Here is a 115343-nt window from a genome sequence, read left to right as displayed (position 1 = left end):
TAATTTGCCATGTAGGTAAGACGAATTACGCCTTCATCACTATCATCGCTTGCAAAATTATTTGGGAAGCAGATAACGGCACTTTTATTGTCTATAAAGTCACTTGGTCCTCGGTACTGATAATCTTCTCTTTCGTTGTAAAAAAGAATTGTATCGTTCATATCAAAGTCTTTAGGACGCTCATTAAGGCAGAGGATTGTTTCACAAAAAGTCATTGGCCCGACAGCGATTTTTTTCGATGTTTGACCTTCTGTTATGGCCATTGTTTCAGGATGTCCCATGCTTGAGATGACCTTGTCACACTCAAGAACTTCTCCATTTTCAAGTGTAACACTTGTCACTTTGTCTGAGCTTGTATTGATTGAAGAAACGCCTGCGCGAAAGCGAAGCTCTCCACCAAGCTTTTCATATTTCTCAAGTAAGAGGTTAATGATCTTTCTAACTCCACCATCTGGTCTAGCAAAGCCTTCCAGATAGATACTCTTAAACATGATAACAAATTGAGAAAAGTCCATGTCGTCTTCCCAAGCCGATCCGTAAATTAGAAGGGGAGCAAAGATCATGGAGATAAGTTTTTCATTCTTTATATATTTTCTGGCAACATCTTTTGCCATATAAGTTTCATTATTTAAGGCGACTTCATTGAAGTCTCTAATATATGCAACAAATTGATTAAACTCATCAATTGATGCAGGAAATTTATCAGCAATTTCTTGTGTTAAAACTGCAAAGTCATTCGTAAAAGTCAGACTTGTTTCTGGAAAAATGATCTTTGATTGTTTTTGTTCAATTAGGTCTAGCTCGGCCCATGGTATTCTTAATTGCTTAAGAAGTTTCGTTAGAGGCTTTCCGCGTTCTCCTCTTTGGGCAAAGTTCGTTAGGGCGTGAAGGCCAACGTCGAAATTCCTCTTTCCACGTCTGTAATAAGAATTAAGGCCTCCAGAAATTGAGTGCTTCTCAAGGCAGACAACTTTTTTGCCAAACATTGCAAGTCGAATACTTGCAGCAAGTCCACTCATTCCTGCGCCTATTACAATTACGTCATATTTTTGTGTCATATTATTTCTTTTGAAATAAGGCCACCTAAGTGGCCTTTATTAAACTTACTGGAATTTTGGTGTTAGGTAAGCAACACAAGAATTCATCGAAGCTAGCTCAGGGTAATCTTCTTGAGGTACTTCAATTGAGTGTTGTTTCTTAAGCTCCATAACGATATCAAGAAAGTCCATTGAATCTAGGTCAAGTTGATCTCTTAGAGGAGTTGCATCATCAATAGATGTAACATCATCATCAACTGCGATGTCTGCAATAATATCAACTACGATTTGTCTTACTTGTTCTGGTGTCATTTTCTTCTCCTGTAATACTTTTAATTTTAATTAAGCCTTAGCTTCGTATTTCTTTATGATTAATGTTGAATTAATACCTAACATCCCAAATGAGTTGTTAAGGATATATTTAACGTCTTTCTTTAATGGTGCTTCAAGAACTAGCTGATCCATTGCGCACTCTGGATCGATTTCATCAATTTTATGACATGGATGAACTAGCCCATCTTCAAAACTTGGAAGGTTTCCTGCAAGCTCAAGTGCTCCGGCAGCTCCCATGGCATGACCGATTAAACCTTTCGTACAATTAACAGCGACTTCTGGTGAATCTTTGAAGGCTTCTTTAATACCCGCAACTTCTTGGATATCTCCCATTTTTGTACCTGTAGCGTGTAGGTTTACAATATCGATATCGCTAATTGTAATACCTGCTTTGGCGATGGCCTTGTGGACACACTCCATTTGGCGCTCAGGGTTTGGAAGAACGAAATCTGTTGCATCACTATTTGTATGATAACCAGCGATTTCCCCGTAGATCTTTGCACCACGAGCAAGAGCGTCTTCAAGTCTTTCTAATGTATATACACATCCACCTTCTGAGATAACAATTCCATTTCTGTTATTATCTAATGGACGAGAAGCACGAGTTTGATCTTCTGGATAGTCTGCTAGTGCACCTTGTGCTTTAAAAGAAACGTGATTTCCAAATGAGTTTGATGACTCTGAAACACCTCCAGCAAGGGCAAGGTCGACTTCACCAAGTTGAAGCATTTGAACAGCTTGAATAACTCCCATATTACCAGCGGCACATGCTGCACCAATTGTATAATGTGGTCCAGTAATTCCTAGGTTTAAAGAAACTTCTCCGGCAGGTGCGTTGGCAACTGTTCTTGGGTTATGGTGGTGAGTCCATAGCTCCGGCTTCTCATCATTATTCTTATAAAATTGGAATAATTCTTCTTCTGTTTCAACTGGGCCATGTTCTGTAATTCCTAGATAAATTCCAATACGAGACTTATCCATTGTATTAATATCTAGTCCAGCATCTTCTAATGCCTCTTTTGAGCAGTAAACAGAGATTCCACCAACACGTGTTCCGCGTTTTCTCATTTTACCTTTCTGATGCTTTCTTTCGTCAAAGTCACATTTACCAACAGGGATTTGTCCCATAAAGCGTACATCTTCATAAGTGATTCCTGACTTCTGCTCTAAAAGAGCTGAGCGGAATTCTTTTAAGCTATTTCCATTTGGTGCAGTTAGGCCCACACCCGTTATAACGACTCGTGATAGGTTCATTCATTGACTCCATTATTATGTTTTTCATTTTCTATTTTTGATACGATATTTAAGAATGAGTTCTTTAACCCTGATGTAATCCCTGATTTGATTTGATTGATATCTGTAAGAGAGTTCTTTAAGACTTTCGTCACCATCGGGAATTTCTCAATGGCCATATAAGGGTTATCGAGTTCTTTGCTGATTGAGATAATAAATTCGCTAAGAGACCTAGCAAAGCGAGTTGTTGTTAGGATATTTGTTAAGCGCTTCTTTCTTTTTTCATCATGGACAAGTTTTAGAGATTCAGCGGTGATATTTTCAAACTCTTCAATTATCTCAAGTTCGCGCTTCTTTACAATATTTGAGACGATATTGATGGCATCATCATTGGCCTCATGAATTTTCATGCGTTTAATCTCTGGATGATCATGTGAGATCACCATCTTATATGTAGCTAGAGTTTTTAAAGCGCTAGAAACTGCGGGTTGAGATAGTCCAAGAATTTTTTCGATTTCATCTGAAGCAAGTGGCCTTGAAGAGTAGACAAGAACGCCAAAAATGGCCCCCTCGATGCGCTTAAAACCAACTTTAGAAAAGAAGGCCTCATAATGAGGAAGATACTCAAGTAGTCTCTTTTCAACAATTTCAATGTCCATATCCATAGCTTCTTTCATCGTGAAACAACCTTTATATTTTAAAAATAAAATATAAGTAATATTGTCTAAGTGGTCAATCTTAAAAGGATCCTAATGCATATTTAGAGAGCATCGCATTAAATGTCACGGTGCAAGGTGCATGTTGAAACCAATTTTTCTAACAGTTTCTTAAAGCACCAGTAAAAAATCCACTTTAGGGCCAATATGGTACTAAATGTATCAAGTTTGTGAGAAAAAAGTTGGCATGAATCTTGAACTAGTTTCATTATTCTAATTTTAAAATCACGAAGATTTTATAAATGACTGGCCTTGCTGAATAGCAGAGGTTTCAATTTTTTTGAGGGAGAGTATAAATGAAAAAATTATTAGCGGTTGCAGCACTTGGTACGTTACTTGTTTCTTGCGGTGGAAGCGGAGGCTCTGGTTCATCGTCTACTTACGGAAGATACACATCTCCATACGTGACAGCACAAGGATTTGTATCGGCATTAAATAGTGTTGATCCTTACTATTATGACCTAAACACTCTTGAGAAGGATCAGTATGATTCTCTTAGAGAAGACTTCTTTGTTTACTTCGATGCTAAATATAATGAATTCGTTGCAGTTGATATTACTTACCTTAGAACTCTAGCTTATTGGGACTATTACTCAAATAATCAAGGTCTTGCTGACGAATTTCGTGATGTTCAATCAAATGATGCATGGGACTTAGGAATTATCGGTGACGGTTGGGGCGACGATTATGAAATCGTTGACTACGTTGGCTCAGATGTTTTTGGTGATCCTGTATTCCAAGGCTTTGACACTGGTTACTACTATGAGGATGAAGAAGAGACAATGGATACTGGCTTAATGGCAGCAAATGATGAAGAGCTTCAAATGTTCAACAAAGCATCTCTATATTCTCAGGCCTTCAAACTTCCTGCTGACAAGGCTCTTTCACTTGTAACAATGGAAAAAGAAATTAAGAAAATGCTTGAAAATGCCAAAGATGGTGAGCTTCTTGAGCAAGATCAACAGGCGATTGCAAATAATATCAAGCACTTTACTGGTAAATCGATTGAAGAATTTATGGCAGCTAAGAACGATCTAGGTGCTCGTGAGCAAGTTATTGATGACGTCGCTGGACACCTTGGAACAACGACTCAAAATATCGAGGACGTTATTCTTCCAGAACTACTTTCAATTGAATTATAAGCTATTGAAATTATATCCAAATACCACACATTTAAGAGGGCCTGAATAGGCCCTTTTATTTTGAACTTGTACAGCGATTAAACAGCACTTGTAGATCTTTCAAAAGATCAAACTCTAGCGCCAAATATTGTTACTTTAGAGCGTGATGAAAATTTTAAATTTAAGTATATTGATTTTAGTGATCTCGCTCTTAACGGCCAAGGCCTATGGGGCCGATGGGCTTGTCGCCATAAATGGTGAGTCTCTGCCGGCCGCTGATCTATATAGTATAGAATATGGCCCAATTGATTCAGAACAGGCCTATGAGCTACAAGCGGAGGGAGCTGATCTCTCAATGCTTTCTCCAGTTCTATCGAATTTATGGAATGGGGCCAATAATTTTTCACGTTATAAAGACGATGCGCTTTTACCAATCGGAGACTCAGATTCACTTAGCTTCTCTGGAGTAATTAGCTCTCCTGCTGGAGTCCTAAGATTTAACGCTCAAAATAGTGAAGGTAATTTTCAAGTACACCTTTCAAAAACACTCCATACAATTCTTCTTCGAAAGAATATGCTTAGAAGCTTAGGCTATATTATTCCGACTTCCAAATACCTTAAGAATATTAGAATCAACTTTAAAGACGAAAAACAAAAAGACTATTTTAAAGATGTAGAGCTCGTTATTAAGCTGGGAGCTTCTTACAAAAATTGGCTTGTTGAAGAGGGTAGTGATTACCTCATTTTAAAAGACATCTTTGTAAGACACCCTAAAGAAGATGACTTTTATGATGTTGCTCTAACATCAATCAATGATACTAAGGATCTTCGTACTCTTAGAAGTTTAATTGTTGTTTATTCACTTCTAAATTTAGAAGAGTCGATTAATAAGTTCTCATTCAACTTTTTAAAGATTAAAAATGATCATCTACTTTTTGAATATCCAAGCTCTACGGATTTCAGTGCTACCTATGATGATGTTAAGTGGATCGCAAGATTGATTGGAAATCTTAACCGCCATGATATCACACAAATTGTTAGAGAATCTCACTATCCAAAAGTTGTTGAAAAGCTTTTAATCGAAAAGATTATCGGTCGAAGAAATAATCTAATTTCGACATTAAAGATTAATGCACCTCTTATTGAGTATAAGAAAGATATCGAAGATCCTCTAGTCGAAGATGGTTTTCTTATTCCACACAATTTTGAAGGTTATGCTGGCCAGTTCAGCTTTGGGGCAAGCAAGTCACCAATGGACGATATTCCTGCTTTTCTTTTTTCAGAGGCGCAAAGTAGTACCTTTAAATGGATAACGGGAAAAATTAGTGAAGGTTTAAGTGCTTTTGACTTATCAAAGGCCAAGGTTAAGTGGTTACAAGAAGACTTTCTGGCCAATAAGGACTTTGCTCTCGATTACTTCGCTGAGCATGGAGAGTTTCCACCTCTTCCATTTTCTTCTTGGAAGTCACCTGTTGTTAGAGGAAATATTATCTTTGGCCGTGATGTTGTCGTAGGGCAAAGCCTTGGAACAGATAATTTTGTGCAACTTGCGGACACTATCGGTTTTACAACAAATTTAGGACTTTTTATTGGGCTTGAAAGGTTTATTTCACAAACAACTGGTGGATCATTATTTCCAAATATTGGAATCAATACAAGCTATACTCATGTGAGGCCTCTGCAAGATCTTAGAGAGGCGATTAAAACTCCTTATAAGAATATGTTAGTAGGAAAGACACTACGTAATATCGAAGAGAAATTAAAAGAATCAATCAATATTTCAGATCTTGATAGTGAAACAAGAAGAGACGATCTTCACTCAATCTATAATGAAATTTCTCAAAACTTTGGAATTGGAGAATCGATAATTATTTCAACATCTGTTGTTCCAGATGTAACTCTTTCCTTAAATGCACCTTTATTTGGTGTGGCCAATGGTTATGGTTCAATAAGTACTAAGTATAAAGAACTTTCAAGAATTCATATTACCCGAAAATCAAAGTATAAATTTCAAGTTTACTATGATGAGGCCTATGTAAATGAAGTTAGAGCTCGTGGAGGAATTTCATATTTAATTCCAATAATTATGAGTGAAGCAGCATCGATAAAATCGAAACTTGATTTGAAGTTCTATGAAATCAATATGGATCCAGAACAAGATGATTTAGTATTTTCACAAAATGCGGCAAAATTTCTATCTATCTTAAGAGATCGCTCTAATGAGGCCATGGGGCCGGAAGATATTCAAGTTTATAATAATTCAAAAGATAAGACTTTTAATCTAAACTTATTATTTTTCGTTTCACGCACCTTTAAATCTATCACAGAACTCTTTGTGAAAATAAAGAATCAAGTCAATATCAAATTGATCTCATCAACATTTGGAGAGATGGACGGAATTGCTGTCGGTAAATTTTTAAAGAATGTGGCATCTTATAATTTAAAGAAGTTTATTAACAACTTAGATTTGAGCTTTGATAAGAGCTACATTCCTATGATTGAAGAAGCAAAGCACTACTACAAAAACCCTGGGAAGGAGCTTTTTGGTGCTGCAACGACATATGAGACAAAGTTTGAATCGAAGCTAAGCGATATTAACGCAAAGGCTACTCTCGATAATATGAATGAATTGTATATGCATTATCGAAAGACTCATGAGAAGGCCATCATGAAGGAAAAGACAATTAAGAAGTATCTTAAGAAAGAGAGTGAGGCCTTCAATCTCGATTTTTATACGCCTTCAGATGCAAATGATGCTGGAGATATGCACTTCGTACGATTGGAAAGTAAGATTCATTTCTTTGATAAATCAGTAAAGAAGATACTTTCAATTACTTCAAAAGAACTTGATAAAATCTCAAGTAAAATGAAGATTAGAAGATGTTTCAGACGTGGTGGCCGCGATAACGATAATACTGGACGTACGATATCAGAAAAACTTCGTTGCGGAGACCTTGATCCAATAAGAAGTAAGCTTTATTGGTGTAATAAATATTTAAATAAGAATAAAACGCAAAAGGGGCTAAAGTGCTTGGCCCACGTAGGACACTACTTTGCAAAGTATGTTGATGCAAAGACTCTGCTAGACTTTTTTGGTGAAGATAATATTTATATTGAATCACAATTATCAGGTTACCGTGTCGGAAGTGAGTTAATGATGAAGCCAATTGTAGGTAATTCTTACGGGAAAATAAACTCGAGAAGTTTTGGCGGACCAATTAATAAGCTTGTTAAAGTTCTTGGAATGATTAAGGCCGAAGTGCTAGGCCTTTGGTATAGGGAGACTCTAAAATGATTTTTAATAAAGTCACAGCTCTTTCTATTCTTATGTGCTCTATTATTACTCAAAGTAGCTTTGGTATCGATTTATCGCACAGGCAGTGGAATATCAAAAATACTGGTCAATCATATATCAGAAAGTCATCAGAGCTAGGTTTTAAAAGTATTGATGGTGTTAAGGGTGTGGATATTAATTATTTCACTAAGAATCAACTTGATCAATTTGGCACTAGCAAGGTTATTGTTGCTGTTATTGATACTGGTGTGGATGTGAATCACCCTGAAATTAAAGATAATATTTGGTACTACCCAGGTTGTATTGGTAAAACAGAAGAACAGAAAAAGGCCCTACCATGTCGTGGCTATAATGTTCTTGATGGAAATGGGAATGTTTCAGATGAGATTGGTCATGGTACATTTGTTGCAGGAATTTTGGCGGCCAAAAAAAATGGTGTTGGTATTGATGGATTACTTCCTGAAAATATCGAAATCATGCCAGTTAAGGCCATCACAAATTTTAGAGGTTTTACTCATGAAGGAAAAGTTGTTTCAAGCTACTTGGCAAAGGCCATCGCTTTTGCCGTAAATAACGGCGCCCAAGTTTTAAATCTATCTTTAGGGATCCCAAAGGTTATTGAGACACCTCAGGTTGTTAGTGCAATTGATTATGCTCTAAAGAAAAATGTCATTGTTGTTGCTTCGGCCGGAAATAATAACAAACGAAGAAATATCTTTCCTTGTAATTATAATGGTGTTGTCTGTGTTGGTGGAATTGATATTCAAGGTCAAAAAGTATCTTCATCTAATTACGGTCAAACGGTTGATATCTATGCTCCAGGAGAAAAACTTGTAGGAACAATTCCTTCAAGTATGGAATCAACGGTTCTACGAGTGGGCAATTATGATATTAAAACAGGAACATCTTTTTCTATTGCACATATAACTGCGCTTGCTGCTGCTGCCAAGGTTAAAGACCTCAGTCTTAATAGCTATAATTTTTTAGCAAGATTAAAGTCTTATTCAAGGACCCTTGCTGATTCAGGTCTCCTTATTGCTGATTATCAAAAGTTTACTGATTCATTTAGCGGTAGTTCTAATAAATCTCTAGCTCCGGTCATTTTAACAAAAGACGTGGATAGTATCACAATTGATAAATTAGAAGATGATAGCTTTGGTGCCAGTCTCGATTTTGATATCTACTCTGAATATACAGTCGAAGATGCAAGTATTTGTCTGAGCTCTAAAGTGATTTACGGTGAAAAGAGATGCCAGCAAATATCGTTAAAAGAAGGTTTAAACCGAGTTCAAATAAATGCAAAATTATTAAGTCTTGATATTGATACATGGCAGAGGCTTAAATTGACGCTTCTGAAAGAAGAAGCTCTAATATCTGATAAGTCATTTGATGCTCAGTTCTTCGTGCCTCTACCGATTTCATTAAAGAAGCAGGTCTCAAAAATCGCTGCAGGTGCTCTTTTAAGAATTGCACCAAATATTAAAAGTTCTCAGTTACAAAAGGTTATTGAATTTGATGCTAATAAAAGTACGCAAGACTACTTTGTTTTAAATAATAGATCTTTAAAAAGTATTTTCTACTTATCTGAAGAGAGACAAAGCTTTGAACCATTTCAAATAAAATTCTCACAAGACATTAAAGTTATAAGTGTCATGAAAGTGGATATGAATATTGATGGAAAGCTTGATATTCTTGTCTACGGTACTTCTTCTAATAATCGAGAGTATATTCTTGAATCTTTTGATTCACGTGGAAGGCCTCTTTTTGGAGAGTACTCTCGATGGAGCTTGAATGCAACTCAGTTTGGCGGACTTGACTTTAATCGAGGGCGTCCATACTTCAACTTTATAAAAGCGCAAACTAGTAAACTCGGTAAAGTCTTAGTACCACTTGTGAGTAAGGTATTTGAGTTGCCACAAGTTGATAATAATACAGATCCAATCGACTTTTTAAATAATATACAAAAAAAGAGGCCTTATTATCTATTGCCATCCCTTGAAGATGATAAGGTGAAACTACAAATTAGAACGTTAGAATCATATCTATTTGATACAAAAATAAGAGATATGCTTGATCTTCCTTTCTTTAAAAAATTACAATTTGTTTCATTTCTTGAACAAGATAAAGAATCTCAAAATAATGGGCAAGTTAGAATTGTCTATGCTCTTGGTGAAGTAAGCTTCAATGAATATTACGAGATTATATTTGATGATATTAATAATTTTAAAATTGTTAAAAAGGGGAGATCTCTTCAAATTCATCAGTCAAATATTTCGACAGTTCGCTCGACTGTAGATGGTGACTTTATAAATGAGTATTTGATTACACGTCAGCAAGAGCTAAATAGACTATCATTTAAGCTTTCTAGTGGTGGGCGAACATTAAGGTTTGAAAGCGATTGGAACGATCCTCTTGCATCTATTTTGGCCGTCTACAAGGAAGAGCAGAATTATTCGATTTATATCGAAGGACGTTATCATATTCATCTTGTGGTAACTGATGGGAAAAAAATCATCAGTACTTCTAAGACTGCTATTAATCGAGAATCGAGTTTTCCTGGTGGAAACTTCTCTCAAATTTTTCAGATGGGACAACTGAATGCTTCTAAAGGAGCAATCTATACAGATATGCAGAGACTTTTTGGTGATAATATTCGCTTAATTACAAGTGACGAGGATAAGCTTAGCACAAAGCTTAAATATAACTATGCCATTCCTTCTCAGTGTGCACTAATCGGTCACACACAGATTGAAAAGCAGATGCAAGTAAGGCTGCACTGTATGGGCCCTGGAAAATTTTCTAGCATAATGATTTCTAATACAATGATTAAGCAGTAAATGGAAAGAAGAGTGTCGATAAGGTAAAGATCTGATGCTCTTCACTACTTCCGCTTTCACAGTCAAATTCTTCCGTGAACTCATCAATGAACTTCATTATCTTCTTCTTTGCTTCAGGAAGATCGGATCTTTTTACATTAATAAGAAAGTGCTCTAAAACCCTTTGCTCTTTTGGTAGATAGTAGCTATCGGCAGATAGATCACAAATCTCTTTATGAAGAGGTAGAAATTGTGACATATCAAGCTTGTACTGTGGAGTGTATTCTTTATTTAAATATATTTTTGAATTTTCAATATTAATGATCTTTGCACTCTTCATTTGTTTTAAAATGTGTGAGTAGTCTTCTTGTCCCTTATAGATCATTTTCTTCGCATTTAGGTCTTTAGCAGTCTTGAAGTCGCTCCATTTTAACATCTCTCTTAATAGTGCCATCTCCCATTTGAATTCAACTTGGCGATTGGCCCTTGTCACATCTGAAGTGCGCTTTTCAACAATGGCCTTAAAGGTTTCCTCGTCACCCTTTGAGTTTTTCTTAGCATCGACTAGAGTCTGGAAAAATTCTGCTTCTTTCTTATTTAGCTCAAGGTTCTTAATTAACATGGCCGTGATCTGAGGCCCAGGATGTCTTTGTCCTTTGATAATCATAGTGAGCCCTGAGACACTTGAGATCCCAAGTTCTTTGGCCCAGCGGCCAAATGTATACTTTTTATCGACAGATTTACGACTCAGATAGATATCTTCTAAGTACTGACGATAATCAATATAGCTAAATAGGTCTATACCCCTAATTTCCATAGTTTACATATCGACAGATAGAGAAAATTATTTAGTAAGTACCTAAATATATTACACACTTACTTGATGAAAATGCCGTGGTATAGGATAAATACCCCATCATACATGAGGGAAAGAAATGCTTAAATCAATTTTACTATCAATTATTATCTCATTTAATACTTTCGCACTAATTTCTAGTGAGAGGCCATATTCGTATAAAGAAAATCATATTGAAATTGATTTTAAGACTGGCTGGGGTGCAAAAACTGGCTGGGGAGCAGCGCAGATTGAAGAGATCGTGATGGATACCATCAAGCGAGACTACAGAAAAGTTTGTTTAGACGGGCAAAAGGCCGCTCTTTCTGTTGAGGCCGATGAGTTAAAATTTAATATCTATTCTCTTAATCAAGCTGAGCTAGAGAGTCCTAATGAGAATGTAATTTACTTATCTGTATTTGTTTCGATGAAAAGTCGCTTCATGTTTTCTGGAGTATTTGATAATTATCTCGTTAAAGTAGAATACGATGAGAATCTTGATCAGATTTTTGTTAGCTACAAAAACGATGATGGTGATAATAACTCTATTAAATGCTTCTAGCTCTTTGAGCTAGAGGCGAAAGCTTATCCCGGCGCCAATTGTCACACCACCAATTGAAGAAACAGTTTCTGTAACTAATTTATCCATAGAACTTGTGTAAAGGCCGCTTAACCCAGCTTGGCCATAAAAGCCAATCTTTGAATATGGCGCAAATCGAATACGCCCACCAATATTGTATCCGTAGGCCATTCCAGTTGCCTTTTCTCCAAAGTTTTCTTGCTCAAAGTCACCAGTTAGAATTATGCCTGCAAATCCTTCTGCAACAAAGCTATTGCGATTAATAAAACGAAACTGATATTGAAGCTCCCCAAGAACACTATTGATGCTACTGTAGGTCGCCGATGCAGTTAGGTAGCCTAGTGTTATCTTAAAGCCATGACGATGTTTAGGATCTCGATACTCAATTGCTAGATTAAATCGATTAAATGCAGGAGAGGTTTCATTAGCATATTTCGCCTGAAAGTCGTCCCATTCTGTACCGGCCTCAAGTCTTGCGTAATCAAGAGAGATAAAACTATTTTCTTTTAGCCTTTGGGCATCGTTTGTGAATATTGTTCTTACATCGTGATCTGTGATTTCAGGAACATGCTCGAGTTTTGTTCCCGAAACTGAGTAACTTATATCATTAGTCCTAACATAAGCAATCTTTCCTGAGACAACTAGTGGTACAATCGTCCCTTGTTTTAGGTCATTGTCTCCAACTTTGATTTTTCTCCCGCTGCGAATGTAGCCAATTGGGGCCGAAAGATTAACGTCAGCGTAGACAATTGTTTGACGTGATTTTGTCACGGCATAACGATAGGCGAGAGTACTTAATTGAGTAAGAGAAAAAATTAACACTAAAAGTTTTTTCATATATCTATTATAATCAAAATAGAATTTTTGACTACATTAGTTTAGGATTATTTATGAGATTTCCAGGTAAGAGAAGATCAAAGCATTACTTCCCAGTAAGTGCCAAGGGTCGACTTTCTTTTGAGACAGATTTTAACCGCAAAGAAAATGTTTATATCGTTGGTATCGATCAGCTTCTTGTTGATATTGAAATTGATGCTTCTTTTGAACTATTAGAAGAATTCAACCTTAAGGCCGGTGAGTCTTATGTACTATCTGATAAGGATGTTGAAGACCTTTATCAACGCTCATATGAAGAAGGGCGAATTCTTGGTCAATATGCTGGTGGCGCGGTTGGAAATACTTTACATAATTACTCGGTGTTGTCAGATGATCAGTCTTTTGCACTTGGAACAATTTGCGAAACGATAAAGGTTGGAGACTATGCCTTTAAATATATCTGCAGCACTTCTTCTAAAGTAGATTTTAGCTATCTTCAGCCATGTGCAGGTCAGATGGCCAGAGCAATGTGTTTGATTACTCCTGACAAGGAGAGAACCTTTGCTATTGGAAAGGGGATCATGAATCAGCTTACAGAAGAGTTTATTCCTGATGATCTTATTAAAAACTCAAGCGCCTTACTCGTGACGGCCTTTCTTTTAAGGGATCGTAATGCTCCTCTATATAAAGCAACTCTTAAGGCCGTAAGTATTGCCAAAGAAAATGATATACCTGTTGTTTTTGCTCTTGGGACAAGCTCTCTCATCGAAAGTGATAAAGATTTTTTCAAAAACTTTATTAGAGAAAATGTAAATGTCTTAGCAATGAATCGTGATGAGGCACAAGCATTACTTGGTATTGATGACCCGTTATTAATCGGAGAGTCGATTTTAGACCATACTGATTTAGCTCTTATTACTGATGGGGAAAGAGGTCTCTATATTGCTTCTTGGGCGTGTGAAACAAAGGCCCGTGAAACAAAAGATAAACTTCACTCTAAGTCGATTGAAAATTATAATAAACTTGAATACTCACGCTCTCAGTTAAAAGCCGATTGTAGTAGACCGGTTAAGATATATTCTCATATTAATCCATTTATGGGTGGACCTGAGAATATTGAAAATACAAATGGTGCAGGGGATGCAGCGCTTTCTGCAATCTTGCATGATATAGCGGCAAATGTTTATCATCAAAAACTGCTACCTCATTCGATTAAGCACGATGGTAAGTATTTAACGTATTCTTCAATTCACCAACTATGTAAGTATGCAAATCGCACCAGTTATGAAGTTCTAAAACAGAAATCTCCTAGACTCTCTCATAACCTTCCGGTTAAGGAGCAAAGTCTAGAAGAAAGTTATTGGGAAATGTAAGTATATTTTTTCTAAGGAAAGAGGTTTTCTCGTAAAACCTCTGGGTTCTTAGTAATAGGTCTTCCTACAACTAGATAATTTGCACCCGCTTTCATGGCCGCATCAGGTGTCATAACCCTTACTTGATCATCGTGATTATTATCAAGTCTAATCCCAGGTGTTACTTTGGTAAAACTTAGAGTATTACCTTCAAAATCTTTAACAATCTCTAAATCAAGTCCTGAACAGACTATTCCTCTTACACTTGAGGCAGCAACTTCGCTCAATAAGTTTTTTAATGCCTCCTTATGAGAGCGTCCCCAGATATTTGGTATTTCATCTTCTGAGTGTGAGGTAAGAATCGTTACTGCTAGTATTTCACAATTGGGGATGATTTTGGAAATACTCTCTTGTGCAAAATCTAACATCTTTCTTCCGCCGGTTGCATGAACTGTAAGAAAGCGAATATTTAGACCTTCAAGTGCCGCACAGGCCTTTGCTACAGTTGTTGGAATATCATGTAGTTTAAGGTCTAAAAATATTTGAACTTCAAATTTTTGTGTTAGTTCTTTTACAAAATCTTGTCCATAACGCAGATATAATTCTAGGCCTACTTTTACATTTTTAATTTGTGGATAAGCTGACAAGAGGTCGAAAACCTCCTGTCTATTCATACCGTCAAGGGCAACAAATGTTTTATCCATTTGTCATCTCCTGTAGACTTACTGGTGTTGACTTTGTTGAGTTGGCCGCGATGATCGCTTTACAGACGGCATTGATATTCTCAATTCTTGTGAAACAAGGAACCGCGTATTGGATTGCCGTATTACGGATGAATTCACCATCGGATTGAGATCGTCCTTGATTTAGTGGTGTATTTAGAACCATGGCCAGATCGTCATTTTTAATGGCCTCAAGCATGCCAATATTAGAAGCATCATCGGCCAGCTTGTCCACAAGAGTGGCCTTTATCGCACATTCTTTATTTAGAAAATTGTAGGTACCTTTTGTGGCAAAGAACTTAAAGCCTAAAGAGTCTAGCTGTTTAATATTTTGAATGAGTTGCTCATCATCTTTTCTCGCTAATGAAATGAGAACAGATTTCTTAGTAAGAAGGTCTGGGTAGTTTCCAAGATATGACTTAATCATAGCAAGGTCAGGGTTCTTGTCGATACCAAGTGTTTCACCAGTTGACCTCATTTTAGGGCCAAGAATAATTGAGTCTTGAACAAAGCGATCAAATGGGAAAGTCGATTGTTTAATGATTTTATAATCACTTTCAAAATTGTGATGGTTTTCTATTTCTTTACCAAGTAAGGCCTTCGTTGCAATGGCCGCAAGGTTGACGTCATAGGCCTTTGATAGGAATGGAATTGTTCTTGAACCTCTTGGGTTGGCCTCTATGCAGTAGATTTCGTCATTTTTAAGCGCAAATTGAAAATTAATCGGTCCCGTTATTTTCATTGTGTTGGCCATATCTGTTGCAAGTTTTCTCATTTTTTCAACGATCTCTGGACGTGCCTTTACCGGAGGTGAAATCATCCCTGAATCCCCTGAGTGAACGCCTGCATATTCAATATGCTCACAAATCGTGAAAACTGTATTTCCATCTTTATCACGAATAAGATCCACATCATATTCAAGTGCATTAGAGATATAATTTTCAACTTGAAATGCGATTGTATTTTCATGAAGTGATTTAAGAGTTTCTTCGGGAAGGTTTTCTAGATCTGCAGGCCCTTCAAAGATAAACATACTCTCTCCACCAATAACGTAACTTGGCCTGATTATCACTGGATAGCCAATTTCTGTAATAGTATTGATAAGATTCTTATAGCCTCTAACTTCCTTTGATGTTGTATGAGCAAGATCAATTTCTTTGGTCAAATGATCAAATCTCTTACGATCTTCAACACTGTCTAATAGTTCTAGGCTTGGACCTAGGAAGTTAAACTCTTGGTGTTTTGTTCTAAAAGGTGCTTCTAAGTGGGCACGGATATTTATTCCAGTTTGGCCACTAAAAGACGTGATGACATGATTTGGATTCTCAAAAGCAAGAATCTCGTAAAGGTCTTCAGAAAAAAGTGGTGTTAAATAAAGTCTGTCTGAACTGTCATAGTCGGTTGAGACTGTTTCTGGATTTGAGTTAAGAAGAATCGATTTAATTCCTTGCTCTTTTAATTCCATTGCGCTTTTAACACATGAATAGTCAAATTCAATTCCTTGACCTATGCGGTTTGGTCCTGAGCCAAAGATGGCACAACTCTCTTCTTCGATTCTTTGGACATCATTAAACTGTGTATAAGTTGAGTAGAAGTATGGAGTAAGGGCGTTGAACTCACCTGAGCATGTGTCTACAGCTTTAAAAACAGGCCTAATTCCTGATGTGATTCTCTTGTCTAGAATTTGTTCTTGGCTTTGCCCTGATAGAAGGGCAAGGTACTTATCTGAGAAACCTTGCTTTTTTAACTCATAAAGTTCTTCGTTATTATCTAAGATTTGGGTACTTTGTTTAAGCTTTAATTCCTTATCTAGAAAGCAAACCATTTGGTCAATGAACCATGGTGTAATGGCACTAACTTCGTGAATCTTTTGTGGAGTAATACCAAATCTTAATGCCTCTAGAACAGTTAGAAGAGATAGCTCTCTTTGATTCTTAAGTCTCTCAAGTAAGTAATCTTCAGTAATAGGATAAGGAGTTGTCTTGAGTTGTTCTAAACTTGGTATCTCTAGTCCTTGTTCAGTTGCTCTTAGTGCTTTCATAAAGGCTTCGTTGAAGCTTCCTCCTAGGGCGAGGACTTCACCGACAGAGCGCATTTGTGGGCCTAAAATTTGAGAGCTAGAAGGAAATTTATTAAATGGGAAAATTGGTATTTTGATTGCCACATAATCGAGTGTCGGTTCAAATGCCACCGGTGAGATACGTGTGATATCATTTAGAATTTCAAAGAGTGTTAGGCCAACCGCAAGGCCTGCAGATATTTTTGCAATAGGGTAGCCTGTGGCCTTGGAAGCTAGGGCCGAAGAGCGAGATACACGAGGGTTCATCTCAATGACAACAATATCATTCTCATCTTTTGGGTTTACGGCAAATTGCACATTGGCCCCTCCGGCCACGACATTCATGTGTTTTGCAATATTAAGAGACATTGTTCTTAGTTGTTGGTAGCAATGGTCTGAGATCGTTTGCGCAGGTGCAACCGTGATTGAGTCTCCGGTATGAATTCCACATGGGTCGACATTCTCGATTGAACAGATCACAACACCGCAACGATTTTTATCAACCATAACTTCGAGTTCTAACTCTTTCCAGCCTAGGAGTGACTTTTCCATTGTTATTGGGAATTTAATATCACTTGAAGACAGGGTTTTGGCGAGCTCTTCAAGGTTGTGAACAAGGGCCGCGCCTTTTCCTCCCAGTGCAAAGTCTCGTCTAATAATAAGCGGAAATTTTACTTGATTATCAGCTAGCTCTAATGCGTGTTCAAAGCTTTTGGCACTAAACCTCTTTCCTGATTTATAGCCCAATTTATCGAGTTCCTTTGCAAAGAGTTCGCGATCTTCTGTTTTCTCGATTGTGTCAATATTTGCACCTAAGAGTGCAACACCGTTATCTTTTAGGAAGTTTTCTTTTTCTAGATCAATACACATATTTAGTGCTGTTTGCCCTCCCATCGTGGAAAGAACGGCATCTACTTTTTCTTTTGCGATGATTTTTTTAATCGTCTCTTTTGTAATTGGTTCAATATAAGTACGGTGACTCATATCTTTATCAGTCATGATAGTGGCAGGATTTGAGTTTAGAAGAACAACTTCAAAGCCTAGCTCTCTTAGTGACTTAAGGGCCTGTGTTCCACTGTAGTCAAACTCTGATGCTTGGCCAATTTTTATAGGGCCGGATCCAATTAGTAGGATTTTCTTATATGGAGAGCTTAGTTTTCCTTCGTGATATTTTGGAAGCTCCTTAATTTCTTCAACTGAAATTTCTTTCGCACCATTTTTTAGAAAGTCTTTGATTTCGCTAAAAAAGACTGCAGCATCTTTTGGGCCAGGATTTGACTCTGGGTGAAATTGGACACTTCTAATTCGGGAGTCATAACTTCTTAGTCCCTCGAGTGAACGGTCAAATAGGGAAGTATATTCACAAAATAATTTTAATCCAAATTCATTCTCTAGTCTTTTCTTCTCAAATGATTCTTTTTCAATAGCGTAGCCATGGTTTTGACTTGTGATAAGTAGGTCTTGGTTATAGTGTGAATAAACTGGGTGGTTGGCCCCTCGTTGTCCAAAAGGAAGCTTGATCGTTTCCATTTCACAGGCCAGGCCAATTAGTTGGTGGCCAAGACAAATTCCGCGAATTGGAATTTCTGTTCTTAGCAACTCTTTTACAGTTTTGATCTCTTGCGTATAGAGCTTTGGATCTCCTGGCCCATTTGATAAAAAGACCATCCTTGGTCTATAATCCTCAACTTCATGTGCTGGCGTATTATGTGGTACAACCACAAGTGGGTGTCCTAAATTTTTTAAGTAATCAACAATGGCCTTTTTGATTCCGTAGTCGATGACAACGATTGGATTCTCTCCACTAGTGATAATTTTCTTTTCCTTAGATGACACTTTTGAGAGATCATTACATTGAAGTTCATGCATGGAAAAGTCTGGTGCCTGTTCTGATGTTGTAATGAGGCAACGATGATCCTTGGATTTACAAGATAGGTACTTCGTAAGTGCTCTTGTGTCCACATCACTAATTAGGGGGAGCTCGCAATTTTCTAGGAATCTATTATATGAGAAATTTCTTGCGATTAAACTTGCTGCGTATGGTTTGTTTGAGTTTAGGCCTTGAGAAACTTCTTCGTTAAAATCATAATTCCCAACATGGGCAGTTGTGTAGATAATATGTTGGCCGAGAAATGATGGATCTGTGGCCGTTTCTTGATAACCTGTCATTCCTGTCGTAAAGGCCGCTTCTCCAAATATACCATTTTGTAGACGAGGGTCGTTTTTGTGGAGATTTATATAGGCTTTGAAAATTGTTTGATCTGGAAAATGAAGGAAAATAGGAGTCGTTTTAAGAGATTTTTGAAAGAGTAATTCTTGAGATTGAGATAGGAATGCATGCCTATCTAAATTTGCTTTCGTCATTTTCCGTCAGTCCTTTTAGTGCAGAGATTTTATTATAGCGAGCACCGATTTTAGTGTCGCCATTAGTTATCATGGCCTCGATTATTGCCATGCGAATATAAATTGAATTTTCTACTTGTTTATGGGCCATCCAAAGATCTGAATTAACTATTTCGCTGTCTACTTCAATTCCAATATTGGCAGGTCCTGGATGGAAGATTGGAGCGACTTTTCCAACACTTAAAAGGCGCTCAACATTTATTCCCCATTGTTGATTATATGTCGACATATCAAAGCTTTCTTCATGTCGTTCATTTTGAATTCTTAGTAGATAAATTGCATCTGAGTTTTTTAATGTTTCTTCGAGATCATCACTCAATTTGATGAGATGATTTGAAGGTAAGTGAGAAGGCATAAACTCTTTTGGCCCACACAGAGTTATTTCCATTCCAAATAGTGGTAAGAGATCCATCAGTGAATGAGTAACTCTTGAATGTGTGCAGTCACCAACGATACAGATTTTTTTCCCGGCCAGCTCACCTTTGAAATATTCTTTGAGAGTAAATAAGTCCAAGAGAGCCTGTGTCGGGTGTTGATTAGTCCCATCACCACCATTAATAATTTTAATCGGTGGGTAGTCCTTAAATTGTTCCAGTAGTCTCGTCTCTGTCGTGCGTACAATACAAATATCTATTCCTTGATAGAAGAGAGTTAGTAGTGTCTGCTCCAGTGATTCACCTTTCTTTAGCGATGATTTCTCGGCGTCAAAATTGATATGGATCCCTTCAAGCTTTTTGATGGCCATTTCAAATGATAATTTTGTTCTAGTAGAGTTCTCAAGAAAAGATGTTGCGACTGAAATTTTTCTTTTAAGGGGAAGTCTGGCCGGGGAACCTAATTTAAGTTCCTGGGCGCGGTGGAGGAGTTGCTCAACTTGCTCGCGGTTTAAATCTTCTATTCCTTCCAGAATAGATGGAAATCCAATCATGACATTCCAGTAGTGTTGAGATACATTTATTGAAGAAAGAATAATAAAGAGAAACTCACTTGGCCACAAAAAAAATGATATTTTTTTATGTGGTATCGAGTTAAGGAAATTAAGTGTCTAAAAGCTCAGGCAAGAACCAATTCATTAATAATTTCAAAGAAATTCATAATCGCACCCAACTTGAAGCTTTGAAAAATGAGATCAAAGGGAATCTCTTCGAATTTCTCGTTGCTAAAGAGATTTCTGTTTTAAACAAGATTGAAGCTAATTTTCTAAAGAATATTGATCATGAACTTTTGAAAATGATGCGTGAATATGAAAGTTGGTTAAGGCTTCATGCTCGTACTCTTTTGGGTGAGTTGCCGAAGCTTGCTAGGGAAATGGCCTGCTCGATTAATGACAATATTAAGGGAAGTATCACGAATATTACAGTTGTAGGGAAATTGAGTGACCACCTTATTAAGTCTCAATTACATGAAGCGGATATTGTCGCACAGGTTCTCTATAATGGTGAAGCACGTATCATTCCTATCAGTTTAAAACTGGTTAAGAGCGGGGCCAATATTACAACAAAGTCGGCCGGGGCCAAGAGTATTTTCCAAAAGTACTTTAAATCCTATTCTGATATTGATTTCACTCAGCACACTTTAAATGAGTATATTGATCAAGAGTTTTCTCATTTTAATAAGAAACTCTACGAGCGCTATGATTTAGAATACTGTGGCCGCTTTGATTCACAGTGGGAAATGACTCAATTACCAGGCGAATTAGAAGGTGCGGACCGTGAGGATTTATTTGAGCTTTATCGAAGTCTTATTAAGCACTATCACAATATATTTACGGGACTACTTGAAAAAGATAAGGATAAATTTATTTCTTCCTTATTGCCACTAATGGGCCTTGGAAATAAAGATGTTGTTCAGGGTATATGTTTTTATAAACACAACACATATAAGTTAGATTTTTGTCATGTTGTCAATTATGCTCAGGCCGCTAATATTTCAATTTGTGAGCTCAATCCAGAGATTTCATCTTTTAATATTGAAATTGAAAAAGATAAGTTACAGATTCGTGTAAAGCCTATGAATAAATTCACGGCCCCATCGTATAAGATTAATTGTTCGATGAAATTTGATTACAAAAAGGATTAATATGTTTGATATCGTTCTATGCCAAAGAGATCTTGAAGAAATAAAAAAATGCTTTGGCGGCACTAGTAACTTTGAAATTCATGAGTTTGAAGGGGACTCTCAATTGAGAGGATTCTTAAATGATGGGAAAACAGTTCTTTTAATTACAACTAAAAGTAGTGTGAAGCCAGACTTATTTAATCTCTATCAGATGCCAAAAAATGGTAATTGTGAATACTATTATTTGTCTAAGTTAAACCTCAATGGAGATGAGCTCGAAGCATGTGAGAAGTACTTTCCAGAAGTAAGAGATATTTCTGTATGTGCAGATTACTATAGTGCAGGTGGAGTCTTTTATATTGATCAAATCGATCCGGTAGGTATGCCTAATTTTACGAAAGAAGTTATGCCTGTTCTAAATCGCTACTTTAGCGTAGATGATTATAAAGAAGCCTTGTTTTTAGATCGCGATGGTGTTTTAAATATTGATCACTCGTATGTTCATAAGACTTCTGAGTTAGAGCTCGTCGCTGGTGCTTATGAGTTTCTCTTAGATGACTATAATAAGAAAAGACTTAAAGTCGTTCTCACTAATCAGTCAGGTGTCTCAAAGGGAATGTTTGAATACACTGATGTCGAAAAATTTAATGCAGCTTTAAATGAATCACTTCATCATTTAATCGATGCTTTCTATATCGCTCCGTTTGAGTTCACTAAAGGTGTTGGCCAGTATAAGTATCACTCTCTTTTAAGAAAGCCCCATCCTGGTATGCTTCTAGAGGCATGTTTTGATTTCGCTATCGATCTAAAAAAATCATATATGGTAGGGGATAAAATTAGTGATCAACTTAATTTTCCTCTTCTTGAAACGATTCATCTTAAGAATCGCTATCCACTCGATGGCGTGAAGTATTTGGCGTCTAATTTTGAAGAAGTATTAAAATTTGCTAAGTCGTTGCCAAATAAGACAAATTGAGTCAAAATAGCAACTATGTAAAAGGAATTACATATGAAAGCAATAGACTCGATGGGCCTAGTGAAATTAACTTTAATTTTTGCCCTTTTTATAACATTTTTTACTTCTAATACTTTTGCTCGTCCTCTTTTGAGTTCTGAACTAGAGCTATCTCGTCAGTTAGATTCTCTTAGAGAGCAAAGTAGAGAATATATCTCTAATATAAGTTCTCGAACTAATGTGAAGGAACTTCCTATATCAAAATACCTTTCTTTTGTTATCTTAAAAAATGGTTGTGCACCATTAGAGCAAACGATTGAAGAAATAGAACTTCAAGATGAGTCCTTTCCTGATCAAAGTAAAGGGCTACACGAGAAGCTTAAGCTCTGTCGAAAATCAACGCGTGCTCTTAAGGAATTTGATGTAAGTGAGATTGACTCTAGTGTTACTCAGCGATTAAGTGAGGAATGATAAATTCAACTCATGAACTCTCATTCAATTAAATTCTACTATATTCACTCAATAAACCCTTATGTTAATTTGGCGTTTGAAGATTATCTCTTTCGTAAGCATCAATTAGAAAATAGTCAGGAGCAAATTCTCATTCTCTGGAAGAGCGCTCCAAGTATTGTTATGGGAAAGTTTCAAAACCCATGGCTAGAGTGTCAGGTAAAGAAGATCAGAGAGCTAGGGATTAATCTGGTTAGAAGGCAAAGTGGTGGCGGATGTGTTTATCACGATCTTGGGAATATGAATTACTCATTCATTAGTCCAAAGTCTTCTTATGATAAATCCAAGAATGCATCCATTATAGTTGATGGACTTAAGTCATTAGGGATTAATGCTTTTGAGAATCAGCGCCATGACCTTAGACTTCTTTATCATGATGTTGATTATAAGATCTCTGGTTGTGCTTTTAAAGAAACGAAGCACAGTGCCCTTCATCATGGCACGCTCCTTATTGATGCTAATCTAAACCAATTAAATGAGCTGCTTCGTTCAAAACTCACTGCTGAAGCTGCAATGGGTGTAAAGTCCGTTCCTTCAAAAGTGATAAACTTAAAAGAAGTTAGTGCTGATATTACTGAATCCCTAATTGTTGACTCTATTAAGCACTCCTTTGAAGTAAGCTATAATGCTAAGAGTGATTCCTTTGAGTTAACGGAACAGGAGATTTGCTCTACTGAATCTTTAATGGAGAAGATTCAAGCTAATATGAGTTGGGAGTGGATCTATGGGGCAACACCTAAATTCTCTTTCAAATGCGGGCAATACTTGGTTACTGCCAAGTATGCTAAAATCATCGCCTGTGGGCCAGAAAATCCTTCTTTGATTGATCTAATTGTCGACAAGGATTATTATTTAACTAGACACGATCTTAAGTTGACTGAACAGCAGAGTGAATTTGTCGAGCAATGTCATCGTATTCTCTTTGTTTAAACACTCGGAGCTCAAATGAGAGAAACAATTCATATTATTCCCGGAGAGGCCATTATCAACGAAGGCGAAGACAGCAATTGTATGTATCTCTTGAAAGAGGGAACCTTAGCTGTTTTTAAGAATGTAGATGGTAAAGATAAGCAAATTGGAACGATTTATAGTGGTGAGTTTGTAGGTGAAGTAAGCTTTCTTGATAAGAGAGAGCGTTGTGCTACAGTGAAGGCCATTACGGATTGTGAACTTGAAATTTTTGATGCTCAGAAGTTTAATGAGTTCATTGAATCAAGGCCTAAGTGGTTACAGAGTATGATGAAGACTCTGGCCGATAGGCTTCGATCGACTAATGAAAAAATAAAAGTATAATGAAGAGGTTTTAAAGATGAGCAGTCCAACAAATTTATTCATTAATGCTGACCAGTATCTTATTCGCGAAGGGGATGAGAGTACTGAAGTTTATATCCTAGAAGAGGGAACTCTTGGTGTCTTTAAAGTTAGAAACGATCAGGAAGTTAAGATAGGAACGATCTTTCCTGGAGAATTAGTTGGTGAGATGAGCTTCTTTGATGGTGGCCCTCGCTGTGCTACGATTAAGGCCCTGACAAATTCTAAACTAATCGTTATCCCTTCGGTGAAATTCGAAACGTATCTAAGTAAGCAGCCTAAATGGTTTCGAAATCTTCTAGAAACTTTAATCGATCGCATTCGTAAGGCCTCTAGTCGAATTAGGCCAGAAGTTTAGCTATTTTTTAATTTTCTAAAATTGTAGAGATTCTCATCTGAAATCATATTATGATCACACGATAGATGGTGAAGACTCTCTAGATTTGCTAAGACTCGAGGAACTTCTTGGAATTGATTATTATCGATATTTAGTCGCTTGAGGCATGTAAGCCACTCAAACTCATTTGGGAGAGTTTCTAATTGGTTATTTTGTAACTCAAGAGACTCGAGACCGCTTTGTTCACAACACCAATTTGGAATTGTATTAAGGTTACAATTTGCTAGTTGGAGGATCTTTAATTTTTGAAGATCACTTGCTGCCATTTCGTGAAGATCACTTAGGCCTTTAAGCTTTAAAACGACAAGATCTTGAGCATTTTTAAGAGTTAGGATGCACTGTCCATGTATCCCATCAGCATAAATATAGAGCTTCTTTAAAGCAGTGAGTTCGCTGCAGTCGACTTTTATATGACATGTGTGCTTAGCAGAGATTTCAAGTGTTTCTAGTTTAGAATATTCAGCAATATCCTTGCTGGCATCGAAAATATCCTGCTTTTTACTTAGCTTGATCAACATGCCACTATTGTAGCATAAGCTTTAAAAATTTAGAGATATTGAATAAACTTATTATTCTTATCGACTAAGATTTGTTTTGGCCTGATATCTTTTTGATCAGTCATTTGAAAGCCGATAATGATAACTTCATGACCTACGTTGATAAGGTGGGCCGCTGCTCCATTTAGGCAGATCTCTCCTGAACCACGCTCACCTTTGATAACATAAGTTTCAAGTCGTGCTCCATTTGTATTAGAGACGATGAGAACCTTTTGTCCTGGCCATAAGTCTACTAGTTCTAATAGCTCTTCATCAATCGTGATCGAGCCGATATAGTTTAGGTCGGCCTGTGTAACCACGGCCTTGTGAATTTTTGATTGTAACATTTCACGCATAAGAGCTTTTTATCAAATTAGTCTTGGCCCGCCAATGAAAAATTAAGCTTTTGTTAACTCGTTCACTACTTTTGACAATACTTATTGTTTTGATTCAGGTCCTGGTATGCCTAAAAAGTACAAGATTGATGTCATTGGCCCATGACTCATGTGATTTTGGGCATTTTTGCGCACGATGTCTTTAGCGTGGAAAGCGATACCTAGTCCGGCCTGTGCTAGCATTGGCAGATCATTTGCACCGTCTCCAATGGCAACAACTTGTTCAAGTGAGATATTTTCTTGCTGTGCAATTAAGTTAACGAGAACCGCCTTCTGGTCTGCGTTGATAATGGTACCCTTTACGCGACCAGTAAGTTCTCCACCTTCAATCTCTAATTCGTTAGCAAAGGCGTAGTCTAGATCTAATTTTTCTTTTAGATGATTAGCAAAGTAAGTGAAACCTCCAGAGATGACGGCAACCTTATAACCATATTTTTTTACTGTACGTATAAAGTCTTCAACTCCATCTGTAAGTGGAAGCTTCAAGGAAATATCTTGGAGAGTTTTCTCACTTAAACCTTTAAGGTGAGAGACTCTTTCAATTAGAGATTGATTAAAGTCGATTTCTCCATTCATGGCCCTTTCGGTGATCTCTGAAACCTTGGCCCCTATGCCGTGAACCTTGGCAAGCTCGTCAATAACTTCGGCCTGAATAAGAGTTGAGTCCATATCAAAGACAATCAGCCTCTTTGATCTTCTAAAGACGTCATCACGAATAAAGGCAATATCTGTATGATGATCATTACTTATATTTAGTAGATCAGATTTTACTTTATTTAAAGCGACCTTCTCTGGAACATCTGTTAGAACTTCAAGAGAGTTAAAGCCTTCTTTGGATACATTATCAATACGATAAATATTTATTCCGTTGATGGCCAAGCATTGGGCAACATCTGAGATGAAGTCTGCTGAGATCTTCTTAGGTGCGACGCAATTTAGAATAAAGCTATTATATGGTGTTTTGTAGGTTGTCTCTTTACCGATAATTGAATACTCAAGCTTGAGCCCCATCTCGTGTGCAGTAAAGAGTAGTTCTTTTAAAACATTTTGATTTTCATTTTTCTCTTTTCCCACTTTGATGACAAAAGAAAGTGAAAGTAAATTATGTGTGATGGCCTGGTTAATATCTGTTATGTCTGTTTTATTGTCACTGATAACCTTCATCAGACTTGCAGTAATACCAGGGCGGTCTTGTCCTGAAACAGTAATAATGATTTCTTTTAAGCTATCTTCCATGATGATTAATCCTTTACTTTTGTTTTCGCTCTTTTCGGACCTCTGAAATTTTCTTAAAAAGGCCAAAGGTATAAACTAGGGCCGAGAAGACAGAAAAGACGAATGAAAGGTAAATGAGTATTGTTCCCACTAGAGGAAAAGAAAAGCCAAATGGTTTATCCCAGGCCATTAGCATTGGAATGGCCATCATTTGAAATGTTGTCTTCCATTTACCAAGTTGGTTAACACTTACTTTTAGGCCTTTTTCCATCGCTAATAAACGTAGTGCCGTCATATACATTTCACGTAAAACAAGAACAATGACAACAATCACGTTGACGCGATCAAGGGCCTGTAAAAGAATAAGAGATGAAACAACGAGGAATTTATCTGCGATTGGGTCAAGAAATGAACCAAAGACAGTAACAATATTTCTTTTTCGGGCAATATAACCATCAAAGAAATCTGTTACAGAGGCCAGCACAAAAGTCCAAGCTGCAATATAGCCAAGTGTTTTCACTGTGGCCTTAAAAATATTTTCTTCGAATAAACAGAGGTAAAGAGTCAGACATATAACTGGAATAAGTGCGACACGAAAAATAGTGAGGCGGTTTGGTAGATTATCGATTTCCCATTCGCTGAGGATTTCTTTTTGTGAGACTGTATTTTGCGTGTTTTTTTCTGACATATTTACTCAATGAAGATTTTTCCTATTTATTAAACTTTAAACCTTCGGCCCATAAACGTCTATAATAATTAACATAAATTACTTAAATCGAATAAAAGGATAACTCGAGTTATGAAAAAGCATCTCAATCTTATTAAGACAGGTCACCAATCTATTGAAAAGCGTGTATTTCCACGTTTTCCGTTCAGTTACTTAGTTTTTAAAAGAGAAGATAATTCAAAAAATTATCAAGTTCGAGATATTTCATATGGTGGAATGAGCCTGACACTAACTGATGGTGATATGGGAGCACAGATGGATGAAAATTTCTCTGGTGAGATCCACTGGTATGACCAAAAAGTAAAAGTGAAATGCCAAGTAAAAAGAGTTGAAAAAGACAACCTTGGTATTGAGTTCATTAAAGATGATATCTTCGATAAAACCTTATTAAATTTTCTTTCTATAGCAAATGTGTCGAAAAATCTTAGGCCAATTCACGAATACGATGAGCAACTTGAGCTACCAGGTGGCCTAAAGACATGGCTTCGTTGTGATGGGCCATTTGAAATCTTTATTTGGCATCATAGAGATGGCGAAATTTCTAAAATCCAAATTCTTATGATGGATTCTATTCTTGAATGGACTGACGGTGAAGGGATTCAAACTGGGAAAGTTCTCAATGTAAGAAGCTCTGATAAGCCATTAACTCATGAAGAAGAATTCGAGTTCTTAATTGATACTCCAGTTGATCAAGACCGTTTAGACTTTGCTCGTGAATTAGTAGCGAACGTTCCAAAGAATCTCATTTCTGAAGGTGATCTTGAGTTTCTAACGCGAAAAGTTATTGGTTAATTTCTACTAAATAACATATTAGCTAGATTAAATTATTTATTTCAAAACGAAGCTTTTCAATTGAAGTTTAACTCCTTAAAATAAAGCGAAATGTTTTGAATTAAAAGGATTGATAATGAATAGAAACCTCGCTTTGGAATTTGTAAGAGTAACTGAAATGGCCGCTATTAGCTCAGCTAGGCTAATGGGACGTGGTGACGAAAAAGCCGCAGATCAGGCCGCAGTCGATGCGATGAGAACGATGCTTGATTCTGTTGATTGCGACGCTACTGTTGTTATCGGTGAAGGTGAGCGCGATGAAGCTCCAATGCTCTACATTGGTGAAAAAGTTGGTTCTGGTAATGGGCCTGAGCTTGATATTGCCCTTGATCCACTTGAGGGAACGACAGTTTGTGCAAACGGTGGTTGGAACTCAATTGCTGTTATGGCCATTGCTGAAAAAGGAAACTTTCTAAACGCTCCTGATACTTATATGGAAAAAATTGCGGTTGGTCCTGAAGGAAAAGGTCTAATCAATATTGACGATACTCCAGCAGAGAATTTAAAGAGACTTGCTGAAGCTAAGAAGTGTCGTATCCAAGATCTAACGGCCGTCATTTTAGATAGGCCACGCCACGAAGAATTAATTAGACAGGTAAGAGATGCGGGTGCACGTATCCAGCTTATCGGTGATGGTGATGTTTCAGCTGCAATTGCTTGTTCTGAACCAGATAGTGGAATTGATATTCTTTTTGGTACAGGTGGTGCTCCTGAAGGTGTTATCGCTGCAGCTGCTCTTCGTTGTATTGGTGGAGACTTTCAAGGAAGACTTAAGCCAAGAAATGACGAGGAAATCGCACGTGCTAAAACAATGGGAATTGATGATATTAATAAGATCTATACAATCGACGAGCTAGCTTCTGGTAATGTTATGTTCTGTGCAACTGGTGTTACTGATGGAAGTTTTCTTAATGGTGTAAAATTCAAGTCATGGGGAGCTGTGACGGAATCAATCGTTATGAGAAGTCAGTCGGGAACAATTAGAAGAATTACTGCTGAACATCGTTTTGATACAAAACCGCGCTACTAATTATTTGATTAAATACAAGGAAGTTGATTATGGCCAAGGCAAGCCGCACTGAAGTTTTTGATATTGATATTAATAAACTATATGACGTTATTGTTGACTTTGAATCATACCCAGAATTCGTTTTAGGTGTTAATGATATCAAGGTTCATGATATGACTGATGAAAGTGGTGTTGTTGAATATTCAATTGATATGATTAAAAAATTAAATTACCACCTTGATATGAAAATGAGCAGACCTAGTAAGGTTGCTTGGACATTTAAAAAAGGTGATCTTTTCAAAATAAATGATGGTGGCTGGGATCTAAAGGATCTTGGTGATGGTAAAACTGAGGTAACTTATAGTTTAGAAATTGAAGTGAAGGGATTTATTCCTGGATCGAAAATGATTGTTAATAAGTTAACTGAAACTTCTCTACCATCAATGATGAAGAGTTTCTACGAGCGTGCAAAAGGTCTGTGAGTCAATCATGAGCGAGTCTAAGAAAACAGATAAATCAGATGGAATTTTAGGTGATACGATAAAGAAAGTTGTCTCAATTGGTATTGGGGCAGCTTTTATGACTGAGGAATCAGTTAAGAAAGTTTTAGATGATCTACCACTACCTAAAGATATTGTTTCTGGGCTCGTGACTAATGCTAAGAAAACTAAGGAAGACTTTGTTGTTTCAGTCCGTGAAGAACTTCGTAATTACTTAAAGAATGTTGATCCAAAGACTATCGTTGAATCAATCCTTGAAGATTATGAGGTAACTGTAAGCTTCAAAAAGAAAGAAGATAAATCTGAAAAATGATCTCTGAAAATTATCAAAAAATAGTGTCTCAAGTAGGCGACAAGAATAAGCTCTTGGCCGTGACAAAATATAGTGAATTCGAAGATATAAAAACAGTCTATGACTTGGGCCATCGCGACTTTGGTGAGAATCGAGTTGAGTCTCTTATGCCCAAGGCGCAAAAGGCACTAGAACTAGGTCTCGATGATATTAGATGGCACTTTATTGGGCATATTCAATCAAATAAGATTGCAAAGATTTGCAAAGTTCCAAATCTTAAAAGTGTACAGTCTCTTGATAATTTAAAGCATATGCGTCTTTTTAATGAAAAACTTAGTTGCGCCTGTGACTTCTATATTCAAGTCAATACAAGTGGTGAAGAGCAAAAGGGAGGGCTTTGGGAGCTTGAGTCTGTTAGAGACTTCATTAGCGAGGCCAAAGAGCTAAGTCATATTCGAGTCGTGGGCCTTATGACCATGGCCGCGGCACAAGGGCCTGCCCCTCGTGAAAGTTTTCAAAAATTAGTTGATATACGTGATGCTATTGATAAGAACTTAAAATTATCTATGGGCATGAGCGGCGATATGGACGATGCCCTTGAGCTTGGTAGTGATTGCATTCGCGTTGGAAGTGCAATTTTTAAGGGATAATTATTGTATCCTTACTATCTAATTTCTAAAATCTATACTCTATCTATTTGTAATTACATCCTATATTAGCTTAGGCTTATAACTAGCATTATTGACTTTAATTTATGCGAGCTGTAATTATTTTTTATCAACTTATTTAAACCGACTTGAACAATGGAGAGTCATTATGAGTACAGCAAATAATAATGAAAGAAAGGTTCCAGAACTAAGCCTAACTTCTTACACACAAGGCTCAACTGCTGAGCAGATTAAATTTGTGGACGAATTAATGTATGGCCTTAAAGAGTACGGTTTTATTATTCTTGATAACCACACGGTTGATCAGAATAAAGTTGATGAAGCCTATGAGATGGTTAAAAAGTTCTTTTCTCTACCTGTAGAAACAAAGCTTAATTACCAAGGTCAAAATGGTGGTCAACGTGGTTACACTCCGTTTGGAATGGAACACGCAAAAGATAGTAAGCACCCAGACTTAAAAGAATTCTGGCACGTAGGGCGTGAACTTGCTGCAACTTCACAATACAAGGGTGTTTATCCTGAAAATATTTGGCCGGCAGAAGTTCCAGGTTTCAAAGAGAAATTCCTTTCTCTATATGAATCAATGGATGCTACAGCTAATATTCTTCTTGAGGCAATCGGTAAAGGTCTAGATGTTCCAGAAGGTTTCTTTTCTGAGATGGTAAATGATGGTAATTCAATCCTAAGAACAATTCATTATCCACCAACAACTGGTCACGATACAACAAATTCAATCAGAGCTGGTGCTCATGAAGATATTAACCTTATTACAATGCTAGTCGGTGCGACTTCATCTGGCCTTCAACTTCTTGATCGCGATGGAACTTGGCTAGATGTTGACTCAAAGCCTGGACAACTTGTTGTTGACTCAGGGGATATGATGGCAAGACTTACAAATAATGTACTTCCTGCTACTACTCACAGAGTAATCAACCCAGACAATTCTGGTGAAGAAAGATACTCAATGCCATACTTTGTACACCCACACTCAAAAGCGTCTCTTGCATGCCTAGAAAGCTGTGTTGGTGAAGGTAAGAAGTGGGAAGATATTACGGCAGGTGACTTCCTAAACCAACGTCTTAGGGAAATTGGTCTAATTAAGTAAAGAAATGGTTGGGGAACCAGAACAACAATATTACGAGTAATACGATTTTCTAAAGGCCTCGCTTTGCGAGGTCTTTTTTTTGATGTTCACTTATTATCTGTCTGTCTAAATAGTGAACACTTTCTAGTCTCTAAATGCTTATAATTTAATCAAGGATAGTGGCACTAGCTTTGCATGTTAATTGCCATGCTATACCTAAAGAAAACGACTTTATTAAAGTTTGTCTCAATTCTTTTATTTAATCTCGTGATTGTGGCCTCTCCTACAACAGAGTTTCACCGCGAAATTCTTTCGATGAAAAGGGCCTCATCAAAAGTACTTTCACGTTTAAGAAGTATGTCCAGAGTTAATCACTCTGAGTTTCGTCGAGATGAGTACACTTCAGCGTATTATCAATTTGAAAATATTCATACGGCAATTAAGAAATTTCATAAGAGGGTTTTAAAGAAGGGGCAATTAGGTCGCGATAAAAATGGTGAGTACTCTGATGAGCTTGCTTATAAAGAAACTCAAGACTTTATTAAGTACCTTGATAGCTTGATACCTATTTTTGTAAAAACCAAAGGCCATGATAAATTGCCTTCATCTCGTAAGATCCTTGTTTCACAAATTTCTGCTAGTGCCCTTGCTCTTGTTGAATACTTAAAAGAAGAAGATATTTATGTCCAAGTTTCACGCTCATTACATAATATTGCAAAGACCTACCAGAAGCAGCAGGAATTTATAGCGCAAAAAGAAGAGCTCTTAGCTGACTTCTATGATGCTCAGGATGAGTTAGAAATTTCAATGACAAAAATGATTGATCATCTGTCCCAATTTATTAGACGCAACCATATGTCTAATCATGATCGTCGTCATGAGCGCTACACAAGGTCATCTTATGATTACCTAAAGCATAGAAAGATTTTTAATGAAGTCGAAGATATGCTTGAAGATTTTGATATTAACGATGAGGCCAAGTTTATAAGGCTTACACAGCTTGTGTCAGAAACTAGACAGTTAGTAAATCTTACAAAGACCAATACAAAAAATGCTCGCATCCTCCTCTCTCGTGTATACAAGGCGTTCAACTTATTTTCTTTAGAGGCAAAAAACCTAAATAGTAAATTAGTTGTTACAAGGCTTGATCCAACACTTGGGCTTAAGGAAACAGAGTATAAATTTTATCGCGCTACACAGGCGTGTTCTTTACTTGGAGGCCCAGGCAATATTCTTTTAAGAAGATCAATCGAGAGCGATATCGACTTATTTGAAGATTTTAGCCCTCGTACTTCAGGCGCGATCAAGCTTATTGAGTTTTTAAAATTTAACGATCGAAGCCTAGAGTTTAGACATGCTGAGATTATTACAGAAATAGAAAGAGATACTCGAATCAACACAATGGGATTTTACCCTCTAAGTTTTAACTGGGGTAAAGATGAAGAAGATAAGATGCCTCCATTTGTTGAAATTAAAAAAGGGTATCGTAAGTGTCACTCAGATGGCTGTGATACATATGATGACTACCGCACAAATTTTGCTTGGCTAAGAGTGAATGAGAAGAGTGCAAAGAAGATGACTCGTCGAAAAGAGAAGGCCTTAAAAAAGGTCGAAAATAAAGAAGACTATGGAAAGCTAGGCGTATGTTCGGATTTTGTTAACTGGGCATTTGGGAATGTGATTACTTCTAATTGGAATCAAATCCCAATCGTAAGAAATCTGATTCAAATTATCTATCCGCCAGAAGGACTACAAACGCCGGACAATCTCTATGACTCATATAAGACAGATGTCATTTGTGAGGTGGAACGAAGAAAACTTAAGTACCCACACTATGTGAATGCTCATCACTTAAAAGAGCAGGTATTAAGAGACTTGAATTCGCAAAATATCGCTATTAGTAATCATGCGAAGAAGACATTAAATGAATTAATTAAGAAAAATATAATGGATAACGAATTAAATTTAAACTATGACGTTATTAATTTTGAAACAAAATAAGAACAAAGACGAAAAGGAGAGAAGAGAATGAACAACAAAAAACAAAAACTTCTAGTTGCCGCGTTTTTAATGACGCAAGCACCTGCTGTTATCGCAGGTTATTACAATTCTTCAATCGAAGGTATTTCTCTAGATGGTATCTACACACCAGAGAACCTAAGTAATATTTCTAAAACTGTTTGTAAAAAAGTTTATGATGATCCAAATATGGATAAAGAACACACTCAAATGTGTGAGCGTGGTGTTCAGTCAGCTCAGCGTATGGCCGCTGTATATGCTGCTGGTGAAGGGACGCACCTTGGTTGTGTTGATGGTTATCAACAAGGTCTTTACCGTGGTTTCAATATGACTTCAAATCCTTCTGTTGATATCCTAAGAGAGGAACAACGTGCACTTAAGGGTGTTACGATTGAGAACGCTGTTGCTCTTGGAAAAGATAAAGCAGCAAAAGATTCACGTTACTCAACTGAATCAGAAATCATTTCTCGCTTCAGAGATAATGTTAGAAATGATGCTTCTCAGGCCGTTACTGCTCCTTCAAAAGACTATTCAGATGTACTTGAAGTTCCTCGTTTCGAAGGTTTCAATGATGGATATGCAAGAGATGGTAAGGGTGGATCATTCAGTGATGTAATTAACGCTGGTTGGGTTTCGTCTTCATCTGCAATTGGAAAGAGAATTCATGCTCGTGCAGTCGCTAGACAATTTGGTCTTAGATCAAGCCTAGCAGATAAGTGTTCTTCAACACCTATTTTATTCGATAAAGGTCTTCACACAGTTTCAATGTGGGATTTATTCTCTGCATATGGAGAGTACAACTTTAAAGACTATGGTTGGAAGTCGACATCACGTGCATGGAATAAGTTCAAGGCATCTGATGAGCAAGAGGCCATTGCTTACCGTAATATTCAAGATGTTAAAGAATCATACCAGCACAAAATTGGTTACCACCAAAAAAGAGTTATCGTTGAAGTTGATGTTCTTGATGCTAATGGACAACCAACTGGGGAAAAAGTACCTAAGAAAGACGCCAACGGACAATATGTTTATGAGGAAGTTGATGATTTAAACCGTCCAATTTTCGAAACACGCTACCGTACAGTTTCAGGGAAATCTGCACAAGACCTAAAAAATGTTTATGCAGACGCATTCTCTGAGTCATATAGAAACCTTGCAAAAGAACACTTTGGTAAGGCCTTCGTATCAACGCATACAATGGCACGTAACCTTGGTGAGGACTCAGGTAAGGCCGTAGGTCTAATCGTTGCTCGTGATCTTGCAAAACAACAAGCGTATGATGAAGTTTACAAGGCCCAATCTGCAACTTCATTTGCAAAAGAATATGAAAATTTATTTGTTTCTTCTTGGAATAAGAACTTTGATTATTTTGTAAATAACCCAATGGTTGAGATAACTGGTTTCGATCTATCAGGTGATGGAAACGGGATCTTTACAAGAGGGGAGTCACTTAAGTCAGTTCTTGGACTAAGAAACTTAGGACTTAAGTCTGGAAATATCAAAGTTTCTCTTGATTCTTCATCTTTTGAAGCAGGTTCAGCACGTTCAGAATACGTAACAGCTCCAGCTTCACTTAACTTTACTCATAAGTCTGCAAGTGCTCAAGGTAAGCTTTCAAATAACCTAAGTGTTTTTGATTCAGCATACCTAGTTGTTAGTATCGACGGAAGCGATATTAAGAAAGTTTATGAACTAAAGAGTACAGATTCTAAGAGAATCGAGATTCTTGATGTCGCTCCAGTTTATCAAGCAGATACTCGTATCAACTCTGTTGTAGCTGGTGATGCGACAGTATTTGTAACAGTGAAGAACCCATCAAACTCAGAAACTTCATCATCTGTTGATATCTCTGTGGCAATGAATGATGGTAAGACTTATACAGCAACAGCTTCTGCTCTGAAAGCAGGTGAGTCTAAGAGAGTTCCAGTTCGTGTAACAGGACTTGATCCACTATTCATTATCAATCAGGGGCTTTCTGGTAAAGCAACATCTAAAGTTGCTGGAAGAGTGATGAACTCACGTGCAACATCTCGTGATACTGTTGACTTTGATAGAGCAGTTGCAGATTACTTTAACTCAATCCTAACGAATTCAACAACTAACTTTGGTGATGATGGTTATAAAGAAGATCGTGTTGAAACACTAATTTCAATCATCTTAACTGCTACTGAAAGACAAATCGATACTGATTGGGATAGTAATTCAAGAGTTGCTAATACGATGATCGGTGCTCTTCAAAAAGAATACAAGGCATCAGCAGCAGCTGGAAAGCTTAATGAAGAAGCAAAAGAGACTTATAAGACTTTAGCTCAAGAGCTTGAAGGATTATATGATGATACTTTTGGATACAAGGATTATGTAAATCAACTTAAGGTATTCAACGGTGATCTAGAAACTCGTTCAAAGAAAGATCGTAAGAAAGATTAATCTAAAAAAACAAAGGCCCGCATCTTGCGGGCCTTTTTATTTTCAATAATTTTATATTTAATTATTGTGCTTCAACTACAGCTTGACCTGGCTTGAACCAACATAGTGGTCTTAGTCCAGATGTGAAGTTTTCAGTTCTGTTACAAGTACCGATGTTAGCATCATTTTGATCTACATCTGTGTAAGCGTCAACAGTACATAGTGCACCTTGGAAGTAAGTATCTAGACGACACTGTGGTGCTGGGTGATTGTCATTAGTTTTAGAAACTACAGCTGGATCTGGAGTATCAAACTTAAGCTCAGTAGTCATATTTCTTAATGCTCTGAAAAGGTTTGCTAGTGACATACCTGCCATTGAACCTCTTAAACACATTGCATATTCATTTTCGTTAACAAAGTTAGTCTGACAGTTTTTAACTGCAAAAGCTGGAACTTCAACTTCGCTCATGATTGAAGCGTTGTCGTCATTTTCCATGAACTTTCTTAGACACTTAGAAGTTGCGAAGTAATCAGCTTGACCTTCGTTTGACGCCCAAGAAGATCCCCACCAGCTTGCTTTCTTTGGTGCTCCACCTAGGTGGTGACCAAGCTCGTGACATACAACAGATGCAAACCCGTCTCTAGTGATTGTTTCGTGTCTTGCTAGACCACCAAACATTGAAACGCGCCAAGTGTTACCAATTTGCTGTGCATAAGCGTTAACTGTTCCATCTTCCCATTTTCTTTCGATTTCTAAAGTCTTACCTTTAGCAGCGATAATTGGTGCATAGATCGCTTCAATCTTATCGATGATTCCATTGAATTCACCTTCAGAAATTGTGTTGATACTTTTTACATTTGAAGGAATCCATAGGTTGTTGTCTTCTACGATTCCTGTTGTTCCGTGCTCATCACATGCGAAAGAAAAAGTCGATACACATGCAAGTAGTAGAGCTAAAATTCCTTTTTTCAAATCAGTCCTCCCTGAAAAGTATATTATTGATTTGCCAATTCTTTTTCTGGTTTAGCGTAGATATGATTTTTCTGAATTTTTTACACTATGTAAAAGTCTTTTTTTGATTTGGGCCTTAATGTAAGATTTTGTTGGTTTCTGGATGCTGTGATGCATTGTGAATATGATTGGTTTTTCACTGTGTATCTGTCTAACTTACTAAAATTATGATAAGATTTCATAAGTATGAAGAAGCTAATTTTTATCACTTTTTTTACTCTCTCAGCTGTAAGTTATGGCCAAGGTAATGATCCGCTTGTTGATCAGATCATGCAGATGCGTGATGAAATGATGAAACAGATGCAGGCCGGTGATAGCTTTGATGCTGAAATACAAAAAATGTTTGAGAGAATGCAAAAGATGGGACAGATCCAAGGGCTGCCCGATCGCTTCAATCGTCACGTGAATATGGTTGAATACTTTTGGCAGGATGCTGACACACTCGTTGTCAAAGCTTCCAAGGACGATGAAGTCAATATTGAAGTTAAAGAGGGGCTTGTCATTATTAAAGGCCAAAAAGTTATTAAGTCTCCAAATGGTATTTCAAAGTCTTCTTTTACTCAGTCTGTTCCAATACGAGCTGGCCTTGATTCGACATCTGTGAAGATGAGTGTAAAGGATGGAAATATTATTCTTGATTTTAAGATAATAGATAAATCTAAGCAGCAATAATTTCACCATTTAAATTTTCAAGAATTGAATAGAGCTTATGATTAAAGTCTTGAACGTTAAATGGCTTTGTTAAGACCTCTTCTACATTTAGTTTAGAAGCATCATGAATTTTCTCAACGTCAATGTCGCCAGAGATTAACATAATATGAGGGTAGTTATCTTTTCTCTTTCCTTCCATGCTATGTACACCATAGAGTTGCTCTATATATTGTAGGACTTCTTGACCACCCATCTCCGGTAGATTTAAGTCAATGACGATAAGGTCATAATTATCATCTCTTATCATTTTACAGGCATCGAGACCATTTGAGGCCATTGACACATTTGCGAAGTAGCCACTACTTGCAATAAGTGACTTTAATGATTCTGATATTGTTCTTTTATCGTCAATGATGAGTGCCTTCATTTTGATTTCCTTGTCTTGATTTCCGTATCAATTAAAATCGCAAAGTTGCTCTTAAATCTATAAACAATATGTCCTTATTTTAGTGCCACCTACAATTTTTTATAACTAAATTAATTCATAAGATTTATTAACGTTCTTAAACTGTTGAAATAACGAGTAAATCCCACAACTAAGTTTGAGTAGAGGACTAAAGTATCACTCATAAGTTACCGATAAATAAATTATGAAAAGCTTCGCTGTGACGTTAATTACATTGATTGTGACAACTTATGCCTTTGGAATTAAGGAGACTTATTTTCATAAGCGAGAGTTTGATATTCCAAAAAGAGACTTGTCGATTATCGCAACTGACAAAGGTTTCTTTCCTTCGAAAGTAACAGCATTTGTAGGGGAGAAGCTTAACCTCTATGTGACATCAGCTACAAACTTACCAAGTTGCCTTATTTTAAAAGAACACGAAGTATACGTTGAGGCCAAAAAAGGTGAAGTTAGGGAAGCTTCTGTTTTTCTTGATTCCCCTGGCCGCTTCAAATTCTATTGCCCTTCAGGACAGATAAGTGGGACTTTAACTGTCATTGAACATCCACGTGAAAAGGCAAAGAAAGACGAGCAAAAAAGAGAGATTGCATCTCGTGAAAGTGAACGAGTGCGTGTCTGGCGTCCAAAAGACGACTAGAGTATTTTATAAGAAGTTGATTGTGAGGGATTATGTCTTCGGTATTTAGCGATGCGATTAAGAATTTACTTTATCCAATTGGTGACCTTCTAGAAGATGAGGGTGTATCAGAAGTTATGATCAATGGCCCTCATGAAATCTTTGTTGAAAAGAAGGGGCTTGTTTTCAAAGTTCCAAATCAATTTGAAGATGAATCATCTTTAATCTCTGCAATGCGTGCCATAGCCCAATCAGTAAATCGTACAATTGATGAAGACAACCCTCGTTTGGATGCTCGTCTTCCAGATGGCTCTCGTATTCACGTTGTTCTGCCTCCAATGGCAAAGAATGGAACAACTGTGGCCATTCGTAAATTCTCAAAAGATAGTCTTACTTTAAAAGACCTTATTTCATTCGGATCAATGTCAGATGTCGCCGCAAGATTCTTAGATATTTGTGTCTATCTTGGAAAGAATATTCTTGTTTCAGGTGGGACTGGTTCTGGAAAGACAACGATGCTTAATGTTTTAGGTGGTCGAATTCCTAAAACTCAACGTCTTATCATTATTGAAGATGCGGCAGAGTTACAAGTCGATGCCGAACACGTAGTAAATTTTGAAACAAGAAAGGCCGATGAACTAAAAGGTATTGAAGAAGTTTCGATTCGTGATCTTGTCATTTCTGCCATGAGACTTCGTCCTGATAGAATTATTGTCGGGGAGGTTCGTGGTGATGAGGCCCTTGATCTTGTTCAAGTTATGAATACTGGTCACGATGGTTCAATGGGAACTGTTCACGCCAATAATCCAATTGATGCTTGTACGCGTCTTGAGACCCTATGTCTTATGGGTGACACAAAAATTCCACCTGATGCTGTTAGAAAGATGGTAGGAAGTGCTCTACAGATTGTCGTTCAATGTAGCCGTTATCATGATGGTGGACGTCGTACTTCACATATCTCAGAAGTCCTTGGTGTCGATAATAATGGTAATTATATTGTTCGTGATATTTTCCGCTGGGTGCAGACTGGAAAGGATCCACAAACCGGAAAATATTTAGGAGAGATGGTGCCGTGTAATTACGTGCCAACTTTCTTTGAAGATATCGTTGTTCACAAGCTGCCATTTCCAAAGTCAAACTTTTTGGCACCTGACTGGGTTAAGGATATGGTTAAGAAGAAAGCAGCTTAGAATTAAAGAGAGCTTCTAGATATCGACTTCAATTCCATCTTCATAGATTTCAACGATAAATCGATCCTGATCTAACTCCTTGGTCTTTTCCACGATCTCTTTGATATCATCTATTTCTAGCTCTGGTTCAAGCTCCATGTCGGCGCTAAATACCTTAATGATAGCAATACTCATCTTAAAGTCACTTAAGTCATTGAATTCAGATAGGGGGAATGTTACTTTGTAACCCCCTGAAAACTTATCAATATCCACGTCTATTTTCATATAATTAATTGTAATTACATTAGAATAAAATGCAATAAAATTTAAACTACGTAGATTCCTGGAATCTTGTCTAAATTTTAGTGCATAGAAAATGAACATGGCATTACTATTTTTCAACTGACACCAAAAATATCCTTTGCGCTGATATTATTAAAAGCGTCAATTAGCTTAATTTTATTTTTGAGGGAAAAATTAAATGAGAAATAGAACAAAATCATTCATCAAATCAACTCTAGTGATGACAGCAATTGCTCTTTCGGCAAATACTTTTGCACTGGAAACAATTCAGGATGATATTGATTCAATTCGTTTTCAGCTTAAGTCTGAACAGATCTATACTTTCAAAAATTATGGACAAGGACAGTATAAGGAATTGGCCTTTACAAGAATTGAGCGACCGAGACTAGAAGTTGCCCTTAACAAGAAATCTTCAACTGAGACTTTGGAAGTTGCTATTGATGAGTCTATTTTGGTGGAAAAGAACTCTCTCGTTAATATTAAATTAGAAAAGAATAATCTCGTTAATATTGAAAGTGCAGTAAATGCCAAATCTTCAGTGTTAACAAAATTAAAGAATCATCGATTAGGACTTGATAAAAATCAGGCCGCAAAAATTCTAAAAAAAGATATTGTTGCAAACCTAAATCGTGTGATTGCAAAAATTGGTTTTCGCGATAACACAAAGGTTCGTTATGAGATTAAGAATCTAGCTTTTAATTGTCCTTCTCTAAAGGGCCGTATCACAAATTGTCGTGGTAAGTATGATGTTGTTGCAACATTAAAGAATGAGAAAAAGAAAACATCAAACCTTTCAGAGATTCTTATTAACTCGACAAAGAATTTGAACAATTTTGGAACAGAGATTGAAATTAACACTTATATTGGTGAGCTTCGTTCTATCAATAAGCAACTTAATAAACTATCTGAAGGAAAGCCTAAGGGTGTTGATCTTAAGAAGCTTTATGCTCTTAAAAAAGATGTACAGTCAGAAATTCTAGATTCTTATCAGTACACGGCCATTGCTACGACAAGTGCACAAGAGTTTTTAACAAAGCTTAATTCTAAATTTAATTAGGAATTAGTTTATACTTTGTTTTAAGCTTACAAATAAATTAATAACTTCATTTAATACATCATTGTGAAGCTGACTGAAGTTAGCTTCATATTTTTTTGCTTGAGAATCAAATTCTGCACGGTTCTCTTTATTCTTAACTTCCAGTTTTAATTGATCCGCTAGAAAAGTTAATTTGATATCGAGATTATAAATCATCACTCTTAGAATAGGTGATTCTTCCCATTGTCCAAAGAAAACTTTGTAACTTAAAATTGTACTTCTATGATCAATGCGAGCGAGGGATTTTTTAAGAGTAAGCAATGTTACTTTGAGCCACTCAAGAGACTTGTCTTCATTTAGTCCAGTCTTGGGCGAAATGGTCTTTAGATAGTCAATAGAGCCATTGATCATGGCCTTAATTGCAAGGTGTTCATATTTTTTTGCATCAAAGTCTAAGGCTTCATTTTGGTATTCGATAAATTCTTTGTCCACTAAGTTCAAAGTACTCATTTGATCGAAGTGCATTAATAAGTTGCTATCTTGGGCCTCTGTATGAAGGTAGATATCGTGAAGGTTTTTACGGTCCTCTCGTAGAGGAGACTTTTCAAAATTATTATGGGCCAAGCAAACTCGCACCGGATTATTTTGTAGTGAGTCTTGCATAGACTTTAAGATCTTGTCTCTGTTATCATCATTAGATAGACGGTTTTTATTAATTCTAGTGAAAAAGTTTACGAATTTATTTTTAATACTCATAAGGGATAAAATAACGACTTTTTTAGGGATGTCTAGCATTTAAGGTGAAATATTGAAGATAGGGATTTTTGATTCAGGCATTGGTGGTCTTAGCGTGTTGCGTGAAGTCGCAAAACTTATGGATCGTTGCGAAATTTATTACCTTGCAGACCGTCTAAATGCACCTTATGGTAATAAAACAAAAGAAGAAGTATTTAACTTTTGTCGACATATTGTTGATGATTTCATCTCGCATGGAATCGACACAATCTTAATTGCCTGTAACTCTGCAACGGCCATGGCCATTAATGAGCTGCGCGCAAACTATCCTACGATTCGCTTTTTTGGAATTGAACCATTTATTAATGTGATTAATCTTAGACCTGAGCTTAAGCAGCAAAAGGGCGTTGTTTTAACGACTAAAATTACGGCCGACTCGATGCGATTTCAGAATTTGAAAGACCGTTATGACCCTCAAGGACATTTGGTTTACCGCGTATCAAAGAATCTTGCAAAGATTATAGAAGACAGCTTTGACAGCGGTCGTTTAAATGAAGAAGAAATTTCTAAAGAGATTGTCGAGTCTATTTTTCCTTCAGGTGAGAAGGAGAGTTATGACTATATTATTTTGGGATGTACTCATTACCCATTCGTAAAAGATCTTTTTAAGGCCAGTGTTGGGGCCCACAGTATTTCTCCTTGCTATCATGTGGCCAAACATGTGGCCGATCAATGTGTTATTAGTGATGATGGCGACATTGTTGAATTTTTCTATTACCGCGATAGTAGAAGTCCCGATTTATGGCGCAAAGTTAAAAAACAAAATTTAGAAGGTTTTCCCTTTTTCTAAGTGACGATCCTTGAAATCGTAAGTTAAAATATAGCACATTTTAAACTAACGAAGGATTGGATATGTCTAAAATTAAATCTATAACTCCACGTCAAATCTTAGACTCACGAGGAAACCCTACTGTTGAAGTTGACTTAGTAACTGAAAATGGTTTTATGGCCCGTGCAGCGGTTCCTTCTGGGGCATCGACTGGTTCTAAAGAAGCTTTAGAGTTAAGAGATGGTGATAAATCTTACTACCTTGGAAAGTCTGTTAGAAAGGCAATTTCAAATATTAATGAATATATCGCACCAAAAATTATCGGAATGGATGTTTTTGATCTAAGAGCTGTTGACCAAGCAATGCTTGATGTTGATGGAACTGAAAATAAAGAAAAGCTAGGAGCAAATGCGATTCTTGCTGTTTCAATGTGTGTTGCTCGCGCTGGTGCACTTGAAAAAGGTAAGCCACTATATGCTTACCTAAGAGAAGACCTAGGTGTTCCAGTAGCATGTGATAAGTACCGTCTTCCTACACCAATGATGAATATTATTAACGGCGGTGAGCACGCTTCAAATAATCTTGATATTCAAGAGTTTATGATTATTCCACATATGGATAAGTCATTTAGTGAAAACTTAAGAGCTGGAGTGGAAACTTTCCACGCTCTGAAAAGTGTTTTAACTGAAAAAGGATATTCAACAAATGTTGGTGATGAAGGTGGTTTTGCACCATCTCTTAAATCACACGAAGAGGCCCTTGATCTAATCCTAAGCGCAATTGAAAAAGCGGGATATAAACCTGGTCAAGATATCTCGATTTCACTAGATGCAGCAGCATCAGAGTTTTTCAAAGACGGTAGTTACCAAATGCAAGGTAAGAGCTACTCGAGTGAAGATATGGTTGAATATTACTCAAATTTAGTATCAAAATATCCGATATATTCAATTGAAGACGGGCTGGATGAAGCTGACTATTCTGGTTGGGTAAAGCTGACTGCCAAGTTAGGGGATAAGTGTCTACTGGTTGGTGACGACTTATTTGTAACGAATAAGAAGATCCTAGCTGAAGGTATTGAAAAGAAGCAAGCAAACTCGATCTTAGTTAAGATCAATCAAATTGGTTCTCTAAGTGAAACTTTTGATACGTTAAAACTTGCTTTTGAAAATGACTTTAGAGCAATTATCTCTCACCGCTCAGGAGAAACAAGTGATGCCTTTATTGCAGATCTTGCTGTTGCGACTTCAAGTGGACTAATTAAGACAGGTTCAGCTTCAAGAAGTGACCGTCTTGCAAAATACAATCAACTGCTAAGAATTGAAGAGGCCCTTGGTAGTGAAGCAAAATACGACGGATTAATCTAAGTAAGAAATAACAAGGCCTCTAAAATAGAGGCCTTTTTTATGTCTGATTCAAAATTGAAAGAAAATAATGAAGCTCTTCATTTCCTTCATGATCTACTTAACCATACACATGGATTAAAGTTGTATCTAGAGTCACGTAATGGTCAAATGGATCAGTCTGGCCTAGAAGTCATCTATAATGAAATTGCGGCCCTTGAAAATCAGATCTCATCACAATTTTATCGTTTAAAAGATAATGGCCCCTATCGATTGGCCGACTTAGTTGAAACATGTCAGATGCAATTTGAGATCTATCAACTTAATGTCGATTTAGTTGTTGAGGTTTCTCAATGTGAGCTGGCCCCTATCGAATTTTCTTGTGATGAACAAATTTTTGAACGACTCATAAAAAATATTTCAAAGAATATCTATCTATGGTCTAGGCGTGAAGGCAAGATTGATTGTCATATCAGTGAAGCTGGAGAAAAAATCCAAATCATTCTAACAAATGAAATTGATCAGCATGCTGATTTGGATAAGACCTCTAATGGTATAGGACTTCTATCTATGAAGCGAATCGCAAGTGAGAATGGAATTGTTTTTCAAAGCTATTTAGTCGATGAGAAGTGGTTTACGAAAATCCTGATCGATAAGCTCAGGATAAGGCAAGAAAATATCGCCTGCTAGGTAAAAGAATTCTATCTATATTAAAAAGTAATAAAGAAGGTTATTCTATATAACATATGGAATTTATAAAGATCTTTATTACGTTAACGACTTTACTTGCCGCTGGTCCCCTGGCACTGGCGAATCCTCGTATCTATCAATCAGATGCCACAGCATTAAATAAGGGTGCATCTAAAGTTAAGATAGAGGGAAGTTTTTCTTCAACTCTTTCACAAGTTGATAGCGATGGAAATGAAGTCGTTTATAATGATGACGTTAGCTATAATCTTCTTGATGGAAATATTGATTACCAATATGCCATCATGTCAAAATTTCAACTTCTAGCAGGTCTTAAAGGCCGCTATATCAGTAGTGGCGATACAAATGAGACTCAAACTACTGCAGGACTTGAGTCTTTTTATATTGGGGCCTTCTATGGCCTAGATAAAAAACACGGAAGAGATTTTGCTCTTAGTGCAATCTATCGTTTTAGGCCTTATACGGTCGATACATACTCTGGTTCAGCACCAAGTGATGAGCTGATCCTAGGTGATGGTGGAAATGATATCGAAGTAAACTTCTTAGCAAAGTTTGAATCAACAAAGTGGACATCATACGATTTTAAGATTGGTTATCGTATCCCTGGGGCCCCTATTTCATCTGAAGTTACTTTTGATGCTCGTCTTGTTAAGCACTATGTTGACTGGGCATTTTGGTTTTCTGCTAATGGTGTTTATTCACTAGGCGGAGATGAATACACTGACACTCCTAATGCAAAACCTGTTGTGGCAAGCGGTTACACTTCAAGATGGAATTCAATTAATCGTCAATTTGTAAATATTGATGCTAGTGTGCAAACGATATTTGGAAATAAGTATCTGGCCTACGCTACTGTTGGGACAAAGGTTTTAGGAACGTCTACAGACAAAGATTTCTATACAGCGCTTGGGCTTAGTTGGACAACTGGTGGTGTGACAGCACAACAAAAATTTGAAGAAAGCTTCAAAGAGTACTCAGTTGAGGCCAACGTTATTAAGGTTTCACCAAGAGGTGTTTTTATCAAGATTGATCATGGATCACTTGATGACATCCAGGCCGGAAATATTGTTGATATTTACAAAACAGACTACTTTGGTGGCAATATCTTGGTTGCTCAAGGAAAGGTTTATGAAGTCTCGAGTGCATCAGCTATTGTTAAGGTGGTAGCTCGTTATCGTAAAGTGCCAATAGAAAAAGGCTTCGCTGCTAGAATTAAGTAGTTGAAATGAGGAAATATTTAGTAATTGATATAATTGTAAGTTAAGCTAAAATATTGAATATAAACATAAAAAGGATATTATCGATGATGAAGCAAATCTTAATTGCTTTCTACCTACTGGCAACATCAGCTGTAATTGCAAAACCTTATACTTCTAACTTTCTTGAGTTTGAACTACCAAATGGTTGGGAATGTTCAATTGAGGGAAGTGAGTATGTTTGTCAGTCGACAAATGACAGAAGAAAGAAAGAGGCCATCATTATTTTCGCGGCAAAGCACCGTGGTAAGCAAGATGATCTTATTCAATACAAGGCCTATCTTGAGCAGGCCAAAACATTCAAGCTTCCTGGTGGTAAAACGCAAATCTCTGAGCCTTCGTATACAAGAATGAAGAAGATTCAAGGTCAAGGTCACACTTGGGTTGATTCTCTTCACTTATCAAGTGAAGTTCCAGGCTTCTTTACTCGCTATCTTGCGACAGTAAAAGGAGAGTTAGGAGTTGCGGTAACATTCTCTGTTGCTAAAGAGCACTACCAAACTTATAAACCAATCTTTGATAAGATCATCGAAACAATGCAGGTATTCTCTCGTATTAAGAATAATGCTGATGGACTTAAGCTTGCAGGTAATAAGGGAGAAGCTGTTCCAGGTGCCTCAGGTGACTTCTTAGATAATGAAGCTGGCCTTAATGATATTGGTGTCGGTGGCCAGAGACAAAAAGGAAAAGGCGCTGGTGGTGATGACATGACTCTTTATCTCATCATTGCACTTGTTGTTGGAGCAGGTGTCTTTATCGCAAAGAATCGCAAAAAGAAAGGTTCTAAAAAGAAGAAAGGTAAAAAGAAGAAAAAGAAATCATAGAAAATAAAAGGCCTCTCACATGAGAGGCTTTTTTTATTCTGATTTAAGACAAGCTTGAATGGCCTTTTTAAAATTTAAATTCGTGGCAACACTCGTACCGAGATTTGTTGCATAACCATAATGACTATTTGAGCACCCCCCATGAGAGTGAACGCCAATAATCTTTCCTGACTTTAAGTTAATGATACTTGAACCAGAATTTCCTCCTGTGGTATCAACTTTATGGCGGATAACTCCAGTCCTTCCAACACTTTCAAGGTATCCAATTCCATTTTGTTGAGCAAATGATCTCTCTACTTCAACATCATAACCGTGGCCAGTAATCGATATAAGGGCCTTGCTTTCAGGAACTGTATAGTCTAGCTCATAAAAGCCTTGGGCATCTCCTGCGCTTTCTTTTGTGTGAGTATTAGGTAGAAGCTTCATGACTGCCCAATCATTTCCTGGGCCGGCGTTACTATAAACTACCGAGCTCTCATTTACTTTATATACATCTTCCTTAGCTGAGTAGTTGAGGCCTTCTTCATCCGAAGCGGGTGTGTTAAACTCAATTAGTTTAAAGTATTTATGACAATGTCCTACTGAGATAGCACAGTTTTTAGAAATCATGGTCACGGTACAACCATCAGTTGCAGTTTCACTATAGAGTGCGCGACCTACTTTTGGATCTTGTGAAGGGATTCGATCATCAATTCCACAGATTGATTTCTCTAGGGCGAATATTGAAGGTGATAATAGTATTAAAAGGATAGGAGTTAATCTATTCATGGAAATCCTTGTTATGTTGCGATGGGTTAATTTAGGGGATTTCTGAATTCTTATCAACGCTTTGTGTAGACTTTATAGATAAAAAAAGGCCCAATAAGGGCCCTTTCTCATATACTAAATATTAAATATTTGATTTATTCGCTAGCAAGGCAGTTTTCAACTGCTGCTTTAAATTCTGGGTGTAATTGAAGTACCGTTCCTGCATTCGCATTTGATTCATTACTTCCATAACAACCACCATGAGAATGTACACCAATAATTTCACCAGTATTTAAGTCAAGGATACTTGAACCTGAGTTTCCACCCATTGTATCAACTCTGTGGTTTAAAATTGCAGCTCTGTAGCTACCATAATAATCACCACCAATTTCAGTTAATGGCCCAATATTATTTTGTTGAGCAAATTTTCTTTCAAATTCATTATCATTTCCGTAACCAGTGATTGAAAGTAGGGTACCTTCAGCTGGAGCTTCTTTTGCAATAGGGTAGAAGCCTTGTGCTTGCCCTGGAAGAAGGCCAGTCGTCTTATGTGGTTTGATTTTAAATACGGCCCAGTCATCACCTTGGCCATTGCTCTTATATTTAATTGATGCCTTGTCTGCTTGGTAGATATCTTTTGGATCAGGGTGTGCAATACCTCTTCTTGTTGAAGGAGGGGTATTAAATTCAATTACATTGAATGTAGCGGCACAGTGACCTACTGAAATTGCACATGAGTTTGATACTAATGTAACCGTACAACCGGCCTTATCTCTAGCTCTTTCTAGTGAGCGTCCTACTTTTGGATCACTTGATGGTACGCGCTCATCCATTCCACAAATTGTCTTATCCATGGCAAAGATTGAGAATGGCAATAATGCGCTTATGATTAATTTTTTCACTATTCTCTCCTTAGTTCGTGAAGAAATATAGTAGGGCCTTGGAGAGTAAACGACAAATATGTAATTGAGTTAGTAAGAAGTTGTTAGAAAGTTAAGATTTGAATATTTTTTTAAGAAGATTTAAATAATTTTCTTTCTTCATAAAGTGAATATTATGAGAAGCATCTTTGATTACATAACTTTGAAAATTGACGTGATTAGATTCAATATAGGTATCGCAAAACGATTGATACTTCTTATCTAATTCACCGCATATGTAATGATAGGAGATACCTTGTGGTAATTCACCTAGGTCTCTTAAGTCTCTTTGATTGGCAACTGAGAGCATTTCTGAGACTTGTGACCAGCTTTCGACATATTTAACAAATTCAATTTCTTTTTGTTTTAGCATTTTAGTTGCACTAGGTGAGAGCTTGATATCCTTAAAGACACCTTGGTCATACCATTTGTGGAAGAATGTTTCGGCCTGTGCATCATTAAATAATTTTGAATCGTGATGTAGACGCTTTTTTCTATCTTCTTTGTTGCCTATAAAACCAGGTGCTCCCGATTCATTAACGAAATTCTTTATCGCTTTGGTATTTACCAATCTCTTGTCGCGTAGGATTTCATTGAAAAGGCGGCCAGACATTGAATAAGTAATGAAGTGAATTTTTTTGTCGGTCTTTGCATCGATTTCTACGATTGAAGAAATTAATTTCTCTTTAAAGGTATCAAGAGATTTTAGCTTTCTATTTTTTCCATGCCCTGGAAGATCGATATAGATGAGTAAGTAGTCCTTGGCCAGATGCTTTGTCACTTCTTCAAGCTCAAGTGCGTTACCCATAAAGCCGTGACTTATAAAGATAATATCTCCGTGAGGATCTCCTTGGGCACTGATATAGAGATCTTCATTAAAGTTCATAAAAAGCAAATTCATGAGAGACTTAATTTTTTCTCGGCCGATTTTTACACCGACTTGCAGCTCTTTTAGGTCATTGGCCTTGTATAGTAAGTGAGGCCTCTCAAATGAGATGAGTTCATCTTCAATAATTTTTTGAGCATCACCAAGTGAATGGTTATCGCAGAAGGTGAGAGCAATAAGGTTCTCATACTTCTCATTCTTTATAGGGGCCACATAAGCATTATTAAAATATTTTGATAATTTCTCTTCAATGATTTCGGGATTAATATTTTCAGCGGCCTTTTGAAAAACAAAGTCGCTTCGCCCTAAGATAGTGTAATTGCCATTTTCATCTAGTTTAATGAGATCATTGGTAATGTATTTTTGATTAAAGTCATCACCATATAAGTATCCAATGGCGATACTCTTTCCTTCTAAGACGCATTTTGAATCGATGATGCTCACCTTGCCATCCATCGGTTTCCCACAGGTGCTTAAGAGTTTATTATCTTTTGTAAAAGGTGTCGCTAAAAATTGCGCACAACTTTCACTTGCTCCAAATGAGTTTGAAAGATAAATGCCAGAACTTGTGGCCTTTTGAATAAGGGCAGTTGAAACTTTTGAGCCTCCAAGAACAATTCCTTTTAATTGATTCATCCTTTTGATCATTTGGTCTGATTCCATAAGCCTTGCAAGTTGCAGTTGGACAAGTGAGCAAATTGATATTTGTGGATTTTTTAAGAGGTCATTTTCGAGTTGCCCTGCATCGACAATTGTTAATGAACTTCCTGCCACAAGACTTCGCCATGCAATCATGATCCCACCAATATGAAAGAGAGGCAGGGATAAGGCCCAATTGTCTTGTTGGTTAATTTTATAGTGATTAACAGTTGCTCTTGCACTATTTAATAATGATTCTAGGCTAAGCCTTACGCCTTTAGGTTTACCTGTTGATCCCGTTGTATAGATAACACTAGCACATGATTGATGGGACTTTATCTTTTTAGGCCCTGCTTGAGGTAGGTTATCAAGAGCATAGTCTGAAGCCGAAGATTCAAGTCTTCTGTGATCAACTAATATTGGTGTCACCCCATTCTCAATTAAACTAAAGTAATTAAGGAGAAAAGAGATATTGTTTTCTGGTAGCCAAGAGAGAACTTTAAAATTTGAGTCTTCAATAGCTACCTTGGCTATTCTTTGGCGTAATTCTTCATATGTAAGGACACATTTACCATTTTCATAGATAAAAGGCCCATTGGTATCTTTAATAAGCTTGGAAATATAACCAGTGTTATTCATAACTGCGCATTAGCCCAACAACCACACCTGCAATACGAAAGTCATTAGCTTCTGTAATTATAAAAGGTGAGAGGCGATCATTTGCTGGATGTAGCTCTACTGAGTTCTTCTTCTTAAAGAAGTTTTTAACAGTCGCTTCATTATCAACAAGTGCAATTACCGTTTGTCCTTGGTTGGCATTTTCTTGGGCACGGCAAACGAGGATATCACCTTCATGAATACCGTCGTTAATCATTGAGTCACCTTGTACGTTAAGGGCAAAGTACTTACCAGGACGAGACACCATATGATTTGGCACGAGAGTGTGCTCACTTGGGTTTTCAATGGCCTCAATAGGGTTTCCGGCCGCTACATCTCCTAGAAGTGGGACTTCACTAAAGTTCGCATTTGAATTCGTCAAGGCCGACATTTGCTGATCAAGCTCTTTTGATGAAAGTTGTTCTTCGTCTAAAATTTTAATTCCACGTCGAGCATTCCAGTCGACTTCGATTTTTCCGGCCTCTTGAAGATAGTGCATATACTTATTTACGGAACCGAAAGACTTTAATCCAAAATGTTCCTTAATTTCTTTCTGAGTAGGTGCATAGCCTTCAGCCTGAAAGTAATTCTTTATATAGAGATAAACTTGGTTTTGTTTCTTTGTTAATGCCATATCAATATGTTATGCGTAAGATTTGCGTAAGTCAATATAAGTTTTATTCACATTATTTGTGAATATATTTCACGGTTTTTGTGAAAAAAACTTACAATCAAATTTCATCCCTTTCTTGAATTGACGTAGGGCCTTGAAATAGCTACTTATAGGTCATCAAATTTAAGGGAGGGTTCATGAAATCGTTTACAAGTTTAAGTCGTTTGGCAGTTATCGCTACATTACTATTTAGTACGAATGCATTCTCTCTAGATGCTGGAGCGCTAAATAAAGCGAAGTTCGAAAAACTCGATGCAAGAGATCAAGAACAGTATCTTGAAATCGTTGATCGTGAAGTAACTGAAGTTTATCCTCGTTATGATCTAGTTTATAGCAAGCTAACAAACGAGAAGAGTAGCGCAGGACTTGGTGAAGTCTTTATGACAGTTGATAAAATCTTGGCCCTAGGGCAAAAGATTTGGAAAATTGTTGATGCAGGAAAGCCTGTTAGCAGCACTAAATTTACAAAGCCAATTAGTATCATTCCAAATATGGAAGATGTAAATGGAACATTCTCTTCAATGTCTCATTGGAGAGCACCAATTGTTCGCTCATTTAAAGTTGCTTATCGCAATGGATTTGGATCAGAAGTTATTTCATTTGTTTACACAGTTGTTTTTCAATACGGTGGAAAGTTTGAAGGGAAGGGTTCTTATATTACAGGGCTCTTTGTAAGCGCTAGTAATGTGAGTGTTTCTTGGGGATTCAACTTTTCAGCTTCAAGTGAGATTATGTCGATTGCAAACCAAGGAAGCATGGATTCACCAGTAGCTTCTGCAGTAGTTAATATCAATTACAAAGCTTCATCAGTTCTAAAATCGATTGATGAAACGGATATCTTCTACGTAAATGGTGATGGCCTACTACAAAGAATGAATTAATAATTAAAATAGAAAAGGCTTCCATTGGAAGCCTTTTTTTATAACTTATTTGCCTCTTTTAATGCATCCGTTAACATTGATTTAAATCGATCAAGCCTTTCTTCTTGCTGATTCTTATGCTTCTTAGACGATGCAGCTTCTGCGCTTAAGTTTCGTCCTTCAATTGCTGGTGCAATAATCTCTCTAATCATATACTCGCGAGCACGAACACCTGTTCTTGTTTTTGTGATTTTAGACCACTTGAAATCCTTCTTATCAATGATATTAAAAAGATCTCCAGCATTGATCGTAAACTCTCTAAAGAAACCTCGTAGGCCTCGAGAGCGCTTCTTCATACGGTTAAGTTCTGTTTGAACAAGAGCGTAGGAGAGTTGGTCTCCAAATGATCCGTCACTAGTGTCTTTCGTTAATGCATTTGCTAATAGCTTTCTAAGGTTTGGATCCTCGGCAATATTATCGATCGCTCCTTCTTCAACTTTCTTGAGAATGTATTCTTTTAGTTCACGTCCATCACGTGTTCTCATAATATCTGTTAATAGGCGGTTATTAGTAATGTCGTCTATTTTATCTAAAACAAGATTATCCGGTCCATTATAAGTGGCCAGCTCTTTTTTGAATACTTGGTTTAGGTTCATACCTAATTGCGATGTGATAAGATTCTCTAACATCTCACTTTCCATGAGGGCCTTGGTATTCTGAGCAGTCGTTGAGCTTGGGTTATCAAGACTATGTCTTTGCATTGCAATTGTCGTGTTGTGAATTGCTTGATCACAGATTGCTGTATTATTATCACATGAATACTTAAGAGTAGAGCCAACTAATTCAAGTGTTGAGATAAGCTGGGCATTAGGCATTCCATCACTAGAACCTTCCTCTTTAAAACCTGCTTCTTGAGACTTTGCAGGGATCGTTAAAAGAATATCCATGACCTTGCCAAGCTGATCAGGGTTCTGATCACCATAGACTTGAACAAAGCGTTCCTTCACTTCTTCTTTGGCCTGCTCTTCAAGTTTAGTAACACAAGTATTCATATTCGCTGTGGCCTCTTCAAGACTAGGCTTATTTGGCCGATCAATACATCTTTCAAATTCACGGTAAGCTTGAGATCTTGTGAAGTCTTCTAAAGTACCATTTGGATTTGCAAATTTATTAAGATCAGTAAGTAGTGTTTTTGCAATACTCTTCGCAATATTCCCTATCTCACCACTTAGGCAATCCTTAGCGTTTTCTTGTGCCTTTTCATCATCTTCTACAGAATTAAGGCACTTCATTAAATCACTTGAAGAAGATTCAGTAAGCGCTTTCACTTTATTAGGTTCACCGCTAAAAAGAGGCGCAATCGTTTCTTTAATTATTTTTGGCGCTAGTGAGCGGTACGCATCTTTTACTGTCACTGACATACAGACGCTTGCTGCCTGTGTCGCATTAATTTCATCATTAATTTCTTTTTCTCTAAGAGTATGATCAAGACAAGTGTTAAGTTGTGTACTAATTTTATTCTTAGCAACTTCAAATTGTTCTTTCGTGAACTTAGATTTAAAGTCCTCTAATGTTTTATCAATAGCACTAGGAGCAACACGTTTAATTAGAAGTGGTGTTAGGGTATCAACATTGCTATCAAGGTTTCCTGGCCCACTATTATTAATATGGTTTTCAATAAAACGCTCAAGTGAGCTCAATTCTGTGGCCGGTAAGTTAAAATCTTTTACTTGTCCATGGGCCATCTCTTTTGCAATTAGACCAATAACACTTCTTTGTGTTTTGAATGTACAAGATGAGATCGTATCATTCATATTTTCTTGATAAGAACTTAATCTCGTATGTTTACCCAAATCATTTTCAAGACACGACTTCATACCATTTTGAACACGTGTAAGCTCTTGTGGAGAGATTGCGGATTCAACAACGCTATCAGCGATTCCTTTATCACTTGTGGCCTTGTAAATACTATCTTTTAAGATAGCGCCTGAGAGTGAAGTAATCGCTCCCGTTAAGCACTGGTTAATGAGATTCTCATTTACATCTTTTGTGAGGTCCCGATAAATCTTTCGCTTAGCATGTTCAACACAAATCTCGTAATCTTTTATTATTCTCTGTGAAAGTTGTACTCTTTTTTCTTCAGTTATACCGAGAGAGTCAAATTGTTTATCAAATTCGATTGCCAGTATTGACTTGGCCGCTTGTGCTGTTGCCATGGCCGTTATAAATGCAGAACACTCATTTCCATCTGTTGTCTTCTTAGCACTCATACATGCCGGCAGATGTTTGGTCTTAATATCTTCAATTAAAAGATTTTTCTCATCTTGTGATAAGCTCTCTGATATTTTTGGGTTTGTTAAGATAGCAATCTCAACAACATCGTAAGTCGCACTTACTTTTAAGCTATCAATACATTCACCAATGGTCTTCGTGAATTGTTCGGTACTCATTTTAGCAAGGACTAAATACTCTTGAGGCGTTTGTCCTTTTCCATTTACAATTGGAGCATAGCTACAGTTATTTGACTTTCTTAAGATATCTCCAACGATTGCATTGTTCTCAGTTTTTCCTGTATATGCCTTTATTGCATCATTAACACGTCCTGCACGTGTGCGATGATAACTTTCAAGAATACCTGTATAAACACATCCTTTGACAACTGAAGTGGTATCGATGATTTTTTCAAATTTATTGAAGTTTTCATTTACACACTTCATATATGCATTAGTTGATTTTGCCTTTAGAGTAGGTAGGCCATCCTCTGGTGTGAAGTTAAGTCCTATTTGTTTTTCTAATTCCTTTTCACCAATTGAAAGAGCGATATTATTGGTGAATACATTGGAACACTCAATAACTTGATCCTTACGTACAGCTTTTTCTAAACATTTATCAAGATCTTTAAGGTATGGTTCAACAAAGGCCTGTTTTTCTTGGGCATTGTTGAATGTTTTCATATCATCTAGTAAGAGATTAACGACTTCTTTTGAATATGCACTTGCTAGATCTCTAATCTTGTCGAAATTTCCAATATCCTTTTTATTGATTTCATCAAAGATTTCTTTAATTCTAGCATCACTTAAGTTTTGAGAAATTGCACCAATATTTTTGAAAGTCGTATAGAGAAATTCTTCTTTATCAAATGGGTTTATCGTACCAAAGAAATTAAAGACGCCAATGGCCCCTCTTTCGATAACACCCATTGTTTTGTCGCCAAAGTCTGCTTCTTCAATATTTGAATAACTTAATTTTGCTTCAAGAGACTTGCGGTGACATTCTTTTTCTAGTTCGCGAAATTCGTTAGTAAGCTGCTCTCTTTCTTTTGCAATTGAAGTTCTTTCGTATCCATTTAGTTTTGAGATAATTTCATTTAATTGCTCATTAAGTTCAATAGCGGGTGTAATAAGGTTTGCAATACACTCTGATGCATTATTGCAAACTACAACAGCAGAGTCTTCACTGTAAGTAGTATCTTCAAGTGTTGACACAAAATCTGACTCAAGTTGGTATTGCTCTTGTAATTTATTTATTGGTATAAATTTTCCATCACTAGAAATTATCCCAGCGAGAAGCTCTTGCTGCTTTGATTCACTTTTACAAATTATAGGTGCAGCACTGGCCGTTTTAGAAAGCTTAAGTTTTTCTATATCAATAGCTAGGTGAGTAGGCCTTACTTGTGTTGTTTTAGTTGCTGACTTTACGATACAGCCAGATAGCTTTTCATTTGTATGATGCTTTGTTGGAAAGTAGGCAATAGGCACATCAAGCTTTAAGGTCTTATGCTTTGAATCTCTTTGGTTATATCTTGCTGGCGGGATTTTGTAGCTAATACTATCGTTATGACAAGAAACGAAATAACTTGTTAATTGAAGAGCACGAGGGTTAGGGACTCGAGTACAGCTTTGTTCATAGACAATAGTATTGCGATCTAAAATGGTGGCACTACATATCGGTTGGGCCGTTGCTTGAATATTTCCACGCTTTAACACGCAGGCCGACAGCTCGTCTGAAGCGTAGACTTGAATAGAAGCTGTGATGAATATGAATAAAGTAGCAATAAAACGATACATTTCATTGATCTTTTCGGAATAATTTCTTTAATACTTGAGGGAAATATTGAGGTATTTAAAATAAATTTGGGCCAGAGATCGAATCTAAATAGCTAATAATTCCTTTGGCCGAATACTTTGCATAGAGATGGTGGAACCAATCATCAAGTACTAGAGATGCTTCACTGGAATTTGTTAAAAAACCGGCCTCTAATAAGATAGAAGGTCTTTTAGAAAGGGCCAAGACATAGAATAGGCCTGGCTTTAGGCCTCGGTCTTTCATTTTGTAATTCTTTGTTAAAAGCTTACCGAGTTGATCATGGACTTGTGTTCCAAGCTTCTTTGACTCAGGTGCAACCCTTTCAACCACAAGGTCTGTTAGGATATTATTGATAATGACCTGTTTGCCTTCAAGGTCACGGTTTTCAACAGCTTCAATCTTTGCAATGGCCGCGTCCTGGTGATTATTTAAGTAATAGGTTTCAAAGCCACTTGAGCTACTGTCTTCGGCCGCATTTAGATGAATCGAGATAAAGATGTCGGCCTTAATAATATCGGCCATATCAGCTCTTTTTTGCAATGAAACTGTTTTATCAATTGTTCTCGTTAGGTAGGCACGGTGCCTCTTTGTTTGATTGATATACTTCTTTAACTTTAGGGCAATCTTAAGAGCGACATCTTTTTCACATATAATATTTAATTTCTTTTTTCTCCATACTTTTGCCTTGGCACCACAGTCCTCTCCACCGTGACCTGGATCAATGAGAACAGTCGCTGAAAACGTCTGCGTTGTAAGTATTATGGAACAAAGAAGAAGTAAGTTTTTAATCATGTATACTTATTATATGGATAACGTTCTAGCTGTGCAAATGGATTTTATAAAGCTTGTGAATCTTTTGGTCATGAAAGTCTTCAGGGATGCTCCATTTGGTCATATCCTTGACGACAAAGCTCTGTTGAACACTCTCATTTAGTTTGAAACTACGTAGATTGTTGGAGAAGTACAAAACACCATTTTCAGCTAGAAGCTTTGTACAATATTCAACTAATATTTCATGGTCTTTTTGCACGTCAAAGACTACATCCATCTTCTTAGACTTAGACATAGAAGGAGGGTCGAGGATGATGACATCATATTTCTTTTCTTGTTTTTGTGCTTCTTCTTTCAAATATTTCAAAACATCTTCTCTGATAAAAGAATGTTTATTGATATCTAATTCGTTTAATTTAAAATTTACTTTTGCCCAGTCGAGGTAGGTATTAGACATATCAACACTTGTTACCGTGGCCCCTGCATAAGCGCTTGCAACAGATAAGCTACCTGTGTAACAGAAGAGGTTTAAAACGTTCTTTCCTATAAAATCCTCTTTTGCAAGAAGTTGCCTTAGTGGCCTGTGATCGAGGAAAAGTCCAGTATCGATATATTTATTTAAAAGAAGTTTGAATTTTAGATCACCTTCTTTAGAAACAAGTGGAGTTTCTCCTTTCGATTTTTCATATTGAAAGTCTTGGCCTTGAACCTTCCTTTCCTTAATAAAAATATGCTCTTCATTTAATTGGGTATGTTCTTTGATTGCCTCAATTAAGAGAGGAAGGTGATTCTTGTCAGCGTCAATCTTATCAATACTACGCTTGTAGATAACACAGTATTGCCCGTGAATATCAACAATAAAAGGGAAGTCTGGGATATCTCGATCATAGAGTCGAAATGAATCGATATTATTTCTCTTGGCCCATTTCTTCTTGTGTCGATAAAGCTTTTTGATACGGCCGTTAATTGCGCTCATGAGAGATCCTTTATGATTTTTAAGCAATTGATATCACAACGATTATGCTTGATTTTTAATATTTTACAAGTACCCGATTAAAGTATGCGGTTAAGTTTACCGTTAAGCATGACGATATTACGAAAGCTTATCAATTTTAACATATATATAATTGATTCACATTTTTTTCGTGAGGAGAGTTTAATGAAATTTATGGGAAGAAGTATGCTTGCGCTTTATGCGTTTGTAGCAATTTCTGGAAGTACTTATGCAAGTATCTTTACTTTTGGCGAGCTATTATTAAAGCCTGTCTCTATCAAATCTAAAATTGTAAAAGAAGGCGTTTCTGGTGGCTCTATCACTAGTTTAAAAGACTCTATTCACAATAGTGTTGCTTCACTTTCACATGGCCATGCAAGCCTAAGTGATGGCCTCGCCGCTGTCAAAGTAGATGCAACAAGAGAAGATGCAGCTAAGATTGGCCGTATCCAGGCGGCATTAAAAATGAATCACGACACAGTAACGGGTCAAGAATTCAAAGATATCGTAAATGATCTTGCTTATATCGCTTCTGTCTACGGAGAAGATTCAAGTAAGCTTCTTAATTGTTCTTATTGTAAGTCTGACCAATTAGCTAGTCTTGGTTTTAAGTCAAATATTACAGTTATTGCTGATCCTAGTTTAAAAAGATTAGTTTCTCGACTTCCTAAAAGCTCAACAGCGATTAGTCGCTATATTAGCAAAATGAGTCGAAAGGGGAATGCGAAAGATATTTCTCGCTACCTCGATTCTGGTGATCGTAAAACACTTGCTCTATTTATGAGTTTCAATGATCGTGGTGCTAAGAAAGAATATAAGCAATTCTATGAAGCCGTGGCCAAGTACAATTCTGATAAGGGTGGCAATGTGACTTTTGCGGGCCCTACAGCGAAAGGTACTTTTTGGAAAATTATCGATGGTAAATTTTCTCCTCAAAGAGCTGCAAAACTTGCTAAGGCAATTAATGAAGCGGCCAAGAAGCCTGTCTCTAAAAGAGAAGATGAGTTTTATAAGCAGCTTTATAAAATCAGCGACAAAACTCCCGAGACGGCAAATAGTATTGAAGAGTTAAAAGCTAAAAAATGTTTTTTCAAATAATTAATTTAAATAATAAAAGATAAAGGTATAGCGTATGAGTGATACTAATAAAAAATTTAAAGATCTTTATTTGCCAGTTCTCGGAACTGTTGCAATTGGGGCTGCTGCTTTCTTTGGGGTATCTCAATTAAAGCATGGTGATTATCGAAACCCATCTTCAGATGGAAATTTTAAAACGGCCTATGAAGCCTGGGCCGATCTTCAGTATTCAGGAGCATCTTACAGTGCGAAGGCACTTCTTGTTGATGACCAAACACTTCCAGGGATGCTTGGAGGGGTTACATACGGTGCAGAAAAAGAAGCCTCATCATCTCTCTTAACTAGAGTCATGTCGCCTTCTACGGCCCTTATTGAAAGGAACCTTAGAAAACTTCCTAATGAAAATAGGGAATTATTCTATCGAGACTTTTTAACAAATTATGCTAAGGACTCAAACGGCTATCGTACTTATAAAGACGTAACAACTGGCAAAAAAATTGATCTTGCTAGGGATGTTGTGGATGCACAGGGCAACCCTAAGGTCCTTGATCTAACACAGCTTAAGTCAATTGATCTACAGACGGCCAACGTATTAGAATTAGAAGCGGTCTTCTTTAACTTATTTAAGCAAATGGAAGACCGTTCGATGTCTTTCATTAAGCCTTCAATAAGACGTAAATTCTTTACAGGAAATCTTCCAGGACTTCCAAAGATTGTTGTGCCAGAAGAAGCTGGCTGGAATAATAAGCCACATAAATTTCTTGGTAATAAAAGAGATTACACTGAATGGAAGCCTAATTTTGGTAAGGCCGAAAAATTCCTAACAGATGCCCATGGTCACGGTGGTGGTAATGGAGGTTGGGAAATCAACTTTAAAGCACAGAATACTTATGGTGAGTTTGAAGAGATGGTTGCATGGTTTAGAGAGTCACTTTCTCAAGTCGTGCGTGATCCTTTAACTGGACAGAATAAGGTTCAATTATTCCAGGCCCCTGGTCACCAAAGAATTGTTTTTAGAAAGCACCCTGATCTTGATGAAGGAAAGCTTTCTGAGTTTTACCGTGCAATTCAATCATATATTGTTTTAAATGGTATTAAAGGAAACTCTGGAATTGAGTTTGCTAATTATAAGAGTGTTCAAACAGAATCAAACCTTTCTAATCTCTACCATGGTGGACGTGGGGTTATTAGACCAGATGACCAATGGAAACCATGGGTGCAAAGTACTGGTGGTTTAGGGATTGAGTTTAGAGCGGGGACGAAAAACCTTGCTCCTGCAAGATTCTATCAAACGACATTAGCCGCTCGTATTGGGGCAAATGACTTTAGTGGTATTGCAAGTATTTCTGATTATAACTTAAATAGCCCTGAATTTAGAAATTCTGAAAGTATCGCATCTCGATTTGGCATTGAAATCGATGTTGTTAAGCAAGCAATCGCTAATATGCAAAAGGCCGGAATTAAGGCCGACTACCGTGTGATGTTCTGGGGCTGGACAGAGCCTGAGGTCGCATTCATTGGTGATACAAAGCGTGAGATCATTAAAAATCTTGTTAAAGATTATACGCAAAAAGTTGCTCTTCTTGATCCTAATATGCCTGAAGCGCAATTAAAGAAAGAAATTCGTGAAATGAATCGCACTTGGGTTTCAGCATCAAAACTAATTGATGATCTTGAAGCTTATATGCGTCCAAAGAAAATGGATTATAACGAGCTTACAATGGACTTTAAGGCCAATGTAGATGCTCCTAATCGAGTTGCAAACCCGGTTGATGTTAACAAAATCGATCTTGGTATTGAATACTCTGGTAAATTTCCACTTAGACTTAAGTCGATCACTTCTAAAGAGCGTCTTGAAGATGGGAAGCGAGCTTGGGTACAAACCGTTATTGACTTATCATCTGAAGAGCGTGAAGCAATCATTAAAAGAGTTGCTCAAGATCTTTATAACGAAATTGGCGGTGAAGAAGGTGAGGCACCGGTTAAGCTAGAAGTTGACGGTCACGGGCATGGACTTGATGTTGCCTATGCGATCCGCGACAATAAAGGGCGTAAGTGGCAAGTAGAGTGGGACGGTATTGGACGCTCTTATACTCCTTCTGGTGAAATTATTGCTGATTCTCCTCGTGGGGGAACAATTGAGCTAATTACACCTAAGTTTACTCCGACAATCGAAGAAGTATCATCAGTTTATAAAGCTTTTGAAAAGAATAATGTTCTACCTTCTCTAATGGCCGGTGGGGGGCACGTAAATATTGACCTTGCTGCATTTGATGGAAACCCTAAAGCACTTGCAAGATTCTTAACAATCTTCCATGAGCATAGAGGAATCATTTCACTAATGTTTCAGCATATTAATCGTACCCACACATCTGAGCCTGTTGAGGTAAGTGAAACACTAAGAAAGGCACTAAAAGACTTCAATGGTACAGAAGAAGAGCTTAAGAAACTTCTATACAATGAAAGGTACTTTAACACTCGCTTTGGGCGTAAGACTCGTTATATCCAGCTTGATGTTTCAGCTTACTTCCAGGATGTTATTCCAGAAGAATTTGTAACAGATGACTTTGATATCTCAAATCCAACTGTTGACTGGAGAAGAACATTTAGAGTTGATCCTAAAATTAGAAAGGCCGAGTTTAGAATGTTTAATGCTCCACGTGATGCAGCTGAATCAGCAATGCAGATTCAGTTAGTAAGAGCAATGCTTGATAAGGCATTAAATAGTACTGAAGAGCTATCTGCTGAAGTTGATCAGACGACACATGTTGACTACGTTAAGAAGCCTCAAATGGCAGAAGATGATCTAAAGAAGCTATGTGATGATCTTGGGCTTGATGTAAATCAATTCCGTACAGCTGCAATGGAAGGTCTATCAATCTCTCAACTTGAGTCACAAAAAGTGTTCTTTAGAAGTATTGATGAAAAAATGGCCATTCACCCACACCAACCAGGTTGGGGGAAAGCTGTTGAAGCAAGAAGTTCAGAGAATGCTCTTAACTCAACAGGGCGCCAGTGGACACCAGGGCCTGCTGATGAGCTAAATACAATGAATAACGACCATCGTATTCGTGCAGCTCTTGCTGCTCAGGAGATGAGACAAGAGATTGTTCCAGCTCGTGAACTACCAGGTGAGTTTGTTAGAACGAATAGTTGTGAAGAGTTATTAAACGAAATTTTATAGAAAAGAAAAGGGCCTCAATCGAGGCCCTTTTTTTATGCTTGTAGATCTTGAATATAATCCATAAAGACTTGATGACGAATTGGCTTGTAGAGAATGTCATGAGCGCCTAATTCTTTAACTTCATCAAGAGAGACTTCTTGGTGGGCCGTGACAAAAATAAATTTTTTAAAGTCTAGGCCTTCGATAATTAAATTCTTTAAGAAGTCGATACCATTCATCTTAGGCATACGAATATCTGAAAAAATATAATCAAATTTTCCATTTTTAACTTTTTCTAGAGCTTCTTCACCATTATAAGCGACTTCATAATCGAGTCCGATACGATCAAACATATACTGATAGAGCTCTACTAATTCAACTTCATCTTCGACAAATAAAAACTTCAATCTAAAAATCCTGTTGTGTTGTGCTACGCTGCCTTAAAGACTCTTAATCATAGTTAATTTTTATTTGTTTATCAAGCAATTTAGTTTGGTTAAGTTAACTATTTGAAATCATTCGTTTTGAAGAATTCAACATCTGCATACTTTTCCGTCGCAAGTTTAAGATCCCATTCTGTACGATAAATAAAGCATGGTCGATCTTTAATATCAAAGGCGATATTTGCACTATAACGAGAGATAAATTCATCCTTAATTTTTTCACTAGGGAATTTTATCCATCTAATACCGTTGTAAGGGAAGCCTTCGTATTCACCTTTAACATTATATTCATCTTCAAGTCGGCGTTGGACAACTTCAAATTGAAGGGCCCCTACGGCACCTAGAATCTTCTCAGTTGAATTATGACGTCGAAATAGCTGAACTGAACCTTCTTCTGAAAGTTGTTGTAGTCCCTTGTCGAGCTGTTTTCCTTTCATTGGGTCTTTTAAGAGAACTCTCTTAAATAATTCCGGAGCAAAGCTTGGAATCCCCGTAAACTGCATGATTTCACCTTCTGTGAAAGTGTCTCCAATTTGCAGCTTTCCAGAGTCATGAATACCAATAATATCTCCTGGAATAGCATATTCTGTAATCTCACGATCCTGTGCTTGAAAGATAAGTGGTGTTGCAATTTTTATCTCTTTACCAGTTCTTGCTAGAGTAACTTTTTGTCCTCTCTCAAAGCGACCTGAACAAACGCGAATGAAGGCAACGCGGTCACGGTGCTTCTTGTCCATATTGGCCTGAATCTTAAAAACAAAACCACTAAATTTTTTCTCACTAGGATCAACTGTACGAGTTTCGCCGTTTTCAATTGGTGCAGTGATAACTTCTCGTTTACCAGGGCCTGGAGCATATCTTGAGAAAGTATCAAGAACTTCTTTGACACCAAAGTTATTAAGGGCCGACCCAAAGTACATTGGTGTCATAATTCCAGCAAGGAACTCTTCTTCATTAAACTCTGGCATAAGCTCACTAATCATCATGAGGTCTTCCTCGAGTTTATCTAACAGAACATCTCCGACAAACTCTTTGATATGATCTGCACTTAAGTCACTAGCATCAATGATATTAGGGCTAAATGGGTCTTCAGCGTCTTTAAAGCTCATGATCGTTTTATTTCTAAGGTCGTATACACCCTTGAAGTCGACACCTGAGCCAATTGGCCATGTCATTGGGACACATTGGATTGAACATGTCTTTTCAACGTCATCAATTAGTTCAAATGGATCAAGTGCATCGCGATCAAATTTATTACAGAAGGAAACGATAGGAGTGTCACGCATACGACAAACTTCCATTAACTTCTTTGTCTGTGTCTCAACACCTTTGGCCGAGTCAATCATCATCAGAACACTTTCAACTGCCGTAAGTGTACGGTATGTATCTTCAGAGAAGTCCTTGTGACCTGGAGTATCGAGAAGGTGCATGGCACGTTCGTTATATGGAAATGACATAACAGATGATGTAATTGAGATACCACGCTCTTTTTCCATCTCCATCCAGTCTGATTTTGCGTAATTACCTTGCTTACTCTTTACCATTCCAACACTACGTACAACCTGACCAAACCATAAAAGCTTTTCTGTCATTGTTGTTTTACCCGCATCTGGGTGAGAAATAATCGCAAAGGTCGCTCTTTTTAAATCTTCCATTTAACCTATATCCTAATCTTATAAATTTATGATGCGACACTGTAACACTCTTATGATCATTTGAATAGCTTGTATCAGCAGATTGATAAAGAGTATTTATAGAAGAAAAATGAGAATTTTAGTTAAATTGTAAGTTTTATTAATGGGATTTATTAGGTCAACAAACTACTTTTGTAATATTTACACGTGCAAAAATGATAGGTTGTAACATCTGAAATCGCGTCGTATAAACCACTCATTAATGTAGCAGGGATTGATGAATAAACATATCGATAAAGTTGTGTTGTTGTTCTTTGTTCCCCAAATTCGTGTTAAATTTCGTGTTGTTGTTATTCTCGAATTATTCGTATGTTTTTCAATCTCTGCTACACCTAATATATATAAAGGCCTGCATTGCAGGCCTTTTTTTCTTATTGCTTTAATTCTTTGTGCTTATCTTGAATCATTTTTACAACTTCTAGCGTGTCTTTGTGACGTAATTTCTTAGGTGAAATTTCATCACTTGGTAGATCCCAAAGCTTGTCTAGGTCGCGGTAGAACTTAAGGTTCTTATTTGCCCAAACTTCGTCAACTTTACTTACTGCCGTAAAGTGAGGAGCCGTTTGAAGAACTTCTGGAGAGTCTGAAAGTACGTTCTTGATTGCTACTAGTACATCTGTGAAGTCATCTAATTCTTTCTTTGTAAAAGATTCAGTTGGCTCAATCATTAGTCCAAAGACTTCTGGGAAAGCAACAGTCGGAGCATGAAGACCAAAGTCAAGGAAGAGCTTTCCAACTTTTGCAATGATTTGGTTCTTTAGTGTTCCAGACTTTTCAATATGAGAAAACATATCATCACTTAATGTAATGATAAACTCATGCATACGAGGTGTTTCATCTGCTCCATGTGGAAGCATTGGATAAACATCTTTCAGTTTTTGGAATAGGTAGCGTGCACTTAGGACTGCAATTTGTGACATGGCCACTACACCATCTTGGCCTAGGGCCTTAAGATATGTGTATGCACGTACTTTGTGAGCAACGTTACCATCGTGACGGTGGAAATCTCCAATACACTTTGGTGCGCGAACTTTCTTATATGATCCGTCTGCTAATTTTTCAACTTGTGTTCCAGGAATGTAGTCTACAAGCTTGCTACTTACAGCAACGATAGCATCACCTGGTCCTCCTCCACCGTGTGGAATAGTCCAAGTCTTATGTAGGTTGTTGTGACAAGCATCAACACCTAATTTCTCTAGTGAAACGATTCCTGCAATAGCATTCATATTAGCACCATCCATGTAAACAAGCCCGTCTACAGAGTGGATAAGATCTGCTACTTCTTTAAAGTTTTCTTCAAAGATACCTGCGGTATTTGGGTTTGTTACCATAATACCAGCGATACGCTCACCATCAATTTTAATGATCTCTTTTAATTGCTCAAGGTCGATCTGGCCTCTTTCGTCTGCATCTAAAGTAATGATTCCTACTTGTTTACCATCAACCTTACCAGGGACGAATCCTGCTACTGCAGCTGTTGCTGGGTTTGTACCGTGTGCTGAACGTGGGATAAGAATGACATTTTTCGTGTCGGCATTTCCTCTATCTGCATGGTAGGCCTGGAACATCTTGATTCCAACTAGTTCTCCTTGCGCACCAGCTACAGCTTGAGTTACAAGACCTGGAAGTCCTGTAATGGCCTTAAAGTCTTCTTGAATGTTATAAAGTAGCTCAAGCGTTCCTTGAGTATACTTATCGTCTAAGTCTGGGTGGGCCATGGTAAAGCCTGGAAGACCAGCTGCCCAGTCATTCACATATGGGTTATATTTCATTGTACATGAACCAAGAGGGTAGATCGCATCATCTGGAGAAACGTTAAGACTTCCACACTTGTCATAGAATGCTTTCACTTCATCAGTCGAGAAAGTTGCAATACCTGGAGCGTCCTCTCTTACATAATTATGAGGAATCTCTGGCATAAAGAATTCAGATTCACTATTTGCTGCAAAGCTTTCGTTGAAGAGTGCAATTAACTTGTCCAGCTCAACTTGTGTGTGTTGATCACCAAAAGAAACTTTTAATAGATTTCCTTCTAGGTTGTGACGTCCACTGATATCTTTACCCGCAACTAGCTCTTCACTTGAAGCAAGAATCTCACTTGCTTTCTTATCAAGTTTTAAGACAACCTCGTTGAAGTACGGAGCATCAAAAGCAAGCTCTACACCGTCAAGGTGTAAAATATTTGAAAGGAAGTATTGTGTATTTTGGCGTGCAGTCGCTAACTTGTCAGCTAATCCTTCATCTCCAAGTGCTAACAGTGCAGCACCTGCAATTGAAGCAACAAATGACTGGTTAGAACAGATATTACTAGTTGCCTTCTCACGGCGAATATGTTGCTCGCGAGTTGATAGAACCATGGCAAGACATTCTTGATTGTTCATATCAACAGCGTTACCGACGTAGCGTCCAGCTGTTTGGCGAATTTGATTCTTATTGGCATCGTTAAAACGAATTCCAAAAATCCCAAGCCCAGGGCCACCATAGTTTGCATCAAGACAGAGGTGTTGTCCCTCTCCAACGATCATTGTTGCACCGGCCTTGTCACTTCCGTATTCACTTGGCTTTTTTAAACCACCTTTTGCTAGTAGCATAGGGTCAATGATTGCAATTGAGAATACTTCGTTATCACGACATAAGTCAGTTAATGCATCAACATCTTCGAGTAGTCCAAGTGAGTTTACTTGTCCAAAAGCAAACGTTGCAATTTCTTTATTTGTCTCAAGTAGCTCTTTAACTTTATCAAAGTCAGTTAAACCACTTTCTTTGTTAATTGGTGCCCAGAGGATTTCTAGGCCAGTGTGTGCAGCATTTGTTTCAATAACACTTCTGTCTTGTGGGTAGATCGCTTCACTGACGAGAACCTTTGTTTTCTTACGTGCTAAGCGAACCCCTGTTTTAAGCGCTTCAAATAGACATGTTGATCTATCATATAATGAAGAATTGATGGCCTCAAAACCAGTCAGTGCTGTAATTGCACTTGAATAGATCCAAAGTGTGTTCAATGTCCCCTGAGATCTTTCAGGTTGATAAGGAGTATAGGCAGTCGTTAGTCCTCTAATATTACAAACGTAAGGAACGATCTCATGAATTTTAAATTGAGGAAGTCCATCACCTAGAAAGTTAGTTGGGATTTTATTCTTCTTCGATAACTCATCAAGGTTAGTAACAAGTTCGTCATAGCTTAATCCTTCTTTTAAAGGAATTTTAGATGAGAATTTTACGTCGTCTTTAATATGAGAGAATAATTCTTCTAGTGTTGTTAGACCTAGTTCGTTTAACATCTGCTTAATTTCTTCATCACTTGCACTGATATAATTCTTTGCTAATTCGCGATTAAGATCACCAGAGTTTACTTTTAAATTTCTTGGGTCAAAACCAAGTTTCTCAATAGTTGAGTTTGATACGTCTTGTGTGTGTGACATCTGTTCTCCGTATGTGTTATATCTAGATAAATTAATTCTAAAGTATGTATTTACGAAAAGTATATATAGCATAGAAAGAACAGGCCATCTACTTGATTTTAATATGAATGAGACTTCGCTAAAGACTAAAATTGATATTGTAATTGAACAGGGGTTTGATAATGATATTCAATTAGAATCTCTGAATCAAGCGCTGCACAATTATTTGCAAGCGCTCACTTGTCATGGGTTATCATTTCAATTACATAAGTCGAGCGCTTCTTTAACTGGCGTCTATTTAATTTGGAAAGATAGTGAACTTTGTCTTTTTGACCCGATAAGAGAATCCTCTCTTAAACTTGATTGGGCCGGTGACTTACAAACACATTTAAAGAGAAATTATGCTGTCACAAAAGAGCCACTTTTTCGTGCCCTAAAGCTTAAGGGCGGCGATATTGAACATAACAAAGTAGTTGATGCAACTTTAGGAACTGGTAAGGATGCTTGCTTACTCTTGAGCTTTGGCTGTCAGCTCGAATGCTTTGAAAGAAACCCTTATGTTTTTGCACTTGCTTTTTGGGCGTATCAAAAGGCCATTTGTTGTGAAAATGAAAAGATTAGGCTTATTTTTAAAAACCACATGAATATTCATTTTGGACAAGCGGCCATTGAAGAGGTCCCTGTTGCTTTTGAGCGATGCTTCTACGATCCAATGTATGAAATAACGAAGTCAAAGGCCAAGAGTGCGCTAAGTCGAAAAGAGATGGAAGTCTTTAAAGACTTAGTAGGCAAGGACGTGGATCAGGATCATTATTTATGGTCCTTATGTGCCAAATTTTCTTTAGTTTGCTTAAAAAGACCAATCAAGGCAAGTGAGGCCAAGATACCAGCTAATTGTAAGCACCAAAAAGTTGTCTACACTGGTAAATCAACCCGCTACGAACGCTACTTTCTTCCTTAATTATCTTAAGAAATCATAGTCTTTTAATAAAGTTGTTGTTATTATTTCAAGCGCTTAGTAACACAAACTCAAATTAAAGGAATTTCATGGATATTGTTATTTCTCCAGCGAAGAAACTTAATTTTGATCATTCAGAAATTAGTGTTGCTCAAGGTCTGAATCTTGAGAAACCTGCTTTTATGAAAGAGGCCACTTTGCTTGCAACAAAGATGGCAAATTTTGAAAGTGCTGATCTTTCAAAAATGATGAAATTATCTAAGGCCCTTGCAGACCTAAATGTTGATCGCTTTAATAATTTTAAGAAAACTGCTGACCTCGGTGCTGCAATTTTTAGTTTTGCAGGTGATACTTATCAAGGTCTAAATGCAAGTGAACTTAAAAAGAGTGAGCTAAACTATGCTCAAAAACACCTCAAGATCTTATCAGGACTCTATGGGATTCTTTCACCATTTGATGAATTACGTGCTTACCGTTTAGAGATGGGAACTCGTATTAATGGAGAAGGCCTAACTAATCTTTATAATTTCTGGGGCGAAAAGATTGTTGAAAAGATCAATGCTGATGCTAAGGCAAATAAGTCAAAATATCTTGTGAACCTTGCTTCTGAGGAATATTTCAAGAGTGTTAAAAAAGATAAGCTCGTTCCTGAACTTGTCAATGTACGCTTCTTAGATTTTAAGAATGGCCAATATAAGGTTATCTCTTTCAACGCTAAGAGGGCCCGAGGGATGATGGCCCGTTTTATCATTGAAAATAAGATTAAGGATATTGAAGGCCTAAAGACATTCGATAGTGCAGGCTACAAGTATGCTGAGTTTGACGAAGCAAATAATGAATTAATTTTTAAAAGAAAAGAGTCATAAATATAAAGGATTAAGTATGAAGAGTTTTGATGTATATGGAATGGGAAATGCCCTTGTCGATATGGAATTTAAAGTTAAAGACGAGTTCTTAGCAGATCACCTTATTGAAAAAGGATTAATGACTCTTGTTGAAAAAGAGAGGCAAGACCACCTTCTTGCGGCCCTTAAGGGAAGTAATGTTGGTCACTCTCGTGCTTGTGGTGGTTCTGCTGCAAATACTATTATTGGTGCGACTCAACTTGGCGCAAAGACTTTCTATTCATGTAAAGTTGCTCAAGATGAAACAGGAGAGTTTTATAAAAATGACCTGCTGGCAAATGGTGTAAAATCAAATATTGAAAACGGACTATATGACGGAGAAACTGGTAAGTGTCTCGTAATGATCTCTGAGGATGCAGAGAGAACAATGAATACGTTCCTAGGAACAACAGCAACTTACTCTGATGAGCAGCTTGACCTTTCTGTGCTTGCTGATAGTAAGTGGTTATATATGGAAGGTTATCTTGTTACTGGTGCAGCTGGAATTGCAGCTTGTCAAACAGCAAGAGATTTTGCTCGCAAAAATGATGTTAAAGTTGCTCTAACTTTTTCAGACCCAGGAATCGTTGGATTTTTCAAAGATGGTTTCAAGGAGATGATTGGTGAGCAGAAGCTTGATCTACTTTTTTGTAACGAAGAAGAAGCTAAATCATTTACTGAGAAAGATTCGATTGAAGATGCCTTTGAGGCCCTAAAGGATATTTCGCATGCATTTGCTATTACAGCTGGTGCAAAAGGTGCTTTCCTTTATAATGGAAGTGAAAGAGTCAATGTATCTGCTCCAAGTGTTTCGGCAATCGATACTAATGGTGCTGGTGACTTATTTGCTGGTGCATTCCTTTATGGAATTACGAATGGCCTAGACTTCTCTCAAGCAGGAACACTCGCTTGTGCTTGTTCTGCAAAACTAGTAACTCAATATGGGCCAAGACTAGAAAAAGAAGAAACAAAATCAATCTTAAAAGAAATTTTATAAGAAGGTATTTAAATGACACAATTAAAGCGTATTGAATTAAAAAAACTATTTGATCGTGCAAGTGATTACATCGGGACAGAGGTTGTTGTTAAAGGATGGGTTCGCTCTGTTCGTAAGTCTAAGAAGTTTTCATTTATTGTTTTAAATGATGGATCTTCGCAAGATCTATTACAGATTGTTGCTGATGCTGGTATCGAGAATTATGAAGCCCTTTCAACTATGTTAACTGGTACTTGTGTTTCTATCACAGGAAAAGTTGTTGAATCACAAGGGAAGGGACAGACAATTGAGATGCAGGCCGTAACTGGTGATATTATCGGTGCTGTTGATGAATCATACCCTCTACAGAAAAAGGGAACATCCCTAGAGCACCTAAGAGATATTGCTCACCTTAGAGTAAGAACAAATCTATTTGGAGCAGTATTTCGTGTACGCCACGCTCTTGCAATGGCAACGCATAACTTCTTCAATGAAAAAGGTTTCTTCTACCTAAATTCACCAATTATTACTGCTGTTGATGGTGAAGGTGCTGGTGAAATGTTTAACGTTTCAACTCTAGATAAACAAAACCCTGCGAAGACAGATAAAGGAGAAGTTGATTTTTCTAAAGATTACTTTGGTAAAGATGTTTCTCTTTGTGTTACTGGCCAACTTGAAGGTGAGTGTCACGCACTAGGGCTTGGTAAGGTATATACTTTTGGTCCAACTTTTAGATCTGAAAACTCTAATACAAAACGTCACCTTGCAGAATTCTGGATGATTGAGCCAGAGGTTGCTTTTGCTGACCTTGAAGATGTTGCAGAGCTTGCAGCTGACTATATCAAGTATATGATTGATTACGCGTTTACTCATTGCAAGAAAGAGCTTGAGTTCTTGTATAAGATGCCATTTACAGATGTTGATGCATCACACTTTGATACACTAGCTGCCGTACGTGATAGCGAGTTTAAGAAAATTACTTATACCGAAGCAATTGATATTCTATCAGCTTGTGGACAAAAATTTGAATTCCCAACTAATTGGGGAGAAGAGTTACAAACTGAGCACGAAAAATACTTAACAGATGTACACTTCAAGTCACCTGTTATCGTAACTGATTACCCAAAAAATTGTAAGGCCTTCTATATGAAGCAAAATGATGATGGGAAAACTGTACGTGCCATGGATGTTCTTGTTCCTGGTATTGGCGAGTTAATAGGTGGGTCTCAACGTGAAGAAGACCTTGATAAGCTTATTAAGCGCATGGATGAAATGGGAATGGAGAAAGAAGGATACTGGTGGTATCTAGAGCTACGTAAATTTGGTTCAGCTCCTCACTCTGGTTTTGGCCTAGGTTTTGAAAGAGCAATTATGTATATCACTGGTATGAGCAATATTCGTGATGTTATTGCTTTCCCTAGAACTCCAGGAAATTGTGACTTCTAATAATCGCGATCCGATTATCTTTATACCGGGGCTTAATCAGGCCCCGGCATCTTTCATCTTCTCAAACCCAAATGTTAAATTTCTTTCTCTTTCTTTTAATAAGAAAATGCAACCAAACCTTACCCAAGACCTAGAGAAGATAAGAAAAATTTTTAAAAATAATTCGAAAAGCCTCATTGTAGCACACTCTTTAGCAGCGCTCTTGATTGAGTGGGCCATTCAAAATGAGGGCCTAGAGACAAGAGGTAATAAGCTTATCTATATGGCCCCTGCTTTCTATCCGCCTAATAAACTGGCCAAGTTTGTTAAGGCATCAGCTAGAGGTATTTTAAATCACTTGCCGATTCCTTCTCTTGCTCCTCTAAAGTCACGCGCGCGCTCATATGTTGAACTAGGTGTTTACCGTGAAATACTTAGTTTAAATGAAAATATTAAGATATCAAAGTGTAAGGCCCGTGTGATTGTGGACGCGAGAGATGAGATGCTGAATATTGAATATTTGAAGGGAGTTTCTCAGTTAGAAATAGTGAGGGAAAATCAATTCCCTCACCATCGTTGTTATACTTCTTTAAAAAGAATTATTGATTAGATTTATTTCCAGAAGATTCAGGTTTCCCTTTATTATCTCCTGAAGGCTTTCGATAGTTTCCGCTCTTTGGTTTGTTGCGGTTTTTATTTCTATTACGATTTTTGCTTTGAGGCCTGTCTTGTTTAGCTTCTTGCTTGCCTTCCTGCTTTGCGTCTGTTTTTCCATCCTGCTGGCCAGGCTTTTTGTCACCTCGTCGATTAGTTGGACGTTTTTTAGGTCGATTATTATGATGACGCTTTTTTTCTACCTTCTGCTTAGGGATATTGTCTGACTCATCTTCTGTCGAATCTAGAGGGATCTTTTCAATTTCCTCGTCGTCATCGTTACCGTTATCCTCATCATCAAGTAGCTCGTGAGCATCCTCATCTTCGTCTTGATCGCTGTCATCGTTTAGGCTTTGAAGGAAGGCCTGCTTTCTTAGGCGTAATTCTTCTTCTAACTCCTCAATTCCAATGATTGTTGAAGTTTCCTTTGTGATCGACTTAAACTCAGTAGGGAAGCTCCAGTCCTTTGGTGGGCGACAACGTCTCTTATCAAATTGGTTCTTATAGTAGCGGCGAATATAGCCTCTATCTGTAAGCATTTCAAATTGTTCTAGTAGGATATGTAGTTTTAAAACCTTACCAATATCACCATTTTTCGTTCTAATATATGAGCCTTCACCTGGAAGGAACTCTCTTTTATTTGTGTAAACATCATCTTCATACTTGATACAACATTTTACTTGTCCACAGACACCGTTGATCTTTGAAGGAATAAGGGCAAGGTTTTGATTCTTTGCCATTTTTATCGAAACATTACCGTAATTTGTCAGGAAGTATGAGCAACAAGTTTGAAGTCCACATGCACCAGTGGCACCTAGTGCTGCCGCACGATCGCGAACTGAGATTTGGCGTAGCTCAATTCTCATTTTGATTTCTGCAACGAGGTCCTTAACAAGATTTCTAAAGTCTACACGCTCTGGTGCTGTAAAATAGAAAACGGCCTTTTTCCCAAACTGAATAAACTCAACGTGAGTTAAATTCATATTAAGATTATATTTTTCGATGAGACGAAGACAGACAATCTCTGCTTCATTCTCTTTTTTCATATAGCTTTTTTGTTCGTCGATATCTTCTTGTGTTGCCACTTTAGAAATTGAACGGATTGGAAGCATCGATTTATCAAATGTGACTTCATATGGGAAAGAGTTGATATAACCAACTGTCATACCACGGTCACTCATTGCGATAACTTTTTGACCATATGTGAATTTTCTCTTACCTAGTAAGAAAGGCTGACTTTTAGCATTTCCTGGAAAGCGAACTCTTACCATTGTTAGAGTTTGACCTTCTTCGAATTTACCTTCTTGCTCTTTTGCAAGTTTGTCATCGTGCTTGTTGAATTTATTAACTTTCTTCTTATCACCTGACTTATCATTGTCACGTGATTCAGATATATCTTGCTGATCTTGGTTCGTCATTTTGTCCCATCAATTTTTTTTGAGTAGTTTCAATTGTCGTATTATTGGTAGCTTATGTCTAGCCAAATTGCATTAAATCACAAGTTGAAGCAGGCGAGCTAGGCGTGATTTAGATGATCCATTGAATGGTATCTCGAAAGTCGAGTCTTTCGTGGCCTGAAGGCAAATTTGAGCGTCTTTAATACTATATTTACTGCTTTGGTTGATATGTGATGCAATAAGATGGTGAATATTGGCCTCACGAGTAGGTCCTTCTTTTATTAACTCTCTTAATTCATCTAGTTGTAAATTATTACGCTCGACTTTAGTTAGGATTTCGACTAATTGCTCATCTTCACAATTTTTTACGACATAGTCTTTAAAACTCAGCTCTTGAATTGTTTCGTTTTGTGAGTCAGTCTTGCCAAGAAGATTGATCTTGATTGTTCGAGAATCTATTGTTGGAAGAGTTTTCTCATCATTAGACTTTATGAAGATAAAAATATGGCCCTCTGGTGGCTCTTCGAGTGTCTTTAGAAGCTTATTTGCCAAGATTTGGGTGATTTTTTGTGATTGCTTAAAAATTGTGAATGAGTACTTGAGTTTAGATGGCCTAAAGCGAATGAAGTTAAAGAATTCTTCGATACAATCATCTGATACTTTATAAGTTTTTTGGTCTGTGGAAACAAAGAGAATATCTTCATGGCCACGCTCTAGGACCTCTTTTGCATGATCAATATCCCACCCATTTTCATAAGCTAGAATATTGATGATAAAGTCATTGGCCCACTTCTCAAGTAGAGTATCTTTCTTAGAGACTTCACCGTGACCTCCTGTTTGGAGAGTGTAGAAGTGGGCAAGCTTGCTTTCTTTGTAGCGCGCAAATAGTGCATTAAATGCAATATCTTTATTATCCATTTATAATCGTTTCAATTTCTTCGATTAGTTTTTGAGTCACGACTTCCAGTTGTGCACTTCCGTCAATCGTTGCAATACGATTTGGGAAGATCTTAGCGCAATAGTCATAACCTTCGATAAGGTCTTGATGGAAGCTATTGTCACGTGATTCAAAATAGTCTTTCGGCATATTTCTTAAGCGTTGTCTCTCAAGGGATTTTTCTAAGTCGATTCTTAAGTAGAACGTCTTATGAGGAACAATATTTAAAGGGAAGCTTGAGTGGATATTTAAGATATATTCCGGCCCTAGTTTTCTAGCCACACCTTGGTAGGCGATAGAGCTATCAAGAAAACGATCACAAATAACAACAGTATTAGGTGTTTCTAATTCTTTTAGAATAAGTGCGTGTAGGTTCTGAGCACGGGCACTAGCAAAGAGATGAGCTTCGGCGGCCGGGTGTAACTCAGTATTTGAAGTTAAGATAGCTTGTCTTAATTTTTCTCCAAATGCTGTCCCACCTGGTTCACGGATAACGATAACGTTAAAGCCTTTATCCTCTAGGTAGTCTTTAATTTTTACTATTTGAGTTGATTTTCCTGAGCCTTCAATACCTTCAAAGCTGAAAAAGAATGATCCAGGGAAGGCCGCTTGGCGAAAAACATTAGTTAGTTGTGAGATATCTTTAGTGTGTTCCATAGGTTAAAAGTAACATAAATAATCAATTATTGACTACATATTCTTTTAATTTTTATGGAGGCAACCTATTAGAATTGTTCACCTTCTACTGCATCTTCTGGTGTGAAGTCGTCGTATTGGCCCTCACCATCTTCTGGCATAGATCCAGCAGCAGGAGAGCGATCAAGGTATTCATCAACGATTTCTCGTGCCGCATCAAGTTCGTCATAATTATTTAATTCCTGCTCTTGAGGGTCAAAAGTTTCTTTTGATATTCTCTCGCGAACTGGGTCTAGTTCCAATGCTTCATTGGCATCATCAAAGATAACCTCTGGTGGAAGATCGGCCGGATCCATCACTGCATCTTGCATCTTTCTGTCTGCCAGGAAGTCGGCTTTTCCAATTGGATCATTACCTTTTGAAATCTGACGCTTTGGTCTTGATTTCTTTTTGAATGCATTAGGTACTTCTCTTTTCTTAGTTACGGTTCTTGTTGTTTTCGATGGTGCCTTTTTCTGCGCCTGTGCAGCAGGTGTACGCTTTGTTTGAATTCTTGCTGTTTTCTTGGCCTTGGCAACAGGTGTGTCTGGAGTTCCTGATAATTTACTAAAGACAAAGAAGACTGCAACCACAAGCACAAAGCTGGCCGCAAATGTTCCTAGACGAATCATTGTTGCAGGATCTGATTTTTCTTTTTGTTCGAAGTCATCAATGGATGCTTTATTTGGGTTTAGCTTTTGATTTCCAATATACGCCAAGTCGTAAATAAATTCACGATCATCGGAGTCTTTCTTTGCTAGGGCCATGGCCTTATCTGCATCAAGAATCGAGTTTTTGAAAATATGTCCCTGAGGAGAGTCAGGTAAGCTTTCATTTGAACGACTTCTTCTATCAAAGACTTCAAATTCGTGAATTGTTCCCCAGCTTTGCCCTTGATCAACAGAAATAAAGTCTGTGTACAGCAATTCCAGTGAGTCGAGCATTGCCATGATTTCACTGCTCTTATATGGCCCATCTTTCTTATTATTCTTTAAGATGAAAAACTGATCATCTTCATCAATTTGGAATTCCTTAATAATTTCAGGTTTTCTTCTTTGGAAGAGAGGGTGAGCTGTAATCATGCTCCACTGTTCTTCAAGCATACTCTTAACAAAAACAGATTGATTAAAGAGAGAGTAATCTTCGATAAACTCTTTAAGATCCTCTTGCCAAAATGGACCAAGTTCTTTGTCACCATCTTTGATAAAATAGACTTCATTAGGTTCGTAGAGACCCCCTGAAATCTGTTCTTTCGTCAGTAGGTATTCAGTAATCTTTTTCTTTGTACTTGTGGCCATATTTCCTCAAACCCTGATTAGATTAGTCACTTTCTATCTGGTTTATCGGAATTTTTTGCCTGTAGTTTAATAAAGTCTTAAAAAAAACAAAGCCGACTTTAGAGGTCGGCTTTGTAAGTATTTAAAATGGAGTTTTAAATTAAAAAACTGGGAAGAATGCTGAGACAATTAAAGAAGCATTCTTTAGAGTTCCATCAACGAAGTCTGGATCTTCACCTCTGAAATCAACTGGCTCTAGAGATAGCGCTGTAGAAAGTGAACAGATTGGGAACGAATACCCAATTTCAGGTGAAATAGAAAGTGTTTCACTTTCTGTGTTTCCTGATTTTCTTTTCGTTCTGTAGTACTCAATTGACATCGCTGTGTACCACTTATCATTGATATAGTAAGTAGGAGCAACTGCTGCGTAGTAATTTTCTACATAACCAGAAGTTCCAGTATTTCTAATGTAGCTTTCATAGAATGCATAAGTTCCGATCTTAAAGTTATCAGTAACTTTCTTACCACCAATTAGGTAAAGACGAGCTTTCGCATCATACCCATATTGTTCTTGAGTCGCTTTTGGGTACCAGTAGAATCTTGTTTGAGCGTAAAGGTCATATCCGTGCTTTTCGTCACTTAGGATATTCTTAACATAAAGACGCGCTTGAGTTGCACCATATTGTTGGTGAATTGTACGGCTTCCATCTTTGTTTTCTTGTGCTTTTGTGAAGTCAGTCTTCCAGTAAGGAACTAGTTTTACAGCAAAAGTTTTATCAATATTATAACCAAGATACAGATAGTTATAGAAACTATAACCGTTGAGTGTTTTTTTAAAGTTGTTTGAACCTTCTACTAGGTATTGCATATTAAAAGGTGAGTCCTTTAATTTTTGGTACCAAGAAGTTCCAGTTGATGCTTCTGAAGTTGTTGCTGCGTCAGTTGACGATGCAGTTGTTGAAGCGCTCGAGCTTGAAGATGGCACTGATACTGAAGTCGATGATGTTGCGGCCATCGTACTCACTGCCACGAATGCAATAAATGCTCCCTTTAAAATTCCCATTTTATCTCCCTCTTTCTTTTATAGACTAACGATAATCGAATTTTTTTTATTGAATTGCAACAAATGATTGTAATTTAGGCATTTAATATTTCAGTTTGTAAGAACATGTCAGAAAATTATGTTGATTTACCTAATTTGGTGTCAAATGGACCTTCTTTTGGCTTCTATATTAGGAAAAACCTCACTATAATATACCTATGTTATTGATTTTTCTTATTCAAGCAATTGTCAGAGTTGCACTTTATCCTATCTTTATTGTGCTTTATCTTTTTAAAGTAGGGCCTTTCTACGGCAGAATTTCTTTTGAAAGACGAAATTATCGTGATGAAGGTTGTAGGCCATTTATGAGATTTGGCAAAAAGGCCCATTGTGTCTTTCATTTTTCTAGTGAAGGAGAGTTTGAGCAGATTAGGCCATTGAGTGATGAGTTAATTTCATTAGGGAAAAATGTTGAGTTAATCTTTACTTCACCAAGTGTTGAACACAAGGTATTAGACTACTATCAAGCTAATCGTGAAAACGTTCGTTATCTTCGCTTGCCACTTATGATCTACTTTCCACTCCTTTCACGCCAAAATATTATTGCCTGGTCTAGTGCTAATAAAATGATGATGGTTCGCTATGACTTCTTTCCCGAGCTACTTTACTTAGGCTCCAAAATGAAAGAGTTTATTCTATTTTCCGCGACAGTTAAAAGCTCACGTATAAAAGAAAGCTCTTTAGAAGAGCTACGTTTGCCGAAAGTGAAAGGCTATATATACTCGATGTTTTCCAAAATTATTTGTGCAACAGCAGAGGATTATGAGGTCATTAAAAAGGATATTGATGAGGATAGGCTAGTGAGACCTATTGAACTTAGGATGTTACAAATTAATACTCGCCAACACTTTTTTAGGAAACATCCTTTATATGATGAATTAAATAAGGTTTTATCTTTATATGAATATGACACAAGAATATGCCTAGCACAGACTTGGTCTAATGAGATGGCCATCTTTGAAGACGTAAATTTTTGTCAGCAAATGATGGCCGGTGAACTCTTTGTCTTTATGGCCCCACATGTTTTAAAAGAAGAAAATGTTGAAGCTCTTATGAAACTTGTTAAAACTAATTGCTCTGAGCTTCCGATTCATATGCTTTCTAATGATACTATTGAAAGCGGTAAGCTTGATGAATTCATAGATAATTTTCAGGCCAAACCTGGATTAATTATATGTACCCTAAGAGGCATATTATGTGAGATTTATCCATATTTCTCAAAAGTCTTCGTAGGAGGCGGACATGGTAAAGGAATTCATTCAGTTCTTGAGCCCTTTGTCGCTGGGGCACAGATATTTTGTGGGCCAAATGTTAAGCGCTCCACTGAATATGACACGATTGTTAAATCCGGTGTCGATGTCGGGCCCATCAATGAGATGAGAAATGGATATGAGATCATGAAGACTTCAAGGGCCAATAAGATGGCCAATGAGTTGATTTCTGATATGATTGAAGAAAGCGAAATGGCAAAGCGCAAGCTAATTGCATTATTAACAAATTAAGATATCAACATATGAATAAAAAAATAAATACCCTTGTTATTGGAAATAATATTGCTAGTTTCTTAACGGCCACTCAAATTTTAAAAAGTGGTTTTGGTGCCATTTATTTGAAAGATAAGAGAATTAAGGCAAGTGACCCTTACTTTAAGTTCTTTGGCCCATTAGACCTTGCTTTCATAAAAGCATGGGCAGAAGACCTAGAGTTAGAAACGAATATATTTGATGAGGATTCATTTGTTCATTCACCGTTTTACTTAAAATATAATGGCAAGCAAACGTTATGTGCAGGCTTAAGCCCGTATTTAAATTTCTCTCAGATTTGTCGCCATTTCCCTGAACTTTATAATGAGTTTATCAATCGCCTAAGAATTGAAGACGTTGACCAAGAGAAGTTTGATCAAGACTTTACATCTTCAATTAAAAGACTTGGAGAGTCTCTATGTCGTTATAAGACATTTCATCAGGTGACTGTAAGTACTTTGCGTTCAGATCTTCCAAATTATATCTATGATATTTATGCTCTATTTAAAAAACATTTAAGAGACAATAAAGAGCTTGAAAAATTTACGAGCTGCTTTCGTTGTGTTTATACAAAGACACTGGAACAGACATTTTCAGACCTTGAAAGTATCTATTTTTTTATTCTTATGCTGTCTCCTCGCTATCGCTTTCAATGGCAAGAAGATAAAGAAGAACAGGCCACAAAAACAATTGAAAGCCTTGGTGGAAGTAGCTTTGAAGATATTGCTGAAGAGTTTAGCTTTGCAAGCAAGAGGCCTTGGGCCGTACAGCTTTCATCATTTACTGGAGTCGTGGCCCCGCAGAAAATTGCAATCTTTAGTTCAAATTTAGACAAGTTAAATATTTCTCACAATATCACAGACCTTTATCGCTGTGTAAAATTAGACTACAAACTAAGTGATAATCTAATTAGTGCCGACTATTATCACTTTAGTGAAAATTCATTTGGTGGAGATATCGCTCTTATCAGAAAAGAGATTTTAAAAGACGAAACATGCCAAATTAAAATCTTTAAACAATTTGACGACTGCCTTAAATATGATTTCTGTGAAGGGGAGTTGCATGAATTTCTACTTTCTAATGATATCATTGATGAGAATGACACTCTCATAAAAGGTCGACTAACAAATGAAACTTGCATGCTCCGTAATCATAGTGTGATTAACTCGAGCGCAAGAATTAACCTTAAGTTTAGAATGGCCGATAGTGGAAAATATGACTCTGTAAAAGGAGTCTACTACCAAGGGCCACTGAAGAAGAATAACTTAGGGATCACGCAGACTTTATTAGAGGCCCGTGACTTTAAAACTTATATATGATGAATAACTGCGATAAGAAATCCATTCTTCTTTCCCAACGCGGTCAAACCGCTGTTGAGTATATGTTACTTCTAGTAGCAGTGATCTCAATCTTATTTGCTGTCTTTAAAACTCTTGATGCGCGCTTTAAGGCCGACCCTGAAGCTTGCCAGCAGGGGAGTATAAACCCCCTTTGTTTCCTTAAAACCATTGGTATTGATGGGACAAATGAGGTTGATGCTAATAAATTTCGTACCTTCCGTCTACGCTAGACAGTCTTAACTATTTGATATTAATAGGTTTTTTTCATTTTCATGAAATTATTTCATCAGCGTTCGCTTTTGAACAGAAATATCTCGCGATGTGTTATAAGAAACTGAACTCTATTTAAAAAAAGAGACAGGGAGAACATCATGAAAACAACAATGATTAACTCGGCCGTATTAGCTGCACTTCTATTATCTAGTGCTGCCTCATATGGACAACAAGACGATCCATTACTAAGTGAAACAGATCAAGTTGTTCATACTGACGAAATTAATATCGACGGGTTCTACAAAAAGAAAAAGAAACCATCACAAGCTGACAAGATTCAGAAGCTACGTCGCCAATTAGAAGAAAAGCACGAGCAAATGATGAGAAAGAATGTTGAAGATATGCGTCTACAAGAAGAAAAGCGTATTGCAAACAAGATTCAAAAGGCCCTTGAGGGACAACTTAAAGCAATGGATGAAATCAATAGCCAACAAGCTGCACCTGCACGAGTACAAGCGGTTGCTCCTGTGGTAGCAGAACCTGTTATGCCAGAACTTAGTAATAAGTTAACTATTGAGACAGGTTATAAGAGCATTACTGGTGAACAGAAAGAATGGACAGCAGGAATTAATTTTCAAGCTTCTGTTGAAACTGTAATGTCTGAGCGAGTTTCAATTGGAATTAGCGCAGGATTTATGAATCTTACGATTCAAGGTAATGAGCTTAGTAATTATAATAATTATGGATATGGCTATTATAGCTATAATGCTGGAAGCTCGTACTCACAAAATGATGAAATTTCATATAACGAGTTTAACTTTGGTGGATATGGTAAATTTTATTTCTCACGTTCAGCTAAGATTAAACCATACTTAAGTCTTGGAACTGGAATTCACTTTGGATCATTTGAAATTCAAAACCCAGTTGATACTTTTAACGAGACTAAACAGTCAATGAAGTATGTATCAGGTAGTGCATCTCTTGGAGCAGAAGTTAATTTTGCTAAAGAATTTAGTGCACAAGTAGGCCTTTCATACGAAAAGAATATTTTTAGACTTGGAGAAGAGGCCCAATACAATGGTTCAACAAATCAAAAGGCCCTTGTTGACCAAGCTAAGAATATTGAAAATGCTGACACATTTACTTTAGGTGTTGGTCTTTCATACCTATTCTAAACAATTGTTTAAAAAACCCATGTTCTCATAAAAAGGCTCCGCTCAGGGGCCTTTTTACTTTTCATTGCCATTGATTATCCTTACAATATTAAGCAAGTAAAATAATTTGAAGAAAGGAATCATCAATGAAACCAGTCTACATTGTCGAGGCAGTGAGAACTCCTCATGCAAAAGCCGGAACTATTATTAAAGATATTCAAGCTCCTTACTTAGGTGCTTACCTAGTACGCCATATTATGGATGGAACTTCTATTGGTGACGATGAAGTTGATGAGGTCATTTTTGGAAACACGGGAACTCCTGCAAAGTATCCAAACGTTGGGCGAGTGATTGCATTAGAGGCCGGCCTTCATAAGAAAACATCTGGCTATTCAGTCCATAGAAATTGTGCTTCTGGACTTGAGGCAGCTTCACAAGCATTCATTAAAGTTGCAAGTGGACGTAGTGATGTTGTGATTGCTGGTGGTGTTGAATCAATGTCAAATATGCCATTAATCTACGGAAAGCAGATGACGGAGTTATTTGCTTCTTTAATGAAAGCAAAAACAACTGGTGATAAGTTAAAAGTTCTTTCAACTTTTAAGCCTGCATATCTTTCTCCAATTATTGCAATTGAACAAGGACTAACAGATCCATTCTGTGGCCTTAATATGGGACAAACTGCTGAGCTTCTTGCTCGTGAACTTGGGATCACTCGTGAGCAACAGGATATTTATGCAAATGAGTCTCACCATAAAGCAATTAAGGCCATCGAAGAAGGCCGTTTTGCTGATGAAATCGTACCTCTAATCTATGGTTCAAAATTAGATAAACTTCTTATGAATGATCATGGCCCACGTAAGGAATCTTCTGTTGAAGGACTTGCGAAAATGAAGCCATATTTTGATCGTAAATCAGGAACAGTTACAGTTGGTAATAGTTGTCCAATCACAGACGGTGGTTCAGCAATTCTATTCTGTTCAGAAGAAGCTGTTAAAAAATATAACTTAGAGCCTCTTGCACGAGTTGTTGATTATCACTTTCATGGTTTAGAGCCTGAACGTATGGGAATGGGGCCACTTCATGCAATGGATGGTGTTTTTAGAAGATCAAATATGACACTTGAGCAAATGGATCTCATTGAAATTAACGAGGCATTTGCTGCGCAAATTATTGCTGTTAAGAAGGCTTTTACTGATAAGAAAGTTGCTGACTTCTTTGGTATTGATAAATTATGGGGTGAAATTCCTGCTGAGAAACTGAATGTTAATGGTGGTGCCATTGCTCTTGGACACCCTGTTGGTTCAACAGGTTCGCGCTTAATCGTAACTCTTGCTCATGAGCTTAAGAAGAGAAAAGCAGGATTTGGTGTTGCTTCACTTTGTATCGGTGGTGGTCAAGGTGGTGCCATGATTATCGAGAACTTACAAAAGTAATTAATTTAGAAAATATAGGATATCGCAATGACATATAAGAGAATCAGTTTTGAAATCAAGGATAAGAAAGCATATATCGGCTTTGGTTATAATAACGAAGCTTCGATGACTGTTTTCGATGAAGAAACACTTAAAGAGCTTCAAGATATTGTTGAAGATCTACATACAAAAGAAAAAGAGCTAGATGGAGCAATCTTCTTTTCACATAAAGACAGATGCTTCATTGCAGGTGCAGATATTAAATTATTCGATACAATGCACACTGCGGCCGATGGTCAGGCCGGAGCAGAAGCAGGTCAGACAATCTTTAATCGTATCGAAGATTTAAAGATGCCAACAGTCGCTTGTATTCACGGGGTTTGCCTTGGTGGTGGACTTGAATTTGCCCTTTCATGTAAATCAAGAATCGTAAGTGACGACAAGGCAACAGGTCTTGGTCTTCCTGAAGTTAAGCTTGGTCTAATTCCTGGTTTTGGTGGGACGTTCCGTCTACCAAAAGCGGTAGGTCTTCCAACAGCTCTCGATATGATTCTTTCAGGAAAAACACTTAATGCTAAGAAAGCTAAGAGAGCAGGTTTAGCTGATGAGATTTATGCAAAAGAGCGTCTTGTTGATTTAGCTCCAAATCATTTTAAAAAGAAAGTCGATAAGCGTGGCCTTATGGATAAGATGCAGGACGCTGCAACTGATAATGTATTCACTAAGAAAATTATTTTCCAAAAAGCTCGTGAGTCTGTTTTAAAGAAAACAAAAGGTTTCTATCAAGCACCTCTTAAGATTCTTGATGTTATGGAAGCTGGAGTTATGAAAGGTCGTACATCTTACCTGACTTCTGAAGCACAAGCTTTTGGAGAGTTATGTATTGGTGAGCAATCGAAGAACTTACGCCATATCTTCTTCCTAATGGAAGGGTCTAAGAAGATGGATGATGCCAAGGGTGTTGGAAGAAAGCTTCGTCGTGGAGCTTGTCTTGGTGCCGGTACGATGGGTGGTGGTATCGCTTGGCTTATGGCCAAGAATGATATGTTTCCAATCATGAAAGATCTTAATCAGCATGGGCTTGAACTTGGTTTAAAACAAGCATCGAGTAATTTTTCTGGTGCTGTGAAAAGAAAGCGTATGTCTAAGGATGATTTTGAACGCAAGATGAGATCAATTAGTGCACAGACTGATTATCGTGGATTTGAACATACTGACCTTGTTATTGAGGCAGTTGTAGAAAATATGGATATTAAAAAGAAAGTATTTGCTGAAACTGAAACAAAAGTTCGTAAAGATACAATTCTTACTTCAAATACTTCATCTCTTTCAATTCAAGAGATGGCAAGCGCACTTGAAGACAATTCAAGATTTGCCGGGCTTCACTTCTTTAACCCTGTTCATATGATGCCACTTGTAGAAATCATTAAGCACGATGGTGTTTCAGATGAAACAATTGAGTCTCTGTATGACTGGGTTGTAAAAGTTAAGAAGACTCCTGTTGTTGTTAATGATGGGCCAGGGTTCCTTGTGAATAGAATCCTTATGCCATATATGAATGAAGCTGGCTTCTTACTTGAAGAAGGGGTTTCAATTAAGGATATCGACGATGCTTGTCTTAATTTTGGAATGCCAATGGGTCCATTCAGACTTCTTGATGAAGTTGGAATTGATGTAGGGGATAAGGTTTCTAAAATTATCTATGATGGATTAGGTGAGCGACAGGCCTCAAATGGTATTGGAAAGCAAATGCTTGAAAAGGAATTCTTTGGAAAGAAAAATGCCAAAGGTTTCTACCTTTACGATGAGAAAGGTAAGCCAACTGGTCCTAACCAAGAAGCTTGGAATATGCTTCCTAAAGCTTCTAAGAAAATGAGTGAAACAGAGATTCAAATGAGAATCTTTCTACCTATGATCAACGAAGCTGCAACAACTCTTGAAGATAAGATTGTTGCTAAGGCAAAAGACGTTGATCTTGGTCTAATCTTTGGTATCGGTTTTCCTCCATTTAGAGGTGGCCTTCTAAGATATGCAGATACTCAAGGTATTGCACGTCTTAGAGATGAGATGCTTAAGTTCTCAGAGAGTGTAAGCAAAGAGCGCTTTACTCCGTGTGCGCTTGTGAATAAGCTTGCAGATGAAAACTCAACTTTCTACGAGTTATAGATTCAATGTTTCTAAGTTTTTTTAGATTTTTTCTAAATTACTTATTTAAAGCTAAGACTCGCCAAAGGCTTCTCATCATGGCCTTGGCGAGTCTAATCATATCAAGCTTTTCACTATTAAGTGTTCAGTCTGTTCTTAAAGGGCTACAAACAAACCGCATCGAGCGTGGAAAGCAGACTCTGGGCCGCTACATTATTGATCTTCCAAAAGATCTCGATTTTAAGAAGGTCCAAGCTTATTTAGATGATAAAAACTATAAGTATTCATTTGAATATGAAATTGAAGGTTTAATTCGTCTTGAAGGTTACTTGGCCCCTGTTATTTTCCATGGGATTACTGCCGAAACGTCAACACTACGACCTAAGGCAATTGATCACTGGCCAGGTAGAGAAGAAATTCTGATGTCTCCTTATTTGGCCAGAAAGATTTACGCAGGCCTTGATGATAAGATTCAATTTATCTCGCCGGCCCATACTGATGTCTTCTTTGGAGAGCTTCCTCGATTTAAGTCTCTTATGATTGAAAACTTCACCGATTCAATGGACCCAGATATCGATGAGCTTCATGCTTGGGGGCATGCCTATAGTGCCTTCTCAATTGCAAAGTCACGTCGATACAATAAACTTAGGGTTTTTAGCGTTTTGTCTGCATCAGGTGAAAGGGATTTAGAGCAGTATTTAACTGCACAAGGTGCAAGCTTTAAAACATGGGAGCAATTGAATCAGAACCTTGTTTATGCCCTTGCTCTCGAAAATAATGTTGTTCTATTCTTATTCTTAGCAACAATTGTTCTTGTAACATTCTCGATTATTTCAGGTCTTTCAATATTTTATGCAAGAGTTAGAAATGATTTTGCTTCTTTTTGGATCCTTGGCATGAGTATGGATCAAATCAAAAAGTATGGCGGCCTTAATATTGCAATTATCACAGTTTTTGCAATAGCAGTCGGTAACCTTCTTAGTTTTATTGTGCTGACGCTTTTAGCGCAGTTTTCTCCTGTCATTATGCCAGCAATGTTTGTCGATCGTTCTCTTCCCGTGCGCTTTACGGGAACATCGTTCATTTTCTCATTCTTAGTTCCTGTGATTATTACAGTGATCTTTACACTCTTTTCGAATTGGAGATTTTTCAAGGATAATGGCAATTTCATTAGTTTTGTTAAAAAAGTAGGAACTTAATGCTTAAACGATTATTGCTATTTATAGTTTTAATTAATTTTTCTGGATGTACAGCTATGAGTAAAGTTGCTTCAGTTTTCATGTCTTCACTTGGGGCCCACCCAAATAAGAGCGAATTAAGAACATTTGAAAAGTCGGAGAACTTCGATGCTTCTAAGCAAATTTTTGTTAATCGCAGGCCTAATATTACGAAAGAACAGCCAATACAAAAAGATGGATTTGGCCTTTCTAAGTTCATTGAATTCTTAGGTAAGGGTGGAGGGCGCTATCCTGAAAAACCTCTGCCTTCAGTAAAGCCTGATATGGAAAAGTTTTTAGAAAAGTCAGATCACGTAAAGTCGATTTGGTTTGGACACTCGACGATTCTACTAAATATCGACTCTAAGATTGTTTTGATTGATCCTATTTTTTCGGGTGCATCTTCTCCAGTTCCACTCTTTGTAAAACGTTTTGCACCTCCTGTTCTCTCTTTAGAAGAACTTCCGGAAATTGACTATATTATTATCTCTCACGATCACTATGATCATCTTGATATGGCCACGATGAAATTCTTCGCTAAAAAGAAGGACGTCAAAATTATCACTCCTCTTGGAGTTGGATCACACTTAAAGAGATGGGGCATTGAAACGAATCGAGTTACTGAACTCGATTGGTGGCAAGATGTGGAGTTTGAAGACATCAAATTTACGGCAACACCTGCCCAGCATTTCTCTGGCAGAGATCAGGCCCATGAGAATACGACTCTGTGGGCTTCATGGGTTGTAAAAACCCAAAATAATAATCTCTACTTCAGTGGGGATACTGGCTACGATATTCACTTTAAAGAGATTGGAAGTCGTCTGGGGCCTTTTGATGTCGCCTTTATGGAGTCTGGCCAATATAACCCTGACTGGTTTGCTGTTCACTTATTACCTGAAGAGTGGCCTAAGGCCTACGCCGATATTAATGCTAGGTACTACTTCCCAATTCATTGGGGTGCTTTCTCGCTGTCTTTTCATCCATGGCAGGAGCCAATTGAGAAGTTAGATGAATTTTCAAATTTGGGACTTCTTAAGTTAATGGCACCAAAATTAGGAGAAATTGTCTCTTTTGATGAACAGGAATATGTTACAAAGAAATGGTGGTTCTAAAGTATTTACTCTTCATATTTAGCTTTTTGTTCTTAAGTTGTAGCTCGACTACTTATGAAAAAACGGTCGACTATGTTGATATTGATCGTTTCATGGGGGATTGGTATGTGCTTGCAGCTCGTGGGACATTTTTAGAAGATGGCCAACATAACTCTGTTGAAACATATACATGGAATGAAGAAGAGAATCGAATTGACGTTAACTTTGTCTTCAATAAAGACGCCTTTGATGGTGAAAAAGAAGTATTAAAACAGAAGGCATGGATTGAAAATCCAAAGACCAATGCCCATTGGAAAATACAGCTCTTTTGGCCTCTGAAATTTGATTATCTTGTGATCGCTCTTGATCCTAAGTACGAGTGGGTTGCCATTGGTGTCCCTAATGAAAAGTACCTGTGGATCATGTCTCGTAAATACTCTAAGGACTACGCTTCCAAAATCGTTGCCAGGGCCATCAGGGAGCTAGACTCTCTCGGATATAGCACTCGTGATCTCGTCCTCATCCCTCATCGCTAAAAGGGGCGCGGGTACTTTTCGAGATTTTCAGTAGTTAACAACGTTCATTATTTATTCATAAATATAAATATTTCAGCTTTTTACATCTGTCTCCCTCAACGAGGTATTGTGAACTTGTTTAGTTAAAGATTTATGAAGAAGAATAATGGAGAACATTTATGAAAAAATTATTACTAGTACTATTATCACTAACTGCTTTTTCGGCCCACTCTGCAACTTACAAGGGGCAAAATGAAATGGATCAGGCACTTGTTGGAAATGAGAATGTTGAAGTAACAGAAATCGTAGCAGGTGAGAAGTATAATCTTAAGATGAATTATGCTGGTCAGCTTCAAGTTGATACAACTTGTGAAAAAGACCGTGTTGAAAATGGATCTATTGTTTTTAGCTGTATGATCTATGAAGAAGAAAACCATAAAGTTGATCTCGTTTTTTGGAAGCAAATGGGAATTCAAGATATGATCACAATCGCCCTTAATACTGGAATGGGCCTAAGAGTAAATCTAGAAAGAATTGATTAATTAAATAAATGATTCAAATGAAAAAGGCCTTACAAGGGCCTTTTTTCTTACCTTTATCTTATATTCTAAAATTGCCATTAATTGTTCAGTTAATTTTATTGTGTCTATTTATTAGACATATAGTCTGCTTAAGTTGTTAATTTTCTATACAAATGTTGGCCTTGTTATTGCTCTAATATCAATACAACTTATCTTGGGAATTATATGCTAAATAAATTTGTCTTCATTATCATGACTTTGATTACGACTTCTCAAGTTCACGGGCTAACTGTAATTCGTAGTATGGAGCAACTTTGCAGTGATTTAAAAACTTTCAACAAAAATGAGCTTATTAAAAATAAGAAGATAAAAATAGCAGATGAAAATTTTGCTACGTTTTTTAAAACAGACTTTGAAGACTATTGTGGCAAAGTTAGAAAAATTGTGGATATTTCTCATTATAAGGTCTATCAAAATATTGAAGATGGTAGAATTATCGAATTAGTAATTGACCGCGAAAATACTATTCGCTTTTTGAACTATGAAACTCCTTTACCGCAACTTCACGCAAGACAATTAATGCCAAAAAATGGGGATGTGTTGCTGCCTACTTTTGTTTTTAGGCCGCTGGATATTGCGTTTAGTGAAAAGCGCGATGCTATTCTTGGTCAATCACCTTATCATTTTCACTCTACGTCTATATTAAATTCTCTGTATATAATTGATGATGTTCTTCTAAGAAATTACGATATTATCTCAAGTGTCGTTAGAGGAACTTTCTTTGGAAAAGAGGGCTTTGATTGGCTTGATTGGAAGCAGGCAAGGAATGATTCAAATATCATCATCAATGAAATTGTAAAACAGGATTGGCATAGCGGAAATATTATTGTTCAAGGAACTTCTTATGATGGCTTCATGGCGCTTGCGGCCGCCACGACATATCATCCGGCCATTAAACTTGTTATGGCCGCTAGTGCACCAACAAGTCCTCGTCGTCATTCATTGGCAAATGGTGGGCTGTACTATTCAAGTTTAAATTATGAATTACGATTTAAATCTAAAAGTTTCACAAATACAAATAAGATTAAATCGTTAATTAGTGACGATAACTCTCAAGGTGATCGAAGTATCATTACGCGCTTGAATGAGCATTATTCTTTCTTTAATACAGAGTTTGATGACTCTCAATTTTCAACATTTTATGAAAATTATGTTGCCACGATGAACAATGAAATTGCTAGTTCTTCAATTAGCAATAATGATGACCTATATAGTGCGCTTAAAGAAGTTGAAGTTCCAATTGTTATTGAGTTTGGTCACAGTCAAGATCAAGATAGTAAAGATTCTCTTGACCTATATAAAGAACTTAAGGGGCGCAGTAATATTAAGCTGATTTCCCATAATTGGGGGCATTACTCTATTGGCCTCTCTTTTGGTATGTGGGAGTTGGCAGCTGGTGGTCACTCTGATCTTGGAGTGGATAGCTATATTCAATTTTATAGATCATTGGACCCTTATACTCATCTTTATTACAGCGACTACGTAAATTATATTAAAACGAATAGGAATTCATATGAAGAATTTCGAAATGAAAATTATCCAAGACTTGTGTCTTTGAAGTTCAATGATAATGTCGCTAAAGCGACAGAAAATGTTTTTGGTACGTTTAAGTTACGATTCAAAGTTACTGGTGTTACAAAGCCTGTTTTTGTTAGAGCGACTCTTTCTATAGATCAAAACTGGATTGTTCAAAATATGCTTTCTGTAAAAGTTGATAAAGACGGGATCTATGAAGTGGAAACTCAACATTTTGATGGGGTAATAAAAGAACAGGTCTATGCTTATTTTACAATATTAAATATGAATAAAGATGACCCATCTGTAAACAATATAAAAGTTGAGGCCATTGATGTTACTAATCAAGGGCGCCCATTATAGATATGATAAAAGTTTTAAGGAGAGTTTTTATGAAGAAATACATTTGGTTTTTTATTGTTATGCTCAACTCTACAGTACTTGCCAGTAGTCTTGATTTCGAAATTCCTTCAGCTTGTGAAATTAATTTTAAACAAGCAAATAGAGCTGTTAATGATGGCGGAAAAGTTATTCAAAATAATTTTAATGTTTATACAAAAGAGCTACAAAGTATGTACAAAGGTGGAGAACCCAATCAAGAAACATGTGATAAGTATCTTCAGATCACAGATTCAATTCAATTGATTAAATTTCACTTCTACACATCAATGAATTATTTGAATTCTGCTCTACAGAGGGGATGCTCTGATAAGGAAATGACAGCTAAGATTTCAGGTTCTCTAAACTATATGAATAATGAAGTTAGTAAAATTTCTAATGTTGAGGCCAAGTATATACTTAATTTTGCTTCATATTGTGTGAGGTTAGAATAATTATACTACCTTCAATAAAGCCTGATATTGAAAAGTTTTTAGAAAAGTCAGATCACGTAAAGTCGATTTGGTTTGGACACTCGACGATGCTACTAAATGTCGACTCTAAGGGCCTAATCTGGCCCTTATTTCTTAAATTTTATCTACCTAAAATAAGTCTTTTGCTTCTCCTTAGCTGTAGCTCAACGACTTATAATAAAACCGTTGATTATGTTGATATTAATCGCTTCATGGGGGATTGGTAAGTTCTCGCAGCTAGAGGTACGTTTCTCGAAGCGGGACAACATAACTCAGTTGAGACCTACACTTGGAATAAGGAAGAAGCGCGCATTGATGTGAACTTCGTCTTTAATAAGGACTCCTTTGATGGTGAAAAAGAAGTCTTAAAGCAAAAGGCCTGGATTATTAATATTATGACAAATGCTCATTGGGAGTTTCAACTCTTTTGACCTCTTCGTTTTGACTACCTTGTTGTTATTGCTCATTAAAATGAGTAGTTTTACTGGATATCTTTTTTGCCAAAGAGAACTTCTAAAATCAATAATAAAAATTTTACAATAGTGGCGCAGTGTGTTGTTCTCTGTGTTAATGTACTTAAAAACAAGGAGACAACGATGAAAAATATTTTAAAGTTTATTCTTACACTAATGGTAATTTCAAATATTACAGCAGGTACTACTAATTGCCATCAGTATCTTGTAATGTCTGATATCGATGGCCGCCATGATATTACTGAAAAGATAATTAATATCTATGAGGAGAAGGGATATTCATTTACAAAAATTGATAACTTATATGACCTACCACAAGAAGGAAATGTTAGTTATATGACTATCTTTTCTGATTTACATAAGTATAGAGGTGCTTATACTCATGTTGTGTCCAATGATGTAGTAATGGAAAAAGGTGACATGACTTCTAAATCTGAAAATTCATTTAAAATAACTAAGAGTCCTCTAGTTGGTTCTTGGACAAAGAGTCTTTTAAGATCTGTAAAAAGAAGAGTTTCTGAGTGTAAATAATTTATTACATGATAAATTTATAAAAAAGGGCCTCATAGTAGAAGGCCCTTTTTTTATTTTTATTTTTATTAAATCATCTTTCCTATTGCTTGTGAGGCAACAATACTGCACCTATTTTACCTTAAAGCCAGCAAGTGCTGCAAATGCATTATTCTTTAAAGGTGCATCGTTTTGCTTTGGCATCTTAGGCTTTCCACCGCCACGAGGCTTGCTCTGGCGAGGGCCACCTGAAGGGCGCTCATAAGTTTTAGCTTCTTCTGCACCATCTGATTTAAGTGAAAGTGCAATACGCTTTCTATCCATATCAACATCAAGCACAACTGCAGAAACCTCTTGTCCTACTTTAAGAACATCAAGAGCATTATCAACAAAGTGGTCGGCCATTTGTGAAACGTGCACAAGACCGTTCTCTTTAATTCCAATATCAACAAAAGCTCCAAATTGGGTGATATTTTTTACGATACCTGGGTAGCGCTCACCAATTTTGATGTCTTTAATTTCACGAGCATCTTTTCTAAATTCCGTTGTCTTAAATTCTGTACGTGGATCTTGAGAAGGTGCTGTTAGTGATTTGTAGATATCGTTAACTGTAAACTCACCAAGCTCTGCAATGAGTGTCTTGTCTGACTTCAGTTGGTTTGCAACAGCATTATCTGTTGTCAGTTGCTCAAGCGTAAAGCCTTTTGATTGTGCCCAGTTTTCTAACATATCGTAGTTTTCTGGGTGAATAAATGTAGCATCTAATGGGTTCTTCCCATTGTAAACACGAAGGAAGCCAGCTGCTTGTTGGAATACCTTATCTGTAAAACGTGAAACCTTTAGGATATCACTTCGATCTGAGAATAGTCCGTTCTTGTCTCTATGCTTAACGATATTTCCAGCAACTGTTGGCCCAATACCTGAGATGAATGAAAGTAGAGGAGCTGAAGCAGTGTTGATATCAACACCAACAAAGTTTACACAACTCTCAACAACACCATCTAGTGATTTCTTTAGTCTAACTTGGTTAACATCGTGTTGGTACTGGCCAACACCAATTGATTTTGGATCAATCTTTACAAGTTCAGCAAGTGGGTCTTGGAAACGACGTCCAATTGAGATTGCACCTCTTACCGTTGCATCTTTATCTGGGAATTCTTTCTTTGCAATAGGTGAGGCAGAATAGATTGAAGCACCATCTTCTGAGATCATTGTTGCTTTAACTTTTCCATCTTTCACTGCTGTCACGTTATCTTCAACAAATTGAAGAGTCTCACGTCCAAAAGTTCCATTTCCAATTGCGATATATTCAACATTGAATTGTTCAATCATTGCATTAAGGATTGTTGCCGACTCACGAACCTGGTTTCTTGGAGGGTGAGGGTAGACAACAGTATCAACAACAAACTTACCTGTGTTATCAACAACAACAGTTTTACATCCTGTTACAACACCTGGGTCAAGTGCAAGAACTGTCTTGGAACCAAGGTATGGTTGAAGAAGTAGGTTTTTAAGGTTTACACCAAATACATCAATTGCTGATTCATCTGAAAGCTTCTTAAGCTCTCCTTTGATCTCTAGATCAAGTGATGAGTGGATATAGTTCTTATATGCTTTTGAAGCACAGTCAACTAGGGCCTTGTAGCTAGTCACACTTGTGTCTGCAAAATGCTTTGATAGAATCATATTATTTGCATACTCTTCATCAAAAACGATTTCCACTTTTAGAATTTTTTCTGTTTGAGCACGACGGATGGCAAGGAATCTGTGTGCCGCTTTTGGATCACGAAGATCAGCTACCTTTTGCTCGTACTCAAAGTAGTCTTTATATTTTTGCCAGTCTTTGATTTCTTCATAACCCTTTCTTGGAGATGATTTAATCATCGCCTGTGCCCAGTAGTCTTTACGAAGAGTTTCTTTAAGTTCTGTATCGTGAGCGATCTCTTCAATAATGATATCGCATGCACCTTTTAATACATCTTCAAAAGTTGCAATTTTCTTTTCTTTATTGATGAACTTTAGAGCTTCTTTTGCAAGCTCTGGCATTGGAAGCTTAGATGTTTTCATTAGAATTGAGAATGGCTCAAGTCCTGCTTCTTTAGCAATTTGAGCTTTTGTTTTTCTCTTTGATTTGAATGGCGCATAGATATCTTCAAGTTGGTTGATATTTGTTGCGGCCTTAATCTTCTTTTCTATCTCAGGAGTCATCATCTCTTGCTTAGTGATGGCATCAAGGATGAAAGCACGGCGTTTCTCACGCTCAATATATTCGTCGTATTTTTCTTGGATTAGACGGATTTGTTCTTCATCTAAACCACCTGTTTTGTCTTTACGGTAACGTGTGATGAATGGGACAGTACAGTCTTCCACAAGTAGCATGGCAAGTACTGCCATAATTTGTTTTGCTGTGATATCTGTGTTGTCTACACAAAAAAGGACGGCATTTTGATCGATGATGTCCATTGGGTTCTTTGCTGCTTTTTCTGTCGTCTCTGACATAATTCATACTCCATTAACTAATTTTGAATTAAAATTGTATAGTTATTGAATTTGGAATGACAATAAAAAACTCTCGTCATTTCGACTGGTTAACTTAAAAATATTGATGTAAGAAGTTATTATGACAAAGAATTTCGATTATATTGTAGTTGGTGATGGTATTGCAAGCCGCGCCATTTTATATTTTTTAACAAAGAGATACCCAAGTGCTAAGATCGCCCAAGTCTTTGACGATGAAGCATTTCCTGCGTGTTCTACTCGTACGACAAGTGTTGTTTCATTTGGGCTTTTTGAAGAAGGTATCTCAAAACTTGGTGATATTCTCTTTCACGCTCATGAATTCCTAAAAGACTTTGTTGAGAGAAATCAACCCCCAGGTGTCTATACTGCTAAACAATACTATCTGCCACCAAATATCAAAGAAGACCCTTTGAAATTTAAACAATTTGAGGCCCGCTACGGTACAGACTTTGTGAATTTTAAGAATCAGAAGATGGTAGCTAAGGATGCCTATGTGATTAATCCTCATGACTTTCTTGGCTCTTTCAAGACTGATGTTAAAAAAATAAATGCTAGAGTGACAGCAGTTAATAAAGGTGAAGTGCAAACAAGCCTTGGAAGCTTTAATGCTCATAAAATTATTCTAGCAACAAGTGCCTATACTTCATTAATCTTCAAAGATAAGAATCTACCAGAAGGAAAGCCGGTTAAAGGAACTTACTTTACTTGGGATATTGATTTGAATGAAGAGTCGTTTGTCATCTCTCGTGGCCACTTTAATCTCATCTATCGTGCTCATGATAAAATGCTACTTTTTGGAGCTAATTCAATAGAGGGACTCAATCATCTTCATTCGCCTAAAGAGGTCTACGAGAAATTAGAAATTTTTCAAGACTTATTTCCAGAGTTTACAAAGCTTGAAAGGCCAATGATTCACACAGGTATTCGCCACAAAGGTAAGAGGCGTACTCCATTTTGTGGTGAGGTCAGTGAAGGTATCTACGCTCTTAATGCCCTTTATAAGAACGGATGGAGTGCAGGGATTTCGCTTGCTAAAGACTTAGTGGATAGGCTCTAGGTTCTCTGAGCGGTTTAATCTAATCTCTTCTAGAACATAATCCCACATCTGAGATCTAAGCTTAAGAGAGTCAAGAGCAACTTGAGTTGCCTGATCTTCTTTTTCTTTAGAGTCACTAAGTTGTGTTAGAAGCTTTCCTGCAAGATCGCCGTGCTCATCACCATCTAGTTCAATATGACGAACTAAATAATGCTTAAAATAAGGAGCATCAATATTCTTTTGTTCAAGTACATTAACAAATGGTTGGAATAAATCAGGAATGAGATTCTCTCTTCCATAGAAGAATGCTGAAGCAACTGCACTTGGATGTGCATTAGTTACTAGATTTAAGTTAAATGCCGTAAACTTTGCAATCTCTTGTGGAAGCTCATCAAAAGAGAAGTCCTTTAAGAAGTTTTCAATTGGAGCAGTGTCAGCACCAACTTCTTTCATGGCATTTAAGTACATTGTGAAGTGATCAATATGGCCACCATCCAGGTCTTCATCACTTTCTTCGCCAAGAACGATTTCATTGATAAAGCGTACACACTCTTTGTCGTACTTTGAAGGCATCCATGGAGTTGTCACACATGTAACTTCTTTTTGTAGACCTTTCAAAAGAGACATAAAGTCCCATACTGCAAAGACATGCCATTTCATTAGAATTTTTACGTCTTCAATATCATTGATATTTGTATAAAGTGGGTGAGCACAAAGCTCATTATGGGCGTTTTGAATTGCTATATTGACCGTTTTCATATGCGGCCAATATAGCTTAAAATATCTTATTCTTAAAGCTTAGATTCTTAATTGTGAAACAAGTGATGGAAATCAGGTCTTGTTAATGAGCGACGTCTTCTTGGTCCGTTGCGTCGTCCACCCTGCATTTGAAGCTTCTGATTATATTTCTTATCTTCAATATATTTTATGTATCTTGCAGCATCTTCTTTACGATAAGACTCAAGTTCGTAAAACATTTCATTAAATGACAAAATTCCGCCGGCCTCTTTTTCTGCCTTAGCGATTCTTTCATAAAGTTTTTCCCCAACTTGGTCTAGTACCACGAAGAGATCAATCTGTTTCGAGCCAAGGTTGAGTGGAAACTTTTCTTCTAAATTTACACCTGCTACAAATTTGATTATCCCTCGACTAATGACTGAGCGGCGAGCAAGCCAGGCAAAGTCATTTCCTAATTTTGTGCCAAAGCTTGGGTCAAATTCGTATTTCTCTTTTTCCATCCACTCAAAAATCTTTGATAGAATCGCGTCTTTATAGCGCGTGTCTTTGAGCTTATCTGGATTCCTCCATTCTGCCACTAGATCGAATCGTGAATCAAATTGAATCTCACCTGGGCCAAAAGTTTTAAATTTTGAGATATTCTCTTTTGTAACTTTTAAACCAAAGTCTTGTAGAAAGGATAGTAGGGCCGGGTTAAATGTTGTTTTAAACTCTGGTATATCCATTTCTGTACCATTCAACTGTGAGCTGGCAACTTTGTATCCATGATAGATAACTTCCGAACAAAAGATTTGTGAGTCATCATGATAATCCATAGCAAAATCATATGGGATATTTTCCTCATTCTTCTTTGTGAATTTAGTAAAGCGCTCATGCATCTCTTTGGCCGCAAGGTGCGCTAGTTTGGCATCTTTGTGGCGAAAGACAACTGTCCTTGAGTTTGCCTGGTCTAGATGAACTTGAAATGGAGCTGCCACATTACCAACTTCAATATGGGCCTCAGATGTAAAAAGCTCTCCTGTTTTCTTATCTTTATAAACTAATGTTAAGTGTGAAAATTGATGGTCATCATCGCCGATTCTTGCGATGGCAGCACTTGAATAGGCATTACCACGAGAAAGGATAATATCTCCTGACTTAAGATCTGCAGGCCCTGAAAAACTGTATTCAGGGTTAACCATAAAGTGAATAGGAGAGTCACCGTCAAAATTTAGGGTGCTAAATTGACGAGGTACTTTTGATTTTGGTCTCGATGCATAGTATGACTCAATAAAGTAGTCTTCGAGGTAGCGAAGGGCCCTGAAGATATCCTTCACTCCTTTTAGGCATTCTTTTTCATCTCGATTGAGTTCTTTTGTGCTGTTGAGCTCTTTGAGCTTCTCTTTAAGATCTAGGCGAATATTAAAAGATGCATTCACAAAATCCTGCATTTGATATTGGGAAAATTCTGAAAAGTCGATATCGGTTGATTTAATAGAAAATAGTTTGTTGTAGTAATGCTTAGTCTTAGTTGCACATTCAGCAGGGGATTTAACGCCTTTAGAGACTTGGGCATGCATTTCGTGCATCAGGGAGTCAAAGTTAGAACTTTTTAATGAGCTGGGCATTCGATAGGACTTTTGGTTGCAGGAAACTAGGAGTGTCGAGAAGATTAGCGCTCCTGCGATACCTGTAAGTTTCTGATTTTTCATACTTTTCCCCCATAAATCTGAAAATTCTAAAGAACTCAATAGTCAATATTGAACATGACTCAATAAATTTTTATCGGATTTTACCTTTTAAAACTTAAGTATTATTATCAAGTATAGAGAGATTTATTTATGACAAGCAATAAAAGTGAAGAAGTACATTATCGAATTTTAAATGCAGTAACTAAGCTAGAAGTTGCTAAGGGACACCTGAATTGGAAAATTGCCGAGGTGGCCAAGGAAGCTGATGTGACTCGCTCCCTCATTTATTATTATTTAGGTAAGGAAAAGGATGTCATCCTTAAAGAAGCAGTGAAGTACATGATTTCTCGTATCTTTAATTTGTCTCAAGAGAACTCTGTAGGAATTCGTGAGCGTATTAAAATCGTACGTAAACAAATCATCCAAATGCCATATCTACTTGCTCTTTATATGATTAATAAAGGTGCCGGCAATGAATTATCTGATATTATCGTTGAGGCCGAAGCCGAATTATTTGAACTTCTAAAGAAGAAGTACCCAAATGTGGATCCTCGTGAGCACTTAAAAATTTATCTGATGGAATTAGGGGTGTGTCTATACCGTGATGTTGACGATGACACTCTTGATTATATCTTTTCGAAATACGATAGCTTTGAAGCAAAATAATTCAAATAAAAAAAGGCCGCTTATTTAAGCGGCCTTTATATTTCTAGCAAAAGTCTACTGATGCATGATTATATTCATCAGGTGGAAGCTCACAATTATCTTCAGAGAAATTGTGGTCTCCGCCATTTTTAATTGGGTCATACTTCTCAACCGTACCTGGGATAGCTTGGTCATCGATTAAGTCATGGTTGCTATCAAATGCTTCTTTGTAATTCTTGTAAACATCTAGCATATACACATCTGGCGACTGAGTCTTTCTTTCTTTGATGTTAAACATCGAGCTTGAAGCTTTTGATAAGAAGTCAGTAAACTTATAAAGTGTCTTTCTTCCTCTAAACATCATCGTGTATTGGTTTTCAGTCATTCCAAGTCTATCTCTTAGGATTGAGTTGAATTGGAAACCTTCACCAGTAAAGTACCATGTTTCTTCTAATCTTTCTTTTCCAGCTTTTGGCTTACATACTTTGTAACGAATTGGGTTGTTTACAGCTACGTACTGTAGTGATCCACCAAGTCCGTGATTTCCACTTCCATACATTTGTGATCCTACCCATTCAGCTTTAAACTTAGAAGTCCCTTCGATCATAAAACACTGGTGTGTTCTTGCTTCAAAGTTTAGTGTAATTGCTTCAGCGTATAGGTCAATTGACTGTCCGTTATCACTTCTATTGTTGTCACCATTTGACTTATCAAGTGACCATGATGTTGACCAGTCATAACCTGCTGATACACCAACTCCTCCACCTACTGGTGATGCTTCACCAAATGGGATTTTAAAGTCTAGCTTTGCACCAACACCTGTTTTATATCCGTGTGAGAATCCAACTCTTCTGTTTTCTGTAAAGTAAGTTCCGCTTCCAGTTGATTTAGAAATTCTAATTGTATTAGAGTGACTAACTCTTGGTTTTGATAGAATTTCTTGTACGTGACTTACTGGAGTAATCATCATGAATTCCCATGGAGACTCAATACATTTTCTCATATTGTAGTCTGAGTAAGTTTTCCAGATTAGTCCTGTCTTTTCTTGGCTAAAGAATGAACCACATAGTTTTGCAAGTGTTGCAGCATCGTATTGGTCTTCGTATAGCTTAGAGAGTTCAGACGCAGTAAGCTTATTTTCTTCAATTAGTTTCTTATTAAGTCCAATGTGGTCAACCTTGATTGTTTCATCAAAAAGCTCGTGCTTCTTAAGTTCATCTGAGAAGATCGCTTCAGAGCTCTTGTTATATCTTGGAGCAAGTTTTGCAGCAATGATATCTTTCTTAGTTACACCTTTTACATCGTTAGATAATTTTTCAAGGTAGTTTTCTAGTTGAACCATTTCAGTCATTTTCTTCGTAATTTTAGTATTTGTGTAATCCTTTGCTTCAAACTCATCCGTCACTTGAAGTTGCGTGTGAAGGATTGAGTGGAATGTTTTTGATGAAGCATGGAATGTACCTGCTGCCCAAGCTGGACGAGGTGCAGTTCTTGGATCATCTCCTTCTCTTAAAATTGGTGATAGCTTAATTGCCGCATAAGTTCTTGTGTGGATATATGGCATGTCCACAAACTTGATTGGCATATCAATTCTTGCCTTAAGAAGGTTATTTTCAACATCGACTTCACGTGAAGCTACAGAGATCAGCTTAAACTTATGCTTGTTCTCGTTTGTTAAATCAATATCACCTTGAAGTGGAGCTAGAAAGTATACTTCAAGCTTAAGCTTTCCTTGGTAGAAAGGCTCAATTGGGTTCATGTGGTGTACGTAGTTACCGTAGTTAACCTTTGGGTACATCTTAACGATAAATGACTTCTCAATTACCAGGTCAAGGTTCTTGTTTAGGTGGAAACCATTGTTATTATCGTGTCCTAGGAAGCTATAGTTAACTTCATCAACGAATAGTCTTGCTCTTTGGTTGTTATTATCTTTTTCACACTTTCCTGTTCTTGAAACTTCTGCAAAGATCCATCCATTGTTTGACCATGGGTATAGACATAGTCCACGTGTAACTTTTGCATTTTGAAGTGTTTCATTTTGTACTTCAATTTCAAGGTTAAATGGAATACGACGAGTATTCGTGTATCTTTCGTGCTCAAGGTAGAACTTTATCTCACCACATCCAGACTCATCAAGTTGTCCATCTGTGATGTCATACATTTCAGTTACTGCGTGTTCTTCACCATTTTCTTGTTTTTCAAGGTTAATAAGTCTTGCCTTAACAAACTCATTTGAAAGAGAACTTCCGTTGGCCTTAAGGTTAAGACAACCGTTAACAACAACTTTTTGATCAATAATTAAGTTATCATTTCTTGGATCAACTTGACCAAATCCTTTAGGAGTGATTTTAACATTCTTAACATTGATGATCTCGTCTGAACTAAGGCGAGACTTGTTAAGTGAAGTTTTCATTACATAATTATTTCTGTGAATAATGCTGTTAGTGTATTGATTCATCGACAGTTTAAGGTCGTATGAGATATTAGCACTTGTTGCAAGAGTAATAACTCTGTCACCCATTGGAAGGTATGTATTTGGAAGAGAGTAATCCATAGTGATTGGCTCGTCCCAAAAGATACAGCTATTATTATCTGCAGTTCTTTCTACTGTTTGAAAGTTTTCACCTGAAACGTAGAACGTTTGATACTGAAGGCTTTTCCCAAGTTTTGAACTTAGACATGCTTTTACGTGAAAAGTTTTACCGTAAGCGATTCTAGACTTCATTGATGTCTTATCTTCAGTAACACCTTCTACAGTGAAACGTGAAACAGACACAAGAGCACTTTCATTTGCAGAAGCTTTTAGCTGTCTTGCAAGTTGCTGTCTTTCGTCGTTGGAAGTGTCACTTCCACAACTAACTAGCGACGTTAGTGCAAGCATTGAAATGCTTAGGAGAGTGATGTTCTTCATGTTCTTACAAAATGTCATATTCTTTCCTTAGGGAGATTGTGTAAACTTGTTCGTCACTGTAACCATCAATTAAGTACGCTGAGTCAAGGTTTCCGAGTACAGTGCGATTAATATATGTAAATTCAGTTCTAAAGCCTTTTTGAGTTTCTAATCCAAATCCTGCTGCATAACCTTTGTAGTCATTTGAAAAGATTCCGCCGCGGTAAAATGCTGGAGCAGTGTCTGCTTGGTTTTCAAATGCCAGGGCCTTAAGTGTTAGCTTCTTGTCACCCATATTTGTTTTGAAATCGATTCTATATGCGTAACCAGTATTCTTATCATCAGGAACAACTGTTTCAGTGTTTTTAATATAAGATCCAGAAAGCTTAAGAGAGTTATCTCCTAAAGCGATTTCTGCACTTGCGTTTGCAAAGATACCTGTGAAGTCATAAAGGTAAAGACTTTGATCAATTGGTGTACCGATGCTAACTGAGTTCCCCCAGTAGTAGTCTTTATTTGCAAGATCACCTGATAATTTCTTGTAACGGTAAGTACCAACAGCACCACCCATTCTTAACGTTTTTGATAGGTAAGTGATGTCTGCAGATTCAGAGAAGAATTGTGGATCACCTGAATCATCAATATTAAATGTTTCTCTTAAAATTGCATTTTGTGGCTTCGCTTGTGTTGCTTGAAGACGGAAGTAAAAATTTCCAACTTTCGTCGTAATAACTTCTCTAGCACCAATGAATGATGTACCACCATTAATGAATGGTGAGATATATTGACGCTTCGTTGAGTTATCAAGTGCACCAGCGCTGATTTTAACAAAACTTAGTGGTCTAAAATCAAAGTAACCATAGTCATAAGTAAACTTTGGCTTATAAGTTTTTACTCTCTCAGCTTCTTGTGAAGAAGAGTTACCTGACTGATAGCTAAAACCACCACTAAAGTTGAAGTCAACACTGTCGACGACTTCTGCTTCAAGATCAAGATTCATCTTTGTCTGATAAACACTTCCTTTATCAGTTCTTGAATCAAGAGCACCATAATCTGCACCAAGCTCTAGTCCCACATTCTTAAATCCAGCACCTTTTAGAGAAGAACTAAGTCCTTCTGTAAAGATTTTTGCCGAATCATTCTGTGCGAAAGCTTGGCCCTGGCTTATTAATGCCAGTAAAATTAAATGTTTAGTTACGTTTTTCGCTTTAATCATGTCGTTCCTATTTGTTTTGATACTAAAATAGATGCAGGAATGATGCCATGTATCATGAAACAAGTTCATGGGTGTAAAAAGTTTAAACTACTGAAATGTGGTGTAAGTATTGAGATTTAGTTTAATCAGTTAGTGTTAACGAGCTGAACAGTGTAAAAAAGTTGAACAAACACAGAGTTTTAGTGTTTACTTAGTCTTTGTTAATTTATTGGAATTAGATAAGGAGAGAATGGTGCGAAAGGGCAGATTTGAACTGCCGACCTACGGGATATGAATCCGTCGCTCTAACCAACTGAGCTACATTCGCACATTTCGATTGATTAGGATATTAATGACTTGCGCCTCGTATGTCAATATTATAATTTATCAAAAAGTTAAATTTTGTGAAAATAATGGCAATGAATTTTAAACCTAAACAAAAAAAATCACATTCTACGACGGAGCGAATGATCTCTCACTTTAAGAAGTTTAATCTTAAAATGGGACTTGATTTAAATTCTCCTATGGCCGTGGCCTGTAGTGGTGGTGTTGATTCAATGGTTTTGGCCCATATGCTAATTCAAGCAGGTGCAGAAAACCTACGCCTTCTGCATATTAATCATGGCACACGAAAAGAGATCGAAGAGGAAGTGAATCTCGTTTCAAGTTTCGCAAAAAAATATGGACTTGGCTTTGAAACTTATAAAGTTGAACAACTCTCTTTAAAGACAAAGAATTTTGAGTCAGTGGCACGGGCAAAGAGATATCAACTACTTTTGTCGAATCTTAGGGGTAAGGAAATCTTACTCACTGGCCACCACCTTGATGACTGCTTTGAGTGGTCACTTATGCAGCAGTTTAAATCATCTGCCAAGCATATTGATCTTGGGATGCCATATCGTAACGGTATTATCTATAGGCCGTTATTTGCATTTTCCAAAAATCATATCTTGAAATATGCCAAGCTCACTAATTTAGAGTGGCTTGAGGATCGATCAAACGAAGACACTCGTTATGAGCGCAATTTCATAAGGGATTTAACTAAAAACTCTATTGCTAAGCGCTTTCCAGGCTATCTTAAGCATTACTGTAATCGCATGAATCGACTTAAGGCCATAAAAGGCGATATGGCAGAGTCTCATCATTTTAAGGTCTTAAGAAGAGAGTGGGGAATTCTCATTGAATTTGATGGTGTTATTAATGAGGCAATAGAGCAGGAGGTCTTATCTCAGTCTGGCTCATCTAAAGGTAAAACTCATTCGCAATTTGAAAAACTTCGCTCACTTATAAAGACATCAAGTATTGGGCCTTTAACTTTTAGTGGTGGACTACGAGTTTATAATTTTAAAAATCACTTGGCCGTCGTAAGAAAAGGACAGCAGATGAGCTTTTATCGTATTCGTTCGCAGATTCCTGAAGGTGTTCCATTCTTATCAAATAACACAAGTGCGAAGCATTCTCTTAAAAAATGTCCCATAGCTTCTAGGGATGGAGACCTAAACAAGTTCTTTTCGCAAATTCTCCTTCCAGTTCATTATTCATGGCGTAAAAACGGTAAAGTTTTAGTTTGGCTTTAAATTACTAGGCTTGACACCACCGAAAATGATACCATTTTAATAACTATGAGGTTACAATGTAGCTTTATATTTTATTAAGAATTGTAATTAGTTAGTGAATATTTGATTAAATAGTTAATGTGAAAATTAATTAAAAAGGATTTTAATGAAAGGACAAAACAAAACACTCCTCCTATGGATTATCTTAATCCTTATGTTTGCGGCCATCGCTAAAATTTCTTCTGAAAGCCGCCAGGTTTATAAGCCTGTGACATACCCGGACTTCGTAAGTGCAATTAAAGGTAAGCATGTTGATAAGGTTGTACTTAAGGGTAAGGATAAGATCTTAGGTAAGTTTAAGGACGGCTATGAGAATGGTGCTTGGTTTGAAGCAACTGGAACGACAGGGGCCGAAACTTTTAAAATTTTAGAGTCACACGGAATTTACCCAGAGTACGAAGCAGAAGAGAAACAAAATGTAATTACGACTTTCTTACTGCACTGGGGACCGATGATTTTCCTATTCCTCATTGTTATCTTTTTCCTTCGCCAACTTCAAGCTGGTGGTGGAAAGGCCATGAGTTTTGGAAAGTCTAAAGCGCGTATGCTTTCACCACACGACAAGAAAGTAACTTTCTCAGATGTTTCTGGTGTTGAAGAAGCAAAAGAAGAACTAGAAGAAGTTGTGGACTTTCTTAAAGACCCAAAGAAATACACTAATCTAGGTGGTAAGATTCCTAAAGGTGTTATCCTTGTAGGTCCTCCTGGTACTGGTAAGACTCTTCTTGCAAGGGCCGTTGCTGGAGAAGCAGGTGTTCCATTCTTTTCAATTTCAGGTTCTGACTTCGTTGAGATGTTCGTAGGTGTTGGTGCATCTCGTGTACGTGACCTTTTTGAGCAAGGTAAGAAGAACGCTCCTTGTATTATCTTTATTGATGAGATCGATGCTGTTGGACGCCACCGTGGACACGGTATGGGTGGTGGACACGATGAGCGTGAACAAACTCTAAACCAACTTCTTGTTGAAATGGATGGTTTCGAATCAAATGAAGGTGTTATCCTAATTGCGGCAACAAACAGAATTGACGTACTAGATAAGGCCCTTCTGAGACCAGGTCGTTTTGATAGACGTGTAACTGTTGGACCTCCTGATGTTCGTGGACGTCTTGGAATCCTAAAAGTTCATACAAAGAAAACTCCACTTGATACGGCCGTTGATCTTGAAGTTATTGCAAAGGGGACTCCTGGTTTCACAGGTGCAGACCTTGCAAACTTAGTTAACGAAGCTGCGCTATTTGCTGCTCGTTACGGTAAGAAAGTTCTTGAAATGATCGACTTTGAACAAGCTAAAGATAAGGTTCTTATGGGGCCAGAAAGAAAGTCGATGGTACTTTCGGATCTTGAGAAAAAAGTAACTGCTTATCACGAAGCAGGTCACACTCTTGTTGGGATGAATCTTCCAAAGACAGATCCTATTCACAAGGTATCAATTATGCCTCGTGGAGGAGCTTTAGGTGTTACTCAAACTCTTCCTAACGAAGATATGCACAACCTAACTTTAGAGAAAGCTGAAAACTTTATCGCTTTCCTAATGGGTGGACGTGTTGCTGAAGAGATCGTATTTAACGAAATTTCAAATGGTGCTTCAAATGATATTGAACGTGCAACACAACTTGCTTCAAGCATGGTTTGTTCATGGGGAATGAGTTCTAAAATGGGACCTCGTAATTTCCATCAGCCAGGAAATTCTCCATTTGGATCAACTGCTCCAAGTGAAGGTGTTGGTTACTCTGAAGAAACAGCACGTGAAATCGATACTGAAATCACTCGTTTCCTTGATGAGAATTACAAGCTTGCTAAGAAGATTTTAACTGATCATCGTGATGCACTTGATAGAATTGCTGAAGGCCTAATTGTTTGGGAAACTCTTGATTCTAAACAAATTCAAGCATTAATTGCAGGTGAAGATATTGGTGTACCTCTTGTTGAAGAAGTAAGTAATAAACAAACACCGGCCGAAAAGCCAGCAGGTGAGTCAAGCGTATCTAAACCGATTGATGATCCAAAATTAGCTTAATCAAAAATGACTAAGATATCTTTTTTAGGGGTAGTGAACGCTACCTCTAATTCTTTCTCAGATGGTCACTTAAATCTCAATAAAGACTATCAGCTTAAACAAATACAGAAATTTAAAGCTGCCAATTACTCTCTCGATATTGGTGCTGAAAGTAGTGCTCCATTTAACGATCCAATTTCTTTAAAAGAAGAATGGGAGAGATTGGATAGCTATTTAAGTGATAATTTATTGACTCTTATAGGTTTTAAGACAATCTCTATTGATAGCTATAAACCTCAGACAATGAGGTTATTCTTAGAGAAGTACGAGCATCATTTTGGGCATATTATTTGGAATGATGTCTCAGGAGTCATTGATGATGAGTGTATTAAACTCTTACTCGATTACCCTGAAATTGATTATGTTCTCTGCCATACGCTAGTTCCTAGTCGTGATAAGACTCTCGATCACATGAAATACCTAGATTCAAGCTTAAGTGTGGATTCTTTAAATTCCTTCTTTGAACGAGGCCTTGAAAAATTTGAGCAAGCGGGAATTTGTCGGAATCGTATTATTCTCGATCCGTGCTTCGGTTTTTCTAAATCAACTGAGCAAAACTTAGATCTTTTGGAGAGTCTGCATGAGCTAGCACCAATTTCTAAGCGGTGGCTCATTGGGATCTCAAAGAAGTCTTTTCTTAGGCACGTCATTTTACAAGAAAGGCCTGAGTTGGATGGGGATAAACAAGCTCTTTTGGCCGCCAGTGAAGAACCTCACTGGATGTTTCTGAATCAGTTGGCACGTGATTTTAATAAGGTAGAAGAGTTGTTCTTTCGTGTTCATGAGGTTGGAAATATTACAAAATCCACGTAAAAACTCGTGTTTATTAGCATTTTGGCCTATATATATGAACATTGTTTTATCAAGGGCCAAAATGAACAGATTAAGATTTCTTCTTTCACTTACAACTCTATTCATCTCATTAAATGCATCAGCGTACTTTTCGCCGACGTTAGGGCAAGTATCTGAGTTTATCAATAATCTTGATAAGGCCATTTATGGAGAGCTCGATATCGTCGATATTGCTTCTGGGACACTTGTTCACAATCCTGCAGCTAAGGTTAATTCCCATTCTAGCGCTATTATGGTGAATCGTTGGAGTTTGGAAGAGGTTATAGATGGACGTCTATTTTCTGTAACAGGTGTTGATTTTAAGAAAACAGCAAGACTGTGTGAGGGTGAAGAGAAGTTTTTAGATCAAAAGGCCTACGGTAAGTGTAGTGCTGTTTTAGTTGGTCCTAAGCAGGTTTTAACGGCCGCTCACTGTATTCAAAACGCTCAGCTAGCTTGTGAGCGCAAAAGCTTTATCTTCGATGCTAGATCTGACTTAGGAAGTGATGGAGAGACTCAATACTTTGTTAATTCTCAAGTTTATAATTGTAAAAATATTCTAGCTTATCACCAAAGTCGTGATAAGACCTTTGACTATGCTTTAATTGAACTTGATCGCCCTGTTGAGGGTGGCAGAAAGCCTGTCGAAATTCAGCAAGAAGAGCTAAAGGTATCTGATGAAGTGTATATGATCGGACACCCAAATGGTTTCTTATCAAAGTACTCATATAATGGTTTTGTAAGAGATATTGACCCTTTATTTTATATAACTAACCTTGATGCCTTTGGTGGCAATAGTGGTGGCCCAGTATACTCAAAAGAGAGCAATAAAATGGTGGGCCTTCTTATTCGTGGCCATGATGATTTCGAATGGGATACTGAGCTCAGCTGTAATCGTGTTGTTCACTGCCAAGATGATAAATGCGATGGGGAATATGTCCTAAAAATCAGTGCTATCATTGACGATATCGAAAAGGCCCGCGATAATTAAAAGATGAAATTAGGTCATATCGTTTTATTTAGCTCAAATGCTCATTTAACTTCCACTTTTTTAAGTGAAGTTTTTGATCTTGAAGTTGAGGGAGCGTCTGACTCAGTAGTTGTTTTTAATGATGAGCTTCGCTTTCTTGTTGTCGAGCGTCCAAAGCTTGCTCAAGTTGGAAATAATATTGTCTTTGATTTTGTGGTTGATAATTACGATGAATTAATCGAACTTCAAAAAAAAGTCGAATTCGTAAACTACCGACTAGAAAGCTCTGGCGAAAATCTCAATATACTTTCAAATGAAAAAATTCCTGAAATACTTGTGCATGAAGGTGTACAATTCTTCTTTATTACTGACCCTGACAATCGTCGTTGGAAAGTTACCTTAATAGAATCCAATTAAATTTAATCTAATTTAAATTTTATTTAAGTCACAATTCTGACACCTAAATCTTCGCAAATTGGCCCTAGTGTGTGTCATTTTGACAGGTGAATCGTGGGATGTAGCTGATATCGTAAGATGAACAATTGGCACGGTTTGTGCTTATTATATTGCAGTTGCCTCAGGCAGGATGCCATAGGCCTATCTTTATAAACAAGATAAAAGAACTCAAGGATTGAGTATGCGACTTTTAGTACTTGCTTTGGCCGCCTTCAGTGCGGCCAATATTTCGGCCAACTTTATCATCAAATACAAAGACGGCAGTGTCGAAAAATCAAAAATTAATCCAAGCTCACAGTTTTCTTCTTTCGCCCTTAGTGACGATGTTGAATACGTCGAAGAAGACTTAAGACTCTTTGCTAATAGTGGAGAGTATAACGACACTTACTATCCTAGTCAGTGGCACTTCTCTAATTATCTGGACAATACTTTCTATCATGCTCGTGAGTATGCAACATCTGAAAGTGATACAAGGGTTAATGTCGCAGTTATTGATACAGGAATTACAGATCACTTTGACCTCAATGCAAACGTTGTTGGTGGTTATGATTTCATCTCTGATCCTGATAACTCTAGAGATGGCGGGGGACGCGATAGTAATCCAAATGATGAAGGGGATTATGGCTCTCCTTCGACATCTTGTAATTCTGGAACGAATGCATCAACTTGGCACGGAACTCACGTTGCCGGGATTATTGGAGCTCGTGCTAATAATAGCTACGGCGTTGTAGGTGCTGCTAAGAATATCAACCTAGTACCTGTGCGAGTCCTAGGAGCTTGTGGTGGGCTAACTTCCGACATTGCGGATGCTCTAAGATGGGCCGCTGGTGGCAGTGTCTCTGGTGTTCCTACAAACCCTAACCCTGCACGTGTTGTTAATATGTCACTTGGAGCGCGTGGTAGCTGTAGTCGCTATATGCAAGAGTCAATCGATTTTGCTCGCTCGAAGGGAGTTGTCGTGGTTGTAGCAACTGGAAACTCTAATGCTGATGCCTCATTCTACACTCCATCTAATTGTCGAGGAGTTCTAAGAGTTGGTGCAGTTGGAACGACTCGTGCACGCTCATCGTATTCAAATTATGGACGTATTGTTGATATCGCTGCACCTGGTGACAGTATTCTTTCAACAGTTAATAGTGGACAGTCAACACAGGGAACAGCTGTCTTTTCTCGCATGAATGGAACATCAATGGCCGCAGGGCTTATTTCCGCAACTGCCGCCATGATTTTTCAAGCAAACCCTTCACTTTATCCTGATCAAGTAAGAGATATCATGACAAAAACAGCTGTCAGTTTCTATTGTGATCGTAGCTCTTGTGCTAAGGGTGCTGTTGATGCTTATGAAGCAGTGTCTATGGCCTTCTCAACTACACCTAATGCTAACTTTCGCTATAATGATCCCGTCTTAGTTGGTGGAACGGCGACTCTTAATGATGGTTATAGCAGTGGGAAAAGTAGTGGTGGATCTTGTGGGACAATTGAAGATGTTAATAGCGGAAGTGGTGGTAATATGATTGCAGGCCTTCTCTTAATTATTGCAATTGTTATTGGCCATAGAGTGAGACTTATGAAGCCTTAACGGGGCTGCATTCAACTTCGATATCATTGTCTACAATTTTACAACTATCGACTTTATAGATTTGAGCACGAGAAGAGTGGCCATCTAGCTTTATGATGGCATTCTTTGGAATTTCCTCCTTAGTTAAAAGCTTCAAGTGTTTATGATCCTTTTCAATGACTCGGTATCCCTGAACAATATCACTTACTTCAAAGACTTCAATGATGTCACGGCCTAATCTATTTTCATCATTAATTATTTTATTGATCTGATTAATAACGACATCAAATCCTTGTTGTTTTAAAACGAACATGTCGATTCCCTTACGTGCTGCCTCCTCAATAACTTGGCTATCATTTTCGTTTGTAATTAGAATGAAGCTCATCTCCTTGTCGAATAGGGAAATCTCATCATAGAGCTCGATTCCGTCCATTTGAGGCATCATATAGTCGCAGATTATATAAAGCTTTTCGCCACGATTAAGCTTAATCGTTTGTATATCTTCAATGGCCTTAAAGGGATTTGTATGAAAGCGAACATGTGAATTAAATGTATTCTCGAGGCTAGTGGCAAGGAGCTTGGCAGTTTCGTAGCAGTCGTCAATAACCATGATATGCTTTTTCATAATGACAGTATAGTTGACTTAAGTACTTGCTTAGGGACAAGTCGTCTAAATTTTACTTAATTTCAATTAAGTAAGGTGTTATTTGAGGATCCTGTAAGTCGATGGGACTTACAGTGATACCTCTTGAATTTTATAGCCTTCACCGTAGACGCTTCTAATAATGAAATTAGAATTCTTAATCTTCTTTCTAATAGAGCTTATATAGGTGTCTATCATGCGATCGTTAACCTTGTGATTATCAGGTGCGATATGATTAAGTATCTTTTCTCGTGCAAGAACACTTTGTTCATTCTTTAAAAGAAGATGAATGATTTTGAATTCAGAAGATGTGAAATGAATTCTTTCTCCACGAATCTTTACTTCTTGTGATGGGATATTTAATGCAATATCGCGGTAATTTATCACTTCAAGTGCATTCTCATTGTTAACAGATTTAAGTGTTGTGCTAATAATACTCTTCACTTCTGATGGTTCAAATGGTTTGCTAATAAAGTTAATTCCACCAAGTTGGTAACCAGTAACTCTCGTATTAACATTATTCTTTGATGAAATGAAGACAATTGGTGTGTCTTTAAGCTCATCATTCATTTTTAATTGCGAGCAAATTTCAAAGCCAGACTCATTTTGTAATAAAATATCTAAGAGAATAAGATCTGGTTTTTCTTGCCAGGCCGTTGCGATGGCCTCATCCTGATTACTTGCTTCTACAATATTATAATTACTCTCTAGTAGGGCCCTGAGAAGATCTCTGATCTCTTGATCATCATCGATTATTAAGATTTTTTTCATGAATAACTCCTTTATATTCATGAATATAATGTATAAATATATCAAAAAATCTTCAGCTTAATTTAGGTAAACCTTATATAAGATTCTTAAACACTTGTTTTTAAATCTTGGTCATTTGCAAAGCTTTGAATATTGTCAAAAATGAGTTGGGCCATATCAGAACGAGCAACATCATTGGCAGAACCAATATGCGGTAAAATAAAGATATTATCGAGTTCACGTAGGGGAGAGTTATCACTTAAAGGCTCGTTGCAAACGACATCTAGCCCTGCCTTTGCTTGCTTATTTGTTTTAAAGAAATGATACATTGCCTCTTCGTCAATGATTTCACCTCTTGCCGTGTTAACTAGTAAAATATCTTTTTTCATCAAATTGAATGCATCCTGATTGATGAGTTGGTGAGTCGCTTTGTTATATGGGCAGTGAATTGAAATGATATCGCTTTCTTTAAGAAGTGTTGATAGGTCGACGTATTTTGCCTCACAGCTCTCTTCGATTTCAGCTTTCTTATTTGGCCCGCTATAGATTATTTCTTGATTGAAGGCACCTTTACACATTTTCGCAAATTGTGTTCCAATCCTACCGGCGCCAATTACTCCATGCTTTATATTAAAGAGTGACTTACCAATGAAGCCTGCTGGCTCCCATGTTTTCCATTGTTTATCGATTACATTTTGTCTTGCTGCTTCGATATTTCTAGCACTACAGAGCATTAGGGCCATGGCTAACTCTGCAGTCGCTTCCGTTAGAACATTTGGTGTGTTTGTTACACTAATTCCATTTTTATGACAGTAGTTAATATCAATATTATTAAAACCGACAGCGTACTGAGAAATCAATTTTAACTTTGGGAGTTGCGCTAAAGTATCTGCACTTAATTTATTACTAAGCATTGAGATAAGAACATCACAATCTTTTGCTTTATCAATAATATCGGCTTGTGAAATTGTGCCATTTTTTGAGCGATCCCATACCGTTAATTGGTGGCCTTCTTTTTTGAGATCTTCAAATAGGGGACCTTTGATGACATCTGTCGCAAAAATTGTTAAATGACGCATGTTTTCCTCTGCTGTGGGCCAGTGTTTTCTTCTATTCGTTTTATGTAAGACGTTGTAAGCTAACTTCATTTTACATATGCAATCTACATTTTAAAATAGATAATAGTCTTAAATTAAATTCAAATATATTTCATTGGAGGAAATTTTGAAAATATTAGCAAATATATTAGCAGTGGCACTTCTATCTAGTGCAACAAGTGCTGCAACAATCGCAATTATTGATTCTGGTACTGATATGATGCACGAGCAAATCGCTCCTAAAGCATGGATCAATCAACTTGAGATTCCTGGAAATGACCGTGATGAAGATCGTAATGGTTATCAAGATGATGTTTATGGATGGAACTTTGCTGAAAGCAATAACCAAGTTATCGACTATAAATATCTCGGCACATTAAATGACGATATGGTTAAGTTCTTTGAGCTTCAAGAAAAGTCGATGCGTGGAACAGTTACACAAGAAGAATTAACTTGGATGAGAGAAATTATTCAAGACCAAGACTTTATTAAAAGAATGACTGTCTATGGAAACTTTATGCACGGGACTCACGTTGCAGGTATTTCGGCCCAGAAGTCTGATGATGCAAAGATTCTTGCAGTTAAACTTATTCCAACAGAAGTTAAACTTCCTGGACAAAAAGTTGCAATCAACTCTTTCTTAGGTGGCTTTGTTGAAAAACTAATTAAGGCAGGGATTGATCAACTAGCAAAAGCACAAACTTCGACTTTCAATGAAATTGCTTACTATGTAGCGGATCATGGTGCACGTGTTGCCAATGGATCTTTTGGTACAGGTTACCCTCAAGCAAAGATGATTGTAGAAACAGTAATGAAAACTTTCTCTAAGAAAGAACCAAATCCTGAAACAGTAGATAAGTATGCGAAGTACTTTTTAGGTGCTCTTGTTAAGAACTCTCAATCAATGCTTCAAGCTGCTCCAAATACTCTTTTCGTATTTGCTGCTGGTAATGATGGCCTTAATAATGATATTTTTCCAACATCACCAACAAATATCCAAGGTGATAATGAGATTTCAGTTGCTGCAACAATTGACTATGATCAACTAGCTCCATTCTCTAACTACGGTGAGAAGATGGTTGACGTTGCAGCTCCTGGTGTAGGGATCCTTTCAAGTGCTCCTGGAAATAAGTACATTAAAGTTTCAGGTACTTCACAAGCTGCTCCATATGTAGCTGGTGTTGCTGGTAAGGTATTTGATATTAATCCTGAACTAACACCTTTTGAAGTTAAGAGAATTATCATGGAAACAGTTGATGTGAAATCGTTCCTAGCTGGTAAGGTTAAGACATCAGGTGTTGTTAACTCTGAGCGTGCCCATCGTGCAGCAATTCTATCTCTTTCAGCATCTGTTGATCATGCAATTGCAGCTGCCAAGAGTGAGGTACTTGATATGGAGTCACCTCGTTTAGAGAAAGGATCAAAGAGACCAATCTATATCAAAGGTTCAGTTCTTCCACTTCCTTCAAACTTTGTTATTTCAAAGTAATTAATAAAAAGGCCGCTAAATTAGCGGCCTTTTTCTTTTATAATGTATCTTTTAATTCTTGAATTGATCCTCTTTTGGCCGTACCAAATTCAGGCCTTTTATTTTTCTCACTTAGTTCTTTCTTGTTAAGCCCTTTCATATAAACCACTAGACTTAATTGCTTCTCAC

Annotated in this window: 99 protein-coding genes and 1 tRNA gene (2 of these 100 cut by a window edge); 58 read left to right on the top strand and 42 right to left on the bottom strand. The window is 37.2% G+C overall.

Going from position 1 to position 115343, the window contains the following annotated elements; genetic code table 11:
- The 4 genes in view from ACRXC1_RS08430 to ACRXC1_RS08415 are tightly spaced (at most 45 nt apart) and all read right to left on the bottom strand, a layout consistent with a single transcriptional unit that may run on beyond the window.
- A protein-coding gene (locus ACRXC1_RS08430; protein WP_433658023.1) for a phytoene desaturase family protein crosses the window boundary here: on the bottom strand, positions 1–1058 show its 5' portion. The gene continues 331 nt to the left of window position 1, outside the view; only the first 1058 of its 1389 coding nucleotides appear in the window; its start codon is at positions 1056–1058; its stop codon lies beyond the left edge, outside the window.
- A 45-nt stretch (positions 1059–1103) separates the two neighbouring features.
- Entirely contained in the window at positions 1104–1349 is a 246-nt protein-coding gene (locus ACRXC1_RS08425) for an acyl carrier protein (protein ID WP_103217109.1), read from the bottom strand.
- Between the two features lie 30 nt (positions 1350–1379).
- Positions 1380–2624: a beta-ketoacyl-[acyl-carrier-protein] synthase family protein gene (locus ACRXC1_RS08420; RefSeq protein WP_392911737.1), complete on the bottom strand. Its 1245-nt coding sequence runs from the start codon at positions 2622–2624 to the stop codon at positions 1380–1382.
- Positions 2621–3280: a GbsR/MarR family transcriptional regulator gene (locus tag ACRXC1_RS08415; RefSeq protein WP_393092659.1), complete on the bottom strand. Its 660-nt coding sequence runs from the start codon at positions 3278–3280 to the stop codon at positions 2621–2623. The genes ACRXC1_RS08420 and ACRXC1_RS08415 overlap by 4 nt, the downstream gene beginning before the upstream one ends.
- Positions 3281–3615: 335 nt before the next feature.
- On the opposite strand from ACRXC1_RS08415, the gene ACRXC1_RS08410 reads away from it, so the two are divergent.
- From ACRXC1_RS08410 to ACRXC1_RS08400, 3 genes are all read left to right on the top strand, one after another.
- On the top strand, positions 3616–4461 hold the full coding sequence (locus tag ACRXC1_RS08410) for a hypothetical protein (RefSeq protein WP_392911733.1): 846 nt from the start codon (positions 3616–3618) through the stop codon (positions 4459–4461).
- Between the two features lie 178 nt (positions 4462–4639).
- A complete protein-coding gene (locus ACRXC1_RS08405) occupies positions 4640–7735 on the top strand; it encodes a hypothetical protein (protein ID WP_433658019.1) in 3096 nt (1031 codons plus the stop codon).
- The gene (locus ACRXC1_RS08400) at positions 7732–10572 is read left to right on the top strand and encodes a S8 family peptidase (RefSeq protein ID WP_433658017.1); all 2841 of its coding nucleotides are present in this window, start codon (positions 7732–7734) and stop codon (positions 10570–10572) included. Before ACRXC1_RS08405 ends, ACRXC1_RS08400 begins: the two co-directional genes overlap by 4 nt.
- On the opposite strand, the gene ACRXC1_RS08395 is transcribed toward ACRXC1_RS08400, so the two are convergent.
- Positions 10562–11368: a TIGR02147 family protein gene (locus ACRXC1_RS08395; protein ID WP_433658015.1), complete on the bottom strand. Its 807-nt coding sequence runs from the start codon at positions 11366–11368 to the stop codon at positions 10562–10564. The two genes, ACRXC1_RS08400 and ACRXC1_RS08395, sit on opposite strands and share 11 nt — an antisense overlap.
- Before the next feature lie 118 nt (positions 11369–11486).
- Here ACRXC1_RS08395 and ACRXC1_RS08390 point away from each other — a divergent pair, with 118 nt between their 5' ends.
- Positions 11487–11948, top strand: coding sequence for a hypothetical protein (locus ACRXC1_RS08390; protein ID WP_433658013.1), 462 nt, complete (start codon positions 11487–11489; stop codon positions 11946–11948).
- A 9-nt stretch (positions 11949–11957) separates the two neighbouring features.
- Here the strand turns inward: ACRXC1_RS08390 and ACRXC1_RS08385 are convergent, their stop codons facing one another.
- Positions 11958–12803 carry a hypothetical protein gene (locus ACRXC1_RS08385; protein ID WP_433658011.1) on the bottom strand — a complete coding sequence of 282 codons (846 nt, stop codon included), beginning with the start codon at positions 12801–12803 and terminating at the stop codon, positions 11958–11960.
- A 53-nt stretch (positions 12804–12856) separates the two neighbouring features.
- Between ACRXC1_RS08385 and ACRXC1_RS08380 the strand changes: the two genes are divergently transcribed.
- Positions 12857–14155, top strand: coding sequence for an inosine/guanosine kinase (locus ACRXC1_RS08380; protein ID WP_433658009.1), 1299 nt, complete (start codon positions 12857–12859; stop codon positions 14153–14155).
- Positions 14156–14166: 11 nt separating this feature from the next.
- On the opposite strand, the gene pyrF is transcribed toward ACRXC1_RS08380, so the two are convergent.
- The 3 genes from pyrF to ACRXC1_RS08365 are packed head-to-tail and all read right to left on the bottom strand — an operon-like array spanning position 14167 to position 20315.
- Positions 14167–14838, bottom strand: a complete 672-nt coding sequence (gene pyrF / locus ACRXC1_RS08375; protein WP_433658007.1) for an orotidine-5'-phosphate decarboxylase — start codon at positions 14836–14838, stop codon at positions 14167–14169.
- Positions 14831–19279 (bottom strand): carbamoyl-phosphate synthase large subunit, encoded by a 4449-nt coding sequence (gene carB, locus ACRXC1_RS08370; RefSeq protein WP_433658005.1) that lies wholly within the window; start codon positions 19277–19279, stop codon positions 14831–14833. Before carB ends, pyrF begins: the two co-directional genes overlap by 8 nt.
- Positions 19257–20315 carry an aspartate carbamoyltransferase catalytic subunit gene (locus ACRXC1_RS08365; RefSeq protein ID WP_433658003.1) on the bottom strand — a complete coding sequence of 353 codons (1059 nt, stop codon included), beginning with the start codon at positions 20313–20315 and terminating at the stop codon, positions 19257–19259. Before ACRXC1_RS08365 ends, carB begins: the two co-directional genes overlap by 23 nt.
- Before the next feature lie 44 nt (positions 20316–20359).
- On the opposite strand from ACRXC1_RS08365, the gene ACRXC1_RS08360 reads away from it, so the two are divergent.
- The 6 genes from ACRXC1_RS08360 to ACRXC1_RS08335 are packed head-to-tail and all read left to right on the top strand — an operon-like array spanning position 20360 to position 24510.
- Positions 20360–21397, top strand: a complete 1038-nt coding sequence (locus tag ACRXC1_RS08360) for a hypothetical protein (protein ID WP_433658001.1) — start codon at positions 20360–20362, stop codon at positions 21395–21397.
- Position 21398: 1 nt separating this feature from the next.
- Positions 21399–22352 (top strand): HAD-IIIA family hydrolase, encoded by a 954-nt coding sequence (locus tag ACRXC1_RS08355; RefSeq protein ID WP_433657999.1) that lies wholly within the window; start codon positions 21399–21401, stop codon positions 22350–22352.
- Between the two features lie 33 nt (positions 22353–22385).
- Complete coding sequence (locus ACRXC1_RS08350; protein ID WP_433657997.1) at positions 22386–22802, top strand: hypothetical protein; 417 nt, start codon at positions 22386–22388, stop codon at positions 22800–22802.
- Positions 22803–22814: 12 nt separating this feature from the next.
- Positions 22815–23771, top strand: a complete 957-nt coding sequence (locus tag ACRXC1_RS08345) for a lipoate--protein ligase (protein WP_433657995.1) — start codon at positions 22815–22817, stop codon at positions 23769–23771.
- Positions 23772–23786: 15 nt separating this feature from the next.
- The gene (locus ACRXC1_RS08340) at positions 23787–24134 is read left to right on the top strand and encodes a Crp/Fnr family transcriptional regulator (RefSeq protein ID WP_433657993.1); all 348 of its coding nucleotides are present in this window, start codon (positions 23787–23789) and stop codon (positions 24132–24134) included.
- A gap of 16 nt (positions 24135–24150) precedes the next feature.
- The gene (locus ACRXC1_RS08335; RefSeq protein WP_392860521.1) at positions 24151–24510 is read left to right on the top strand and encodes a Crp/Fnr family transcriptional regulator; all 360 of its coding nucleotides are present in this window, start codon (positions 24151–24153) and stop codon (positions 24508–24510) included.
- Here ACRXC1_RS08335 and ACRXC1_RS08330 read toward each other — a convergent pair.
- The 4 genes from ACRXC1_RS08330 to pgsA all read right to left on the bottom strand — a co-directional run bounded on the left by ACRXC1_RS08330 (position 24507) and on the right by pgsA (position 27383).
- Entirely contained in the window at positions 24507–25067 is a 561-nt protein-coding gene (locus ACRXC1_RS08330; protein WP_433657991.1) for a leucine-rich repeat domain-containing protein, read from the bottom strand. The genes ACRXC1_RS08335 and ACRXC1_RS08330 overlap by 4 nt on opposite strands.
- A 29-nt stretch (positions 25068–25096) precedes the next feature.
- The gene (panD, locus tag ACRXC1_RS08325) at positions 25097–25441 is read right to left on the bottom strand and encodes an aspartate 1-decarboxylase (protein WP_021267374.1); all 345 of its coding nucleotides are present in this window, start codon (positions 25439–25441) and stop codon (positions 25097–25099) included.
- 81 nt (positions 25442–25522) lie between these two features.
- Positions 25523–26716: a phosphoserine phosphatase SerB gene (gene serB, locus ACRXC1_RS08320; protein ID WP_433657988.1), complete on the bottom strand. Its 1194-nt coding sequence runs from the start codon at positions 26714–26716 to the stop codon at positions 25523–25525.
- A 13-nt stretch (positions 26717–26729) separates the two neighbouring features.
- The gene (pgsA, locus tag ACRXC1_RS08315; protein ID WP_392860525.1) at positions 26730–27383 is read right to left on the bottom strand and encodes a CDP-diacylglycerol--glycerol-3-phosphate 3-phosphatidyltransferase; all 654 of its coding nucleotides are present in this window, start codon (positions 27381–27383) and stop codon (positions 26730–26732) included.
- A 111-nt stretch (positions 27384–27494) separates the two neighbouring features.
- On the opposite strand from pgsA, the gene ACRXC1_RS08310 reads away from it, so the two are divergent.
- From ACRXC1_RS08310 to ACRXC1_RS08275, 8 genes are all read left to right on the top strand, one after another.
- A complete protein-coding gene (locus ACRXC1_RS08310) occupies positions 27495–28214 on the top strand; it encodes a PilZ domain-containing protein (RefSeq protein WP_433657986.1) in 720 nt (239 codons plus the stop codon).
- 115 nt (positions 28215–28329) lie between these two features.
- Positions 28330–29283: a class II fructose-bisphosphatase gene (glpX, locus tag ACRXC1_RS08305; protein WP_392860527.1), complete on the top strand. Its 954-nt coding sequence runs from the start codon at positions 28330–28332 to the stop codon at positions 29281–29283.
- A gap of 29 nt (positions 29284–29312) precedes the next feature.
- A complete protein-coding gene (locus ACRXC1_RS08300; RefSeq protein ID WP_392911690.1) occupies positions 29313–29744 on the top strand; it encodes a type II toxin-antitoxin system RatA family toxin in 432 nt (143 codons plus the stop codon).
- Positions 29745–29751: 7 nt separating this feature from the next.
- Positions 29752–30075 (top strand): hypothetical protein, encoded by a 324-nt coding sequence (locus ACRXC1_RS08295; protein ID WP_433657983.1) that lies wholly within the window; start codon positions 29752–29754, stop codon positions 30073–30075.
- Positions 30072–30704, top strand: a complete 633-nt coding sequence (locus ACRXC1_RS08290; RefSeq protein ID WP_392911686.1) for a YggS family pyridoxal phosphate-dependent enzyme — start codon at positions 30072–30074, stop codon at positions 30702–30704. Before ACRXC1_RS08295 ends, ACRXC1_RS08290 begins: the two co-directional genes overlap by 4 nt.
- Positions 30705–30870: 166 nt before the next feature.
- On the top strand, positions 30871–31827 hold the full coding sequence (locus ACRXC1_RS08285; protein ID WP_392911683.1) for an isopenicillin N synthase family dioxygenase: 957 nt from the start codon (positions 30871–30873) through the stop codon (positions 31825–31827).
- A 174-nt stretch (positions 31828–32001) separates the two neighbouring features.
- Complete coding sequence (locus tag ACRXC1_RS08280) at positions 32002–33807, top strand: hypothetical protein (protein WP_433657980.1); 1806 nt, start codon at positions 32002–32004, stop codon at positions 33805–33807.
- Between the two features lie 27 nt (positions 33808–33834).
- Positions 33835–36252 (top strand): COG1470 family protein, encoded by a 2418-nt coding sequence (locus ACRXC1_RS08275; RefSeq protein ID WP_433657978.1) that lies wholly within the window; start codon positions 33835–33837, stop codon positions 36250–36252.
- A 61-nt stretch (positions 36253–36313) separates the two neighbouring features.
- On the opposite strand, the gene ACRXC1_RS08270 is transcribed toward ACRXC1_RS08275, so the two are convergent.
- Positions 36314–37204, bottom strand: coding sequence for an ImmA/IrrE family metallo-endopeptidase (locus ACRXC1_RS08270; protein ID WP_392911678.1), 891 nt, complete (start codon positions 37202–37204; stop codon positions 36314–36316).
- Between the two features lie 225 nt (positions 37205–37429).
- On the opposite strand from ACRXC1_RS08270, the gene ACRXC1_RS08265 reads away from it, so the two are divergent.
- The gene (locus tag ACRXC1_RS08265; protein ID WP_433657976.1) at positions 37430–37915 is read left to right on the top strand and encodes an Hsp20/alpha crystallin family protein; all 486 of its coding nucleotides are present in this window, start codon (positions 37430–37432) and stop codon (positions 37913–37915) included.
- Here ACRXC1_RS08265 and ACRXC1_RS08260 read toward each other — a convergent pair.
- A complete protein-coding gene (locus ACRXC1_RS08260) occupies positions 37902–38321 on the bottom strand; it encodes a response regulator (RefSeq protein ID WP_392911674.1) in 420 nt (139 codons plus the stop codon). The genes ACRXC1_RS08265 and ACRXC1_RS08260 overlap by 14 nt on opposite strands.
- A 223-nt stretch (positions 38322–38544) precedes the next feature.
- Here ACRXC1_RS08260 and ACRXC1_RS08255 point away from each other — a divergent pair, with 223 nt between their 5' ends.
- Positions 38545–38997, top strand: coding sequence for a hypothetical protein (locus ACRXC1_RS08255; RefSeq protein ID WP_392911672.1), 453 nt, complete (start codon positions 38545–38547; stop codon positions 38995–38997).
- 32 nt (positions 38998–39029) lie between these two features.
- Complete coding sequence (locus tag ACRXC1_RS08250) at positions 39030–40166, top strand: CpaF family protein (RefSeq protein WP_392911670.1); 1137 nt, start codon at positions 39030–39032, stop codon at positions 40164–40166.
- A 15-nt stretch (positions 40167–40181) separates the two neighbouring features.
- On the opposite strand, the gene ACRXC1_RS08245 is transcribed toward ACRXC1_RS08250, so the two are convergent.
- On the bottom strand, positions 40182–40430 hold the full coding sequence (locus ACRXC1_RS08245) for a hypothetical protein (protein ID WP_433657973.1): 249 nt from the start codon (positions 40428–40430) through the stop codon (positions 40182–40184).
- Positions 40431–40626: 196 nt separating this feature from the next.
- Between ACRXC1_RS08245 and ACRXC1_RS08240 the strand changes: the two genes are divergently transcribed.
- Positions 40627–41505, top strand: coding sequence for a hypothetical protein (locus ACRXC1_RS08240; RefSeq protein ID WP_392911666.1), 879 nt, complete (start codon positions 40627–40629; stop codon positions 41503–41505).
- A 3-nt stretch (positions 41506–41508) separates the two neighbouring features.
- Here the strand turns inward: ACRXC1_RS08240 and ACRXC1_RS08235 are convergent, their stop codons facing one another.
- Complete coding sequence (locus ACRXC1_RS08235; RefSeq protein WP_433657971.1) at positions 41509–42240, bottom strand: hypothetical protein; 732 nt, start codon at positions 42238–42240, stop codon at positions 41509–41511.
- Positions 42241–42292: 52 nt separating this feature from the next.
- On the opposite strand from ACRXC1_RS08235, the gene ACRXC1_RS08230 reads away from it, so the two are divergent.
- The 5 genes from ACRXC1_RS08230 to ACRXC1_RS08210 all read left to right on the top strand — a co-directional run bounded on the left by ACRXC1_RS08230 (position 42293) and on the right by ACRXC1_RS08210 (position 47176).
- Complete coding sequence (locus ACRXC1_RS08230; RefSeq protein ID WP_433657969.1) at positions 42293–43069, top strand: glutamate racemase; 777 nt, start codon at positions 42293–42295, stop codon at positions 43067–43069.
- Between the two features lie 62 nt (positions 43070–43131).
- Entirely contained in the window at positions 43132–44412 is a 1281-nt protein-coding gene (gene eno / locus ACRXC1_RS08225) for a phosphopyruvate hydratase (protein WP_393061799.1), read from the top strand.
- Between the two features lie 39 nt (positions 44413–44451).
- The gene (locus tag ACRXC1_RS08220; RefSeq protein WP_433657967.1) at positions 44452–45078 is read left to right on the top strand and encodes a hypothetical protein; all 627 of its coding nucleotides are present in this window, start codon (positions 44452–44454) and stop codon (positions 45076–45078) included.
- Positions 45079–45134: 56 nt separating this feature from the next.
- On the top strand, positions 45135–46316 hold the full coding sequence (locus ACRXC1_RS08215; RefSeq protein WP_433657965.1) for a hypothetical protein: 1182 nt from the start codon (positions 45135–45137) through the stop codon (positions 46314–46316).
- Positions 46317–46399: 83 nt separating this feature from the next.
- Positions 46400–47176 (top strand): hypothetical protein, encoded by a 777-nt coding sequence (locus tag ACRXC1_RS08210; RefSeq protein WP_392911654.1) that lies wholly within the window; start codon positions 46400–46402, stop codon positions 47174–47176.
- A gap of 33 nt (positions 47177–47209) precedes the next feature.
- Here the strand turns inward: ACRXC1_RS08210 and ACRXC1_RS08205 are convergent, their stop codons facing one another.
- The 4 genes from ACRXC1_RS08205 to lexA form a co-directional block, all read right to left on the bottom strand.
- The gene (locus tag ACRXC1_RS08205) at positions 47210–47944 is read right to left on the bottom strand and encodes a trypsin-like serine peptidase (protein ID WP_392908594.1); all 735 of its coding nucleotides are present in this window, start codon (positions 47942–47944) and stop codon (positions 47210–47212) included.
- A gap of 134 nt (positions 47945–48078) precedes the next feature.
- Positions 48079–48825, bottom strand: a complete 747-nt coding sequence (locus tag ACRXC1_RS08200) for a trypsin-like serine peptidase (protein WP_433657962.1) — start codon at positions 48823–48825, stop codon at positions 48079–48081.
- 91 nt (positions 48826–48916) lie between these two features.
- The gene (locus tag ACRXC1_RS08195) at positions 48917–51007 is read right to left on the bottom strand and encodes an AMP-binding protein (protein WP_433657960.1); all 2091 of its coding nucleotides are present in this window, start codon (positions 51005–51007) and stop codon (positions 48917–48919) included.
- A complete protein-coding gene (gene lexA, locus ACRXC1_RS08190) occupies positions 51000–51659 on the bottom strand; it encodes a transcriptional repressor LexA (RefSeq protein WP_433657958.1) in 660 nt (219 codons plus the stop codon). Before lexA ends, ACRXC1_RS08195 begins: the two co-directional genes overlap by 8 nt.
- Before the next feature lie 176 nt (positions 51660–51835).
- Here lexA and ACRXC1_RS08185 point away from each other — a divergent pair, with 176 nt between their 5' ends.
- Positions 51836–52579 carry a hypothetical protein gene (locus ACRXC1_RS08185; RefSeq protein ID WP_433657956.1) on the top strand — a complete coding sequence of 248 codons (744 nt, stop codon included), beginning with the start codon at positions 51836–51838 and terminating at the stop codon, positions 52577–52579.
- A 38-nt stretch (positions 52580–52617) separates the two neighbouring features.
- Here the strand turns inward: ACRXC1_RS08185 and ACRXC1_RS08180 are convergent, their stop codons facing one another.
- From ACRXC1_RS08180 to ACRXC1_RS08170, 3 genes are read right to left on the bottom strand one after another with little or no spacing between them, the layout of a single operon-like run.
- Positions 52618–56625: a hypothetical protein gene (locus ACRXC1_RS08180; RefSeq protein WP_433657954.1), complete on the bottom strand. Its 4008-nt coding sequence runs from the start codon at positions 56623–56625 to the stop codon at positions 52618–52620.
- 55 nt (positions 56626–56680) lie between these two features.
- Positions 56681–57436 (bottom strand): N-acetylmuramoyl-L-alanine amidase family protein, encoded by a 756-nt coding sequence (locus ACRXC1_RS08175; RefSeq protein WP_392908582.1) that lies wholly within the window; start codon positions 57434–57436, stop codon positions 56681–56683.
- Between the two features lie 25 nt (positions 57437–57461).
- A complete protein-coding gene (locus ACRXC1_RS08170; RefSeq protein ID WP_433657952.1) occupies positions 57462–58391 on the bottom strand; it encodes a class I SAM-dependent methyltransferase in 930 nt (309 codons plus the stop codon).
- A gap of 183 nt (positions 58392–58574) precedes the next feature.
- On the opposite strand from ACRXC1_RS08170, the gene ACRXC1_RS08165 reads away from it, so the two are divergent.
- Both ACRXC1_RS08165 and ACRXC1_RS08160 read left to right on the top strand, forming a co-directional pair.
- The gene (locus tag ACRXC1_RS08165; RefSeq protein ID WP_433657950.1) at positions 58575–59507 is read left to right on the top strand and encodes a hypothetical protein; all 933 of its coding nucleotides are present in this window, start codon (positions 58575–58577) and stop codon (positions 59505–59507) included.
- 34 nt (positions 59508–59541) lie between these two features.
- Positions 59542–62670: a hypothetical protein gene (locus ACRXC1_RS08160; RefSeq protein WP_433657948.1), complete on the top strand. Its 3129-nt coding sequence runs from the start codon at positions 59542–59544 to the stop codon at positions 62668–62670.
- Positions 62671–62702: 32 nt separating this feature from the next.
- Here the strand turns inward: ACRXC1_RS08160 and ACRXC1_RS08155 are convergent, their stop codons facing one another.
- The 3 genes from ACRXC1_RS08155 to gcvPB all read right to left on the bottom strand — a co-directional run bounded on the left by ACRXC1_RS08155 (position 62703) and on the right by gcvPB (position 68208).
- On the bottom strand, positions 62703–63056 hold the full coding sequence (locus tag ACRXC1_RS08155) for a response regulator (protein WP_392860572.1): 354 nt from the start codon (positions 63054–63056) through the stop codon (positions 62703–62705).
- A 98-nt stretch (positions 63057–63154) separates the two neighbouring features.
- Positions 63155–64747, bottom strand: a complete 1593-nt coding sequence (locus tag ACRXC1_RS08150) for a peptide chain release factor 3 (RefSeq protein ID WP_433657946.1) — start codon at positions 64745–64747, stop codon at positions 63155–63157.
- Between the two features lie 410 nt (positions 64748–65157).
- Positions 65158–68208, bottom strand: coding sequence for an aminomethyl-transferring glycine dehydrogenase subunit GcvPB (gene gcvPB / locus ACRXC1_RS08145; protein WP_433657944.1), 3051 nt, complete (start codon positions 68206–68208; stop codon positions 65158–65160).
- 103 nt (positions 68209–68311) lie between these two features.
- On the opposite strand from gcvPB, the gene ACRXC1_RS08140 reads away from it, so the two are divergent.
- The 5 genes from ACRXC1_RS08140 (at position 68312) to ACRXC1_RS08120 (ending at position 73040) form a co-directional block, all read left to right on the top strand.
- Positions 68312–69148, top strand: coding sequence for a class I SAM-dependent methyltransferase (locus ACRXC1_RS08140; RefSeq protein WP_433657942.1), 837 nt, complete (start codon positions 68312–68314; stop codon positions 69146–69148).
- An 86-nt stretch (positions 69149–69234) separates the two neighbouring features.
- Complete coding sequence (gene yaaA, locus ACRXC1_RS08135) at positions 69235–70011, top strand: peroxide stress protein YaaA (protein ID WP_433657940.1); 777 nt, start codon at positions 69235–69237, stop codon at positions 70009–70011.
- A gap of 16 nt (positions 70012–70027) precedes the next feature.
- Positions 70028–71026: an adenosine kinase gene (locus ACRXC1_RS08130; protein WP_433657938.1), complete on the top strand. Its 999-nt coding sequence runs from the start codon at positions 70028–70030 to the stop codon at positions 71024–71026.
- A 12-nt stretch (positions 71027–71038) separates the two neighbouring features.
- Entirely contained in the window at positions 71039–72451 is a 1413-nt protein-coding gene (gene asnS, locus ACRXC1_RS08125) for an asparagine--tRNA ligase (RefSeq protein WP_392908564.1), read from the top strand.
- The gene (locus ACRXC1_RS08120; RefSeq protein ID WP_392908562.1) at positions 72441–73040 is read left to right on the top strand and encodes a hypothetical protein; all 600 of its coding nucleotides are present in this window, start codon (positions 72441–72443) and stop codon (positions 73038–73040) included. Before asnS ends, ACRXC1_RS08120 begins: the two co-directional genes overlap by 11 nt.
- Here the strand turns inward: ACRXC1_RS08120 and ACRXC1_RS08115 are convergent.
- The 5 genes from ACRXC1_RS08115 to ACRXC1_RS08095 form a co-directional block, all read right to left on the bottom strand.
- A complete protein-coding gene (locus tag ACRXC1_RS08115; RefSeq protein WP_433657935.1) occupies positions 73030–74502 on the bottom strand; it encodes a PSP1 domain-containing protein in 1473 nt (490 codons plus the stop codon). The genes ACRXC1_RS08120 and ACRXC1_RS08115 overlap by 11 nt on opposite strands.
- Before the next feature lie 72 nt (positions 74503–74574).
- Positions 74575–75399: a hypothetical protein gene (locus tag ACRXC1_RS08110; RefSeq protein ID WP_433657933.1), complete on the bottom strand. Its 825-nt coding sequence runs from the start codon at positions 75397–75399 to the stop codon at positions 74575–74577.
- Positions 75392–76075: a dTMP kinase gene (gene tmk, locus ACRXC1_RS08105; RefSeq protein WP_433657931.1), complete on the bottom strand. Its 684-nt coding sequence runs from the start codon at positions 76073–76075 to the stop codon at positions 75392–75394. Before tmk ends, ACRXC1_RS08110 begins: the two co-directional genes overlap by 8 nt.
- 68 nt (positions 76076–76143) lie before the next feature.
- The gene (locus ACRXC1_RS08100) at positions 76144–77391 is read right to left on the bottom strand and encodes a hypothetical protein (protein ID WP_433657929.1); all 1248 of its coding nucleotides are present in this window, start codon (positions 77389–77391) and stop codon (positions 76144–76146) included.
- A gap of 139 nt (positions 77392–77530) precedes the next feature.
- On the bottom strand, positions 77531–78433 hold the full coding sequence (locus tag ACRXC1_RS08095) for a hypothetical protein (protein WP_433657927.1): 903 nt from the start codon (positions 78431–78433) through the stop codon (positions 77531–77533).
- Between the two features lie 197 nt (positions 78434–78630).
- On the opposite strand from ACRXC1_RS08095, the gene ACRXC1_RS08090 reads away from it, so the two are divergent.
- The 13 genes from ACRXC1_RS08090 (at position 78631) to ACRXC1_RS08030 (ending at position 93036) form a co-directional block, all read left to right on the top strand.
- Positions 78631–79974, top strand: a complete 1344-nt coding sequence (locus ACRXC1_RS08090) for a hypothetical protein (protein WP_433657925.1) — start codon at positions 78631–78633, stop codon at positions 79972–79974.
- A gap of 11 nt (positions 79975–79985) precedes the next feature.
- Entirely contained in the window at positions 79986–81314 is a 1329-nt protein-coding gene (locus ACRXC1_RS08085) for a hypothetical protein (protein ID WP_433657923.1), read from the top strand.
- Complete coding sequence (locus ACRXC1_RS08080; protein ID WP_392908546.1) at positions 81311–81565, top strand: hypothetical protein; 255 nt, start codon at positions 81311–81313, stop codon at positions 81563–81565. Before ACRXC1_RS08085 ends, ACRXC1_RS08080 begins: the two co-directional genes overlap by 4 nt.
- A gap of 141 nt (positions 81566–81706) precedes the next feature.
- Positions 81707–82723, top strand: coding sequence for a hypothetical protein (locus tag ACRXC1_RS08075; protein WP_392908544.1), 1017 nt, complete (start codon positions 81707–81709; stop codon positions 82721–82723).
- A 125-nt stretch (positions 82724–82848) separates the two neighbouring features.
- Positions 82849–84138 (top strand): thiolase family protein, encoded by a 1290-nt coding sequence (locus tag ACRXC1_RS08070; RefSeq protein ID WP_392908542.1) that lies wholly within the window; start codon positions 82849–82851, stop codon positions 84136–84138.
- Between the two features lie 27 nt (positions 84139–84165).
- Complete coding sequence (locus ACRXC1_RS08065; protein WP_433657920.1) at positions 84166–86283, top strand: 3-hydroxyacyl-CoA dehydrogenase NAD-binding domain-containing protein; 2118 nt, start codon at positions 84166–84168, stop codon at positions 86281–86283.
- A gap of 77 nt (positions 86284–86360) precedes the next feature.
- Entirely contained in the window at positions 86361–87461 is a 1101-nt protein-coding gene (locus tag ACRXC1_RS08060; protein ID WP_393061787.1) for an ABC transporter permease, read from the top strand.
- A gap of 56 nt (positions 87462–87517) precedes the next feature.
- On the top strand, positions 87518–88591 hold the full coding sequence (locus tag ACRXC1_RS08055; RefSeq protein ID WP_433657917.1) for an MBL fold metallo-hydrolase: 1074 nt from the start codon (positions 87518–87520) through the stop codon (positions 88589–88591).
- Complete coding sequence (locus ACRXC1_RS08050; protein WP_433657915.1) at positions 88579–89106, top strand: lipocalin family protein; 528 nt, start codon at positions 88579–88581, stop codon at positions 89104–89106. The genes ACRXC1_RS08055 and ACRXC1_RS08050 overlap by 13 nt, the downstream gene beginning before the upstream one ends.
- 158 nt (positions 89107–89264) lie before the next feature.
- A complete protein-coding gene (locus tag ACRXC1_RS08045) occupies positions 89265–89627 on the top strand; it encodes a hypothetical protein (RefSeq protein ID WP_392908532.1) in 363 nt (120 codons plus the stop codon).
- Positions 89628–89831: 204 nt separating this feature from the next.
- The gene (locus ACRXC1_RS08040; protein WP_433657913.1) at positions 89832–91544 is read left to right on the top strand and encodes a CocE/NonD family hydrolase; all 1713 of its coding nucleotides are present in this window, start codon (positions 89832–89834) and stop codon (positions 91542–91544) included.
- Between the two features lie 29 nt (positions 91545–91573).
- Positions 91574–92014 carry a hypothetical protein gene (locus ACRXC1_RS08035; RefSeq protein WP_433657911.1) on the top strand — a complete coding sequence of 147 codons (441 nt, stop codon included), beginning with the start codon at positions 91574–91576 and terminating at the stop codon, positions 92012–92014.
- A gap of 614 nt (positions 92015–92628) precedes the next feature.
- Positions 92629–93036: a hypothetical protein gene (locus ACRXC1_RS08030; protein ID WP_433657909.1), complete on the top strand. Its 408-nt coding sequence runs from the start codon at positions 92629–92631 to the stop codon at positions 93034–93036.
- 111 nt (positions 93037–93147) lie between these two features.
- Here ACRXC1_RS08030 and ACRXC1_RS08025 read toward each other — a convergent pair whose 3' ends face one another.
- Positions 93148–95514, bottom strand: a complete 2367-nt coding sequence (locus tag ACRXC1_RS08025) for a Tex family protein (RefSeq protein WP_392908524.1) — start codon at positions 95512–95514, stop codon at positions 93148–93150.
- A gap of 121 nt (positions 95515–95635) precedes the next feature.
- Between ACRXC1_RS08025 and ACRXC1_RS08020 the strand changes: the two genes are divergently transcribed.
- Positions 95636–96592, top strand: a complete 957-nt coding sequence (locus ACRXC1_RS08020; protein WP_433657906.1) for an FAD-dependent oxidoreductase — start codon at positions 95636–95638, stop codon at positions 96590–96592.
- Here ACRXC1_RS08020 and ACRXC1_RS08015 read toward each other — a convergent pair.
- Positions 96575–97330 carry a DUF3050 domain-containing protein gene (locus ACRXC1_RS08015; RefSeq protein WP_433657904.1) on the bottom strand — a complete coding sequence of 252 codons (756 nt, stop codon included), beginning with the start codon at positions 97328–97330 and terminating at the stop codon, positions 96575–96577. The two genes, ACRXC1_RS08020 and ACRXC1_RS08015, sit on opposite strands and share 18 nt — an antisense overlap.
- Positions 97331–97377: 47 nt before the next feature.
- Positions 97378–99000 (bottom strand): YiiX/YebB-like N1pC/P60 family cysteine hydrolase, encoded by a 1623-nt coding sequence (locus tag ACRXC1_RS08010; protein WP_433657902.1) that lies wholly within the window; start codon positions 98998–99000, stop codon positions 97378–97380.
- A gap of 129 nt (positions 99001–99129) precedes the next feature.
- Here ACRXC1_RS08010 and ACRXC1_RS08005 point away from each other — a divergent pair, with 129 nt between their 5' ends.
- Positions 99130–99645 (top strand): TetR/AcrR family transcriptional regulator, encoded by a 516-nt coding sequence (locus tag ACRXC1_RS08005; RefSeq protein WP_021266649.1) that lies wholly within the window; start codon positions 99130–99132, stop codon positions 99643–99645.
- A 43-nt stretch (positions 99646–99688) separates the two neighbouring features.
- On the opposite strand, the gene ACRXC1_RS08000 is transcribed toward ACRXC1_RS08005, so the two are convergent.
- From ACRXC1_RS08000 to ACRXC1_RS07990, 3 genes are all read right to left on the bottom strand, one after another.
- Entirely contained in the window at positions 99689–102553 is a 2865-nt protein-coding gene (locus tag ACRXC1_RS08000) for a hypothetical protein (protein ID WP_433657900.1), read from the bottom strand.
- Complete coding sequence (locus ACRXC1_RS07995) at positions 102540–103730, bottom strand: hypothetical protein (protein WP_433657898.1); 1191 nt, start codon at positions 103728–103730, stop codon at positions 102540–102542. The genes ACRXC1_RS08000 and ACRXC1_RS07995 overlap by 14 nt, the downstream gene beginning before the upstream one ends.
- A gap of 230 nt (positions 103731–103960) precedes the next feature.
- Positions 103961–104037, bottom strand: a tRNA-Met gene (locus tag ACRXC1_RS07990).
- Positions 104038–104128: 91 nt separating this feature from the next.
- Between ACRXC1_RS07990 and tilS the strand changes: the two genes are divergently transcribed.
- The 6 genes from tilS (at position 104129) to ACRXC1_RS07960 (ending at position 111217) form a co-directional block, all read left to right on the top strand.
- The gene (tilS, locus tag ACRXC1_RS07985; protein WP_433657896.1) at positions 104129–105286 is read left to right on the top strand and encodes a tRNA lysidine(34) synthetase TilS; all 1158 of its coding nucleotides are present in this window, start codon (positions 104129–104131) and stop codon (positions 105284–105286) included.
- A gap of 145 nt (positions 105287–105431) precedes the next feature.
- Complete coding sequence (gene ftsH, locus ACRXC1_RS07980) at positions 105432–107342, top strand: ATP-dependent zinc metalloprotease FtsH (protein WP_392908510.1); 1911 nt, start codon at positions 105432–105434, stop codon at positions 107340–107342.
- Positions 107343–107348: 6 nt separating this feature from the next.
- Entirely contained in the window at positions 107349–108194 is an 846-nt protein-coding gene (locus tag ACRXC1_RS07975) for a dihydropteroate synthase (RefSeq protein WP_433657894.1), read from the top strand.
- A 61-nt stretch (positions 108195–108255) separates the two neighbouring features.
- Positions 108256–109203: a trypsin-like serine peptidase gene (locus tag ACRXC1_RS07970; RefSeq protein ID WP_433657892.1), complete on the top strand. Its 948-nt coding sequence runs from the start codon at positions 108256–108258 to the stop codon at positions 109201–109203.
- Between the two features lie 3 nt (positions 109204–109206).
- Positions 109207–109599 (top strand): glyoxalase/bleomycin resistance/dioxygenase family protein, encoded by a 393-nt coding sequence (locus ACRXC1_RS07965; protein ID WP_021267033.1) that lies wholly within the window; start codon positions 109207–109209, stop codon positions 109597–109599.
- Positions 109600–109819: 220 nt separating this feature from the next.
- A complete protein-coding gene (locus ACRXC1_RS07960; RefSeq protein WP_433657890.1) occupies positions 109820–111217 on the top strand; it encodes a S8 family peptidase in 1398 nt (465 codons plus the stop codon).
- Here the strand turns inward: ACRXC1_RS07960 and ACRXC1_RS07955 are convergent.
- The 3 genes from ACRXC1_RS07955 to ACRXC1_RS07945 all read right to left on the bottom strand — a co-directional run bounded on the left by ACRXC1_RS07955 (position 111204) and on the right by ACRXC1_RS07945 (position 113668).
- Positions 111204–111821: a response regulator gene (locus tag ACRXC1_RS07955; RefSeq protein WP_433657888.1), complete on the bottom strand. Its 618-nt coding sequence runs from the start codon at positions 111819–111821 to the stop codon at positions 111204–111206. The two genes, ACRXC1_RS07960 and ACRXC1_RS07955, sit on opposite strands and share 14 nt — an antisense overlap.
- A 108-nt stretch (positions 111822–111929) precedes the next feature.
- Complete coding sequence (locus tag ACRXC1_RS07950) at positions 111930–112610, bottom strand: response regulator transcription factor (protein WP_392860644.1); 681 nt, start codon at positions 112608–112610, stop codon at positions 111930–111932.
- A gap of 86 nt (positions 112611–112696) precedes the next feature.
- A complete protein-coding gene (locus ACRXC1_RS07945) occupies positions 112697–113668 on the bottom strand; it encodes a 2-hydroxyacid dehydrogenase (protein WP_433657886.1) in 972 nt (323 codons plus the stop codon).
- A 145-nt stretch (positions 113669–113813) separates the two neighbouring features.
- Between ACRXC1_RS07945 and ACRXC1_RS07940 the strand changes: the two genes are divergently transcribed.
- The gene (locus tag ACRXC1_RS07940; RefSeq protein ID WP_433657884.1) at positions 113814–115175 is read left to right on the top strand and encodes a S8 family serine peptidase; all 1362 of its coding nucleotides are present in this window, start codon (positions 113814–113816) and stop codon (positions 115173–115175) included.
- A gap of 37 nt (positions 115176–115212) precedes the next feature.
- Here the strand turns inward: ACRXC1_RS07940 and ACRXC1_RS07935 are convergent, their stop codons facing one another.
- Positions 115213–115343, bottom strand: partial view of a hypothetical protein gene (locus ACRXC1_RS07935; protein ID WP_433657882.1) — the final stretch only. The gene runs 1474 nt beyond the window's last position; the window shows 131 of its 1605 coding nt (coding positions 1475–1605); its start codon lies beyond the right edge, outside the window; it ends in the stop codon at positions 115213–115215.

The sequence above is a fragment of the Halobacteriovorax sp. GFR8 genome (assembly GCF_050955245.1).
Lineage (GTDB): Bacteria > Bdellovibrionota > Bacteriovoracia > Bacteriovoracales > Bacteriovoracaceae > Halobacteriovorax_A.
The sequence above is the reverse complement of the archived record's forward strand: the minus strand, read 5'-3'. Positions and strand labels throughout refer to the sequence as shown.

Coding starts and splice junctions, on each gene's coding strand:
- ACRXC1_RS07945 (WP_433657886.1), bottom strand. CDS start 113,668: ATGCGTCATTTAACAATTTTTGCGACAGATGTCATCAAAGGTCCCCTA.
- ACRXC1_RS07955 (WP_433657888.1), bottom strand. CDS start 111,821: ATGAAAAAGCATATCATGGTTATTGACGACTGCTACGAAACTGCCAAG.
- ACRXC1_RS08085 (WP_433657923.1), top strand. CDS start 79,986: ATGAATAAAAAAATAAATACCCTTGTTATTGGAAATAATATTGCTAGT.
- ACRXC1_RS08115 (WP_433657935.1), bottom strand. CDS start 74,502: ATGACGAACCAAGATCAGCAAGATATATCTGAATCACGTGACAATGAT.
- ACRXC1_RS08215 (WP_433657965.1), top strand. CDS start 45,135: ATGGAATTTATAAAGATCTTTATTACGTTAACGACTTTACTTGCCGCT.
- ACRXC1_RS08030 (WP_433657909.1), top strand. CDS start 92,629: ATGAAAAATATTTTAAAGTTTATTCTTACACTAATGGTAATTTCAAAT.
- ACRXC1_RS08075 (WP_392908544.1), top strand. CDS start 81,707: ATGAAAACAACAATGATTAACTCGGCCGTATTAGCTGCACTTCTATTA.
- pyrF (WP_433658007.1), bottom strand. CDS start 14,838: ATGGATAAAACATTTGTTGCCCTTGACGGTATGAATAGACAGGAGGTT.
- yaaA (WP_433657940.1), top strand. CDS start 69,235: ATGGATATTGTTATTTCTCCAGCGAAGAAACTTAATTTTGATCATTCA.
- ftsH (WP_392908510.1), top strand. CDS start 105,432: ATGAAAGGACAAAACAAAACACTCCTCCTATGGATTATCTTAATCCTT.
- pgsA (WP_392860525.1), bottom strand. CDS start 27,383: ATGTCAGAAAAAAACACGCAAAATACAGTCTCACAAAAAGAAATCCTC.
- ACRXC1_RS08415 (WP_393092659.1), bottom strand. CDS start 3,280: ATGAAAGAAGCTATGGATATGGACATTGAAATTGTTGAAAAGAGACTA.
- ACRXC1_RS08335 (WP_392860521.1), top strand. CDS start 24,151: ATGAGCAGTCCAACAAATTTATTCATTAATGCTGACCAGTATCTTATT.
- ACRXC1_RS08410 (WP_392911733.1), top strand. CDS start 3,616: ATGAAAAAATTATTAGCGGTTGCAGCACTTGGTACGTTACTTGTTTCT.
- ACRXC1_RS08385 (WP_433658011.1), bottom strand. CDS start 12,803: ATGAAAAAACTTTTAGTGTTAATTTTTTCTCTTACTCAATTAAGTACT.
- ACRXC1_RS08110 (WP_433657933.1), bottom strand. CDS start 75,399: ATGGATAATAAAGATATTGCATTTAATGCACTATTTGCGCGCTACAAA.
- ACRXC1_RS08235 (WP_433657971.1), bottom strand. CDS start 42,240: ATGAGTATTAAAAATAAATTCGTAAACTTTTTCACTAGAATTAATAAA.
- ACRXC1_RS08395 (WP_433658015.1), bottom strand. CDS start 11,368: ATGGAAATTAGGGGTATAGACCTATTTAGCTATATTGATTATCGTCAG.
- ACRXC1_RS08275 (WP_433657978.1), top strand. CDS start 33,835: ATGAACAACAAAAAACAAAAACTTCTAGTTGCCGCGTTTTTAATGACG.
- ACRXC1_RS08265 (WP_433657976.1), top strand. CDS start 37,430: ATGAAGAAGCTAATTTTTATCACTTTTTTTACTCTCTCAGCTGTAAGT.
- ACRXC1_RS08160 (WP_433657948.1), top strand. CDS start 59,542: ATGAGTGATACTAATAAAAAATTTAAAGATCTTTATTTGCCAGTTCTC.
- ACRXC1_RS08345 (WP_433657995.1), top strand. CDS start 22,815: ATGAACTCTCATTCAATTAAATTCTACTATATTCACTCAATAAACCCT.
- ACRXC1_RS08390 (WP_433658013.1), top strand. CDS start 11,487: ATGCTTAAATCAATTTTACTATCAATTATTATCTCATTTAATACTTTC.
- ACRXC1_RS07975 (WP_433657894.1), top strand. CDS start 107,349: ATGACTAAGATATCTTTTTTAGGGGTAGTGAACGCTACCTCTAATTCT.
- ACRXC1_RS08355 (WP_433657999.1), top strand. CDS start 21,399: ATGTTTGATATCGTTCTATGCCAAAGAGATCTTGAAGAAATAAAAAAA.
- ACRXC1_RS08205 (WP_392908594.1), bottom strand. CDS start 47,944: ATGAATAGATTAACTCCTATCCTTTTAATACTATTATCACCTTCAATA.
- ACRXC1_RS08040 (WP_433657913.1), top strand. CDS start 89,832: ATGCTAAATAAATTTGTCTTCATTATCATGACTTTGATTACGACTTCT.
- gcvPB (WP_433657944.1), bottom strand. CDS start 68,208: ATGTCACACACACAAGACGTATCAAACTCAACTATTGAGAAACTTGGT.
- carB (WP_433658005.1), bottom strand. CDS start 19,279: ATGACGAAAGCAAATTTAGATAGGCATGCATTCCTATCTCAATCTCAA.
- ACRXC1_RS08380 (WP_433658009.1), top strand. CDS start 12,857: ATGAGATTTCCAGGTAAGAGAAGATCAAAGCATTACTTCCCAGTAAGT.
- ACRXC1_RS08210 (WP_392911654.1), top strand. CDS start 46,400: ATGATGAAGCAAATCTTAATTGCTTTCTACCTACTGGCAACATCAGCT.
- ACRXC1_RS08080 (WP_392908546.1), top strand. CDS start 81,311: ATGATGAATAACTGCGATAAGAAATCCATTCTTCTTTCCCAACGCGGT.
- ACRXC1_RS08420 (WP_392911737.1), bottom strand. CDS start 2,624: ATGAACCTATCACGAGTCGTTATAACGGGTGTGGGCCTAACTGCACCA.
- asnS (WP_392908564.1), top strand. CDS start 71,039: ATGACACAATTAAAGCGTATTGAATTAAAAAAACTATTTGATCGTGCA.
- ACRXC1_RS08285 (WP_392911683.1), top strand. CDS start 30,871: ATGAGTACAGCAAATAATAATGAAAGAAAGGTTCCAGAACTAAGCCTA.
- ACRXC1_RS08255 (WP_392911672.1), top strand. CDS start 38,545: ATGAAAAGCTTCGCTGTGACGTTAATTACATTGATTGTGACAACTTAT.
- lexA (WP_433657958.1), bottom strand. CDS start 51,659: ATGGCATTAACAAAGAAACAAAACCAAGTTTATCTCTATATAAAGAAT.
- ACRXC1_RS08340 (WP_433657993.1), top strand. CDS start 23,787: ATGAGAGAAACAATTCATATTATTCCCGGAGAGGCCATTATCAACGAA.
- ACRXC1_RS07970 (WP_433657892.1), top strand. CDS start 108,256: ATGAACAGATTAAGATTTCTTCTTTCACTTACAACTCTATTCATCTCA.
- ACRXC1_RS08240 (WP_392911666.1), top strand. CDS start 40,627: ATGAGAAATAGAACAAAATCATTCATCAAATCAACTCTAGTGATGACA.
- ACRXC1_RS08330 (WP_433657991.1), bottom strand. CDS start 25,067: ATGTTGATCAAGCTAAGTAAAAAGCAGGATATTTTCGATGCCAGCAAG.
- ACRXC1_RS08020 (WP_433657906.1), top strand. CDS start 95,636: ATGACAAAGAATTTCGATTATATTGTAGTTGGTGATGGTATTGCAAGC.
- ACRXC1_RS07965 (WP_021267033.1), top strand. CDS start 109,207: ATGAAATTAGGTCATATCGTTTTATTTAGCTCAAATGCTCATTTAACT.
- ACRXC1_RS08295 (WP_433657983.1), top strand. CDS start 29,752: ATGAGCGAGTCTAAGAAAACAGATAAATCAGATGGAATTTTAGGTGAT.
- ACRXC1_RS08350 (WP_433657997.1), top strand. CDS start 22,386: ATGAAAGCAATAGACTCGATGGGCCTAGTGAAATTAACTTTAATTTTT.
- ACRXC1_RS08250 (WP_392911670.1), top strand. CDS start 39,030: ATGTCTTCGGTATTTAGCGATGCGATTAAGAATTTACTTTATCCAATT.
- ACRXC1_RS08150 (WP_433657946.1), bottom strand. CDS start 64,747: ATGGAAGATTTAAAAAGAGCGACCTTTGCGATTATTTCTCACCCAGAT.
- serB (WP_433657988.1), bottom strand. CDS start 26,716: ATGGAAGATAGCTTAAAAGAAATCATTATTACTGTTTCAGGACAAGAC.
- ACRXC1_RS08050 (WP_433657915.1), top strand. CDS start 88,579: ATGGTGGTTCTAAAGTATTTACTCTTCATATTTAGCTTTTTGTTCTTA.
- ACRXC1_RS08245 (WP_433657973.1), bottom strand. CDS start 40,430: ATGAAAATAGACGTGGATATTGATAAGTTTTCAGGGGGTTACAAAGTA.
- ACRXC1_RS08070 (WP_392908542.1), top strand. CDS start 82,849: ATGAAACCAGTCTACATTGTCGAGGCAGTGAGAACTCCTCATGCAAAA.
- ACRXC1_RS08035 (WP_433657911.1), top strand. CDS start 91,574: ATGAAGAAATACATTTGGTTTTTTATTGTTATGCTCAACTCTACAGTA.
- ACRXC1_RS08310 (WP_433657986.1), top strand. CDS start 27,495: ATGAAAAAGCATCTCAATCTTATTAAGACAGGTCACCAATCTATTGAA.
- ACRXC1_RS08065 (WP_433657920.1), top strand. CDS start 84,166: ATGACATATAAGAGAATCAGTTTTGAAATCAAGGATAAGAAAGCATAT.
- ACRXC1_RS08300 (WP_392911690.1), top strand. CDS start 29,313: ATGGCCAAGGCAAGCCGCACTGAAGTTTTTGATATTGATATTAATAAA.
- ACRXC1_RS07995 (WP_433657898.1), bottom strand. CDS start 103,730: ATGATTAAAGCGAAAAACGTAACTAAACATTTAATTTTACTGGCATTA.
- ACRXC1_RS08000 (WP_433657900.1), bottom strand. CDS start 102,553: ATGACATTTTGTAAGAACATGAAGAACATCACTCTCCTAAGCATTTCA.
- tmk (WP_433657931.1), bottom strand. CDS start 76,075: ATGGAACACACTAAAGATATCTCACAACTAACTAATGTTTTTCGCCAA.
- eno (WP_393061799.1), top strand. CDS start 43,132: ATGTCTAAAATTAAATCTATAACTCCACGTCAAATCTTAGACTCACGA.
- ACRXC1_RS08015 (WP_433657904.1), bottom strand. CDS start 97,330: ATGAAAACGGTCAATATAGCAATTCAAAACGCCCATAATGAGCTTTGT.
- ACRXC1_RS08175 (WP_392908582.1), bottom strand. CDS start 57,436: ATGATTAAAAACTTACTTCTTCTTTGTTCCATAATACTTACAACGCAG.
- ACRXC1_RS07960 (WP_433657890.1), top strand. CDS start 109,820: ATGCGACTTTTAGTACTTGCTTTGGCCGCCTTCAGTGCGGCCAATATT.
- ACRXC1_RS08100 (WP_433657929.1), bottom strand. CDS start 77,391: ATGGCCACAAGTACAAAGAAAAAGATTACTGAATACCTACTGACGAAA.
- ACRXC1_RS08010 (WP_433657902.1), bottom strand. CDS start 99,000: ATGAAAAATCAGAAACTTACAGGTATCGCAGGAGCGCTAATCTTCTCG.
- ACRXC1_RS08280 (WP_433657980.1), top strand. CDS start 32,002: ATGTTAATTGCCATGCTATACCTAAAGAAAACGACTTTATTAAAGTTT.
- ACRXC1_RS08025 (WP_392908524.1), bottom strand. CDS start 95,514: ATGTCAGAGACGACAGAAAAAGCAGCAAAGAACCCAATGGACATCATC.
- ACRXC1_RS07950 (WP_392860644.1), bottom strand. CDS start 112,610: ATGAAAAAAATCTTAATAATCGATGATGATCAAGAGATCAGAGATCTT.
- ACRXC1_RS08060 (WP_393061787.1), top strand. CDS start 86,361: ATGGCCTTGGCGAGTCTAATCATATCAAGCTTTTCACTATTAAGTGTT.
- tilS (WP_433657896.1), top strand. CDS start 104,129: ATGAATTTTAAACCTAAACAAAAAAAATCACATTCTACGACGGAGCGA.
- ACRXC1_RS08165 (WP_433657950.1), top strand. CDS start 58,575: ATGAAATTTATGGGAAGAAGTATGCTTGCGCTTTATGCGTTTGTAGCA.
- ACRXC1_RS08130 (WP_433657938.1), top strand. CDS start 70,028: ATGAAGAGTTTTGATGTATATGGAATGGGAAATGCCCTTGTCGATATG.
- ACRXC1_RS08045 (WP_392908532.1), top strand. CDS start 89,265: ATGAAAAAATTATTACTAGTACTATTATCACTAACTGCTTTTTCGGCC.
- ACRXC1_RS08425 (WP_103217109.1), bottom strand. CDS start 1,349: ATGACACCAGAACAAGTAAGACAAATCGTAGTTGATATTATTGCAGAC.
- ACRXC1_RS08195 (WP_433657960.1), bottom strand. CDS start 51,007: ATGAATAACACTGGTTATATTTCCAAGCTTATTAAAGATACCAATGGG.
- ACRXC1_RS08180 (WP_433657954.1), bottom strand. CDS start 56,625: ATGTATCGTTTTATTGCTACTTTATTCATATTCATCACAGCTTCTATT.
- ACRXC1_RS08400 (WP_433658017.1), top strand. CDS start 7,732: ATGATTTTTAATAAAGTCACAGCTCTTTCTATTCTTATGTGCTCTATT.
- ACRXC1_RS08140 (WP_433657942.1), top strand. CDS start 68,312: ATGAATGAGACTTCGCTAAAGACTAAAATTGATATTGTAATTGAACAG.
- ACRXC1_RS08090 (WP_433657925.1), top strand. CDS start 78,631: ATGTTATTGATTTTTCTTATTCAAGCAATTGTCAGAGTTGCACTTTAT.
- ACRXC1_RS08260 (WP_392911674.1), bottom strand. CDS start 38,321: ATGAAGGCACTCATCATTGACGATAAAAGAACAATATCAGAATCATTA.
- panD (WP_021267374.1), bottom strand. CDS start 25,441: ATGCGTGAAATGTTACAATCAAAAATTCACAAGGCCGTGGTTACACAG.
- ACRXC1_RS08095 (WP_433657927.1), bottom strand. CDS start 78,433: ATGGGAATTTTAAAGGGAGCATTTATTGCATTCGTGGCAGTGAGTACG.
- ACRXC1_RS08185 (WP_433657956.1), top strand. CDS start 51,836: ATGAAATCGTTTACAAGTTTAAGTCGTTTGGCAGTTATCGCTACATTA.
- ACRXC1_RS08055 (WP_433657917.1), top strand. CDS start 87,518: ATGAGTAAAGTTGCTTCAGTTTTCATGTCTTCACTTGGGGCCCACCCA.
- ACRXC1_RS08170 (WP_433657952.1), bottom strand. CDS start 58,391: ATGAGCGCAATTAACGGCCGTATCAAAAAGCTTTATCGACACAAGAAG.
- glpX (WP_392860527.1), top strand. CDS start 28,330: ATGAATAGAAACCTCGCTTTGGAATTTGTAAGAGTAACTGAAATGGCC.
- ACRXC1_RS08220 (WP_433657967.1), top strand. CDS start 44,452: ATGTCTGATTCAAAATTGAAAGAAAATAATGAAGCTCTTCATTTCCTT.
- ACRXC1_RS08290 (WP_392911686.1), top strand. CDS start 30,072: ATGATCTCTGAAAATTATCAAAAAATAGTGTCTCAAGTAGGCGACAAG.
- ACRXC1_RS08005 (WP_021266649.1), top strand. CDS start 99,130: ATGACAAGCAATAAAAGTGAAGAAGTACATTATCGAATTTTAAATGCA.